Here is a 109,746-nt window from a genome sequence, read left to right as displayed (position 1 = left end):
CACGATGACGTGGTTGCGCACGCCGACGCGGCCGTTTTCGCGGCGGTAGCCGAGGAAAGTGGTGTCCTGATTGATCATGGGGTGTCTCCGTTCGGTTCGATGGGTGGACTGCGGCTTACCAGCGCTTGGTCTTGACGTTATGGACATGCAGGTGTTCGCCGGCGGCGATCGGGGCTACCACCTTGCCGATGTCGACGCCGTACTTCATCACCGTGTCGCCCGGCTGCAGCGCATTCAGCGCGATCTTGTGACCGATCGGGATGTCGCTGACGGTGCGCACCTCGACCACGCGGTCCTGCTCCATGACCCAGCCGTTCAGCGTTGCGCCGGATTTCACTCCTTCGACCACGACCGTACCGACCGAGTCGCCATCTTCGTGCACCACAAAATGAATCATGTCTGTCTCCTTGTTCGTCCATCCAGGTTGTTGGAACGTGAATTCATGCTAAACCACCGATTCATACGTGTCAACCACATCATCTATATGAATTTAAAAGCTGTGGCTGCCCTCCTGCTGAGCGTCATGCGCAGCATCGCTATATCAGGCGAATTGATTAATTATATAAATATAAATCGTTTTTTTCATATGTAGGACTGGCGCTAACCTTGAGTCACAAGTTCAGTCAAGGGGAACACAATGACGACAACACCAGGTACCCCGCTCCAGTTCGCCAGCGGCTTGGCGCTGGTCGGCGCCATCGCGGCGGCGGCCAGTTGACAGTACCTTCGTGCCCGAAGGTAGGCCGGCCCCAATTAATGCCAACATGTTAGAAAGCAGATCCTATGAGAATTGGTATACCTGCCGAAATTCGTCCTGGGGAAACTCGCGTCGCTGCAACACCCGAGACAGTCAAGAAGTTCGCAGCGAAGCATCAGGTGATCGTGCAGTCGGGTGCAGGCCTGAACGCATCGGTCATCGACGACGACTATGTGGCAGCCGGAGCAGCCATCGGCAGCGCCGACGAGGCATTCGGCTGCGACGTCGTGCTCAAGGTACGGGCGCCCGACGCCCAGGAGCGCAGGATGATCAAGCCGGGCACGGTTCTGATCGGCATGCTCGATCCTTTCGATGCCGGGAACATCGCCGCCATGGCCGACGCCAGGCTGCAGGCATTCGCCCTCGAGGCGGTGCCGCGGATCACGCGGGCGCAGTCGATGGACGTGCTGTCGTCGCAGGCCAACATCGCCGGGTACAAGGCGGTGATGCTGGCGGCCAATACTTACCAGCGCTTCGTGCCGATGCTGATGACGGCCGCCGGCACCGTCAAGGCCGCGCGCGTGCTGATCATGGGTGTCGGCGTAGCCGGCCTGCAGGCAATCGCGACCGCCAAGCGCATGGGCGCCGTGATCGAGGCGTCCGACGTGCGTCCTCCCGTGAAAGAACAGGTCGAGTCGCTCGGCGCCAAGTTCATCGACGTGCCTTACCTGACCGACGAAGAGCGCGAGATCGCCCAGGGTTCCGGCGGTTATGCGCGCGCGATGCCGGCCGACTGGATGAAGCGTCAGGCAGCACTGGTACACGAACGCGCCAGGCTGGCCGACATCGTCATCACCACCGCCCTGATCCCTGGCCGCAAGGCGCCAGTGCTCATTTCGGAGGACACCGTCAAGGCCATGAAGCCAGGCTCGGTGATCGTCGACCTGGCCGTCGCGCAGGGAGGTAACTGCCCGCTGTCGGAGATGAACAGGACGGTGCTCAAGCACGGCGTGCATATCGTCGGCGAGCCGGACCTGGCGACGCTGGTGGCGGCTGACGCCTCTGCGCTGTATGCGCGCAACGTACTCGACTTCCTCAAGCTGATCATTGACAAGGACGATCGCCTGGTGATCGACCGCGAAGACGAGATTTTGAAAGCAACGCTGGTCTGCAGCGACGGCGAAGTGCTGCGCAAGTAATTCAAAACGAGGGAGGCAATATGGAAATCAGTCATACCATCATCAACCTGATCATCTTCGTGCTGGCCATCTACGTCGGTTACCACGTGGTCTGGACCGTCACGCCGGCGCTGCATACACCGCTGATGGCGGTCACCAATGCTATTTCGGCGATCATCATTGTCGGCGCCATGCTGGCGGCGGGCCTGACCGAGGGCATGGTCGGCCAGTTGGCCGGCACCGTGGCGGTGGCGCTGGCTGCGGTCAATGTATTCGGCGGGTTCCTGGTGACACAGCGCATGCTTGAGATGTTCAAGAAGAAGGAACCAAAAGCGAAGCTGACTGCGGCGAAGACGGAGGTCCCGGCATGATGAATCACATCAGCATGAACCTCGTCACGATGATGTACCTGATTGCATCGGTGTGCTTTATCCAGGCGCTCAAGGGACTGTCGTCGCCATCTACGGCACGCGTGGGCAATACGTTCGGCATGACCGGTATGGCGATCGCGGCCGTCACCACGGTGGCGCTGATCGTCAAGCTGCAGGAGCAGGCCAGCGCCACCGGTGGCATGGGCCTTGGCCTGGTGACGATTGGCGTCGTGGCCGGTGGCGGCATCGGCACTTACGCGGCGAGGAAGGTCGAGATGACCAAGATGCCGGAACTGGTCGCGGCAATGCACTCGCTGATCGGCCTGGCCGCGGTCTGTATCGCCGTTGCAGCGGTGTCCGAGCCGTGGGCCTTCAACATCGCCACGCGCGACTCCCCGCTGCCGTTCGGTAACCGGCTTGAGCTGTTCATCGGCACCTTCGTTGGCGCCGTGACCTTCTCCGGTTCGGTGATCGCATTCGGCAAGCTGGCGGGCAAGTACAAATTCCGCTTATTTCAGGGCGCGCCGGTCAGTTTCCCGGGTCAGCACATGCTCAACCTGGCAGCCGCGATCGCGATCGTCGCGCTCGGCCTGGTGTTTTGCTTCTCCCCGGGTGTCGAACCAGCCTGGACCCCATTCATCATCATGGCAGTGTTGTCCTTCATCCTCGGTGTGCTGATCATCATCCCGATCGGCGGGGCCGACATGCCGGTGGTGGTGTCGATGCTGAACTCGTACTCGGGCTGGGCGGCGGCGGGCATCGGCTTCTCGCTGAACAACTCGATGCTGATCATCGCCGGTTCGCTGGTGGGCTCGAGCGGCGCGATCCTCTCCTACATCATGTGCAAGGCGATGAACCGTTCCTTCTTCAACGTGATCCTGGGCGGTTTTGGGGGCGATACGTCGGCCGCTGCCCGCGGCGTGCAGGAACAGCGTCCGCACAAGGCCGGCTCGGCGGATGACGCGGCCTTCATCATGAGCAACGCCGAGACCGTGATCATCGTGCCGGGTTATGGACTGGCGGTGGCGCGGGCCCAGCACGCGCTCAAGGAACTGGTAGAGAAGCTGACCCACAAGGGCGTCATTGTCAAGTACGCAATCCACCCCGTCGCGGGGCGCATGCCGGGCCACATGAACGTGCTGCTGGCGGAAGCCGAGGTGCCGTACGACCAGGTATTCGAGATGGAGGACATCAATGGCGAGTTCGGCCAGACCGACGTAGTGCTGGTGCTGGGTGCGAACGACGTGGTGAATCCGGCGGCGAAGGATCCGAAGTCGCCGATCGCCGGCATGCCAATCCTGGAAGCGTACAAGGCTAAGAGCATCATCGTCAACAAGCGCTCGATGGCATCTGGTTACGCGGGCCTGGACAACGACCTGTTCTACCAGCCGAACACGATGATGGTCTTTGGCGACGCCAAGAAAGTGATCGAGTCGATGGTTAAGATCGTGGATTAAGGGATGTCCTCTAACCCTTGCGATGATCTGGCGTTTGAAGGCCTTGGTATTCCGGCCGAGTGTCTTATTAAACAACCGGCCGTCTAGCCTTGGGCGCCAAGGAAAAATGCACAGGAGCCTCCCGGAGCGTGTCAATGACTTTGAAACACCTGCGTGAATCTGTGAGAGTCTAAATCTCGGTTTTCAGGCAGCCTTTTTCTCCATCGTCGGTGGGTTGATCCAGGCAGCGGTCGGCAGCTTTTGCGGCTGCGGCATGCGGTGCTTAAAGCGTGCTGGCGTGCGCGTAAAGGCGTCGGCCAGTGTGGCTTGCCGTTGCTGACGCACTGCGGCGGCGCGGCCGGTATGCACGCTCTTCGGTGTCATCATGCCGATCCCGGAATGGCGATGCTGCTGGTTGTACCAAGTGAAGAACCGGCACGGTGGGCGCGCGCATCAGCCAGTGAGCCGAAGCGGGCCGGAAAGCCAGGCTGGTACTTCAGGGTTTTGAACTGCGCCCCCGAGTACGGACTGTCATCAGAGACGTAGGGCCTGCTGTGTGACTTGGCAATGCCCAGGTCGGACAGCAGCGTGGCTACCTGCTTGGAGCGCATGCTGCTGCCCCGGTCGGCATGCAGGGTTAGTGTGGCCGGCCCGATGGCTTCCTTGGCAGCGGTGTCGGCAATGAGTTGCGCAGCCAGTTCGGCGGTTTCCTGCTCGGCGACCATCCAGCCGACAACGCAGCGGCTGAAGATGTCCAGGATGACATACAGATGGAAGCAGGCCGCGAACCGGTCCTTCAATTTGGTTATGTCCCAGCTCCACACTTGATTGGGCACCACGGCCAGCAGCTCTGGTTTCGTATACTCGGATGGCGCAGTTGATCGCGGCGCTCGCGCACGGCGGCATAGCCTTGCAGCAGGCGGTACATGGTGCGCACCGACGCCACGTAACGCCCTTCGTCGATCAACTGGGCGTGAATGGCCGCTGGCGCGCAATTGGCAAAGTGCGGGCTGTTGAGCACGTCGAGTACCACGCGGCGCTCCAGTTCAGACAGGGCCAGCGGCGGGCGCCTGGACGGCGTTGCGATGGCCGAACCCGGCAGCGGACAGACACGCCGTGCAGCGCGGTCGCGATACAGCGCGCTGCGCGGCAGACGCAGGGCGCGGCAAGCGACGGCCAGGCCAACCTGGTCAGCCAGCGTGTGGGCAGCGCTGATCACTTCGGCTCGCTCGGCGTGTCGTCCGTGCTCAGCCCCAGCAGAATGGAAGGTTTTTTTGGACGTCGATGATCACGTCCGCCTTGACCAGTTTGGCCTGCAGGCGCTCGACCTGCTTTTCCAGTTCAAGCACCCGGCGTTCCTGGGCGGAGGCAGAATCGGCTTTCGGTCCGCGCTTGCACGCCAGCGCTTCCGTCTCGCCAGAGGATTGACGCTGCTTGCGCCAGGTCGCCAGATGGGACGAGTAAATGCCTTCCTGACGCAGCAAGGCGCCAATTTCGCCAGGCGCCACGCAGGCATCGGCAGCGGCCAGAATGCGCAGCTTCTCGGATCTGGAGAACGTGCGTCGCTTGGCCATTGCGACCACTTCAGGATCGGGACGTGGGGTCTCGGCTGATGACGGTTCGGATGCGTTCTCTGGGGTTGCTGACGTGCTGATTTGGTGCTTTCGGTTGTGCATGTTGGGAGCCTACCGCTGTACTCTAAATTAATCGGGTAGGTGTCTCAAGTTATATTGGCACGGGGGCACGGCCATGACGTGGCGGTTGCGTGGAGGAACAGCCGGCGCGACTTTAAACGACGTGAAGAAAAATACATATACCCTCCGCAACTGAAAACAAGCCCCGGCAGTGGATAGCCGGGCGGTAAGCATGCGGAGGAAGGTCAGACTCGAATGCGAATCGTTCGCAAGTACGGCGGATCGGGGTCCGGCTGTGGAATGTAACCAGGCCAAAACAGGACCACGACCGGCGTCGAGGGAAGTAGGACTATTCGAACCAGCATGGTAGGCGAAAGCTGTGCGAGCGCCGGCGCCACATTGTGGTGGTCAAGGGACGCTTTGGTGTCTGCTGCGAGCTCGGCGCAATGCACGGGCTTTTCCATGTCCAGGCCAGCGCAGGGCATCCCATCCATCATCTGCGTGCTCATCGTATTCGCCGCGATGGCCGGACAGACGTACGCTGCCATCGCCATGCCCGAAGTCATGACGGTCACGACCAGGAGCAGAGCAACGTAACGGAACAGTGACGGAAATGAGCGCCGCATTTGATCGGTTCGAAAATTGTGTCAGTCGCGTCGACTAAAAAGTCCGACCCGGGACAGGTCAATGATTCTGCTGCCTATCGCAGAAAATTGCTCGCCTGGTACTCGGCATCGTCGAACAATGGAAGTTCCGTTCCAGCTTCTTGTATTGTTTTCAGGAAGATTAATGGATTTTCTACAATGTCTGATGCTTTTTTATAACGGAATGTGCTAAATCTGCCTGGAACATGCTACATTGATTAACATGTGCAATAGTTTACGTTCATTTTTTCTTTGCTTACTCATCGTTTCCCTTCCGGTGCAGAGCATTGCGGGGGTAGCGAGGTTCGAGTGCGGCATGGCGCATCATCTATTGACCGTCAGCGGTGTGGTACAAACCGAACCGCTGATGGAGGAGATGATGGTCCCAGACGCACATGGGGATGATGAACACGGACATGGGCAAGGACACGCCGATGTCGAGGCACAAAATAGCATATCGGCAAACGAAGACTGCGAAAGCAATGACACTCACGCGCGATCGGGTTGTGGCACTTGCGCAAGTTGCTGCATTGGTGCCTATGCGCCGCCGCCTGTTGTTGCTTTGACGGCTGCTGAAGAAGTGGCAATCAGCGTGCAGCAATTTCTTCCTTCCTCATTCATCGGGCATATTCCGCCCCGAATCGAACGACCTCCACGTACTTCAGACTTTATCGTGTCGTGATCGGCGGCAGCAGTTAATGCTGTCGGCCTCCCGATCTCCGGTGCCTTTGCTAGTGCGTGCGCTCGTCTGCACGTACCAAGCCGGAAGCTGGTAGCGACACGCATTCCAACGGCACGGATCAAGCACTTGCAGTCCCGCGTTTGCGGCCACTAGCCGCGAGGCTGGCGTTCCCGCGTCTGCAGCAAACGGCAAAGGGAAGGTGACGGGACGGCGCTGCGCAGACCACTGCGCGCAGGGATCGCATTTTGGATCGGAGAACCATATGGAACGTTCAGATATCACTGGCGACTGCGCAAGCAGTTGGCGCCGCCGTATTCTGCAAGGAATCGGCGCCGTCTTGGGACTCGCGGGCTTGAGCCCTAGTTCGCTGTTTGCTGCACCGAGAAATCGGGGCGAGCTTCGAGGGAATGGTTTCGACCTGCAGATCGGGACGATGCCCGTCAGCTTCACCGGCGCCGAACGCATCGCCACCGTAGTCAACGGCCAAGTCCCGGCACCTGCTCTGTACTGGAACGAGGGCGACACTGTCACCATCCGGGTCACGAACCGGTTGCCTGCAGTTGGCTCGATTTACTGGCACGGCATTCTTCTTCCAGCCGACATGGATGGCGTGCCACGGTTGAGCTTCGCCGGCATCCAGCCAGGACAAACATTTACCTATCGGTTCGAAGTGAAGCAAAGCGGCACGTACTGGCACCACAGTCATTCCGCGTTCCAGGAACAAACTGGCCTCTGTGGTCCGATCGTCGTCGTGCCGAAGGAGGGAGCGCGCGTACAGACTGACCGCGACCATGTCGTGATGCTTTCCGACTGGACCGACGAAAAGCCGGAGCGCGTACTGGCCAGCTTGAAGAAGATGAGCGACTTCTTCAATAGCCAGCAGCCCAGCTTTGGCGAGTTCATACGCGGCGTGCAAACCATGGGATTTGCCGCCGCCATCGACAGGCGCAGGAGGCGGAGCCCGATGCGGATGATGCCCACCGATTTCAGCGATGGGACGGCAGGCCGGAATGTGAGCGGAGCGCTTCGCTACCTCATCAACGGTGCAACGGTGGAGATGAACTGGACGGGGCATTTCCATTCGGGTGAGAAAGTCCGCTTACGCATCATCATCAACGGCGCCGCGACAACCATCTTCGACCTCCGAATTCCAGGCCTGAAAATGACTGTGATCTCTGCGGGCGGACAGGACGTCGAACCTGTGGCCGTCGACGAGATCCATATTTCGGTCGCCGAAACCTATGACGTGATTGTCGAACCGAACGAGGACCGCGCCTACACGATCTTTGCACAGTCGATCGGGCGCTCCGGATTTGTAAGGGCCACGCTGGCGCCATGCCAGGGAATGCAGGCTCCGTTACCGGACGTGGATGCCGCTCAATGGCTGACGATGACGGACATAATGGGCGCAATGGGCATGGCTGGAATGCATGCCTCGGCTACGGCAGGCAGCGGACAAGGAATGGGTGCGAAGCCGCCGGCGGCCCCGGCTTCTCCAGCTGTCGCGGTAGCACATGCGGCAAGGTGCTGGTCGATAAGGCTGAGCTGGCCAAAGGTGACGGCGAACGCGGCCAGAACGTCGCGATCGAGATCAAGCTTGAGGGAGAGCGCCGCGGCGAAGCATTGGAAGCGGCCCGCACGGAGCTGCTGTGGGACAGGGCATTTGCACCGTTCTGGAGTACGCAGCTGGGCGTGCGACACGACAGCGGCGTACAGGGTTTGGCGCCGTACTGGTTCGAGACGGAGACCACAGCTTACTGGCGTTCCGGAGACGGCTGGCCTGCACGTTTCAACGTGAAATACGAACTGCTGTTCACATCCAGGGTAATTCTTGAACCAGAGCTGGGCATGAACCTGTACAGCCGTACGGATCCGGATCGGGGCACGGGAGGCGGGCTTTCCAGCATGGACGCGGGCTTGCGGCTGCGCTACGAGATCACCCGCAAATTCGCTCCCTACGTCGGAGTGACCTGGACCAGGCAATTTGGTGAAGCCGCCGAGTTTACGCGGATGCGTGGTGGTGACCGAAGCGAAGTTCAGGCGCTCGCCGGCCTGCGCTTGTGGTTTTGACCGGAAAGGGCGCGGCGCTCGAAATCAAAACGAAAAGTACGATCTGGTCCGACACGAACGAAGTGGCGGCGTATTCGCTTATCTAAAAATTCTGTATGGCCAACTGTTGTAAAAATACATTTTTATTGCCAATGTCAAAATTTGTAGCTACATTAAAAAAAGCTGCAATTTGTATAGACAACCAGGTGCATCCCCGATTTTTCTTAGTTGCCGTCGCCTTGACATGGCAGCGGTTTCAGTTCTGTAGCTCTTACAAAAACAAACCCGGAGGGTAAATGACTTACAAGTACATCCCAACAACCACAGCCGCGCTTGCCTTGATGGTCATGCAGCCCACCGTTCACGCACAGCAGCCGGGCACTGGCGACACGACTCAAGCGACTGGGATGGAGCGCGTCCAGATCACCGGAAGTCGAATCAACCTCCGCCAAGAGCAACTATCGGGAGTCGGTCCCGTGACTGTCATTGATGCAGAAACCATTCAGCGTTCCGGTGCGATCTCGGTCGAGACGCTCCTGCAGCGGCTACCATCGTCCGCAGGCACTGCCGGGAATCAAAGCAGCGCGTACTGGACGAGCAACGGCTACGGGACGACGCAGGTCAACCTGCGCGGTCTCGGGATCGATCGCACGCTGGTGCTCCTGAATGGGCGCCGCGTGGTTTCGGGAGGTACGGGCGCCAACAGCTCGGTCGACCTGAACATGATCCCCGTCGCGATGATCGAACGGATCGAGGTATTAAAAGACGGCGCATCAGCGATCTACGGGGCCGATGCGGTTGCCGGTGTCGTCAACATCATCACCAAGAAGGCGATCGAGGGCGTCGAAGCGTCCGTCCGTTACGGCAGGACCGAGCAGGGCGACGGCGCCGAAAAGTCGGCGGACATCGTGTGGGGTACCCGCGGCGAGCGCGGCTCCATGATGGCTTCGTTGAATTACTCGGAAAGCGAAGAGGTCAATCTTGCTTCCCGTGCGCCATGCGCGCTGTTCGAGGACGACGGTGAATTGGTGTGCTCGGGCAGTTCGTCCACCATTGGCGGACGCGCACGCCTGGCGGATGGCCGGCGGATCAACTTCAACCAGGATCCGAATGGTAATCCGCGTGGGTTCGAAACCTACAGTGCGGCCCGGCATGCCTACAACAGCAATCCCTTCCTCAACGCGGTGAATCCGATCAAGCGTGTCGGCCTGAGTGCATTTGGCAATATGAGGCTGAGCGACAAGGTCGACCTGTTCAGTGAGCTCATGTTCACGAACCGCCAGTCCGAGCAGCTGGCAACGCCAGGGGCAATCGGTGTCTATCGGCCGATCGAAATCGCCGCGAACCATCCGACCAACCCTACCGGACAAAACTTGACCCTGGAGCGCCGCAGGGTCGCGGAGGTTGGCCCTCGCCATTTTTTCCAGGAGACGAACACCTTCCGCATCGTGGCTGGCTTGAAGGGTCTGATCGGAGAAAAGTGGGACTGGTCGGCGTCGTTGAACTGGGGCCGGAACACCGGCGTCGACGGAATGACCAACATCATCAACCTCGACCGTGTCGACGCGACGCTTAACGCCGCAACTTGCGGCGCCAGTCCGACCGCTGCCCCGTGCGGCAACTATCTCGGCTATGGAAACCTTAGCCCGGCGGTGCTGGAATACATTCACTTCACGACGCGTGACCACGGCGGCAACGACCAGAAGAGTTTCAACGCAAGCATCAGCGGCGAACTGTTTTCGCTGCCTGCCGGGGCGGTCGGTTTCGCATCCGGCTTCGAGTACCGCCGCGAGAAAGGCTGGCGCGACCCTGATAGCCTGATTGTGTCGGGGGCGGCAAACACGAATGCCCAGGATCCGATCGCCGGCCAGTACAGTGCGCGAGAAGTCTTCGCAGAGCTGTCCGTGCCCTTGCTGGCAAAGCTGCCCCTCGTGAATTCCTTGACCGCAAACGTCGCCGCCCGATATTCGGACTACAGCCTCTTCGGATCCCAGGGCACTTACAAGCTGGGCCTCGACTGGCAAGTGATTCCTTCGTTGAAGATGCGCGCGAACAGGTCGACTGCTTTCCGCGTTCCGAACGTTCCTGAGCTGTTTGGTGGTGTCTCCGAGGGCAACCTGACCACGACTGACCCGTGCAACAACTGGAATACGCTCGATCCGAATTCGAACGTCTACAAGAACTGCCAGGCTTCCGGTGTACCGGTCGGGTTCAGGCAGTTCGGTCCGTCGATCCTGACGACCGGCGGCGGCAACCCCAACCTGGAGCCGGAAGAGGCGGATACGTTCACTGTGGGTGCCGTGTGGACACCGTCGAAAGCGCTGACGCTGACCCTCGACTATTTCAACATCGAGATCGATAACGCGATCGAGACGGTCCCAGGCTCGACCAAACTGTCGGTGTGCTTCAACTCGCCGGGATTGGCACATATCTTCTGCAGCCCTTCGAGCTTCACCCGCGATCCACGTACTGGCGAGATCAATTTCCTCTCTTCGCAGCCAGCAAACGCGGCGCAGCAGCGGGTTAGCGGAGTGGACTTCGGTGCCATGGTTGACTTCACCGTGTTCGGGTGGGCGTCGTCGCTCACGGCGGACGTCTCACGCCTGAACCGATTCGATGTAGCGCCGTTCCCGGGTGGCGAGACGATCGAGTATGCAGGCAAGATCACGGGTGGCCGCGGCAGCTATGCCGAGTGGAGGTCGACAGCATCCCTCACCACGACCAGGGGACCGTGGTCGGGTTCATACACGGTTCAGTACATTGGGTCCGCAGACGACATCAATGCGGCGCCGACCGACATCGGGTCGCGTGCACCGAGCATCGCCTACCACAACGCCAGCGTGAAGTATGCATTCAACAAGGCGATGGCGATCTCCTTCGGCGTCGACAATCTGTTCGACAAGCGTCCGCCGTACATCCAGAGCTGGACGGATGGGAACACCGACACAATGACCTATGACTTGCTCGGTCGCCGCTGGCATGTCCGCCTGGGCTACAAGTTCTAAACCCTTGATCATGCCGGCCGGGCCGTTCCGCATTTTCGTCGCGTGGACGGCCCGATCCTCAGGATCAGGCAATTCAACTTATTATCGACAACTATGCAATTAGCTTTCTGGGTGCGACGCGCCCACAAGTGGATCGGGCTCATTATCGGCGTGCAGGCACTGCTCTGGATGATCAGTGGCCTCTACATGGTCGTGGTCCCACTGGAAGTCATTCACGGCGACCATCTTGCACACGTCCACACCGAACGACTCAACCCTGCCGGTACCCGTATTGCGCAAACTCGCTTGCATGAGCTCTATCCAGGCATCACTTCTGTTCGCATGAAGAGCCTGCTTGGAAAAGAAGTATATGAAATCAAGCAGGGGCCGCAGGCCAGCCTCGTGGACGCGGCCAGCGGTGAGAAGATCAGCCCGCTTGCTCGCGAGGACATTATTGCGCTTGCCGATGTGGCCTATGCAGGTGAGGGATCCATCGGCGGCGTCGAATGGGTAACCAAGGCGCCTCAAGAGGTGGGCTCCCGGCCGGTACCGTTATGGGCTGTCCATTACGATGAACCGGGCAAGACGACCTTGTATTTCTCGCCTTATACCGGCGACCTGGTGGCCAGGCGCCATGAACTCTGGAGATGGTTCGATTTCCTCTGGATGTTCCACATCATGGACTACGAAGAGCGCGAGAACGTGAACAATACGCTGTTACGTGTTGCATCGATAAGCGGATTAGCCTTCGCACTCAGCGGCGCCTGGTTACTCATCTATAGTTTCAATCGGAGGAAGAAGGCATGAGCCATTGGATGAGACGCCTTCACAAGTGGGTAGGACTGATCCTTGCAGTTCAGTTCGTACTGTGGATGTCGAGTGGCGTACTTATGAGTCTGCTCGATTCAAAGAAGGTGCAGGGGCGTGAATTCCGCATCAAGCCACCGGCGCCAGCCGAATGGCCGCGCAACGTGCTTGCCGCGGATGCGATCCTGGCTGCCAGTGCGGACAAGGTCATGGCGATCACCTCGGGCTGGTTGCTCGACCGGCCTATCTACCGCCTGCAGAACGACAAGCGTAGCTGGCTGGTGAACGCCGCCGATGGAACGGGTGTGACGGTCGATGCCAACCTCGCCCTGGATCTCGCCCGGGCATCCTATTCCGGGCCCGGCAACGCAGGTGCCCCCAGCTTACTGGACTTTACGCTCGAGACGCGCGCCCACAAGGAACCGGTCTGGCGCGTCGACTTCGACGATGCGGACGACACCTCGGTCTATGTATCCAGCCGATCGGGGGCCGTGCTCGAGCACAGGAACAGCACCTGGCGCCTGTTCGATCTGTTCTGGATGCTCCACATCATGGACTACAGCGAGCGAACCAATTTCAACAATCCATTGTTGGTGTCCAGTGCAATCGGCGGCCTGTGGATGGCATTGACCGGTGTCTGGCTGCTGTTCGCCAGCATTCGTCTCGCGGAGTTCGTCCCAAGCCGTTGGCGCCGCAGCCGCACCGTGAACCTGCTGGACCAACACGGAACCAGCCAGCGTTCGATCGATGCCGTGGAGGGCGACACCGTGTTTCGCGCACTCGCCCGCTCCGGCCTGCAACTGCCGTCGAACTGCGGCGGCGGTCAGAGCTGCGGCCTGTGCGAAGTCAGATGCGTCGGCAAGGCGCCGGAACCGACCAGTGCCGACCGGGCCCTGCTGTCCCCCCAGAAGCTCGCCGCCGGCTTCAGGCTGGCCTGCAATCTTCCCGTGAAGCGTCGTCTCGACATCGACATCGGAAATACCTTGGCATTATCCTCGGAGCGGGTCGGCTTAGTCACAGGCGTGAAACCGGTAACGCCATTTTTACGCGAGATAACGATACGGCCCAATCAGCTGCTGGCATGTCGCCCGGGGTCCTATGTCCAGGTCCACGTGCCACAATATTCACGAGACGCGAGCCACGTGAACATCCCACCGGACCATCACGAAGACTGGCGAGCCGTGGGCCCACTGAGCGCGCTCGCAAATGATGCACCGGTACGGCGATCGTACTCGGTCTCGGTCCCAGTGGAACAGGCCGGGTGGCAACTGACCTTCCTCGTGCGCTTCATGCCAGGGAAGAAGCCGGGGAGGGGATCCGGCTATATGTACACGCTGAAAGTTGGCGATGAAGTAAGGTTCAGTGGGCCGTTCGGCGATTTTGCGCTGAAGGAGGGCAGCGGTGAAAAGGTGTTCATTGGCGGCGGCGCCGGCATGGCGCCGTTACGCGCGATGATCCATGACCTGCTTGCGAAGGGAGCGAAGGAGCCACTGCATTTCTGGTACGGCGCCCGCAGCCTGCGAGACGCTCCTTATGTCGACGAGATGCGCGCGTTCGCGGCCAAACATCCCAACTTCCACTGGCATCTGGTACTGTCGGAGGAGGAAGGGATGGCTGATGTGCGGAGCGGATTTGTGCACGAGGCGGTGCAAGAAGGCCTTCTGCAGACCCACCCCGACATCTCCTCGCTGGAGTTTTATGTCTGCGGCCCCCCGGCGATGCTAAACGCAACCCGTGCGATGCTGAGTAGCCTCGGGGTGGATGACGTGAACGTCGCGTACGACGACTTCAAGATCTGACAGTGTCGATGCGCAAGGGGCTGCGCCCCTTGCGTCTGCCAATGCCAGCCTGGGGGAAGGGCGTTTACTTTGCCTTTCTCGATGACCAGTGCACGTGGACGATCGACCAGGCATCGCCCTTCTGTTCGAAGACCGCGGTTCCCGTACCAAAGGCATGCACAGGCTTGCCTCGGGAAGTCCCGGTCGTTTCGGTTTCTTCCCAAACCACTGCGGTGTTGCCGTCGATGCGCTCGGTCTGTTTCAGTACCTTGCGCGTCGAGTTCTTCGCGAACTCCATGTCGCCACCGAGGTGATGATGGGCGTACTCGTCGCGTGATCGTTCGACATAGCCAGCCTCATAGATCGCGATTTCCGGTGCCAGCAGGCCAAGGGCCCTGGCCTTGTCTCCGTTCGTGAGGGCGTCATGGAAGGCGGCGAGCGTCCATTTTTGCATGTGCAAATGCTGCTGAGGTAAATATACATCCGAATGCAGCGACAGCCGCCAGGAATACGTTCTTGGCTTTCATTTGATTCTCCTATTGCAGCCCTGCCATGCCCTGTGACAGCAGGGACATGATGCGATTGGCGAGCGCACTTATTGCACTGCTTGCAACTCCACGATCGCAAGCGCACCATTTACCCGGTCAGCCGCAAATTTGATCTTGTCGCCAGTCTTGACCTGGTTAAGCATGGCTGGATCTTTCACGCGGAACACCATGGTCATCGCGCCCATGTTGAGGTTCTTCAGTTCGCCGTGACGGAGCGTGATCTTCCCGGCATCCCTGTCGACCTTCTTGACTTCGCCATCCACAAGCTCCGTCGCCGCCGCAGCCAGGTGTCCAGCATGCGACGAATGGGCGCCGTGCGAGCCATGGCCGCTGTGCGAACCTTCCTGGGCAAACGCGATGGATGCGGACGCGGTCAGTGCGAGAGCAATGGTGAGTTTCGAAAATGCGTTCATGGTGAGTCCTTTCATTGGTTCAGTAGTGATGTTCAGTTGTAGTGCTTGAATACAGTCGTGCGACCGTTGGCATGTACCAGCAGCACGTCGAACGGGTCCTTGCGCGGCCCTTCCATGCCAGGCGAGCCGAGCGGCATCGCCGGGACAGCCAATCCTTTTGCCTTCGGATTCTCTGCAAGCAGGCGTTTGATCTCGCTCGCAGGGACATGCCCTTCGATTGCATAGCCTTGCACCATGCCGGTATGGCAGGAACCAAGTTCGTTCGGTATCCCCCCACGTTCGCGGTAGTCGGAAGGGTTGTCGACATTGACCACGCGGGTGGCGAAGCCGTTCGATGTCAGATGCTCCACCCATGCGGCGCAGCACCCGCACGAGGCGCTCTTGAATACGTCGATGACCGGCGCGGCAGCCATCGCGAACACGGGCACGCACAAGGTCGCTGCAAGTGCCGCCTGCGAAACGAGTCGTCGGATCATGAGATAGTCCTTTCGTGATGCTTTAGTGGTGGCCGTTGTGACCGGTTGGCTTGCGCACGGTCACTTCGATGTCGGCCGGCTTCGTGGCCGGCATTGCTTGTCCGCCCGCGTCACGGTGACGCACGGCGGCCGGGGGCTCGCCTTTCCATTCATAGGCCACAGTACCGGCGGGATGCTTGTACCAGCCCGGATCCTTGTAGTCGCCCGGCTTCTGGTCCTTGCGCACCTTCAGGACGGTGAACATCCCGCCCATCTCTACGCCGCCGAACGGCCCCTGGCCGGTCATCATTGGCAGGGTGTTGTCCGGCAGCGGCATCTCCATGCCTTCCATCGAACCGCCCTTGTCCCCCATGACCATGTAATCCGGGACCAGCTTCGCGATCTTTTCCGCGACACCGCGATGATCCACTCCGATCAAGGTTGGGACGTCATGCCCCATCGCATTCATCGTGTGGTGCGATTTGTGGCAGTGGAAAGCCCAATCGCCAGGCTCGCTCGCGATAAACTCGATGGCGCGCATCTGGCCCACGGCGACGTCGGTCGTGACCTCGGGCCAGCGGGACTCCGGCCGGGTCCAGCCGCCATCGGTGCCGGTCACTTCGAATTCATGTCCGTGCAGGTGGATCGGATGATTCGTCATCGTCAGGTTGCCGGCGCGGATACGTACACGGTCACCCTGGCGGACATTCATTGAGTCGACCCCCGGGAACGCCCGGGTGTTGAAGGTCCAGATGTTAAAGTCGGTCATCTCGTTGACCTTCGGCGTGTAGCTGCCTGGGTCGATGTCGTAGGCGCTGAGCAGGAAAACAAAGTCACGGTCGACGGCGTGTTGCGCCGGGTTTTTGGGATGCGTGACCCAGAAACCCATCATCCCCATCGCCATCTGCACCATCTCGTCGGCATGAGGGTGATACATGAAGGTGCCGGGCCGACGTGCGACGAATTCGTAGACGAAGGTCTTGCCTGGCTGGATACCCGGCTGGTTCAGGCCCGTGACACCGTCCATGCCGTTCGGCAGGCGCTGGCCATGCCAGTGAATGCTGGTTTGTTCCGGCAAGCGATTGGTCACGAAGATGCGCACGCGGTCGCCTTCGACCACCTCGATCGTGGGGCCCGGACTTTGACCGTTATACCCCCACAGATTGGCCTTCATGCCCGGAGCGATCTCGCGCACGACCGGTTCCGCAACCAGGTGAAACTCCTTGACGCCATTATTCATGCGCCAGGGAAGTGACCAGCCATTCAAAGTGACGACCGGGTTGTACGGACGCCCGTTGGGCGGGGACAGTGGCGGCTGCGTTGCCGCCGTCGTCATGATCGGCGCTTCCGGAAGGGTGGCGGCGCCCGCGCGGCTCACCAGCCCGGCACCAACCAGCGCAGCGGCACCAGTGAAGAAATCTCGACGAGAACTCATTACTAATCCTTGTTTAATGTTCGGGGGCGGCTTCGGCGGAAGCGCTTGCACTTAACGAGATGGACGAACCGCCTGTACCGCTGATGGCGGCCTGCAGATCCGTTTCAGCGATCCAGTAATCGCGCTGGGCGTCGATGGCAGCATTCACGCCCGTAATCTGTGCGCGTGCATCGGCCAGCAACTCGAATACGCTCATGAGCATGCCGTTGTAGCGAAGCAGGGTCTCTTCGGAGATTTTCTTCCGTAGCGGAACAATCTCGTCCCTGTAGTGCCTGGCGACGTCATAGCTTGTCCGGTAGGCCGAGTAGGCTTCACGCACCTGCGACCTGGCGACGGTCGCGGTATTGGCGGTGCGGTGGACCGACTGCATGTAGATCGCTTCGGACTTTGCGATACGCGCGCCGCCCCAGTCGAAGATCGGGAGGGCCAGTTCGATTTCATAACCGTTTTCTCGCGGGGAACCGGACTTGCTCGAGTTGACGTAACCGGCATCGAGCACATTGATCACCCCGGTCGCTTTCGACAAGCCCAATGCGCGCGCCGTGGATTCCGTCTCCAGTTTCGCCAGGCGCACGTCGAGCCGCTGCTGCATCGCGAGTGCTTCGATATTGCCGACGTCACGCGGAGCGGCCGGGAGGTCCGGGAGCTTGTCGGGGAGTCGAAAGGCCGTATTGGAACCCCATACGCCCATCATTCTGGAAAGCTGTTCGCGTGCAGCGGTAGCGTTATGGCGCGCACGGGCGAACTGCGCGGTGGCCTCGGCGGAAAAAGCCTGTTCGCGGGCCTGATCGAGAGCACTGAGGTTCCCGACCTTGGCCATTCGCTGCGCCAGCTCGGCGCTCGCCTGGGCCGCTTCGCGAACCTGTTCCGCATAGCGCGCCGACTGCACCGCTGCGACTGCGGCGAAGTAAGCCTTGCGCGTGTCGGCTGCCAGGCGAACGGCGTCCGTCGCCGCCACCAGCTTGGCGCTTTCAAAACGGCGCGATTCGATATCCCTGCGGATTGGAATGGTCAGCAGGCCGACGAGATCGAACATGACGCTGCGCTCGATCTCTTTCTCGTCTCCGCCGGACAGGCGGCTGAAGCTGAAGCCCGGATTGCTCATGCGTCCGGCCTGGACCAGGTCGGCCTCCGCCACGCCCAACTCGGCAAGCGATGCGCGCAGGCCGCGATTATTGATCAGGGCTGCCCGCACCGCATTGTCAGCGGAGAGCGGTTGCTTCAGCAACTGGGCAAGCTCGGCCTGGGCAGCTTCGCTATCGGCGGTTCCTTTTGGAAGGCGAACGTCCTGGCCGGTACGCTCTGCAGTCATTGCAGAGACGGCATCGAGACCACCGTCGTTCGAGAACGTGGCGCAACCGCTGAGTACAAGAACCAGTACACCTGTGGAAATGGCGCGCAACGAAGAAGTAGAGGGCTTTGTTGTCATTGATCTGTCTTCGCCTGGTGGTGTTTGCTGTGGTCCGCAGGTGCAGGGCTCGCCGGCGTCGCGGGCTTCGCCGGAGCGGCCGGCGGCGCAGACGCGCCATGTGCCTGGCCGCTCTCTGCTCCGTGATGAGCACCGTGTCCGGCGTGGCCTTGAGAGCGGGCGACTGCCTCATTGGCCGCACGCCAGGACTTGTCGGGCGTTGCCTGGGTGTCTTGCACCAGCGGCGAATAGCCGGCGATCGCTGACTCGTACACGGTCGGCGGTACGACAACGTCGGGGTCGGCCGGATCAGCCGCGCGATGGGATTGCTGGGCCTGTGCAGCAAACGGCACAGCCAGCACGGCGCCAATGGCGGCCCAGAGCTTGAGTTTCATGATTCATCCTCAAAATCGGTAACAGGGCATGCGCATGCACGCATGTAGCTCAAGAGGCGTAACAACGGCGGTAAGGAACGCCGAAATCAGCTCTTGTTTCGATTAAGCGGATTGATGCCGGGGAGGGCGCTGCAGGCCGTCCGGAATGAAACCTGCGACCAAGTCAGCAGGCGACACGACGACGGCATCAGAGCCATCGAGCACAGGAAGAGGAAGATTAGTCGAAGGGGGAGCTACTGCGCCGACGCAGAAGGCCGAGCAGGCACTGCATGAGGAATGCGACTGCTTCTCGATCTTTCCTACAGGCGAATGGGCGTCGGTCGCGGAATCAGCGGTGTCGCTGGCATGCCGGTCAGCGTGGTGAGCATGGGCATCGGCGACAAGGTCGTGGTGCGAGAGGTCGAGACCGATCGGAGCCTGGGCATCCTGATGATGAACCGGCGCGCAAGACATGCTGACCGCCGCGGCGACCGCATGGAGCGGGAGCACGGCCATCAGTATCCAAACCAGAAATGTCTTGAGCATGCGGTTCATAGGTGATTCAGTATAGCACGACAAATTTCGCTCGGTAACGTGCTTGAGGCTGTTCAAAGTCAGGCAAAACGTCACTACAAATAGCGAATCCTCCTGCCGGCTTCGTTTAACATGAAGGATGTACAGACAAGGCGCGTCAGCGCACAGCATGTCATCGCAGACTCCTCACGGAATGATCGGGGTGCGCCGATTTTTTTGGCAGCACGCCGATCAACTGGGGGAGGAGAGGAACATGAAGAAAATAGAACGGCGGTATGCGCTTGTCACGAGCGCCTTAATGCTAGTTCTTAGCACGGCCGGAATATCGTTTGCGCAGTCTGAGCAGCATGCCCAGCATGGAGCCGCGGGAACGTCGGCATCCCATCAACACGATATGGGGGCCACGAAATGATGCAGACCATGCACGACATGCACCAGAAAATGTCGAGCATGCCGACGACGGGCAATCATGACCACGATTTTGCGATGATGATGCGATCCCACCACCAGGCCGGCGTCGATATGGCGAGGGCACAGTTGAAGAACGGCAGGGACCCGCAGCTTCAAAAAATGGCAAGGAAAATGATTGCTGACCAAACGAAGACTGGATATCTGTGATGCCCTGCTGGACAATCACATCGACATCGAGCACGCATGTGGCAAGGTCGGGGCCTGCACGACATGCCATGTCATCGTGCATGAAGGTTTCTCATCTCTTGGCGAGGCTGGTGAAGATGAGGAGGACATGCTCGACCGTGCGTGGGGAGTGGAGCAGCGCTCGCGACTTTCGTGCCAAGCCATCGTCGCCGATACCGACCTGACGGTAGAGATACCTCGGTATTCCTTGAACCACGCGAAGGAAAGCAGCTAGGCCGGTACGCGCACCGTGATTCTGGTCGGAGAAGAGACCGCGGCCGAAAAATTTTCAGCCGCTTAAACCGATCCGACGCTTGTATCGACCCAGATAGATGAACGAACTTATGGATATAGTTGTCTCTGAAGAAATGCTCGGTTTCGTTGTTGTTGCTAGCGCGCTCATCGGTGTCTGCGCTGCTGGTTTTGTCGCATACTCGGGGATCCAGCGACGTCGCCAGAAGCAGGGGGGCAATCGCCGTTATCCTGGGCGCGGCATGCGAGGCGGTCGTAAATCCGACGCGGCAAACAGGAAGAGGCCGGAGCGTTAGCGCTTCGGGACCTGAAGGGCGTGAGCCAAACAAAAAGGCCGCATCCTGATCATGCTACGACTTTAACCAGGCGTCTCGTGCGATCCTTTACTCGAACGTAAACTTTGTCGCCTGTCTGCAGCGCCATCTCCTGATCGACCGCAGCGATCATTTTTTGTGCATGTGTGCCATGGATGCGATATTTCACATAGGAAAATTTGGCATCCGCCATGTCGCGGACAGACAAGGTGTGTCGGCAGTCAATAGAACTTCGGCCTGCTGCGGCATCGACATCGAGGTTGAGGACTGTTCCGATGCGCCAGCCATCGCGATGGGCATTTGCCTTCGTACAGCGTCGTGCATCCAGCAGAGAAACACACCAGTGTCACGATGATGAGCTTACGAGCGAAGTTCATGTTGATCCTCCGATGAGTTGCGTACCTGGACCAGGATCGACCTTGCCATCCGATGGTGCTGCTTGTCTGGCGCGGGACGGTGCTTTGTGCTTTTGTGCGGACGCGATGCCGCAACCAACACCACGCAGTAGTATCTCCCGTGACAGGACAGTGCCGGTCGAGGGCAAGATACGGTATCCGCATCTTGCCCCGAACGCGGCCCCTTACTTGATCGCGAAACGGATCGTCCTGGTGCTCTTGTCCGGGAAGGTGATCGCAGCCACGACCTTTGCGCCGGACGCCAGCTTGGCATCGCCCTTGGCGACCAGCATGTTGCCGCTGCCCGCTTCCAGCGGCACCTCGGTCTTTTCCTTGCCGTTCAGGACCGTCAGCTTGCCGCTCATGCCGTCTACCGGCAAATCACGACCGTGGTCGTCGACATAGATGGTGGCCTTGCCGTTCTTGTTCACCAGTTCGAACGACAGGTCGCCCGCGGTGCGGACGACGCCACCGTGCTTTGCGGCGCTTTCGTGGGCCAGCGCCGCGGTCGGTGCGGCCACGGCCAGTACCATGGCGGCCACTGCAAAGAATTTTTTCATGGTTTTTCTCCAGTATGCGCGGCGACTCAGTCGGGCGTCGCCGCGTGCCCGTTTCTCTAGAATCCTTCGGTATGCCTCTCGGCGACCAGCGCCTCCAGCGGCTTGCGCCCGACCAGCCAGAAAATCAGTGGCGTGAGCAGCGAGTCGAGGATCGTCGAGCTGATCAGTCCGCCAAAGATCACGACCGCCACCGGGTGCAGGATCTCCTTGCCTGGCGCATCGGCCGTGAACAGCAGCGGGGTCAGCGCAAACGCGGCAACCAGCGCCGTCATCAGAACCGGCGTGAGGCGCTCCAGCGAACCGCGCACGATCATTGGCCAGCCGAAGGTCTCGCCCTCGAACTTGCACAGGTTGATGTAGTGGCTGACCTTGAGGATGCCGTTGCGTGTCGCGATGCCCGCCAGCGTGATAAAGCCCACCATCGACGCCACCGACAGCGAAATACCCGCGATCCACATCGCCACCACGCTGCCGACCAATGCGAACGGGATGTTTCCCATGATGACGGCCGCCAGAGTCGCCGAGCGGTAGCGCGAGTACAGCACCAGGAAGATCAGGGTCAGCGAGGCCAGCGACAGGCCGGCGATCAGGGCCTGGGCCTGCTCCTGCGCCTGGAACTGGCCCTCGACGCTCACGAAATACCCGCCCGGCAGCGCGGTCTGCGTCACCGCCGTGCGCACGTCGCCGATGATGCGCGACATGCTTGAGCCATCGGTGTTGGCGTAGACGACGATGCGGCGGCGGCTGTTCTCGCGGCCGATCTGGTTCGGGCCGTCGCCTTCCTCGATGATGGCGATGTTCGACAGCTGCACCGGACCGGTCGGGCTGTCGAGCATCAGCCTGGCCAGGTCCTGCGGCGAGCGGTTCGCGTCCGGCAGGCGCAGCACCAAGTCGAAGCGGCGTGCGCCGTCGATGACCTGGGTCACCTGCATGCCTTCGGTCAGGGCCTGCATCGAGCCGAGCACCTGGCCCGGCGTCAGGCCGTGCTGCGCCGCCTTGCGGTAGTCGACCCGGACCTTGACCTGCGGGATCAGGACCTGGCGCTCGACCGAGAGGTCGACCAGTCCCGGTACGCCGGACAGGCGGGTGCGCAGGCTGTCGGCCAGTCCGCGCAGGGTGTCGATATCGTCGCCGTAGATCTTCAGCGCCACCTGGGCGCGCACGCCCGACAGCAGGTGGTCGAGCCGGTGCGAGATCGGCTGACCGATCGCTACCGAAGCAGGAATCACCGACAACTGGTTGCGGATGTCGGCCATGATCGCCTCGCGGTCGCGCTCGGACGCTTTCAGGTCGACGTCGATCTCGGACGAGTGCACACCCTCGGCATGCTCGTCGAGCTCGGCGCGTCCGGTGCGCCGCCCGACAGTGATCACTTCGGGCACCTGCTTGATCAGGTCTTCCGCCAGCGCGCCCATCCGGTTAGCCTCGGCCAGCGAGGTGCCCGGGATGAAGGTCATGCCCATCACCAGCGACCCCTCGTTGAAGGCGGGCAGGAAGGTGCGCGGGAAGAAGGGCACCGAGGCCGCCGCCGCGAGCACCGCGACCAGGGCGACTGCAAGCACCGGCTTGATCCGCTTGAACGACCAGTCCAGCACTGCCGTATCCCAGGCTTTCAGGCGCCGGACCACGGGGCTGTCGTCGTGCTTGAGGCGCTTCATGCGCGGCAACAGGTAGTAGGACAGCACCGGCGTGACCGTCATCGACACCAGCATCGAGGCCAGGATGGATGCGATATAGGCGACGCCGAGCGGCGCGAACAGGCGCCCTTCGATGCCGGGCAGCGCGAACAGCGGCACGAACACCAGCACCACGATCACGGTGGCGTAGACGATTCCCGAGCGCACTTCGACCGAGGCGTGCCAGACCACTTCCAGCACCGGGGGACCGCCGGGGGCGCGCTGCTTGAGCCTGCGCACGATGTTCTCGACGTCGACCACGGCGTCGTCCACCAGTTCGCCGATGGCGATCGCGAGGCCGCCCAGGGTCATGACGTTGATCGACTGGCCGAACAGCTTGAACACGATGGCAGTGAGGGCCAATGAGAGCGGAATCGCGATCAGCGAGATCGCGGTGGTGCGCGCGCTCAGCAGGAAGGCGAACAGCACGATGGCGACCAGGATGGCGCCGTCGCGCAGCGCCTCGACCACGTTGCCGATCGAGGATTCGATGAAGTCCGCCTGGCGGAACAGCACCACCGGCGCCGCCAGCCCGGCTGGCAGGCCTTGTTTCAGCTCCCCCAGCGCCGACTCGATCTGCCCAGTCAGGCGCACCGTGTCGGCGGCCGGCTGCTTCTGGACGCTCACGATGACGGCGGGCTTGCCGTTCATGCCGGCGTCGCCGCGCTTGAAGGCGGCCGCGTAGCGAACGCTGGCGACCTGCTCGAGCAGGACCGGCACCCCGTCGCGGGTGGTCACGGCGAGGCCTTTGACATCCTCCAGGCGGGTCGTGCGCCCCAGGTTGCGGATCAGGTATTCGCGGCTGTTCAGGTCGACGAAGCCGCCGCTGGTGTTGGCGGCGAAACCGCGCAGGGCATCACGCAGCTGTTCCAGCGTGATGCGGTGCTGAGCCATGCGCGCGACGTCCGGCTCGACCCGCAGCTGGCGCACGTCGCCGCCGATCGGAATGACCTGCGAGACGCCGGGAATCGACAGCAGGCGCGGGCGCAGCACGAAATCGGCATACTCGCGCGCCTTCATCGGGTCGGTCTTCGCGACGTCCACCGGCAGGGCGATCAGCATGATCTCGCCCATGATCGAGGAGACTGGTCCCATGATCGGGGTGATTTCGGCCGGCAGCTGTTCCTTGACCAGCGCCATGCGCTCGGCGACCAGCTGGCGGTTGCGGTACGGGTCGGTGCCCCAGTCGAATTCAGCGTAGACGATCGACAGCCCCACACCGGAGACCGAGCGCACGCGCGAGACGCCCGGCATGCCGTTCAGCGCGGTCTCGATCGGGAACGAGACCAGCTGCTCGACTTCCTCTGGTGCCATGCCGCCGGCCTCGGTCAGTACGGTCACGACGGGCTTGTTCAGGTCCGGGAACACGTCGACCGGCGTTTGCCAGGCCGTGAACGCGCCGAAGAACATCAGCAGCAGGGCGGCGGCGAGAACGAACAGCCTGTTGTTCAGGCTGGTACGAACGATAGTATTGAACATGGCGTTACCGGATCTGGTTGATCAGGGCGGCGCCATCGACCACGACCCGGTTGTCCGCACTCAGTCCCCTGGTCACCACGACTGTCGCCGCGTCGAGCGCCGTGGCCTCGACCGGCTGCGCGATGAAGCGCTGGGCACCGGACTTGATCCACACGACTGTCTCGTTGGCCTGGTTGCGCACCAGGGCGGCGGCGGGCAGGGCGATGCCCTTGACCGTGGTGCGCAGGCGGACAAGTACCGTGACCGGCTGGCCCACTGCCAGCGGCATGCCCTCGCCCTGGGCTCGGAAGTTGAGAGGCAGGGCGCCGTCGCGCAGCGTACGGGCGCCGCCGATCAGGTGCAGCCGGGCCTGCGGCGCCTGGACCAGCACGGCGCTGCCGATCTGGCCGGCGAGCGTGACGTCCGGCGTCATGGCCTCGACCAGCAAGCGACGCGGATCGACGATCTCGTACAGGAGTGTGCGGGCATCGACGATCTGGCCGGTCAGCACGTGGGCGCTGGCGATGACGCCGTCGGCGGTGGCGACGACGTTCTCGGCCCCGGCCACCGACGCGCCGATGGCCTTTTCGCGGCCGATCGTGCCGGCCAGTTCCGCCCTGGCGGCCTCGATGTCCTTGGCCGGCACCGTGCCTTCCAGCTTTTGCAGGCGCTGCACGCGGCGTTCCAGCAGGTCCCGGTTGGCGCGCAGCTCGGCCAGGGCGGCCTGCTGGTTGCCGCGCTCGACGGCGCTGGACACCGGATGCAGGCGCGCCAGGACCTGGCCCTTGCGCACCGTCTGGCCGACCGCCGCCAGGCCATTCGGGCCCGGCGCGACCTGTCCGGCAAACGGGGCCTGCACCCGGCCGCCCGCATTCGGGTCGATCGCGGTCCGGCCGTTCAGCTCGACGGTCAGTGGGTGGTCGCCGTCATGCACCATCACCGTGCGGATCGCCATGCGGCGCTGCGCGAGTTTCGGCACATTCACGCTGCCGTCGGGCAGGCGCGCCAGGCCGCTGGCCGTGGTCGTGGCCTGGCCGTCGAGGTGTTCGCCACTGGGGCCGTGCGCGCCGGGCGATGCGTTCACGGCGGCGATCGAGGCGGCCACCGCGAGGCCGGCCGCAAATTGACTGTAACTAGTCTTCATCTTATTTCCCCGATACGAGCTTACTGCGGCGCACAAGGGCAATGGCGGCGATGGCCAGCAGCAGCGTGATGGCGGCGGCGAGCCATAGCCATGCGCGACCGCCGCCATGTTCATGGCCATGGACCTGTACGGCGCTTACCTCGAGCGTGCCCTCCAGCAGGTCGCTCTCATCCCCAGAGACGAAGGTGAACAGCAGCGCATGCTTGCCCGGAGCCGAGAGCGCCTTGAGCAGCTTCGGTTCGTCGATCGAGTAGTCGCCGAGGTCGGCGTGGAATTTGGCGTTGGCCTTCTGGCCCTGATACTCGACTTCGAGCTTGCCGTTAAGGACCGGCTCGTTGGTCTCGTAGCGGTCGACCAGGATCGACAGTTCGCCACCTGACAGGTGGCCGACCAGCTCGAACAGCTCGCTGAAGGTTTCAATGCGCGGTACCGTGCCGACCGTGGCGGTGGCCGCCGGTCCGTCGAGGTGCTCGCCGTTCGGGCCGTGTGCGCCCGGGGAAGCGCACGCCGGCAGTGCGAGCGCCAGCGTCAGCAGGGTTGCCAAAAGTGCTTTCATGGAAGTATTCCTAATGCCTGGTTGAGTCGGGAATGCGCCTGGCCGAGCTGGGCGCGCCGCTGGCGTACCGATATGTCGGCCTCGTGCGCGAGTGCCTGCGAGCGCAGCAGTTCTGCGAGCCCCCGTTCACCCTCCTTGAAGGCGGTTTCAAGAAGCTGGGTGTGTTCGCGCATGGCGGCGGCGCGCTGCGTGGCCGCTGCGAGCGCGGCTTGGGCGGTGGTCAACTGGCGTCGTGCGACATCCGCCTCGGCGGTCACGCTGGCTTCGGCTTGCGCTGCTTCCGCCGCTGCGCCGGCCAACTGGGTGGCCGCGAGGGTTTCGACCGGACGGTTGCGTGCCTGGCTGCCGAGCGGGATCTGGACTGCGACGCCGATGCTGCGGTTCGGTTCGGTGAAGTTGCTGTCGCGCTCACGGCGCACCGACAGCGCGACGGTGGGAGGCGGATGACGCGAGGCCGTGGCAACGGCCAGATTGGCCTGCGCCCGCTGCAGGCTGGCCCGTGCGGCCTCGATGCGGACGTTGCGGGGTTGCGGTTCGCCGACCGGCTCCGGATCCAGCGGCGGCAGGTCGTCGTAGCCGGTCAGCACGCGGAAGCGCGCTAGCGCCTCGTCGAGCGCGTCCTGCGCAATGAAGACATCGTTCTTGGCTGCAAGCAACTCCTGGCTGGCCAACAGGCCGTCGCTGCGTGCCAGATCGCCGGCCTTCACGCGGCGCAGCACTTCCTCGGTGAGGGCTTCGAGATGGTGGACGTGGTCGCGTTTTTCGGACAGGACTTCGCTTGCCGTTGCCGCCTCCCACATGCGGGCGCGGACTTCGCCGGCGATCGCCAGGCGCGCATGCGCAAGCTGTGCTTCGGTCTCCTCGATCGAGCGCGAGGCCAGCAATTCGCGCGCCGTCTTTTGCCGGGGCAGCCAGACAGACGCGGCAAGCGACATCTCGGTGTCGCGCTCGCCGCGCTGGTCGGTCCAGCGATCGGAACGCTGCGACAGGCCGAGGGTCGGTGCTGCCGCGATCCAGGACGCCGCATTCTCGCGCGCAGCGCTCGATTCGTCCTGGCGCGCGTGCTGGGTCTGGACCAGCGGCGAACGCTGCCAGGCGCTTTCGACTGCGGCGCGCAGGCTTGGGGCGCCGTGTTGCGGGGAGGGCTGCGCCGCGCCCGCTATCATGGGCAGGGACAGGGCAAGGCAGGCCCCTAATAATGCTGAGCGCAAGTGAAATGTGCGCATTGGGTACTCCGTCAAGGTGATGTCAGGTTCACCGAGGGGAGGACGCGAATAGCATTAGGACGCCATCATCGATGTCGTCCGAAGTGCCACGGGTCCCCTCGGACAGTCAGCCGAGGGACGAAGCAGGAGGTCTGTGGGGACAGTCGAGGTGAGGGTCGGGAGGGAACTGTACTGGCTCCACGACAATAAACGTGCATGGAGCGTCGTTCAGCATTGCCGGAATGTAAGGCACCGGCGACCAGGCGGAGTGGGTGGATGCCGAATGGTCGATGGCATGCTGCACGGAGTCGTCGGAGTCGTCGTAATGGATCGATCCATCGTCGTCGTGGTGATGCTGAATGCCGTGATCGTGCTGCAATTCGTGTGCGATCCCCGCGGACAGCAGTTGGCCGCCCTGCAGCGCGAAGCTTTGCAGGGGAAGACAGATCAACAGCAGAAGGCAGAAGAGTTGTCGCACGTATAGGTACCTGAAGGCGCGGATTATAGCAGGATGGTCTGTTTGTAGCGGTGCTTTCAGCCAAAACTGCTAAACCGAGTTTGGCACCGTGGCCTGAAGAGTGAGTACGGACAGGGTGGCAAAGGCGACACGTAAGGTTATTGTTCCTGCTAGTTTTGTGATAGTCGTTCCAACAGGCGCGCGCCCAATGTCCGTTTACGTCTGCTGAAGTAGGCCTGGGACGAACGATGAAGTAAAAGTGTGAATCCGCAGATTAATGAAGATCTTGAACTCTTCGTGAAATTCTTGCCCTGACACGTAGGCCGTCACAAGCCGCCTTCCTCACCATGCCATGCTGCCGCTGTGGGCGCCACTGTTGCGTCTCACCCGATGCCGCGCTGTGTTCTGTCCGGGGCGAAGCGTTCAGCTGCGAAAATTGCCTGCTGAGCCAGGGCAATTCGTCTCACGATCGGGATATCGTTAGCGACGTGTCCGCCAAATTTACCGAGACCCTGGCTGCCACGCTCGATGTACGTGAGCACGAAACCGGTCAGCACTCCAAGCGCGTCGCTTGCCAGACGCAAGTGCTCGCTAGGCGCTTTACCAGTGATCCCGCCGAGCTCAGGCAAATCTATTGGGGTTCACTCTTGCATGACATCGGCAAGATCGGCATTCCGGACGCCGTTCTGTTAAAGCAGGGGCCGCTCGATGAGGCAGAGTGGAAAGTCATGCAGTCGCATGTCGAAGTGGGCTACAAGCTGCTCGCTGCTCTTCCCGGCATGGCGTATGCGGCGGAGCTTGTCCTCAGCCACGAGGAACGCTTCGACGGACATGGCTATCCGCGTGGACTGGCCGGCAGCGACATTCCTTTCGGCGCGCGGCTGTTCGCCGTCATCGACACACTGGACGTAATGACATCCGACCGCCCCTATCGCGTAGGCCTGAGCTTCGAGGCGGCAAAAACGGAAATCTGCCGGCAGTCGGGCAGGCAGTTCGACCCGATAGCCGTGGAGGCGTTTCTTGCCGAGGAAGATATTTTGCGGAAAATGGTCGATCTCAAGTGCAGCACCCAAGACCCGGCACCGCGTGTGCCAACTTGATGAGGAAATGCGGGTTCGCCCGGCTACTTGTTTCTCCTTCTCTCTTGTGCGGGCATCGTGGCTTTGCCTCCCTTCGGCAGCGCGTCGCCGAGTACGCCGGGCAGTACATTTGCGAACATGAATGCCGCGGTGGACTCGTGCATCAGACCACTAGGCTGGACCTTGGCGCGGCGCGAGCCTTCCGGTGCTTGGGCCGGGTAGACGGCCTGGACGTCGCCTTCTTCGCGAATTTTGCTTGACCTTCCCCTTGTTGGAAGGCTTAAAGTGAGTCTGATTCTTTCTTGATGGAGCTGCCATGAAACATGTAGCTCAGAGTCATTCCAATCACGAACATGCACACGGACATGGCCTGCCTCTGTCCCCGACGCCGGGCCGTGCCGGCGACCACGGCAGCGTGGCCGGGGCGGGGGGCCAGGAGGCGCCATCCGGTAACGCGGACAAACCCTTCACCGATCCGGTTTGCGGCATGCAGGTCGCGGACAGGCCGGATCGGAAGATCGAACATGACGGACGGATCTACCATTTCTGCAGCGCCAAATGCATGGACAAATTCAGGGCCGGCCCCTCAGCCTACGCAGGAGAGGAAGCGCCGGCCGTCGCGCCGGCCGCTCCCGCCGGTACGGTCTACACTTGCCCGATGCACCCGGAGATTCAGCGGGCAGGGCCGGGAACCTGCCCGATCTGCGGCATGGCGCTCGAACCGGCGATGCCTTCGCTGGAAGAGGAGGAGAATCCTGAGCTGGCCGACTTCCGGCGCCGGTTCTGGTGGACGCTGCCGCTGACCGTCGCGGTCACGGTGCTCGCCATGGCGGGGCACCGGCTGTTCACCGGCGGATTGTCGTATCAAAGCTGGATTGAATTCGCCCTTGGCACGCCGGTCGTGCTGTGGGCAGGCTGGCCGTTTTTCGTGCGTGGCGCGCAGTCAGTCCGCAACCGCAGCCCCAATATGTGGACCTTGATCAGTACCGGGGTGGCCGCCGCTTACGGTTACAGCGTGGTCGCGACGATTGCTCCCGACCTGTTCCCTGCGGCATTCGGCATGCACGGACGCATCGGCGTCTACTATGAAGCCGCGGCCGTGATCATTTCCCTGACCTTGCTTGGCCAGATCCTCGAATTGCGCGCTCGTTCGCAGACCTCGGCCGCGATCAAGTCCCTGCTGGGCCTGGCGCCGAAGACGGCCCGCCGCATCCGCGCCGACGGCGGCGAGGAGGATGTGGAACTGACGCAGGTGTGCGTCGGCGACCGGCTGCGGGTCAGGCCGGGCGAGAAGGTGCCGGTCGACGGCACCGTCATCGAAGGCGAAAGCGCCATCGACGAGAGCATGCTCACGGGCGAACCGCTGCCGGTCACGAAGCGTCCGGGCGACAAGGTGTTCGGCGCGACGATCAATGCCAGCGGCAGCCTGGTCATCCAGTCCGAGCGCGTGGGCTCGCAGACGATGCTGGCGCAGATCGTGCAAATGGTCGCGAGCGCACAGCGCTCCCGCGCACCGATGCAGCGGCTGGCGGATGTGGTGGCCGGCTACTTCGTGTCGGTGGTCGTCTTGCTCGCACTGCTCACGCTCCTTGGCTGGGGACTGTTCGGGCCGGAACCGAGCTGGGTGTATGGCTTCGTGAACGCGGTCGCGGTGCTGATCATTGCCTGTCCCTGTGCGCTGGGCCTGGCCACGCCGATGTCGATCATGGCGGCAACCGGACGCGCCGCCATTCAGGGCGTGCTGTTTCGGGACGCCGCGGCGATCGAAGCCATGAGGAAGGTCGATACCCTGGTCGTGGACAAGACCGGTACGCTGACGGAAGGAAAACCCGCTTTCGACCGGGTTGCGGCGGTTTCCGGACAGCAGGAGGAGGAGGTGCTTCGCGTCGCCGCAAGCCTCGACCAGGGCAGCGAGCATCCGCTGGCGCACGCGATCGTGGCCGAGGCGAGAAAACGCGAACTCGCGCTCGACAAGCCCGAGCGTTTCGAGTCGTCCAGCGGTATCGGGGTGCGCGGCCTGGTGGGAGGTGAGCGCGTCGCGCTGGGAAACACGGCCTTGATGGAAGCCGACGGGGTCGACTGGACGCCGCTGCGGCACACCGCGGAGGAACTGCGGCGGCTCGGTGCCAGCGTCATGTACCTTGCCCGCAGCGGACGCCTCATGGGACTGATCGCCGTTTCGGACCCCGTCAAGGAGACGACGCAGGAGGCTCTGACGGCGCTGCGCGATGCTGGAATCAAGGTCGTCATGGCAACGGGGGACGGTGTCACTACCGCCAGGGCGGTGGCGGCGCGCCTCGGCATTACCGATGTGTACGGCGAAGTGAAGCCGCAGGACAAGCTGGCGCTGGTCGAGCGGCTGCAGCGAGAAGGCCGTGTCGTCGCCATGGCCGGGGACGGAATCAACGATGCCCCGGCGCTGGCCAGGGCCGATGTCGGTATCGCGATGGGAACCGGGACCGATGTCGCGATCAATTCGGCCCACGTCACCTTGATCAAAGGCGACCTGCGGGCCATCGCCCGGTCACGCCTGCTGTCACAGCAGACGGTACGCAATATGCGGCAAAACCTGGGATTCGCTTTCATCTATAACGCGATGGGCATACCTTTGGCGGCCGGCGTCCTGTACCCAGTCACAGGGCAGTTGCTCTCACCGATGATTGCAGCGCTTGCGATGAGCTTGAGCTCGGTATCGGTGATCGCGAATGCACTTCGATTACGGAGCGTCCAGGTATAAAACTGGGGCAGGCCGACTAAGCCGCAGCTATTGGTCACGTAAGCTCATCAATACAAAATAAAATTTGATCATTCACAAGGTAGATAGAGACAGTCGAGCGCACTTTTTCGCCCTAGGTTCGACGGACACCGCCTCCGCCAAGATAATTGTTTTAGAGAAATATTTAACATTCAAGAGGCCCGCTGCACTACGAGTGCAGCGGGTTTTTTTGTTTCTGCAGGCATAAGAATGTGTCATCAATACGAATCCCATGTTCTCCGCTGGATTCGCCATCAGACCGGCCTTGTTGCACAAACCAAGTCGGACGGCACGGTGTTGGGGTTCCAGTATCAGCACAGATGAGCCTATCGCGAGCGTCGGTGGCGACGGCGCCTATGACACAAAAGGTTGCCATGAAGCCATCGCTAACACTGGGGAAAGCAAGGTCTATGGCCGAAAGTCTACACAAATGATTGCGATAAAGACAAGTATCACTGTAGTATTAAGCTGACCGCTATGCTCGGAACGTTGCCGTTGAAAACTGATTCTGTTAAGGACGGCAATGGCGCGAGCAGACGGCAGGCCCCGTTCCGTTATCGGCTAGGAGTAGGCTTGCGATCATAGCCATCAGGTCTATGCCAACGCAATTCGACGCCGACAAACCGATCCTTGCTAACGTCGTGGTTGCTCTCGAGTGGCAGAATCCTACGTCAAAGGCGAGGAAAATGCGTAAAGACATTTACGTCAAGGAGAGAAGCAAATGCGTGCTACTGAACTGAAGGAGTACAACCCAATCGCTGAATTCTTCGCCCGCATCGGCTTCGGTGCCAGGGAGATCGTGACGGCCAGGGAGATTGCAGAGCAGGAACTGGAAGATTCGAAGATTGCGCTGCTCCAAGCCGAGCGCGATAAGGAAGCTGCGACCTGCGAGGTCGAGAAACTGAAGATGCGTGTGCGCCGTCTGGAAGGCACCTTGCGCGACAACAGGTCTGGGGGCTAAGTGGCTGGCTGATCGTTAGCGATCAGCCACGATCGACCATCACCGAATATCATTGAGGAGTTAAGAAAAGGCTGGCTTGAAAGACCCTAAAACCATGGTAATGGGAGCCGCGCAAGTGGTGAAACGTATTGCCAGCTTGTGGGCCTGTTCGTTTTCACCTCGCCATTTCACATAAGTGAGGTACAGGACGCTGCCAACGGCCCTGGCGCTGCCTTGCAGAGACACGGAGAGAAGCGAATCGATGTGGATAGAAATGTGGGTAAATTCGCAGAATCCGTTTTCTTCATAGGAAGAGACGGCGGGCACCGTCCGTTGAAGCAAAAATGCTCCGACTTGTGAACTAGAAATGCCGCTTGGCGGGGAAGGGCGGACCGGCGGGGATCAGTGGTTGAAGGAGCCTTGAGGGTATGAGAAAGGGTACCGGATGGGGTGAGGGGATGAAGAACCCGGAATCCATGCGGCTTCCAGACCGCAATACGAATCCCACCGCCTCCGCCAAGACACTGTTTTGGGGTAACCTTAAACAAGCGAGAAACCCGCAGCACGATGAGTGCAGCGGGTTTTTTGTTTCTGGAAGTCCAGGAATGCGTGATCAAGACGAATCCCGCGCGCTCCGCCAGCTTCGTCAGCTCCAGGCCTCGGCACCATGCTGGACCTGTAGACCTCATACAATGATGGGGTTGGTGTGTTCATCCGTAGTGGACCTGAAAAAAAAAGCGCCACTGCAACGTGGCGCAAATGGGCAACATCACACTCGAACAGCGAGGCCGCCCGGAGCAGAAGGCAGGCGCATTTACTATGGTGCCGGCAGGAGCACCTTGTCGATGACATGGATCACGCCATTGGAGGCGAGGATGTCGGTGGCAGTGATATTCGCCTTGCGGCCGCGCCGGTCCGCGACGGTGAGCGTCGAACTCACTTCGAAGGTTTCGCCTTCGACGGTCTTGATCGGCGTGTTGACCGGGACCTCTGCTTTCAACACGAGCGCCGGCACCACGTGGTAGGCCAGCACTTTGGTCAGCAGCGCCTTGTCAGCCAGCAATTGATCTTTTGTGAGCCCCAACTCGTTCAGCAGTGCCGCAAATGCCGCGTTCGTCGGCGCAAACACCGTGAAGGGACCGGGAGCGCTGAGCGTGTCAGCCAGGCCCGCGGAAGTGACCGCCTCGACAAGGATGCTGAAATCCGGGTTGGCCGCGGCCGTTTGCACGACGTTCTTGTCAGCCGGCAGAAGCACCTTGTCGATGGCATGAATGACGCCGTTGGAAGCTGCGACATCGATCAGGACGATCCTGCTGGTGCGATTGCGCCCGTCGGTGACGACCAGGTCGGCACCAGGCTTGTCCACCTTGAAGAAGCCGCCGCCCACCGGGGTGATGGCTTTACCCAGCGGCACTTGGCTGCTGGGCACATTCCCCGACACGACGTGGTATTTCAATACCGCCGTCAACAGCGCCCTGTTGCCGAATAACTGGTCCTTGGTCACGCCCAGCTCGGCAAGCAGGGCCGAGAATGCGTCATTGGTCGGGGCAAGCACCGTGAACGGCCCGGGCCCGGTGAGGGTGTCGGTCAGGCCTGCCGTCTGGATGGCTTCGGCGAGGATGCTGAAGCGGGCATCGTTTTGCGCCACCTGCACGACGTTGCGCGGATGATCATCATCGTCCCCGCCGCCACAGGCCGTGACCGACGCGATCAGCAGGATGCCCACGATTTCTTTTATCCATCGAAACATGACATGTCTCCCATTCACGCTGCTGCCGGGCTATTTCGGCATCAGTACCGTATCGATCGCGTGGATGACGCCGTTGTCGGCAGCGACGTCGGCGCTGACCACAGTCGCCTTGTCGACGTGGACCTTGCTGCCATTAATGTTGAAAGACAAAGGACTGCCCTGTACCGACATGACCGACCCTGGCTTGATATTGGAAGCCATGACCTTGCTTGGCACCACGTGGTAGGCCAGCACCTTGGCCAGCGCAGCTTTGTCTTTCATCAGGGAATCCAGCTTTGCCTTGGGCAGCTTCGCAAATGCCTCGTCGGTTGGCGCGAAGACGGTGAACGGACCCGGGCCTTTCAGGGTGTCGATCATTCCAGCGGCTGCCACCGCCTTGACCAGCGTCGTGAAATTACCTGCGGACTTGGCAGTGTCGACAATGTCGGCTGCTTGCGCGCCGCCGCAGGACAACGTAACGGCCATAACAAACCAGAATTTCTTCATTTCATGCTCCTTGGTGAATGGTGGAATGAACCGGATGAACCGGCGATGCACGTACTTCATGGTCCAATATAGAACTGTGAACCGTACATGTCTAGGATTTACAGTATTTAATGGGGTGATGAAGGTTCAAAGGCGGTTCGCTGTAAATAGTCAAATTGATGAGCGACCCGCAGAAGTTCGTGTGCTGGCACGATCAGGAGCACACGCACGGCAGCCTGAAATTCGTGATGCAGGCGCAGCGCCACACCGGTCGGGATGCAGCGATTCTGGCGCGCCGCGAGACGGCCTAGCGGGACGCCAGGAACCGCAATCCGGGGCGCTGGTCGCAAGACACGAGGAACTGGAAGATGGAAGACCAGGTCTGGTTGAATCCGGAACGGATTCGGTCCAATTTACAGACCGGCATACCAGAAGGTGTCGCCCAACACGAGCACTGTGATCAGGTCGCCACGCCGGCCACGGAACACGAACACGTGGCCACTGTACCGATCTTCCTGCAAGGCTGTTTCGACTTTCGCCGCCAGGGCGCTGAGACCGGCGCCCATGCCGGTGGCGCCGGCGGACAGCAAGTTCGTATTCAGACCGTGTTTGGCTGCCAAGAGTTCCATGGCATGATGAGCTGACAGAAGACGCCGGGAGAGGTCTGCTTGATGCAAACGTCAGCTGCCCTGTGGTCCTGCGTGTTCAGGACGCGGCAGTCGGGCTGCTGGATCCGGTCACGTTGCCCGAAATGGCCCGGGAAATCGACAGCCGGATGCGCTTGACTGGACGCGTCCTCGTTAGAGCGACAGCAAGCCGACGCCGCACTTCCCGTGAACAGGGCGGACTCGGTCAAGCGCAAGTTGCGCAGCCGCGATGGCTGCCTCGAATATGTTGACCGACAGTTCCCGGGGATTCGATGACACCGGATTGTCCTCTCCGGTTTCAGGATGGCTGCTGGCCGATTTCGAAGTTCGCCATGTGCTCGAGCGCACGGACCATGGCCGAATGGTCCCAGCCGCCGCCGCCGTGGGCCGCACAGGAGTTGAACAGTTCCTGGGCCGTCGCCGTGTTCGGCAGGGAGACGCCGACCGCGCGGGCGCTCGACAGGGCAAGATTGAGGTCCTTCTGGTGCAGCTCGATCCTGAAGCCAGGATTGAAAGTGCGGTTGACCATCCGCTCGCCATGCACCTCGAGGATGCGCGAAGCGGCAAATCCACCCATGAGTGCCTGGCGAACCTTGGCCGGATCGGCGCCCATCCTGGAAGCGAACAGCAGCGCCTCGCCGACCGCCTCGATATTGAGGGCAACGATGATCTGGTTGGCCACCTTGCAGGTCTGGCCGGCGCCATTCTCGCCCACGAGGGTGATGTTCTTGCCCATCAGTTCGAACAGGGGCTTGACGCGCTCGAACGCCGCGTCGGAACCGCCTGCCATGATGGTCAGGCTGGCGGCCCTGGCGCCAATTTCGCCACCCGATACGGGAGCGTCGACATAGTCGCATCCCAGCGCCTTGATGCGCTCGGCAAAGGTCTTCGTCTCGACCGGCGAGATCGAACTCATGTCGACCACTACCTTGCCCGGCGACAGGCCTGCGGCGACGCCCTCCGCGTCGAACAGCACCGATGCCACGTGTGGAGTATCCGGCACCATCGTGATGATGATGTCGGCCTGCTGCGCAACCTGTTTTGCCGATGCGCAGGCCATGCCACCGGCTTCGGTCAGTTCGCCCGGTACGCCACTGCGGCTGTACAGGTACACCTCATGCCCGGCCTTGACCAGCTGGCCTGCCATCGGATTGCCCATGATGCCCAGGCCGATAAATCCCACTTTGCTCATTGTCTTCTCCGTCATCCTTGGTTGCCGTGGACTTGCACCACGAATTTGTCGCGCAGGCTTTGCGTCGCAGCACGGAAGAGTCCCTGGTCGCTGCCACGACCGGCCGCCAAGCGTTCATGCGGCTGGTCGGTAACGAGGAAGGCTGAAATCCGTCAGCCTGTCGAGGGACGACATTGAGGCGAGCTGGGCCCACATACCCAGTGCGTCGGATGATCGGCGCATCGAGGTTCCATGCCGGTCGCTGGGCGTTAGCCGTGCGCGACTTCCGCTCAGCGATGCGATAGAACCGTCAGGCAGATCACCATCTTGCTGGATAACTGGCAGGTCCCGCAGGACCTCCCGCCATTCTACAGCCGCTTACTTTGCCGTCGGCATCACAAATTCCGCACCCTTGCCGATGCTCTGCGGCCAGCGCTGCATGACCGATTTTTGCCTGGTGTAGAACCGGACGCCTTCTTCACCGTAGACATGCATGTCGCCAAACAGGCTCTTTTTCCAGCCGCCGAAACCCTGCCATGCCATGGGCACCGGAATCGGCACATTGATGCCGACCATGCCGATTTCCACGCGCCGTGTGAACTCCCTCGCTACGTTGCCGTCGCTCGTGAAGCAGGAAACGCCGTTGCCGAACTCATGGTCATTGATCAGTTGCACGGCCTCGGCCAGGTCCTTTACCCGCACACAAGACAGCACCGGTCCAAAGATCTCTTCCTTGTAGATGCGCATCTGCGGGGTCACATGATCGAACAGCGTGCCGCCGGTAAAGAAACCATTCTCATGGCCAGGAACACTGCAGCCGCGGCCGTCAACCACCAGCCTTGCACCTTCCTCGATCCCCGCACCGATATAGCCCTCGATCCGTTCCAGCGCCTGTTTCGTGACCACCGGTCCCATTTCGGCATCCAGTTCCATGCCGTTACGGATCTTCAGGTTTTTTGCCCGTTCTGCGAGCAAGGGCACGATCTTGTCGCCCGTATCGCCGACCAGCACCGCGACCGAAATCGCCATGCAGCGCTCGCCGGCCGATCCATAGGCAGCACCGACCAGTGCATCGACGGTTCGCTCCAGGTCGGCATCCGGCATGACCACGAGATGGTTCTTGGCGCCACCAAGCGCTTGTACCCGCTTGCCGAAGTGAGACCCGCGCTCGTGGATGTAGTGGGCGATTGGCGTGGAGCCGACGAAGCTGATCGCCTTGACCTGCGGATGTTCGAGCAGGGTATCGACAGCGAGCTTGTCGCCCTGGACGACATTGAAGACCCCGTCGGGAAGGCCGGCCTGGGTGAACAGTTCAGCCATGAAGAGAGACGCACTGGGATCGCGCTCGCTCGGCTTGAGCACGAATGTGTTGCCGGTAGCGATCGCTAGCGGGAACATCCAGCACGGCACCATGCAGGGGAAATTGAATGGCGTGATACCGGCCACGACGCCGAGCGGCTGGCGGACCGTCCAGTTATCCATTCCGGTGGACACCTGCTCGGTGTAGTCGCCCTTGAGCAATTGCGGGATGCCGCAGGCGAATTCGATGATATCGATGCCGCGTTCCACCTCGCCTTGGGCATCGGTAAACACCTTGCCATGTTCGGCAGTGATCATGGCTGCCAGCGTATCCTTGTGCTCATTCATCAGCTGCAGGAATTTATTCATGATCCGGGCACGCCGGATCGGTGGCGTATCCGCCCAGGACGGCGCCGCCGCCACCGCGGCAGCCACGGCCTGGTTGACCTCATCGACCGATCCCAATGCCACTTGCCGGGCCGTTGCGCCCGTCGCCGGGTTGTAAACCGCCTGCAAGCGGCCGCTGTCGCCAGGCACCCTGCGCCCGCCGATGAAGTGACCTACATTCTGGGTATCGTTGAAAACATTCGGCACAGCCATGGCAAGTCTCCGGTGGTTGATTGCATTGAACAGAGCTGCAGTATAGGGAGCGCCCAGTTCGAAACCAATGCCGAAAAACTGGACTCACTGTTCAAAATATTTGACAATCAAAGTATGACGAATCGAAAAACCGAAACCTTGTGGTCCCATGTTTACTGGCTCGGCGTGCTCGGTTCCATGGGCAGCTACAGTGCTGCGGCACAGCGGCTCGGCGTCAGCAAGGCGACTGTGAGCTACCGGATTGCGGAGTTGGAGCAGGCAGCGGGGGTGCCCCTGGTCAGGCGAACAACACGCAGCGTGCGGCTGACGGAAGCAGGGCAGCAGTTGGTGGACGCAACGCACAGCGCATTCGATCAGATCGAATTGAGCTTTGCCGGAGTGAAAGACCTTGCCGCAGTGCCGCACGGGCAGGTGCGCATTACCGCGCCCGTTGCACTGGGGCGTCAGCAAATAGTCCCTCGCTTACCCGCTTTTCTGCGCCAATACCCCGAGGTGCGCATCGAAATCGAATTGTCGGATCGCCTGAGTTCGCTGGCAAAGGAAGGCTTCGACTTGGCAATACGCCATTCCGCGGCGGTCCCGGAGACGCACGTGGCATGGACTCTGTGCGAGACGCGCTCCTTGCTGGTGGCCACCGACGATTACCTGCGCCGCCACGGCACCCCCCTTCATCCAGACGATCTTGCGCATCACAACTGCCTGCATTATCCGCGTTCCGGCGAAACGCCCACCTGGAGCTTCGAGCCTGTCAAGCGCAAAGGAGACCGCGTCAGTGTCGCCGTGAAAGGATCTTTTTCCGCAAACAATAGCGAAGCCTTGCGTGAATGTGCGCTGGCCGGACTTGGTATAGCACTGGTCCCGGATTTCAGTGCGCAGGCTGAACTCGAGAGCGGCAAGCTGGTATCGGTGCTGCCAAAGTGGCGACCGGCCGGGGGGTTTGCCGAGCGGCTCTTTGCAATCAGGCCCTATAGTCCCTACGTGCCACGTCCGGTGGCTGCGTTCGTCGCCTACCTGCGCGAGTCGCTCAGCGGAGGCTTTTCAAGGGAGTAAGCCAAGCGCCCATCCCAAGACTTGCCCAACGGGAGCACCGATTCGAGGTGCTCGCAACTTTCGTTGCAATATCAATCGATGGCAAGTATTATTGCTGGCGTCTGCTTCGGGAATACGATAGCTGGCGCAACAAACGATGTGAGTTTCCGCGAAGGAAATCACCCAGCTCGGCCACATCGACACCTGTTGCTCATTCATTGCTGGTCAAAACCCGGCACATCCATTGCTCGGAGAATCGCGGCATGAAACCGAATCACATCAAGAGCTTGTGGGCGCAAGGCAAGCCAGTATTGAATGGCTGGCTCTCGGTCGCCAATGCATTTACTGCCGAGATCATGGCGGCACAAGGGTATGACTCTGTCGGCATCGATCTACAGCACGGGGTGATCGATTACCAGGCCGCGGTAAGCATGCTTCAGGCAATGCAGGCAAGTGCGGTGACCCCGCTGGCCCGCGTGCCATGGCTTGATCCCGCATACGTCATGAAAGTCCTGGATGCCGGCGCCTACGGGGTGATCTGCCCAATGATCAACAATCGCGCGCAGGCCGAGGCCCTGGTTTCCTACGTTCGCTATCCGCCGAAGGGTGTACGCAGCTTCGGTCCGACACGCGCGAATTTTTCCGCCGGGTCCAATTATGGCGTCGAGGCGGACGATCAGATCATTTGCTTCGCGATGATCGAGACGCGCGAGGCGGTGGCCAATATTGAAGAAATCGTGTCCACGCCGGGGCTGGATGCGGTGTATATCGGACCGGCAGACCTGACCATCGGCTTGACCGGCATGCGCTATCCGCCGGGCTTCGATCGCACCGAGCCGGAAATGATCGAAGCGATCCGGAATATTCTCGACGCGGCGCATGGGGCGGGTATCAAGGCCGCTTTGCATTGCGGGTCTGCGGCCTATGCAGCGCAGGCGGTAGCGTGGGGATTCGATATGGTGACGGTGTCGAACGACGTCAGGTTGCTGGCCGGCGCCGCGGCTGCGAGCGTGTCGGAATTCCGCCGGTTGAACGCTGGGGGAAGCCATCCAGTCACGCCTGGAGCTCAGCAGAAAAGCTATTGACTTCAGGCGCCTCCAGTCCGATGCTCTGTCGTCTTCAAAATGGAATGAAAAACGAAATGAGCATCGGAAAAAAACCAGTGGACGGCGAGACGGGCGCCGGCAAAGCCGGAGTGGGAGGGCGGAAGGCAAGCAAGCGCAAAGCGCCGGCTCACGGCGCCGCCCCTGCAACGACCTACGAGGCCCTGGTCAACACCATCACCGCCGCCTATCCGCGGCTATCGGAGCGCTATCAGCAGGTGGGGCGGTTCGTGACGCAGAATCCAAACGTCATTGCGCTCGAATCCATCAACGCGATCGCAGGCCGTTGCGGGATGCATCCTTCAATCCTGGTCAGGTTTGCCCAGAACTTTGGCTATTCCGGATTCAAGGAGTTGCAGCTCATTTTTCAGGATCGACTGGCGACGGCGGCGCCGGGGTTTCAGGAACGCATCAACGCGCTTGAAACAGAGCTGAAGAAAAACGTCGAACCGGGCTTTCTGGGTTATCTGCGCAATCAGGTCGTACGGGATATCGCGACGCTGCAAACCTTGCTGGAGACGGTCTCCGAAGAGAGCCTCCAGCACGCGGCGGTCCATCTGCGGAATGCCGAGATCATCTATGTCGCCGGTCACCATCGATCGGAACCGATTGCGCTCTTTGCGCACTATGTCCTGACCATGTTGCGCCGCCGGGTCATTTTGCTGAATGCGCCCGGTGGCCTGGCGACGGAAGTCGCCAGCACGATGACCAGTAGAGACGTCCTGATCGCGATCGCGTTCCGCCACTACGCCAAGGAAGTGGTCACCATTGCTGAAAACGCGGCCGCGAACGGCACACCCGTGGTTGCGATCACGGACAGCCAGCTATCGCCCCTGAGCAAGGATGCCAGTGTGCTGTTCACTGTCCCGGAAGAGGAATACAGTTTTGCGCGCTCGCTGGCGGCCCCCATGTCGCTGGTGCAAACCATTGCCACCGCATTGGCGTCCTTGCTGCAGCAGGATGAAAGCAAGACTTCGACCCCCGCGCCCGCCGCCGCGGGCAAGGCGGTTTCCAGGCGTTCTTGAGCGCAGCGGCATTCCCGGGACAATCACGACACACGAAGTGCGAAGGAGGCAGGAACAATCGCGAAGATGCTTGCAACGTTCATTGCATAATACTAGAATCAGCAATAGAAATTCCGTAGCAGTTCCGCCCAGTGCGAATCAGTGTTGCCCCTTAGATAGCCAAAAATATTCAGGAGACAGTATGAAAATTAGCAGAAGGAAATCGCTCGCCGTTTGCCTGGTCGGAATGGTCTTCGCCGCACCGCTCGCGGCGTTTGCGCAGGCCGCCTGGCCTTCGAAAATGATCACGCTGGTTGTGCCGTTCCCGCCAGGTGGGCAAACCGATGCGGTCGGTCGGATATTGGCGGAAAAATTGGGCAAGGAGCTGGGTCAGACCGTGATCGTCGAAAACCGCCCGGGTGTGAACGGGTCCCTCGGTTCCGACGTGGTAGCGCGCGCAACGCCGGACGGCTACACCCTGGTCGTGACAGGCCCCGGTACCCATGCCATCAACCAGCTGGTCAATCGCAACGTGAAGTACGACGCGCGCAAGGACTTCACACATATCGCGATGCTGACGCGTAATCCGAACGTCCTGCTGGCTTCTCCGGGGTTCAAGGGAAACAACGTGCAAGACGTCATCTCGCAATCGAAAGCGCATCCGAATTCCCTGAATTTCGCGTTGACCGGGGTCGGATCGTCGGGCCATATTTCGATGGAACTGTTCAAACAGGCCGCCGGCATTGATTTCAATGTCGTGCCCTATAAAGGCGATGCGCCTGCAATCACCGACCTGATCGGTGGACAAGTTGATCTGCTGATCGTGAATAGCGCAGCTGCAGTGCCCCAGATCAAGGGCGGTAAAGTGCGTGCTCTTGCAGTGACCGGCAAGACTCGCAGTCCCAGCCTGTCGCATGTTCCCACCATGGCCGAGGCGGGCCTGCCCGGTGTCGTGATGGAATCATGGACCGGCATCGCGGGACCGGCCAACCTGCCGGCTTCCGTCTCGGAGCGCCTGAACCGCACCGTCAACACGATCCTTGCGATGCCGGATGTCAAAGCCCGCCTCGCCGCAGGGGCGATGGTCACCACGCCGGGCTCCGTCAAGGATGCCGCGACCTTTATCAATGAAGAGGTTGAGAAGTGGTCTCACGTGGTGAAGGCAGGCAATATCAAGGCCGAATAATCGTTCTGTCAGAAAGACACGCTAGCTATGCAAAACCATCAGGCATTTATCGACGCGGCCTGTGCCGTGATCGGGCATGACCACGTGCTGACGAGCGACCTCGACATGTATGCGCAGGATTGGCGCAAGAAGTATTTCGGGCGGCCTCTTGCCGTGCTTCGTCCGGCTTCCACCGCAGAAGTTGCCGCGCTGGTGAAGCTTTGCGTCGAGCATGCCGTGGCGATCGTGCCCCAAGGAGGGAACACCGGGATATGCGCTGGCTCGGTGCCGGACGCCAGCGGCGAGCAGGTGGTGCTGAATCTCGCCCGGCTCAATCGCCTGCGTTCCGTCGATCCGGCCAACAATACCATGACCGTTGAAGCCGGTTGCATCCTGCAGACGCTGCAGGACACTGCGGAATCGGTCGACAGGCTGTTTCCGCTTTCGCTGGGTGCGGAGGGATCGTGCCAGATCGGTGGCAATATCTCGACCAACGCCGGCGGGGTGCAGGTTCTTCGTTACGGAAATACGCGCGACCTTGTCCTTGGGCTGGAAGTCGTGTTGCCGTCGGGAGAAATTCTCGATATATTGCGCGGCCTGCGCAAGGACAATACCGGCTACGATCTCAAGCAGCTCTTTATCGGCGCGGAAGGAACGCTCGGCATCATCACGGCGGCGACGCTGAAACTGTTTCCTGCTCCGCGAGCGTGCGCCGTTGCCTTCGCTGCGCTGTCGTCGCCCGCGCAGGCAGTCAAACTGCTTCAACACATGCGGGCCGAGCTGGGCGAGCGCTTTACGGCATTCGAACTCATGTCGGATGCCAGCATTGATTTGATCCGTTGCCATTTCCCGGCATCGCCAAATCCGTTTACGTCGCCTCACTCCTGGTATGTACTGATGGAAGCAACCGACAGCGGGACTGACGCCGCGCTTGGCGCCCTGTTCGAAGGGGCACTGGAGCGCGTACTGGAGCAGGGGATCATCGACGATGTGGCGCTGGCATCGAGCAAGGCGCAGGCCGGGGAACTGTGGATGATGCGCGAGAACGTCTCTGAAGCGCAGCAGATTGACAGCCCGAATATCAAGCATGACATTTCGCTGCCGATTTCCAGCATTCCGGCGTTCATCGACGAAGTCGTGGGGGCGCTTGAAAAAACCTATCCCGGCGTCCGTCCAATCATTTACGGTCATCTGGGCGACGGCAACCTCCACTTCAACATTGCGCGGCCACTGGCAGTCGACAATGCGCAGTGGCAGGATGAAACCCACGCTGTCAACACGATGGTGCATGACGCCGTAGTCCGACAACGTGGCTCGATCAGTGCCGAGCATGGTATCGGGCAGGCCAAGCAGGAAGAAATGGCGCACTACAAATCGGAGGCGGAACTTGTCGTGATGCGTGCGATCAAGCGCGCCATTGATCCGCAGCTTTTAATGAATCCGGGGAAGGTGCTGGATATGGGATCGACGTCGTGATGGAGGCGGTAACCGGTATGCTGAACATACCGGTGCCGGCCGCCACCTGCGACGGGTAGAAGCACGGATTCAGTCACCGGTGATCCCGGAAATGGACCAGTGATGCGACTTATACCTTGAGCGCTGTGCACGACGTGCCTCGGCGTGGGGCAGGGGATCGCGCTGGCGATCGAGCGGGCCTGAAAGCAGGCGCTCAGGAGACCGGGCCGTCGTGCAGGATCTGCGGCCCGAACGCCAGCACCACGTCACGCACCAGGCCCGCCGAACTCTGGCAGCCCAGCTTTTCCTTGATGCTGGCGCGATGCACGTCGACCGTGCGCGCGCTGATGTTCAGCTCGCGTGCGATGACCTTGCTGACGTCGCCACGCAGCATGAGGATGAGGACGTCGCGCTCGCGCGGGCTGAGCAATTTCATTCTTTCACGTAACAAGATGCGCCGCGCCCGTTCCGGCTGGCGCTGTTCTTCCGCCTTCAGCGTCGACTGGATACGGTCGAGCATCTGCTGCGAATTGTAGGGCTTCTCGAAGAAGTCGACCGCGCCATTCTGCAGCGCGCGTACCGACATCGGAATGTCGCCGTGGCCCGACACGAAGATGATGGGCAGTTCGCTGGCGATGGCGTTCAGGCGTTCCTGTAGCTGGAAACCACTGATTTCCGGCATGCGCACGTCGAGCACGAGGCAGCTCGGGCGCTGCGGGTCGAAGGCTTCGAGAAAAGCCGCCGCGCCGCTGAAGCATTCCGTCTGGATGCCAACCGAGTTCAGAAGCCATGCGAGCGACGTGCGCGCACCTTCGTCGTCATCGACGATATACACCACGGACTGTTCCGTCTTTTCCATTACGTACTCCCCATGTGCTCTTTTATACTTTTATCAGCGCGTCCATACCCCGGCACTACGTAATTTCCTTAGCCGGGCTGTCGTTCTGCCGAATTGTACGGCAGGAATGGCTCCCGTATTCTGGCTTCAAGGGTCGCATCTGCGACAATCACCAGCCAGGAGACACGCATGAGTAATGCCATTCCCACCGCCAAGCCGGCGGACCCTTTGAGCCCCCAGCAGCTTGCTTTCCGCCACGCCATGGCGCACCTGCCGGCCGCAGTCTGCATCATCACCACCGACGGCGCCGCCGGCCGCTGCGGAATCACGGCCAGCGCCGTGTGCTCGGTGACCGATAGCCCGCCGACCGTGCTGGTTTGCCTGAACCAGCGCAGCGCCATGCACGATGTGTTCAAGGAAAACGGTCATCTGTGCGTGAACGTGCTCAGCGGCGAACACGAACAGCTGGCGATGCACTTTTCCGGTGCTACCAGGCTGCCGATGGCCGAGCGCTTCGGCCTGGATGACTGGCGTCCCGGCGTGTCAAGCCAGCCGGTGCTGGCCGGGGCCCTGGTCAAGCTGCAAGGCCAGATCAAGGATTCCAAGGCGGTCGGCTCGCACTCCGTCCTGTTCGTCGAACTGGACAAGATCGAAGTCAGCGAAGAGCGCGACAGCCTGATCTACTTCAATCGCCTGTTCCATACCGTGCAGCCGACCCGCGCTGCTTCCTAGCCCATGGTGGACGGGTTCTCCGTCCACCTTCCCTCAAAGATCCAGCACCAGCTGCGCCGTGCGCGAACGCGACACGCAGGCGCAGATCTGGTCATTGGCCGCCTTCTCCTTTTTCGACAGGCAGTGATCCCGATGATCGGGCTCGCCATCCAGGACCGGCACGATGCAGGTGCCGCAGATACCTTCACGGCAGGAGGTGTCGATCCGGATGCCTGCTTCGGCCAATACCTCGACAATGCTGGTCCCGGGAGGGACGGCCAGCAGCTGCCCCGAACTGGCGAGCTTCAGTTCGAACGCGTGCTCCCCACTGCCTGACACCACCGGGTCGGCCTTGAAATGCTCCAGGTGAATCGCGTCTGCCGGCCGCTTGATTGCAGCGCGTGCCACCACCTTGTCCATGAACGGCGCCGGACCACAGGTGTAGACGTGGGCGGCGTTGCTGCCGGCGGCCAGGCATTCGTCCAGCCGCGTATCGAGGCCGTCCGGCTGCACGGCGTAATGGAAGCGCACATTGGATGCGAACGGCTCACCCGCCAGCAATTCCGCGAACGCACAATCGGCGGCGCTGCGTGCGAAGTAGTGCAGGGTGTAGCGCGAGCCGTCCGCGGCCAGCGCATACGCCATGCTGAGCAGCGGCGTGATGCCGATACCCGCGCCGAACAGCAAGTGCTCGGAGGCCGACGGCTCCAGCGCGAACAGGTTGCGCGGCGTCCCGACCTCGAGGATGCTGCCCGCCCTGACATCGGCGTGCAGGGAGCGCGAGCCGCCGCGCGAAGCAGCTTCCAGCTTCACGGCGATCAGGTAGGCACTGCGATCGGCTGGATCGCCGCACAGCGAGTATTGGCGTACGATGCCGCCGGGAGCGGTGACATCCACGTGGGCGCCGGGCGGATAGGACGGCAGCGCTGCGCCGCTCGGATCCACCAGGCGGAAGGCCAGGATGCCGGGGGCTTCCTGGGTGATGCGGTCGACGGTCAGCTTCATGGTCGTTACAGCAGGAAGCCGAGCGCGTTCAGCGCATCTTGCGAATTCACCAGGCGCACCACCTTTTGCACCAGCTTCGGGCCTTCGGCCGTGAAACGAATGCGGTGGGTGAGATTGCCGGCGAACAGGGCCGTCGCGCCACGCTTGTAGGCGGCCAGCAGCTGCGCCGACTGCACGTCGACCTCGTCCCCTTCGCTGCGGGTCAGGGTGAAGCGCGACACGGTGCGCACCGTGACAGCGGCATCCGCCGCCGACATCGAATAGCCCGATGTGAAGCGCTCGATGCGCAACTGGCGCATGCGGGCGTCGTCGTAGGCGTAGTTCAGCTGGCTGGCGAAGTCGGTCGTGTCCGGATCGATCGGCACCACGTAGTAGCCGTCTGCGCTCCACAGGGCGCCCCAGGCGTCGTAGTCCTTGCGGTCCAGCAGTTCAGCTTCCTGCCAGATGAACGCAATGGCGCGGCCGAGCGGTGTCGTCAGGTCGGCGGCCGGAATATTCAAGTTAGTCATTTGCTCATCATCCTTTTCCACATGGCATAAGCTTCACGCATGCCGGTTTCGTCGGTCGAATGCGACACCTTGTCGCCATTCTGGTCTTGCCACTCGCGATTCAGGCCGCGGTTCACCAGGATCGGTACGTCCCGTCCCGCGCGGGAGCCGGCCTGGACCCGTTCCCAGGCCTCGGCGTCGTCCGGACTGCCGAAGCCGAACGGACCCTGGAAGTGTTCATGGATGCGCAGGCGCTCGCGGTTGGCGATCTCCGGTCCGCCGTCCATCCCGAGGGCCACGTGGCGGATCTCGGTCTCGTCCACCGACACCGGGCGCAGCACGCGGAAGAAGGACATCGACATCGCGACATTGGGGAACAGGTTCAGGTTGAAGCCGGCGCCATGCAGCGAGCGCACGATGCGGCGCACCTGCTCCGGCGGGTAATCCTTCGACAGCGCCTCGATCACGTGCTGGAAGCGCTCCTGCAGCTGCTCGCTGCCGTCGTCGACGTCGAGGTCAACGTGTTCCGGCACCATCACCATCACGCTGTGGCCGTTGCCGAGCGAGCGGGTGATCGATTCCTCGTCGGTCATGAAGGACAGCATTTCCGAGGTCTCTTCGTCGACCGACTGCAGGAAGGTCTTGTGCACGACCGGGAAGTGGTAGCCGTCGGTGGTGTTCTCCAGCTGGATCTTCCAGTTGCCCTTGAAGCTGAACTTGTGCTCGCCCTGGGTCTTGATCGGGAAGCCGGCGCCCTGTTTCATGAACAGGTCGATCCAGTGGCGCGCATTGCCGAGGAAGTCCTCGAGCGGTTCGATGTCCTGGTCATAGCTGGCGAAGATCATGCCGCCATACACGCCCACCTTCAGGCTCTTGAGAGGCAGGTCGGATTTTTCGATCACGTCCTCGTAGCCGTCCGGGTAGGGCAGGCCGCGCAGCTTGCCGTCCAGGCCGTACGACCAGCTGTGGTAGGGGCAGGTGAAGCCGGTGGTGTTGCCCTTGGTGTTCTCGCAGACCGTGGCGCCGCGGTGGCGGCAGCGGTTTTCCAGTACATGGATCCTGTCCTGGCGATCACGTACGACGATCACCGGATTGCGGCCGACGAAGGTCGAGCGGAAGTCGCCCGGCCTGGGCAGTTCGCTCACGTGGGCGACCCAGACCCAGGTCCTGGCGAAGATCCGGTCCATCTCGACCTCGAAGATCTGCGGATCGTTATACAGCGCGGGGTCGACCGCGCCGTCCTGCACCAGGTCGGCGTACGAGGAATCCGCCGTGCGCGGATGGAAGCGTAAAGGGGCGTTCATGGGATGCTCCAGTGTTGAAATGGTTAGTAGTGCAGACGGCGCAGCGTCCGTTCCAGATGGAGCGCCAGTGCGCACAGGCGCTCGTCTTCGCCTTTGCGGCCGACCAGCTGCAGTCCGGCCTTCAAGGCGCCGTTCCCCCGGTGGGAGGCAGGTACGGGAACCGGGAAGCTCAGGGCCGGATGGCCGCTGAGATTGAAAGGACGCACCAGGGCGCTGAGGCCGATGATGGCGTGGCCGGCCTCGGCCTCGGCCAGGGTGGGCGGCAGCGACGGCAGGGTCGGCAGCACAAGGGCGTCCACGTCCGCGAGCGCCCGGTCTACCTGGTCGATGAATGCGAGACGGACGCACTCTGCCGCCTGCCTGGCGTCCTCCCTTGCGGCGCTGGCCGCTGCCAGGCGGCGCGCCACATCGATGCCGACCCGGCCGCCAGCCGCCAGATGGCCGAAAGCGTTCCAGGTCTCCTGATCGATCACGGCGAGACCGGCCTCGAAAGCGGACCGTAGCCCGGGCAGGGCGCGCGTCTCCAGCTGCCAGCCACTGGCCTGCAGGGCTGCCGCCACGGCCGCTTCGACCGCGGCGTCACTGCCGGTCGCCACCACGCCAAGCCTGGCCCGGGCCAGCGGCTGGGCGGCGGCCCGGGAATCGAAGTTCAGGGCAATCGCTTCCATCACACGGTTCAGCACCTCCATCCCGCGTGCGAACGGACCGATGCAATCGAGACTGCTGTCGCGCGGCATGGCGCCGCGCCGATCGACCCGGCCGAAGCCGGGCTTCAGGCCAATCACGCCGCAGCAGGCGGCGGGAAGGCGGATCGAGCCGCCGGTATCGCTGCCGAGGGCCGCCTCCACCTCGCCGTTGCCGACTGCGACCGCCGAACCGCTCGACGAGCCGCCCGGGATCAGGGCCGGATCCTGCGGGTTGCACGGCGTGCCGCTCCAGCGGTTAATGCCGGTCATTCCATAGGCCAGCTCGTGCATGTTGGTCTTGCCGACGATATGCCAGCCGGCGTCGAGCAGGGAGCGGACGACCGCGGCGTCGCGCTCCGCCGCCGGCGCATCGGCCAGTGCGGCGCTGCCGGCGCGGGTCGGCCAGCCGGCGACGTCGATGCAATCCTTGATCGCAATCGTGGGCCCTGCCTGGCTGCCCACGGAGAAGCGTTGAGCGAACGCGTTCATGCCGCTTCCCCGAGGATGCCGTTGTCGTTCCAGGGGACGCATTCCAGGCGTTCGGTGCGGAAGTGCGCGATCAGCCAGCGGCCGTCCGGCGTCGCGCGGAAGTCGACATCGAGGCGCGCCGTGATGGCTTCCGCGCCGCCCCCGCCATACGTGGAGAGCTGCAGCATCAGCCATTGGCCGTGCGCGCCGCCACAGTCCTCCGTCACGCTCAGCCGCTCCGAAGTGAGGAAATGCAGGTTGCGCTTGAAGTGGGGAGACGGCGCCAGGTAGCTGCCGACGAAGGCCGCGATGGCGGCTGGTCCCTGGTGACGGCCGAACTTGCCGGCATACAGGGGGCCGACGCCTTCCCAGATGGCGTCCCCGGTGAACAGGTCGGCCAGCCGGGGAGCGCTGCGGTCGCCACAGGGCTGGTCGCACAGGTGCATGTAGCGCGCCAGCGTATTGCGTGAGGCTTGTGCCGCCTCGAGGCGCTGAAGGCGCAGGCCGAGGGCATGAAGCGCGCTGGAATCGGGAGAGGTCATGTGTGTCGATCCATGATGTGAATGGCAGATGCCTGGAACCGATTCTAGGAATGGCCGTTGCATAAATCAAATTGATGTGACATATTCCACACATGAATCAAACGAATTTTGGTAGGCCATGACGACCTTTCACAACATGGACCTGAACCTGCTACGGGTATTCCAGGCGGTCTCGGAAGAGCGCAGCCTGACGCTGGCGGGCAACCGCCTGCACCTGTCGCAGCCGGCCGTCAGCCACGCGGTCAACCGCTTGCGCGAGCTGTTCGGCGACCCGCTGTTCGTGCGCACCCGCGACGGCATGCAGCCGACGCCGACGGCGCTCGAGCTGGAAAAGCCGATCGGACGTGCGCTGCAGGCAGTGCAGGACGCGCTGCGCCTGGCGGGGGGCTTCGATCCGGCGGTGAGCGAGCGGGTGTTCCGGGTGTCGATGACGGACGTGGCGGAGATGGTGTTCCTGCCGCCGATCTGCGAGCAGCTACGGGTGCTGGCGCCGAACGTGCAGCTGAAGGTGGTGCAGGTGCCGCAGGACCAGATCGTCGACTCCCTGCGCACCGGGCATCTCGACTTCGCGATCGGTAATCTGCCGGCCCTGAAGGAGACGACCCGCCACGCGCTGCTGTTCAGCGAGTCGTACTGCTGCCTGACGCGCAAGCGGGTCGGCCTGCCGCGCCACAAGGCGCTGTCGCTGGAAGAGTACCAGGCACTGTCGCATGTGCAGGTGCGCTCGGCCGAGAGCAGCCACAGCCAGCTCGCGCTGGCGCTGCAGGAACTGGGTGTCGGACGCCGCGTCGCGCTCGAGATCCCGCATTTCTCGGTGCTGCCCTTGATCCTGCTTCAGTCGGACCTGGCCGCGACGCTGCCGCTGCGGATCGCCAAGCTGTTCAATATCGGCGAGCAGTTCCGCATCTACGGCTTGCCAGTGTCCCTGCCTGCAGTCGACGTCACCTTGCACTGGCACGAGGAATTCGAGAACGACCAGGGCAGCCGCTGGCTGCGCCAGCTGGTGCTCGACCTGCTGCAGCGCTACGGGCGCAATTCCTGAGCAGGCGACGTACCAGGAAGCAGCGGCAAGGAAAAACGGAACAGTGCGCCGCCCGCGGCGACGGGTTCGGCCCAGATGTCGCCGTGATGTCTCCCGATGATGTTCTTGCACAGCGCCAGCCCGATGCCATTGCCGCTGACCTTGGAGGTGAAGAAGCCGTCGAACAGCCGTTCATGGAGGGAGGCGTCGATGCCGCTGCCCTGGTCCTGCACCGACAGCAGCGCCCGCCCGTCGCGCCGTTCGCTGTGGATCCGCACCAGCCGCCGCTCTGCCGGGAAGCGCTGCATCTCCTCGATCGCATTGAAAGCCAGGTTCAGGATGACCTGCCCGATCAATACCTTCTCGCAGTTGACCACCAGCGCATCAGGCGCGAATGAGAAATCGAGCTTGACGCCGGCATCTCCCGCCTTGAGCTCGATGAAATAGCGGGTGTCGGCGAGGATCGCGTTGAGATCGGCCGGCGCCTCGCTTTGCTCGAGCTTGACGACATAATCGCGCACGCTCTTGATGATCGCGCTGGCATGCTCGACCTGGCGCGATGCGCCATTCAGGCCGACGATGACGCCCTCGCGCGCCGCATCCGGGCTGCGCAGGAGCAGGGTCGCCCCCTCGAGGTAATTGCGGATCGCCGCCAGCGGCTGGCTCAGTTCGTGCGCGATCGCCGCCGCCATTTCACCCATCGCATTGTGGCGCGCCAGGTACTCGAGGGCGGCTTGCTGGTCGCGGCGCGCCTGCTCGGCCTCGACCTGGCCGGTGATGTCGCGGAAGTGCAGCAGCTGCCCCTTCAGGTCGTTCTCGATGTCGATATGGCGGCAGCTGGCCTGGAACCAGCGCCGGATCCCATGCGCCAGGCTGGCTTCGAAGACGAGAGAGAGAGGCAGGCTGTCCGGCAATGCCAGCGCCTGGATATGTTCGAGTTCGCGCGCCGTGTCCGGGGTGCACAGCACGGGAAGGCAGGGCAGGGCCGCGCCGGGGGCGGCATCCAGCATCAGCAGCTTGCGTCCGGTGGCGCTCAGGTATTCGAAGCAGCCGCCCGGACCCAGCACCGCCACGCCTTCATCGGAGTCCTGCATGAACTCCTTGAGGCGGCGCTCCAGGCGCTTCATTTCGCGCCTGTCCCGTTCCTCGCGTGCGATATCGCGAAACTGCACCATGACGACGTCCTGGCGCGCCAGCCGGACCAGGGTGGCGGTCGCTTCGGACATGATTTCTTCGCCGTTCTTGGCGCGGTAGCACCACTCGATGACGTTGATGCCGCGTTCGACCGCGCCCTGCAGCCAGCGCAGGCCGATCTCGCGGCGGTACTGGTCGGCGCGGCTGCTCATGTCAGGCGCTTTCAAAGGCAGCAGTTCGTCGAGCGTGAAGCCGAGCACCGTGCAGGCCGCCGGGTTGGCCCACAGGATCGCCTTGCTGTCGGCATCATGCACGATGATGCAGGATGACATTGCCTCTACCATCCGCTTGAAATCAGTCAGTTCGAACTGCGCCATGATCGCCCCTGGTCTTGAATCCCGCTTCCGATTATACGGAGACGCGTGGATGCGCCGGCTACGTAATTTCTTTAGCCGCCGCCGTGCTGCCACCTATGGAGGACCCGAATACTCCGAATTGAAGCGGTTTGTCACCGTCCCTACACTGGTTCCACGCTTATCCGGTGCGCCTTCCGGCACCCCTACCAACGGAGACAAACATGCTCGATTTCCAAGCCGAAGCTGCCCCCAGCGTGGCCGGCCAGACCGAAACCCTGGACCGACTGCTCGCGGATATCCGCGCCCGCCGTACCGAATTCACCCACCTGCGCCACGTGCCGCGCGATGTCATCGAGCGCCTCAAGCGCCAGGGCGTGTATTCCGCGGCGACCCCGGTCTGTTTCGGCGGCAGCGGCATGAGTCCGGGCGACTTCCTGGCGCTGGTCGAGCGCATTTCGCAGGCCGACGGTTCGGTCGGCTGGGTCGCCAGCTTCGGCTCGGCCTCGGTCTATCTGGCGGCGCTGCCCAAGGCCACCCAGGCGGAAATGTACCGCGCCAGCCCGGATCTGGTGTTTGCCGGCGGACTGTTCCCGATCCAGCCGGCGACCCAGGTCGACGGCGGCTGGATGGTGAACGGCACCTGGAAGTTCGCCAGCGGCTGCAAGGGCGCCGACCTGCTCGGCGTCGGTATCGGCACCGGTAGCCCGGGCCAGCCAGGCGGCAAGCCGCGCACTGCGGTGCTGCAACCCAGCAAGGTCGAGATCGTCGACAACTGGGATGTGATGGGCCTGTGCGGTACCGGCAGCCATGACCTGAAGGTGAGTTCGCAGTTCGTCGACGACGACTGGACCTTCATCCGCGGCGGCGAACCGACCATCGACGAGCCGCTGTACCGCTATCCGACCATCGCCTACGCGGCCCAGGTGCTGGCGGTCGTCAACCTCGGCATCGCCCGCGCCGCCATCGACGAGATCACCCACATGGCGGGCGGCCGCGTCGCGATCACCGGCGCCCCCAGGCTGGCGGACCGGTCCTATGTGCGGATCGAAGTGGCCAAGGCCGAGGCCCGGCTGCGCGCGGCGCGCGGCTTCTTCTACGACATCACCGGCGAAGTGTGGGACGGGATCCTGGCCGGCGATCCGGTCACGCCCGAGCAGGTCGCGACGCTGCGCCTCGCCGCGGTCGAGGCGGCCCGCGCCGGCGACTGGGTGGTGCAGCAGATGTTCGGCCTGGCCGGCACCACCGCCATCTATGCCAGCCACCCGCTGCAGCGCTACCTGCGCGACGCCGCCGTGGTGCGCCAGCACGCCTTCCTGGGCGAAGGCATCTACGACGGCGCCGGCGCCGTCGCCCTGGGTGTCGCGCCGATGCCCGGCTTCCTGTAATTGACCCTATCGCTTTATCCCTGACTGGAGACTTCATGTCCGACACCCAAAAAGATCCGCTGCGCGTCCTGTTCTGCATCGGCGTCACCCAGAATTTCTTCGACCTGCCGGAGGCGGAGATCGGCGCCGTGTGGAAAGGCTACGGCGAGATGATGAGCGCCATGAACACCATGCCGGGCGTGACCATCCTCGGCACCATGGACGACGACCGCACCATGGTCGGCAGTTCCGCGACGGCGCCGTGGACGGTCTACATCATGGCCGACGTGGTCGACCTGGACACCGTGGTCGCGGCCTGCAACCTGTTCCGCACCGTGAAGGTCGGCGAATTCCGCCTCTGGAAGTACGGCAAGATCGAAGCGCGCGTGGGCCGCGCCCTCATCATTCAGGGAGCCTGAACCATGGCCGGCAACGACAAGGTGGCGCTGGTCACCGGCGCCGCGCGCGGCCTCGGCGAGTTGGTGGCGCGGCGCCTGCACGCCGCCGGGTTCCGGGTGGCGCTGGCCGATCTCGACCTGGACGCCGCCTCGAAGGTGGCGGAGAGCCTGGGCGAGAATGCCCTGGCGCTGCGCCTGGATGTGCGCAGCAAGGCCGATTTCGAGGCTGCCGGGAAGCTGCTGGAGGAGCGCTGGGGCGGCGCCGACGTGCTGGTCAACAATGCCGGCCAGTCGCGGGTCGCGGCCCTGATGGAGATCAGCCCCGAGGAGTTCGACGCGGTGGTGGCGGTGAACCTGCGCAGCGTGTTCCTGGCCTGCCAGGTGTTCGGCCAGGCCTTCGCGGCGCGCGGTTTCGGACGCATCGTGAACATCGCCTCGCTCGCCGGCCAGACCGGCGGCACGGCCACCGGCGCCCATTACGCGGCGGCCAAGGGCGGGGTGCTGACCCTGACCAAGGTGTTCGCGCGCGAACTGGCGCCGCACGGCGTGACGGTCAACGCGATCTCGCCCGGCCCGCTGGACCTGCCGATCGTGCACGAGAGCGTCCCGGCCGACAAGCTGGCCGCGATCACCCAGGCCATCCCGGTGCGCTCGCTCGGCGACCCGGGCTTCATCGCCGATGCCGTCGTCCTGCTGGCAAGCAGCGGAGCGGGTTCCGCGACCGGCGCCTGCCTGGACATCAACGGCGGCCTGTTCATGCGCTGACAGGCTGCGAACATTGAAAGGTAGGCAATGCCAACAATCCAGGCATTCATCATGGCGGGCCACCCCGATGGACAGAAGGAGCGCCTGATCGCGGCGCTCACGGATGCCGTCGTGGAATCGGTCGACGCTCCCGTCGAATCGGTCTGCGTGATCCTGAGCGAAGTCCCGCGCGCGCACTTCGGCGTCGCCGGACAGCCCGCGCATGCGGCGACGGCGCCGCGCGCCGTGCTGCAGGCCTTTTTGATCGCCGGCCGCACCGATGCGCAGAAAGTGCGCCTGGTCGAGGCCCTGACGGCGGCATCCGCCGTCATCGGCGTGGCGCCAGGCGTGGTGCGGGTCTTCATCCAGGACCTGCCCAACACCGACTTCGGGCTGGGCGGCCGGACAGCCCTTGCGCTCGGCCGCGGCATCGGCCGCGCGGCCCTGGTCGCCCATCGCTAAACAACACTGACACAACCAAAGGAGACAAGCATGGACAAGAACGCCATCGACGCGCTGCTGCGCAAGATCGAGAGCACCGAAAAGGACAGCGGCAACCCGCGCGTCCAGGCCATCGTCAACCGTATCGTACGCGACCTGTTCGTGACGATCGACGAATTCGACATCCAGCCGCACGAGTTCTGGAGCGCGATGAGCTACCTGACCGAGGCCGGCCGTTCCGGCGAATATGGACTGATCGCCGCCGGCCTGGGCTTCGAGCACTTCCTCGACCTGCGTACCGACGAGGAGGAGGCGCGCCAGGGCGTGGCGGGCGGCACCCCACGCACCATCGAAGGTCCGCTGTACGTGGCCGGCGCCCCCGAATCGCTGGGCAGCGCGCGCCTGGACCAGGACGAGCAGCCCGGCGAGGTGCTGTTCATGGGAGGACAGGTCCGTGGCGCCGACGGCAAGCCGCTGCCGGGCGCCCTGGTCGAAGTCTGGCATGCCAACCACCTGGGCGGCTATTCCTTCTTCGACCCGGGCCAGACGGCCTACAACCTGCGCCGCACGATCCGTACCGACGCCGACGGCCGCTATCGTTTCCGCAGCAAGGTGCCGGTCGGCTACAGCGTGCCTCCGGGAGGCGCCACCGACAAGCTGCTCACGCTGCTCGGCCGCCATGGCACCCGTCCGGCGCACATCCACTTCTTCGTGACCGCCCCGGACCACCGCAAGCTGACCACGCAGATCAACATCGAAGGCGACCCCTACCTGTGGGACGACTTCGCGTTCGCAACCCGCGAAGGCCTGGTGCCGCCACTGGTCAAGGTCACCGATCCGGCCCGGCTGCGCGCGCATGAAGTCGACGCACCGTTCTACGCCATCGAGTTCGACTTCGACCTGCATGCCCGGCGCGACGGCCTGCCGCCCGACCACGTCGAGCGCGCCCACTTCAGCGCCTGACGGGGAATCCATCATGGCCGCCGGTGTCGCCGGCCGCCTGCGCGTTGTTATGGAGTGGAAGCGAAGGTCGGTGGCGGCGCGCGCGCCGCGCCGTTCCCTGATGATCCGGTCATGCTGGCATGGCCGGCGTATGAATCAAGCGCGGGATGACCGCGCACGAATGGGGTGCCACAATCATGAAGGCGGAAACGAGTATCTATCACACCACCGATGCAAGCGCGTTGCGGCCAGGCCTGGCCCGCGACGCGGACGATGCGCTCTATAGAAAAATCTCACTGCGTATCATTCCTTTTCTTTTCATCTGTTATGTAGTGGCCTTCCTCGACCGCATCAACGTCGGGTTCGCACAGCTCCAGCTGAAGCAGGATCTGGGCTTCAGCGACGCGATGTACGGCCTCGGCGCGGCGGTGTTCTATATCGGCTACGTGCTGTTCGAAGTGCCCAGCAACCTGCTGCTGGCCAAACATGGCGCGCGCAAGACCTTTGTGCGCATCATGATCCTGTGGGGTGCCGCCTCGGTGTCCATGATGTTCATCTCGACGCCGACGCATTTCTACATCCTGCGCTTCCTGCTCGGTGTATTCGAAGCCGGTTTCTTCCCCGGCATCGTGCTCTACCTGACCTACTGGTATCCGCCGCTGCGCCGCGCCTCCGTGCTGTCCTACTTCTTCGCCGGGGTGGCCGTGGCCGGCATCCTGGGCGGGCTGATATCGGGCTGGATCATGCGCGACATGGCCGGCGTGTGGGGCCTGAAGGGTTGGCAGTGGATGTTCGCCATCGAAGGATCGCCCGCGCTGCTGCTGGCCGTGATCGCCTACTTCTACCTCAAGGACTATCCGGAGGAAGCGGGCTGGCTGAGCAGGACCGAGAAGGCCCGGATCGCGGCCAACCTGGAGCAGGGCGGCGGCAAGGTGCACGGAAAGGCGGGCAAGTCGCTGGCTGCGAGTCTGCGCGATCCGCGCATCTACCTGTTCTCCTTCCCGTACTTCGCCGTGACCGGCGCGGCCCTGACGCTGAGCTTCTGGATGCCCCTGATGATCCGCGACTTCGGCGTGACCGACGTCCTGATGGTGAGCCTGTACTCGGTCATCCCCTATACCATCGGCGCCATCGGCGTGATCCTGGTGGCGCGCAGCGCGGACCGTTCGGGGCGCCATGCCCTGTACTTCGCGGCCTGCGTCGTCAGCGCCTCGATCGCGCTCGCTGTGCTGACCACGCATCCAGCCAGCCTGCCGGTGTCGCTGGCGCTGCTGTCGGTGGCGGCGGTGGGCCTGTATTCGGGCTTGCCGATCTTCTGGGCCATCCCGACGGTCCACCTGCCGCAGGAATCCCGTGCGGCCGGCATCGGCGTCATCAGCAGCCTCGGCACCAGCGCGGGCATCGTGGCGCCCTGGGCAATCGGGCAGATCAAGACGGCAACCGGCAGCATGGATGCCGCGCTCCTCGGCCTGGGCGTCGTGCTGGTACTGAGCGCCGGTGTCCTGTTCGTGGCCAACCGCGGCGCAGGGAAGGGCAAGGCATGAGCAAGCAGATCATCAAGGCGGCCGCCATCCTGGCCGCGCTGCAGGCGGCGCCGGTGCTGGCGCAGACGCAGGGCAACGTGACGGTGTTCGGCATCCTGGACACCTATCTCGACGCCAGCCGGGCGGGCGGCGCGAGCGCCGAGCGCGTCCAGAGCGGCGGCATTTCCGGCTCGCGCCTGGGGTTCCGGGGAAGCGAGGACCTGGGTTCGGGGATGAAGGCGATCTTCATGCTGGAAGCGGGCATCAATGTCGACGACGGCAGTTCGGGGCAGGGCGGCGTACTGTTCGGGCGCCAGGCATGGGTGGGCTTGTCCACCCGCGCCGGCGACCTGATGCTGGGCCGCCAGTATTCTCCGAACTTCTTCACGATCGTGACCTACGGCCTTGGCGGTGGCCTGGCATGGGGCAATGCGTCGAATTACTTCACCGATGTGGCGCCGCTGCGGGTCAACAATGCGATCAGCTACGTCTCGCCATCGGTGAAAGGGTTCAAGGCGCGTGTCTTCCATGCCCTTGGCGAGAACGCCAGCCAGCCCGGCGGCTCCCACGTCGGCGACATCAACAGCGCTTCGCTGCAGTACGACAGTGGCCCGGTGTCGGCCGGGTTCTCGGTCGAAACCCGCAAGACGACGGCATCCAACACGGAGCGGTTCTACGCCGGCGGGGCCAGCTACAGCTTCGGCTTCGCCAAGGTCGGGGTACTGGCCCAGGGGCGCCGGGACGATACCGATGCCACCGAAAGCGATGCGCTGGAGATCGGCGTGCAGGTGCCGGTAGGCCGTGGCTTCCTGCTGCTCGATGCCGGGCGGTTCCGCCACCGGAGCGTAGCGGATGCAGACGCGACGGCGTTCAGCGTGCGCTATGACTACAACCTGTCGAAGCGCACGATGCTGTACGGCGGTGTTGCACACATACGTAACGAGTCGCGCTCCATGTTCGGCATCAACGGCAATACGGGGCAGGCGCTGGCTGTGGCCAGAGACGCGGATCCACGCTCGTTGATCCTTGGTGTGCGTCACATTTTCTGATGCAGGAAGCAGGATCGGCAAGATGGGAACCCGCGGCGATGGACTCGCGGATGACTCTGCCGGACAAACGATGAATGGCGAGAGTGCGGCACGGTCGCATCTCTCGCCATCCTGACTTGCATGTAACCGCCGGGACGCTTTGGAGCAGGCGTCAGCTTCGATGTGCTGGCATGCCTGCGCTAAAGGAGCTGAGTGGCGCCTTCCCTTCAGAAGCCATGTCGCAGGCCGAGCGCAGCTCCCTTGAGCGTGGCACCAGGACCGACGGTAAGACTGTTGATCGCAAAGTCATGAACAGCGTTGCGCTCGTTGTCCAGGTGAGTGTAGTAGGCGTACACGCTGGTACGCTTCGACAGTGTGTACTCATAGCCAAGCGTTGCATGGGTGGCACCAGTGTCGGGTCCGCCAAGCAAGTAGCCGATATTGCTCGTCGACGCGCCTTTGCCTCCGCTGGTCCGGGCCACGCCGGCACGCAGGCCATGCGGCCCGATCTGGTGCGTCAGCGACAGGTAGTAAGCCGTTTGCTCCAGGTCCCCGGTCGCCGTCTCGTACTTCAATTTCTCCGCCACGCCAGCGATCCGGGTATTGCCGAACTTGTATGCGAGACCAATCTTGGTGCCCGTGTCGTTGCGCCCGGGTCCCTGGTACTCATGATGACGCTCGTGCGCCAGCGTCGCATACCAGGGACCCTGTTCATAGATGCCGGCCAGTGACGTCAGCGAGGGCTTGGCGCCATTCGCCGGCCGCTCCTCGTTCAGGCCATGGGTGAGCCGCAGCGTCACGCCATTCCAGGGGCGCGTCCAGTAATGCACGGAGTTTGCCTGTCGGCGGTCGAATGACGCGGTGTCGTTGACATTGTCCACCGACGATGCAGAACCGTTGCCCATGATACTCATATAGCCTGCCGTCGTCGGATAGAAGGGATCCAGTCCGGACGTGGCGCCGTTGTATGCGGTGACCCAGTGGCCAACAAACACGGTGCCGAACTCGCCTTGCAGGCCGACCCGCGTATCACGCTGCGCGATCGCGCCGGCGCCGGTATCGGGCGAGATGGTGCCCTCGATCTGGAAGATCGCCTTCAGGCCGCCACCGAGATCCTCGGTGCCGCGGAAGCCCAGGACGGAGCGGTTGTTCGAGAGGCGCGACAGGCTCACGTCCCGGCCTGCGCTGTTGGCTGAGGTCTCTACACGCTCGACCGATACGTTCAGCCGGCCATAAATCTGTACATTTGTTTGTGCATGCGCGCCGGCGGCGCACATTGCCGTGCATGCGATGACACTGAAGTGAAATGTTGGGTGCATCGATCATCTCCTTGTTCTGGTTATTTTCAAGAACGAAGCGGCAGCCTTCCATTGCGGAGCGGCTGACCTGGACTTCATCCCTAGCGCAGCGTCTCGAGCTGCTCCTCGCTCAGTTCTCCCTCCCAGCGCGCCATGACGACTGTCGCCACGCCATTGCCGATCATGTTGACGAGCGCACGGGCTTCGCTCATGAAGCGGTCGATGCCCAAGATCAGAGCCATGCCCGCAACCGGAATGGTCGGCACGACAGCCAGCGTGCTCACCAGGGCGATGAAAGCCGCCCCCTGTACGCCGCTCGCACCCTTCGACGTGAGCATGGCCACACTCAGGATCGCCATTTGCTGCAGGAAGCTGAGCTCGATGTTGGTGGCCTGGGCCACGAACAGCGCCGCCATCGTCATATAGATATTGGTGCCGTCGGTATTGAAGGTATAGCCGGTCGGGACGATCAGGCCGACGAGCGACTTCGAGCAGCCGAGCTTTTCGAGTTTGCTCATCAGCGTCGGCAGGGCCGTGTCCGACGAACTCGTTCCGAACACCAGGAAAATCTCTTCCTTGATATAGACAAGGAAGCGGCCGATCCGGAACCCGGCGATGCGCGCGATCACGCCCAGTACGATGAACACGAACAGGATGGACGTCAGGTAGAAAGTACCGATCAGTTTCAACAGCGGCGCCAGCGAGGTCACGCCGTACTTGCCTACGGTGAATGCCATCGCGCCGAATGCGCCGATCGGTGCAAAGTACATGAGGAACCTGATGGCCCCAAAGATCGTGTGCGATGCGGTGTCGATCATGTCGGTCGCCGGCTTGGCGCGGGGGCCCATCGCCGCAAGGGCGAACCCGAACAGCAAGGAGATAAGCAGCACCTGCAGCACGTCCCCTTTGGTGAACGCATCCGCCACGGTCGTGGGGATGATATTCATGAAGAAGTCCTTTGCGCTCAGATGCTGCGCCTTGCCCACGTACTCGCTGACCGCGCCGCCGTCCAGTGTCGCCGGGTTGACGTTGAAGCCGTCGCCTGGACGAACGACGTTCGCCACCGCCAGGCCGATGAACAGGGCGAGGGTCGAGACGATTTCGAAATACAGCAAGGCCTTGCACCCGATGCGGCCGACCTTGCGTATGTCCTGCATGCCGGCGATGCCGCTGACGACCGTGCAGAAAATGATCGGGCCAATCAGCATTTTGATGAGCTTGATGAAAGCGTCGCCAAGAGGCTTCATGTCGATCGCCAGCTTCGCGTCGAAGTGGCCGAGCAGGATGCCGGCCGCAATGGCAATCAGCACCTGCACATAGAGTACTTCGTAAAACCGTTTCTTTCTCTTGACAGGCATTGCTGCACTTGCCATGCCGCCTGGATCCGTTCCGTTTGCATCTATGACGATCATGATGTCTCCTCCAGCAAAGTGGCCGATATGATTCGTGATGTTTATGTTGGTGCGGTGTACGGCATCGCCAGCAGGATGCTGGCGGGTTGATTCGTGTTATTGATCAGTTGACGTTGTTCTCCTGGAGCCAGCCGCACGGAGTCGAAGCGCTGCAGGACGCATTCGTCCTCCCCGGTACGGATGGTCACTTCGCCGTCCAGTACGACGTACATCTTCTCGACGCCGGAGGCGTCGAGCGTGGTGCCGCCGCCTGGCAGCAGGTGGGACAGGCCAAGCCAGAGGTCGGAAGAGGGACCGGCTTCGTGCCCCTGCAGGCGCAGGCAGCTCATCCCTTCGTGCTTGGGCGGGTGATAGCGCGGCGCGCTCCCATAGCGCGTGATGTTCATGCGCGCCCCGGTTCGAGGACGACACGCTCGCGGGCGCCGCCGAGCACGGCGCGGTAGGCGGCCGCCGCGTCCCGCAGGCTGTAAATGGTGTCCGGGCCGACAGGGAAGGGTTGCAGCGTACCGGCCACGAAGCCAGGCGTCAGTGCGTCGAGAATGCGCGCGCAGGCCAGCGAATCGAGCGCCAGGGTATCGATGCCGACATAGGTGTGCTGGCCGCGATAGAAATTGAAGATGTCGAACGGGACCGGACGCTCGATCGTCGAGATGAAAATCTGGCGCGCTCCGACCGCCATCGCCGCGTTGGCCTGTTCAAAATACGGGCTGCCCACGGTGTTATAGACGATGTCCGCGCCGTGTCCACCGGTCATGTCGCGTACATGGGCCGCGATATCGGTGCTGTCCGCGCCGATCATCTCGACGGGGCCGCTCGCGTGACCAATATAGTCTTCCTTCGTTCGTTCCACGGCAAAGACACGGGCCCCGGCTTGCGTCGCCAGCTGGATCGTTGCCTGGCCAACCTTGCCGTTGCCGCCGAGGACGAGGACATTGTCGCCTTCTTGCGGCAGGCCGGCGCGGCGCAGGCCCTCGTAGGCGGTGATGAACGGCACGCCGATCGCGCCGGCTTCGACCATCGAGATGTTGTTCGGCTTGGCCCGGACCGCTTCGATGTCGAGCACCAGGTAGCGCGCGTGGGTCCCGTCGCGGCGAATGCCCAGCTCACCGCCGCTGCCCCACACTTCCATGCCCAGCAGCTCGGCAGGCCCGTCGATGACGATGCCGGCGTAGTCGCGGCCGGGCGTGCGCGGCCATACGGCGTGCGGCATCGCGCCGAGCGCCGCTTTCACGTCGCTCGGGTTGACCCCGGCGCTGTGTATCTCGATGACGCACTGGCCGGGGCCGGGCCGCGGCGCGGCGCGGGTTTCGATGTCAGGCGCGAGTGCGTCGATGTTCGCGGCCTTGGCCGTTACACGGATGGTGTTCATTGTCTGCTCCTTGATTTTCGTTGAATGGTTTGATGTCGTCGTGAGTGGGTCAAACTTGCCGGAGTCCCAGCATGGCGCGTGCTTCGCCCGGCGTTGCGATGGCGCCTCCGAGCGATTCGACGATGAGCCGTGCGCGCGTGACCAGTTCCGCGTTGTCCTTGGCGAGCACGCCGGCGGCCATGTACAGGTTGTCCTCGAAGCCCACGCGGACGTGGCCTCCCAGCAGCCACGACTGGGCAACCATCGGGAATTCCTGGCGCCCCAACCCGAAGCCGGTCCAGATGGCGCCCTGCGGGAGCAGGCTGCGGGCATACGCCATCGTCTGCGGGCTGGCATCGAAGCCGTATTTCACGCCCAGCACGAAACTGAACAGGCCGGGGCCTTCGAGCGTGCCGTCGCGGATCAGGTCATGTGCAAGATGCATGTCGCCGGAATCGAAGATTTCGATCTCGGGCTTGACGCCGGCCGCGCGGATCGCCTGCGCCATGCGCCGGACATTCGCCGGGGTATTGATCACGACGTCGCCACCGGAATTCATCGTGTTCAGGTCGAGCGTCGCGATATCGGGGCGCAGCAGGCCGATATGTTCGACCCGCTTTTCCGGCGCCATCAGGGTGCTGCCGGGCGCCGCCACCTGCGGATCGTGCGCGCTCGGGATGAAGCGTCCGCCCGGCCCGGTCGTCAGGTTGATGACGAGCTCGCGGTTGCGGCTGCGGATGGTTTCCATGACTTCGGCATAATGCGCGAGTTTCATGGACGGTTTGCCGGTGTCCGGATCGCGCACGTGGATGTGGACGACCGCCGCACCCGCGTTCGCCGCGTCGAGGCAGGCGTCGGCGATCTGGCGTGGCGTGATGGGAAGGCCGGGGTGCTGCTCCGGCTTGGTGATGTTGCCGGTGACGGCGCAGGTAATGATGGTCTTGTTCATGGTCGATCCTCAGCCCAGGTGGCGGCCGCCGTCGACCTGGATCGTGGTCCCGGTACTGAAAAGCAGCGTGGTGGCGCAGGCTTCCACCGCCGCAGCGATGTCGTCGGCATGGCCGATGCGTTTCAAGGGCGTGGTCGCCGCCTGTTTGTCGTTGAAGGCTGCATCGCGTCCCGGAACGAAACTGCTGTCCACGACGCCAGGCGACACATTGATGACCCGTATCGCCGGCGCCAGCGCGCGGCCCAAGGAATTGGCCATGACGTCCAGGCCGGCCTTGGCGGCGCAGTATGCGACATTGCTGCCGATGCCTGTCGTCGCGGCGATCGAGGAGATGTTCACTACCAAGCCTTTGCCGGAAGCGCGAAGCAGGGGAGCGAAGGCACGGATGGCGGCAAAGGGACCACGCCAGTTAGCCGCAAAGATCCGGTCGATCAGTTCATCGCTGAGCGCATCCAGGTCATGGTGGGGCACGGGCTGCGTGATCCCCGCAGCATTGACGAGGATGTCGGTGCGTCCGTACCGCTCGCGAACTGCGGCGGCAGCTTCGCTCAGTTCCGCGCCGGAATTGACGTCCACACGGAGCGCATGATGTCCTGCACCAGGAAGGTCTGCCATCTTCGCCTGTGCTTGCTCAAGATCGCGCACCAGGAGAACAACGCGCGTACCTTGTCGCGCGAGCCGCTGGGCGCTCGCATAGCCGATTGCTCCGACGCCGCCCGCGATGACGGCTACCTGACCCGTGAGCGGGCCCTGCACAATTCCAGACATGGGTTTTCCTTTACTTGATGGGTGCTGTGGGCAAGCAGGATTGGCCGGCCTCGATCACGAAGTCGTATTCGAGGCGATAGTGGGGCTCGTCGCTTCCCGGCCTGGGATCATGGGAGCGAAAAGTGCCGATCAATGCCCGGCTGACACCGAACACGACGTCGCTCCCGAGGTGCGTGCAATCGTCCGCAAACACCTGGGTGACAAGGGTCTTGTAGTGTTCTCGATGGACCATGAAGTGCAGGTGTGCCGGACGCATGCAATGGCGGCCCTGCGCCCGCAGCAGTTCGCCAACGACACCGTGTGTCGGGACCGGGTAGCCGGCGGGACGTACAGTACGAAACCGGTAGCGCCCCTGCGCGTCGGTGCGGAAACGTCCGCGCAGGTTCATGTCCGGCTGCTGGTCGTCCTGATTCTCGTATAGTCCGACTGGTGAAGCCTGCCAGACATCGACCACTGCGTCGGCGACGGGATTGCCGCGTACATCGCTCACTTGGCCAGAAACGTCCATGACCGCGCCTGGCATGTCGCAGCGGGCGATGTTGTCTCCGTTCTCACAAAATGGTGCATCCGCGCGCCAGAACGGGCCGAGCAGGGCTGCGGCAGTCTGTCCTTCGTGTTCAGGGCTATTGCGCAAGGCGACGAGCGTTGAGATGCCCAGCACGTCGGCAGCCAGGATGACTTCGTTGTGGCTGTCATTGGTCTGCTGCCCGATCAGGGTGAGGAAGCGAATGGCTGCCTGGAATTCGTCCTCGGTCAGATTCACTTCGCGGATGAGTGCGTGGGAATGTTCGACCACGGCCGCCATGATGTCGCGTAAGCGGGGGTTGGCGGTGTCAGCCATCGCCGCCTGGACCGCAGCGGTGACGGAGGCTTCACCGTCGATGATGTGGGATGTGTTCACTGCTGTCTCCTCTACTTGAGTTGAACCAATTCTTGCGCGAAGCCTTATGCGAACGTTCGCATAAAATTTATCTTAACAGAACATCTAACGTAGTCAAGAATCTTTGCGAACGTTCGCATCAATGTGATCTTTTTGAAACGGTTGGGCGTTCGTGCGACAATAGGCCCTTATGAAACAAAAAAGAATGACCCTGAAAGGTTTGGCCGGGATCCTGGGCGTGCATCCGTCGACGGTTGGTCGCGTGATGGATCCTCAAACCCGCCACATGGTGGGTGAAGAGGTAAGGCAGCGCGTGCTCAAGGAAGCAGCACGGCACGGCTACCGACCCAACAAGCTCGCCGCAGCGATGCGGACCGGCCGCTCCAAGTTGGTCGGAGTGATGCTGCCGGATATAACAAACCCGGTATTCCCGCCGATGGTGCTCGGTATCGAAGACGAGCTGCGCAAGCACGGGTACGTGGTGCTCATGTCGAATGCGGGAGACGACAAGTCACAGCAGCGCTACGTGGTGGACCAGCTGCTGGCCCGGCAGGTCGATGCACTGATCCTGGCGACCGCAACGCGGGAGGATCCGGTCATCACGCACTGCCTCGAAGCCGGGGTCGCCGTCGTGACCGTGAACCGGAATGAGGATGACGGCCGTGTGTCGAGCGTGGCGAACGACGAAGCGCTCGGCATGCGCCTGTCAGTCGAGCATCTGGTCGCGCTGGGGCACCGCCGGCTCGTGCATCTTGTCGGACCCCAGCAGGTGTCGACCGGTCATTTGCGCAAGGTGGGCTTCGAGGAGGCGCTGGCCGCACATGGTCTCGCGGGTGAGTCGGGCGTCGTGGATTGCCTGGCTTACACCAGGGAGGCCGGCAAGTTGGCCTGCGATCAAGCGTTGGAACGCTATCCGGGCCTGACCGCGATTGTTGCCGGCAACGACCTGGTAGCAATCGGATGCTATGACAGCTTGCGCGCGCGCGGCTTGCGTTGTCCGGAAGATGTGTCGGTCATTGGCCATAACGACATGCCCTTCATCGACGCCGTGCATCCTCCGTTGACGACGATTCGCATTGGGCTTCATGAGATGGGGATTCAGGCGGCGCAGCTCATCTTGCGCCGGCTGCAGCAGGATGCCCCGGGCGTGATGGAAGTGCGCCTCAGGCCAGAACTTGTCATACGGGGCTCGACAGGTCCGTGCGCGACACGCTCTGTTCCATGAAGTAATACGCACGATAGTGTCAAACAACGCTGATCTTTCTATTCGATAAGGTAACCATGACTATTTACCAGCTGGGCGAACACGTACCCGAGATCGATCCATCCGCATTCGTGGCCGACAATGCCACGCTGATCGGCAAGGTCACAATGCAGGCGAACAGCTCGGTATGGTACGGCGTCACGATTCGTGGCGACAACGAGCGTATTACGATCGGCGAGAACAGCAACGTGCAGGAAGGCGCGATCATGCACACCGATATCGGCTACCCGATGACGATCGGCCGTGACGTGACGATCGGCCATCAGGCGATGCTGCATGGCTGCACGGTAGGCGACGGTACCCTGATCGGCATCCAGGCCGTCATTCTGAATGGAGCGAAGATCGGCAAGGGCTGCCTGGTCGGTGCCGGCGCGTTGGTCACCGAGGGCAAGGAATTTCCAGACAATATGCTGATCATCGGTTCCCCGGCCAAGGCCGTGCGTGAACTGACGGCCGATGGCGTGGCGGGCTTGAAGCGCAGCGCTGACGGCTATGTAGAACGTAGTCGCTTGTTCAAGACGCAGCTCAAAAAAATTACATAAAGCACAATTGAAGATGCATTGCAAAAATTCATCTTGCACGTACGCGTAGCTTTCCCTCAACACGTCAAGCCACGGTCGGGCCGGCGGGTGGCCGCCGCACCGTAGTCGGCAAACCTGGCATTCCGGGACCCCGGTAGCGACAAGGCTGCCGACCTGCACCGGCAGCAGCGGGAAGGGCGCTCGCGGCCAACAGGCCGCTGCAGCATCATTGCGCGATGCGTTCGCGCCATCCCGATGCGGGAATTCGCTGCTCGACCACTCCAGGACCCTGGGCGCAGAAGATGGCGCCGAAGGGCGTTGCTCGTACGTTCTTGAGTTGTCTCTCACGGCCTCATTCAATGCAAACGTTCGCATTTTAAATTTGCGACGATGGCAAGGATCAGGGCATTTTTCAACGATTTCTGGTCTTTCTTGGGCAAGTTAAAAAACTTGTTGACACCTCCGTCACGCACGCTTACCATTTTTTTATGCGATCGTTCGCATAAAAGCTCATCCCGAACCTGTCAGTAAGGCTTGTTCTTGCCTCCTCGTCCTGTCGACCAGGCAGGGGAGGGGAACGCGCGCTGGCAAACCGTACCAGTCGTCCGGCGACGGTTTTGCCGCCATGCCTCATGCGTCGAAAACTAGCAAGGCGTCCGCGACCAGGTAGCACTCTTGAGAATAGCTGCATCCTAATTGGAGGAGACAAGCATGAAAGAAGCATCGAGCATCTTGCGTTATGCAGTCCTGCCGTTTGCCTTGTCCGCAATCTGCGCCACCGCCTCGGCGCAACATTATCCGACAAAGCAACTGACGATCATTGTCCCGTTCACTGCCGGAAGCGCGACCGATGTCATTGCACGGCTGGTCGGCGAACGGCTGGGGAAAGACCTGGGGCAGCCCGTCATTGTGGAAAACCGTCCGGGGGCGGGAGGAACAATCGGGGCCGACATGGTGGCCAAGGCCGTGCCAGACGGCCATACCTTGTTGGTCCACTCCAGCGCGCATGCCGCCAATCCAGCGCTGTATGAAAAGATCGTCTATGACACGATCGGCGATTTTGCCGGCATCACGACGCTGGCGACCCTGCCGAATGTGTTGATTGTGGCTGCGTCATCCGACTACAAGTCGGTCGCCGAGCTGGTCGCTGTGGCCCGGAAAAACCCAGGGAAGCTCAATTATGCCTCGGCCGGTTCCGGCAGCGCCACCCACATCAATGCCGAAAAATTCCGGTTCCAGGCCAAGTTCGACGCCGTGCATGTGCCCTTCAAAGGCACGCCGCCGGCCGTTACCGAAACCATGACCCAAAGGGTCGACTTCATGTTTGCGCCTATCGTATCGGCGCTGCCCCAGATCAAGAGCGGCAAGTTGCGCGCGCTGGCGGTAGGCAGCGCCCACCGTACGCAATTGCTGCCGGATGTGCAGACGACGGTCGAAGCCGGCGTCAAGGGATCCGAGTTCAATTTCTGGATTGGCCTGCTGGCACCCGCAAAGACCTCTCCCGACATCATCAGAAAATTGCATGATTCCGTCTCGAGAGCGTTAGACTTGCCGGAAGTCAAAGCCCGCTTCGCGGCATTGGGTGCGGAACCACATGCGATGCAGCCTGACCAGTTCAACGACTACATCAAGACAGAGAAAGCCGAACTGGGCGCAGTCATCAAACAGGCCGGGGTCAGGCTGGACTGACCTGCCACGACCTTCTCCAGGCTTGTCCGTCAAAGAGGGCGTGGTCACTTGAATGAGCGCGCACCTCTCCGCCTCTTCCTTCCACTTTTCTACGCCTGCCGGGCGCGCCCTGCACGCCCGGTCCAGCCCTTCGGGATGGCGGGTACCGCATACCAGCACAGCGGGAACTGGAAGACGACCAGGTCGGCATCAGCCGCCACGCCCATCGGCAAAGATGTCGAAGATCAGCCCGCGCAGCCACCGGTTGGCGGGATCCTTGTTGAACTTCGTGTGCCAGAACACGTTGATGTTAATCTCCGGTAGCGAGACCGGGTGGGTCACGTACTTCAGCCCGAACGGCTGGACGCAGGCCATCGCAAAGCGTTCCGGTACCGTGGCAATCATCGAACTGCTGGCGAGGATGTGGCCCACCGCGACGAAGTGCGGCACCGTCAGCGTGATATTGCGCCCGATGCCCAGCCGCTCGAGCGTCTGGTCCGCAATCGCATGCCCGGTGGCGCTGGAGACGACCACCACATGCTCCGCATTGCGGAACTCCTCCACGGTGATCGCGTCCTTGTCGAGCGAGTGGCCGGCCCGGAACATGCACACGTAGCGCTGCTTGAACAGCCGGCGCTGGAAGTAGCCCGACTTCAGCTGGGGCAGCAGGCCGATGGCCAGGTCGACGTGGCCGGCCTCCATTTCGTCCTGCAGGTTCACGGACGTATTGCGCACCGTGCTGATCGTCACCCCCGGCGCGATGGGGCGCAGCGCTTCCATCAGCTTCGGCATGAAGTAGACCTCGCCGATGTCGGTCATGCCGAGGGTGAACCGGCGCCCGCTGGTGAGCGGGTCGAAGCGCTCGACCTCGTTCAGCGAGTCGTGGATGGTCGACAGGGCGAATCCGATCGGCTCCGCCAGCCGCAATGCGTAGGGCGTCGGCTCCATGCCGCGTACCGTCCGCACGAACAGCTCATCTCCCAGCAACAGCCGCAGGCGTTTCAGCGCATTGCTGACGCCCGGCTGCGTCATGCCCAGCGCTTCCGCCACCTTCGATACGCGCCGCTCGGCCAGCAGTTTGTGGAACACGAGCAGCAGATTGAGATCGACGTCCTTCAGTTCCATGGTCCGAGTAATATTGCGCTGAGTGATTTGATGCATTCGCCGAATGCTATTTATTTATATTACTCCGGTTGCCATACTTTGACCATCGAACAACGCATGGATCAACCGACATGGAACTCGTCGTGCAACCACTGGGCCGTAAGCTGCATCTGGAGCCGGGCGTCAACCTGCTTGCCGCGCTGCGCGAGCACCAGATCCCCATTTCATACAGCTGTACCGCGGGCCGCTGCGGCACCTGCCGCTGCAAGGTCGTGCAGGGCGATGTCCATGAGGCGGGCCGCGAAGCGAAGATCACCCATCCCGACGACGATGGCTATGTGCTGGCCTGCATGAGCACCGTCACGGGAAATTGCGTCATCGAGGTGCCGGAGCCGGACGAAGTCGTCACGCACCCGGCACGCATCGTGAAGGCCACCGTCACCGCCATCGAGCCGCTCACGCACGACATCCGCCGCCTGCGCCTGAAGCCTGCCAAGCCGCTGGCATTCTCGCCCGGCCAGTACGCCATGCTGCAGTTCGGGCCGGAGCATATCCGTCCGTATTCGATGGCGAACGTGGCCGGGAGCGAGGAGCTCGAATTCCATATCCGGCTGGTGCCCGACGGACGCGTGACGGGCTATATCGAGAGCCGGCTGGCGGTCGGCGACGCCGTGCGCGTCAGCGGGCCGCTCGGCACCGCCTACCTGCGCCGCAAGCACGAAGGCCCGATGCTGTGTATCGCCGGAGGCACCGGCCTGGCGCCGGTCCTGTCGATCGTCCGCGGCGCCATCGCCGAAGGCATGGCCAATCCCATCCACCTGTATTTCGGCGTGCGCTCGCCACGCGACATCTACGGCATCGAATGGCTGCGCCAGTTGCAGCAACGCCACGCCAACCTGCACGTCCACGTGGTGGTCAGCACCGGCAATGAGGATCCGGACCTGCGCGCAGGCGTCGTCACCGATGCGGTCGGCAGCGACTGGGCCGACCTCACGGGCTGGCGCGCCTACCTGTGCGGCGCGCCGCCGATGGTGGATGCGGCGACCTTGCTGGCCAGGAGGAAGGGCGTGCTGGCCGAGCACGTGTACGCCGACGCATTTTATTCCAGCAGTAACTGAGCGCATTTAAGATGAAGGAGACAGCAAGCATGAGTAACCAGGCCCGCCAGGAGTTTTACCAGCGCATCGATGCACAGCACATGACCCCGTTGTGGGAGGTGCTGGGCGCGCTGGTGCCGAAGGCCCCGACATCGCCGCTGCAGCCGGCATTGTGGCGCTACGCCGACGTGCGCGGCCACGTCATGGAAGCCGGGCGCCTGATCACCGCCGCCGAAGCGGAGCGCCGCGTGCTGGTGCTCGAAAACCCTGCGCTGCGCGGCAATTCCTCGATCACCCAGTCGCTGTATGCCGGCCTGCAGCTGATCATGCCGGGCGAGGTCGCCCCGGCCCACCGCCACGCCCAATCGGCGCTGCGCCTGGTGCTCGACGGCGAAGGCGCGTATACGGCAGTCGATGGCGAGCGCACCACGATGCGGCGCGGCGACTTCATCATCACCCCGGCCTGGACCTGGCACGACCATGGCAACCTGGGCGACCAGCCGGTCGTCTGGCTCGATGGCCTGGACATCCCGACCGTGCGCTTTTTTGACGCCGGCTTCGCCGAACACGGGGAGCAGGCCAGCCAGGAAGCCACGCGGCCCGAGGGCGATGCGCTGGCCCGCTATGGCAACAACATGCTGCCCGTCGATTTCGCGCAGGCGCCATCCGAGCCGACCAAAGTCTTCGTCTATCCGTTCGCCCGGACGCGCGACACGCTGCTGGCGATCTCGCGTGGCGCCATCGATGCGCACTTCGGCCACAAGCTGCGCTATGTGAATCCGGCGACCGGCGCTTCGCCCATGCCGACCATCGGCGCGTTTGCGCAGCGCCTGCCGGCGGGCTTCGAAACCCTGCCTTACCGCTCGACCGACAGCACCGTGTACGTCTGCCTGGAAGGCGAGGGCAGCGCGGATATCGGCGGCGTGCAATTCGATTTCGCACCGAACGACGTGTTCGTCGTGCCGTCCTGGCACCGGCTCCGCCTGCGGGCCGGCAGCGACACCATCCTGTTCAGCTTCTCGGACCGTCCCATGCAGCAGGCGCTGGGGCTGTGGCGCGAAGAAAAAATCCCAGGCTGACCTTAAAACCAATTCATCAGGAGACCTCCATGAACTACGCAGTTCCCCCAGCAGCAGTCCATACCCTCGCCATCGCCGGCAGCGAAGAGCGCTTCCCGGTCAACCGCATCTTCTGCGTCGGCCGCAACTACGCAGCGCATGCCCGTGAAATGGGGCGCGATCCGGACCGCGAAAAGCCGTTCTTCTTCATGAAGCCCGCCAATGCCACGGTGCAGGCGGGCGCCGGGGAGGTAACGATTCCGTATCCGCCGAAGACGGCCAACTTCCACCACGAGATCGAGCTGGTGGCCTTCATCGGCAAGGGCGGCGCGAACATCCCGGTCGAACAGGCGCTCGAACACGTCTACGGCTACGCCGTGGGCCTCGACATGACCCGGCGCGACATCCAGCTGGAAGCGCGCGACAAGGGCCGTCCGTGGGAGTTCGGCAAGTCGTTCGCCCAATCGGCACCGATCGGCCCGATCGCCCGCGTCGACGATGTGGGACACCTGAGCGAAGGCGCCATCTCGGTGACCGTCAACGGCGCGCCGCGCCAGCATTCGGATATTTCCAAGCTGATCTGGTCGGTGGCGGAATCGATCGCCTACCTGTCGGAATACGAAACGCTGGAACCGGGCGACGTCATCATGACCGGCACCCCGGAAGGCGTGAACGCGGTCGTGCCCGGCGACGTGATGGTGGGCGAAGTGGCGGGCCTGGCGCCGATCACGGTGCGGGTCGTGGGAGCTTGACATGGCTGCCGTCTTTCCGATCAAGCCGGTCTGGGACCAGCCCGGATCGAGCCGCATCCCGTTCTGGGCCTACACCGACGAGGCCCTCTACAAGCGCGAACTGGAACGCCTGTTCTACCAGGGCCACTGGTGCTACGTCGGACTGGAGGCGGAGATTCCGAATCCGGGCGACTACAAGCGCTCCGTCATCGGCGAACGTTCCGTGATCCTGACCCGCGCGGCCGACGGCAGCGTCAACGTGGTGGAGAACGTGTGCGCCCACCGCGGCATGCAGTTCTGCCGCGAACGGCACGGCAACAAGAAGGAATTCGTCTGTCCCTACCACCAGTGGAGCTATACGCTCAAGGGCGACCTGCAGGGCGTGCCGTTCCGGCGCGGCGTCAGGCAGGACGGCAAGGTCAACGGCGGCATGCCGAAGGACTTCGAGACCGCCGACCATGGCCTCAACAAGCTCAAGGTGGCGGTGCGCGGCGGCGTGGTGTTCGCCTCGTTCGACCACGAGGTCGAATCGCTGGAGGATTTCCTGGGCCCCGACATGTGCGCCTACTTCGACCGCCTGTTCAACGGCCGCAAGCTGACGGTCCTGGGCTACAACCGCCAGCGCATTCCCGGCAACTGGAAGCTGATGCAGGAGAACATCAAGGACCCGTACCATCCGGGCCTCCTGCATACCTGGTTCGTCACCTATGGCCTGTGGCGCGCCGATAACAAGTCGCAGCTGAAGATGGACGCGCATCACCGCCACGCGGCAATGATCTCCACCCGCAGCGGCCAGGCCGCCACCAGCGAGGTGACGGCAGGCGTGACCAGCTTCAAGGCCGGCATGGACGTCAACGACAAGCGGCTGCTCGACATCGTGCCCGAGGAGTGGTGGAAGGGCCCGACCGCCGTGATGATGACGGTGTTCCCGAGCGTGATCTTCCAGCAGCAGGTCAACAGCGTCTCGACGCGCCACATCCAGCCCAACGGCGCCGGCTCGTTCGACTTCGTGTGGACCCATTTTGGCTTCGAGGACGACACGCCCGAGATGACGCAGCGGCGCCTGATCCAGGCCAACCTGTTCGGCCCGGCGGGCTTCGTCTCGGCCGACGACGGCGAAGTGATCGAACTGTCGCAATGCGGCTTCGAACAGAAACCCTGCCACCGCACCCTGGCGGAACTGGGCGGCACCGGCGTCGAGAACACCGACCACATGGTCACCGAGACCCTGATCCGCGGGATGTATGAATACTGGCGAAAGGTGATGGACGTATGAACACCCTCGACATCGACACCTACCTCGCCCTGACCCGCCTGTACGCGGACTACGCGGCCGCCGTCGACAGCGGCGACTGGGACAAGTGGATCGCCCTGTTCGTCGAGGATTGCGACTACCGCGTGCAGCCGCGCGAGAACCACGAGCGCGGCATGCCGCTGGCGACCCTGGCGCTGCTGAGCCGTGGGATGCTGGTAGATCGCGCCTACGGCATCAAGGAGACCCTGTTCCACGATCCGTATTACCAGCGCCATGTGGTCGGTGCACCGCTGGTCGAGAAGGTGGAGGACGGCGTCATCCATGCCCAGGCCAACTACGCCGTGTTCCGCACCAAGCTGTCGCAGGAAACCACGGTCTTCAACGTGGGCCGCTACCTGGACCGGATCCGCATGACCGCAGATGGCCTGCGTTTCGAACGGCGCCACTGCATCTACGACACCGAGATGATCCCCAACTCGCTGATCTATCCAATCTGAGGAGACACCATGGCAAACAACTGGATCGACGCGGCCGCCGAGGCCGACATTCCCGACGACGATGTGACCGCGGTGGTGGCCGGCGGCGTCGAGCTGGCGCTGTATGGCGCCGAGGGTGGCGTCTACGCGACCGCCATCCTGTGCACCCACGGCGCGGCGAAGCTGTGCGACGGCTTCCTGGACGGCTACGAGATCGAGTGCCCCCTGCACCAGGGGAAGTTCGATATCCGCAACGGCCTGGCCACCTGCGAACCGGCCACCGACGCCGTGCGCACCTATCCGGTCAAGGTCGAAGGCGGCCGGGTCTACGTCGACCTCGGCTGAGCAGCACCCTCACATAATTATTACGGAGATACCATGTACATCAAATGCCTTGGCGTTTGCACCGCCCTGTTGCTCGCCAGCGCCGCCCAGGCGCAGGTCAAGATCGGCTTTTCGGCTCCCCTGTCCGGCCCCGTGGCCGTGGTGGGCCAGGACCAGTACGACGGCTTCATGCTGGCAGTGGAGCAGGGCGGCGGCAAGCTCGGCGGCCAGGCCGTCACGGTGCTGAGGGAAGACGACCAGCTCAAGCCGGAGATCGGCAACCAGATCGTGCGCAAGTTCATCGACAAGGACCGCGTCCACGCCATCGTCGGCCTGGGCTTCTCCAACGTGCTGATGGCCAGCGCCAAGGTGATCGCGGATTCCGGCACGGTCGCCATCGCGACCAACGCCGGGCCATCGCCTCTCGCGGGCGCGTCCTGTTCCCCGAACGTGTTCTCGGTCGCCTGGCAGAACGACGGCGCGGCCGAAAGCATGGGCAAGTACATGCAGGATAAGGGCTACAAGCGGGTCTACCTGATGGCGCCGAACTACCAGGCCGGCAAGGACATGCTGCAGGGCTTCAAGCGCTACTTCAAGGGCGAAATCGTGGACGAGGTCTACACCCAGGTCGGCCAATCGGACTACTCGGCCGAGATCGCGCAGCTGCAGGCGGCCAGGCCGGATGCCGTGTTCGCGTTCTACCCGGGTGGCATGGGCGTGAATTACATCCGCCAACTGAGCCAGGCCGGCATGCTGGCCAAGCTGCCGAACTACTCGGTGTTCACGGTCGACGGCACCACCATGCCCGCATTGCGCGACGCCGCCGTCGGCACCACCTACGGCGCGATGTGGGATGCTGCGCTCGACACGCCGGAGAACCGGGCCTTCGTGGCCGCCTTCGTGGCGAAATACAAGCGTACGCCGAGCGAGTACGCGGCCACCGGCTACGACGCGGCGCGCCTGCTGGACGTGGCAGTGCGCAAGGCGGGCGCCAAGGCCACCGACAAGCGCGCACTGGCCGCTGCGGTCAAGGCGTCGGGCGGTGAGTTCAAATCGGTGCGTGGACCGTTCCGCTTCAACAAGAACAACATGCCGGTCCAGAACTACTACGCGTTCCGCGTCGCGCAGGAAGCCGGCAAGCCGACCGTCAAGCAACTGGGAACGCCGCTCGCAGCGCACGCGGACGTGTATCAGTCGAAGTGCGGCATGCCCTGACGGCCGGAGCCTGCCATGTCACTCACTCTCATCGCAACGCAGCTGCTGAACGGGCTGCAGTTCGGCGTGCTGCTGTTCCTGCTCGCAGCCGGGCTGACGCTGGTGTTCGGCATCATGAGCTTCGTCAACCTGGCCCATGGCTCGCTGTACATGCTGGGCGCCTATTTCGCGGCCACCGCCTACCAGCACACAGAATCCTTCGCGCTGGCGCTCCTGGCCGCGGTGGCCGGCTGCGTGGTCGTGGGCTTCGTGCTGGAGCGGACCGCGATCTCGCGCCTGTACGGACGGGATCACCTCGACCATGTGCTGGCCACTTTCGGGCTGGTACTGTTCTTTAACGAGCTGACCCGCATCGTCTGGGGCCCGCAGCCTTACTTCCTGCCGCTGCCGGCCTTCTTCGAGAACACGGTCGACCTGTTCGGCATCAGCTACCCCAGCTACCGCTTCGCGATCATCGTGGTCGGCCTGGCGGTGGCCGTCGGCGCCTGGCTGCTGATGCAGAAGACGCGGCTCGGCATGCTGGTGCGCGCCGGGGCCGTCAATCCGAAGATGGTCTCGGCGCTGGGCATCGACATCAAGCTGCTCAACGCGGTGGTGTTCGCGCTGGGCGCGGCGCTGGCCGGCCTGGCCGGCGTCATGGCGGGCCCGATCATGTCGATCCAGAGCGGCATGGGCGAGCCGGTGCTGATCACGGCGCTGGTCGTGATCGTCATCGGCGGGATCGGCTCGGTCAGCGGCGCGTTTTACGCGGCGCTGATCGTCGGCGTGGCCGATACGCTCGGACGCGCCTTCCTGCCGGCGCTGCTGCGCGAAGTCGCCAGCCGCGACATCGCCAACGCCGCCGGACCGGCACTGGCATCCATGCTGGTGTATCTGTTGATGGCCGTGGTGCTCGCCGTGCGCCCGCAAGGCCTGTTTCCCGCCGGGAGGACCTGATCATGTCATTCGCAACTCTTCGCCGCCCAGCCACGCTGGTGCCGCTGCTGCTCCTGCTCCTGCTGGCGCTGGTGCCCGTGGTGTCGACCCTCGCCGACCAGCCGTTCTACACGGTCTTTTTCGCCCGCATCATCATCTATGCGATCGCGGCCAGCGCGCTGAACCTGGCGCTCGGCTTCGGCGGGATGGTCAGCCTGGGGCACGCGCTGTTCCTGGGCCTGGGCGCCTACAGCGTGGCGATCCCGGCCTGGCACGGCATCGACAGCGGCTGGGTGCACCTGGCGGTGTGCGTCGTATCGTGCGGCCTGATCGGGCTGCTGACCGGCGCCGTCAGCCTGCGCACCACCGGGATCGGCTTCATCATGATCACGCTGGCGTTCGCGCAGATGGGCTACTTCGTGTTCGTCAGCCTGAAACACTACGGCGGCGACGACGGCACGCCGATCTCGGCCACCAGCCGCTTCTTCGGCCAGGACCTCGGACGTCCGCTGACCGTGTACGTCGTCGGCTTCGTCGTACTGTGCCTGGTGCTGTGGTGGTCGGCCCGCCTGCGTAGCGCGCCGTTCGGCATGGTGCTGCGCGGCGCGCGCCAGAACCCGCGCCGCATCAATGCGATCGGCTTCCAGGGCAAGCGCTACCAGCTTGCAGCCTATGTGCTGTCGGCCGTCCTGTGCGGGATCGCCGGCATGCTGCTGGCGAACCTGACCGCGTTCGCTTCCCCCGCGACGCTGGGCTGGATCGTTTCCGGCGACCTGATCGTCATGATCGTGCTGGGCGGGATCGGGACGGTCTTCGGCCCGCTGCTCGGCGCGCTGGCCTTCCTCGGCGCCGAGGAGCTGCTGAAGATGGCGACCGAGTACTGGCCGGCCATCTTCGGACTGGCGATCTTCCTGATCGCGCTGCTGCGCACGCCAGGCCTGGCCGGTTTGCTGGAACGCCTGTCGCGCCGGCAAGCCGCGCCGGCAGCGGATCCTCCGCCGACGCCGAAGGCCACCGTCATCCATCTCGCAGGAGAACGCGCATGAGCATCCTGAGAACCGAGGCGCTGGTCAAGCGCTACGGCGGCATCCTGGTGACCGACTCGGTGTCGCTGGACATCCGGCCCGGCGAGCTGCACGCCATCATCGGCCCGAACGGCGCCGGCAAGACCACGCTGATCAACCAGCTGTCGGGCGAACTGGCCTCGAATGCCGGCAAGGTCTGGTACGACGGGGTCGACGTCACCGCCTTGCCGATCCATGCGCGGGCGCGCAGCGGCCTGCTGCGGTCCTACCAGATCACCTCGATCTTCGAGGAATTCACGGTGCGCGAGAACGCCGTGCTGGCCGCGATCGGCGCCCAGGAACACGGGTGGCGCTTCTGGCGCCCGATGCTGGCGCGCGCGGCCCAGGTCAAGGTCGCCGACGAAGTGCTGGCCACGTGCGGCCTGGCGCACCGCAGCGCCATGCCGGCCGCCGGCCTGGCGTACGGCGAACGGCGCCAGCTGGAGCTGGCCATGGCGCTGGCCGCGCAGCCGAAGTGCCTGCTGCTCGACGAACCGATGGCGGGCATGAGCGTGCAGGAATCGGGCGCGGTGGTGCAGATGCTGGCGCGGCTGAAGGGGCGCTACGGCATCCTGCTGATCGAGCACGACATGGATGCGGTGTACGCATTGGCCGACCGGATCACGGTGCTGGTCTACGGCAAGGTGCTGTTCAGCGGGACGCCGGACGAGATCCGCCGGCACCCGGAAGTGAAGGCGGTGTACCTGGGCGAAGAGGAGGCGGCATGAGGACCCTGATGGAAATGCACGATGTGCAGGCATCGTATGGCCACGCGCAGGCCTTGTTCGGCGTCAGCTTCGATATCCGGGCCGGCGAGGTGGTGACCCTGCTGGGCCGCAACGGCATGGGCCGCTCGACGACGGTGAAATGCCTGTTCGGCATGCTGCCCCTGAAGTCCGGCGCGATCTCTTTCGGCGGCAGGCCGCTGGCGGGGCTGGCCTCGCACGGCATCGCCCGGCTCGGCCTGGGACTGGTGCCGGAAGGCCGGGAGATCTTCACCAACCTGACGGTCGAGGAGAACCTGGTGGCCACGGCGCGCGCCCCGCGCCACGCCCAGGCCAGCCTGAAGCCCTGGGACCTGGCGCGGGTGTACCAGTTCTTCCCGCGCCTGCAGGAACGGCGCGCCAACCTGGGCTGGCAGCTGTCCGGCGGCGAACAGCAGATGCTGGCGATCGGCCGCGCGCTGATGACCAACCCGCAGCTGCTGGTACTGGACGAGGCGACCGAGGGACTGGCGCCGATCATCCGCACCGAGATCTGGAACGCGCTGGCGGCGCTGAAGGCGGAAGGGCTGGCGCAGATCGTCATCGACAAGAACGTCGGCGCGCTGCTCAAGCTCGCCGACCGGCACTTCGTCCTGGAAAAGGGCAGGGTGGTGTGGCAGGGCAGTTCCGATGCGCTGCGCGCCGAACCGGCCATCGTTCAACAATACATGGGAGTGTCATGATGCGGGAAATGAACACGCCGCTGGTGCTGCACAATTATTTTCGCAGCTCCTCGGCATACCGGGTGCGCATCGCGCTGGGACTGAAAGGGCTTCCGTACACCTATGTGCCGGTGCACCTGGGGCGCGACGGCGGGGAGCAGTTCAGGCCCGCTTTCAGCGCACGCAATCCGCACCACCTGGTGCCGGTGCTCAGTGACGGCGACCTGGACGTCAGCCAGTCGCTGGCGATCATCGAGTACCTCGACGACGCGTATCCGGAGCAGCCGCTGCTGCCGGGGACGCCGCGCGAGCGCGCCCGGGTGCGCCAGCTGGCCCTGTCCATGGCCTGCGACATCCATCCCCTGAACAACCTGCGCGTGCTGAAGTACCTGACCGGCCCGCTGGGAGCAAGCGAGGAGGCCAAGGCGGCCTGGATCGCGCACTGGCACGGACTGGGACTGGCTGCGCTGGAGGCGGACCTGGCGCGTGACGCGACGCGTGGGCGCTTCTGCGTTGGCGATAGCCCGACCATGGCGGATTGCTGCCTGGTGCCCCAGCTGTTTGCCGCGCGCCGCTTCGGCATGGATGTGTCGGCGTTCCCGGCCCTGCTGGCGATCGAGGCGGCATGCCAGGAGCTGCCGGCCTTCCAGCAGGCGCACCCGGCCCGTCAGCCGGACAGCGAATAAGCACGCAGCATGCGGCCTCGCGCATCGCGCGGGGCCGCATATGACATCAAAAAATAATCAACGGAGACAGAGTAATGAAGAAAGCAGTCATCGGTACCACCCTCGCACTCGTCGGCGGCATCGCCGCCCAGCCGGTCCTGGCGCAGGGCCAGGTCAGCATCTACGGCATCGTCGACAGCGGGGTGGTGCACACGAACCACGCCGACGCCGCCGGGGAATCGGTGACCAAGGTGCCCGGCCTCACGGGCAGCGTGCCTTCGCGCATTGGCTTTCGCGGCGCCGAGGACCTGGGTGGCGGCTTGCAGGCGCTGTTCACGCTGGAAGGCGGGATCAACGTGGATACAGGTACGATGGGGCAGGGTAACCGCCTGTTCGGGCGCCAGGCCTGGGTCGGCCTGAAGAACCGCTACGGCACGCTGATGGTGGGACGGCTGCCGAACATGACGTTCTACTCGATGCTCAAGTCCGACGTGCTGGGGCCGAACCTGTTCAGTATTTCCAGCATCGACCTGTATATCCCCAACGCACGCAGCGACAATGCGGTGGGCTACATGGGCACGTTCGCCAACATCACCGCGGGAGCGACGTACAGCGTTGGGCGCGATATCTCGACCGCCGGCGGGCCGGCCGGCACCGCCTGCGCCGGTGAAGTGCCTGGCAACTCGAAGGCGTGCCGCCAGGTGACGGCACTACTGGGCTACGACAACCAGGCGTTTGGCGTGACCGCCGCCTACGACAAGATGCAGGGCAATACCGGCGCGGCGATGGGACTGGCGACACCCGACAGCTACGACCGGCGCGTCACCGTGAGCGGCTATGCGATGCTGGGAAAAACCCGCATCGGCGCCGGCGTCATGAGCCGCAAGAAGCTCGCGGCGACCCGCGCTGCCGACCTCGAGTCGGACCTGTACTTCGTCGGCGCGAAGTTCCAGCTGGCGCCAGCGATGGAACTCGATGCCCAGGTGGCGCGGCATGCGGTCGAGGACAGCCCGAACGATTCCACGCTGGCGGTGATGCGGCTGACGTATCTGCTGTCCAAGCGGACGGCCGTGTACGGCTCGCTCGGTCACATGAAGAACCGCGGCGCTGCCGCCATCGCGCTCGATGCGGGCGGCACCGTGGGCATCGGGATGAACCAGTCCGGCGTCAACGTGGGCGTGCGGCACAGCTTCTGACCGTTCGGCAATTCTCCTGAGCCCAGCCGGTCGTCCTGGCCGGCCTTCGCATCCCTTCGCATGCCTGCCTCACCGAGGAGGCTGCGCCATGCGCCTTTGCGCCACGCGGCGCCCGCCACGTGGACGCATTCCGTCGTCGCGTGAGCGTTCAAACAATGCGGCAGTATTCCGTGCGGCGCTGCCGGCCTGTCCGTAGTCACCGCGCCGGCGCTGGCGGATACTCTGGAAGAGATTCGCGCGCACCAGGCGGAGCGCAGCAGGACGCTTACGACTATATCGTTTGCGGGGCGGGCAGTGTAGGCTGCGCCATCGTGAACCGCCGGGTATCCGTGAAAGCAGCGGCAGTCCGCTCACGCAGTGCATTCGTTCATTAAACTACATAAAAGTATTCATGCCTTCTATGTTTTTGTTTTTTAAAGATTTGAAGTAAGTCCGAATGAATAACTGATATGCGGAATGTCGTAGTTAAACTCCAAATCCATTCCCAAGCTTGTCCTGCTGTTTTGCCAGTCTTGCGTCGCGTTTCCAAAAAGCAACAAAATTCCAGAGTGGAAACAAGATGTGATGTTTTTTATCTATTTCCCAGATAAAAATCGTTGTGATGGCACTGAGAATGAAGATAATATTGGGGCTTGCTTCATGAGCAATTGCCTGGATAGGTACAACATATAACAATAAAGCGTTGTTACCGGTTTGCCAGCTGGAGGAATTCACCAAGAGGAGACATAAAACGCTGCGAGAACGGATCCTTGCATCGTTTTTTCATAAGATGATAAAAATTTTTATTGCAGACCCCCACGAGATCATGCGTCAGAGATTAAAGATGTTGCTGGGCTGTGTGAGTGGCCTACAGGTTGTTGGCCAGTCGGGTAACGCCAACGACACCGTCTCGCATGTGAGAGAAGGTAGTGTCGATGTCCTGCTGCTTGATCCTTCTCTCTCGCCTTACGGTGACATCGAGCTTGTCCGGCAGATCCGGGATGAAGCCCCGGAGCTGAACATCCTCATCCTTACCAAAAGCGAAGACGAGCAATACTCATCCCGTGTCATGAGGGCCGGAGCGGATGCTCACCTGACGAAAACGAGTGAACTGAACCATTTGATCGCCGCCATCAAGATAGTCGGTTCCGCCGGCCCGCAAGGAAGCCGGACGCGGATGCCATCACTTTCCTACGCCTAGGAGGCGCTGATCGATTCGACGTTTCGTCGATGAACCCGGCGCTGCTGCAAACCTGCAGCCGGGGTCAGCGATTGGCGCCGGAGTTCGGAGCGCGCATCGACACCCGGTCCAGAAAAGCGCGCCGTCCTGGGCTGGCAGCTGTCCGGCGGCGAACAGCGGATGCTGGCGATCGGCCGCGCGCTGATGACCAACCCGCAGCTGCTGGTACTGGACGAGGCGACCGAGGGACTGGCGCCGATCATCCGCACCGAGATCTGGAACGCGCTGGCCGCGCTGAAGGCGGAAGGGCTGGCACAGATCGTCATCGACAAGAACGTCGGCGCGCTGCTCAAGCTCGCGGACCGGCACTTCGTCCTGGAAAAGGGCAGGGTGGTGTGGCAGGGTAGTTCCGATGCGCTGCGCGCCGAACCGGCCATCGATCAACAATACATGGGAGTGTCATGATGCGGGAAATGAACACGCCGCTGGTGCTGCCTTCCCCTGGTCCGCCAGGCGCTTGCGCAAGTTATTCCTCAAGTGATCGCATTTTGTGCGGCTCACACCGAGAAGCGACGCCATGTTCCCATTTTCTCAGTCCGTCAATCCTGCTGTCCGCACCCAGAACGTGCCGGGCCTGGTCAGGTAACCTCCGACTGTCGCGGTAGCGGCCAAGGGACTTCGCAGGTCGTATCCCAGAATAGCCAGGAAGATGTCCCTGGTTTCGTTGAGCTTGTCCGAGTACGCGACAGCGGCGTTGGCGAGCGACTGATCTATTGCTTCATTGAATCGCATCATGTCCGCAGTATGTTCAAGCGATACATCGGCTCCGCCTTGTTGCCACAGCTTGAGTACGCTCGCGCGCAATGCGCGATACTCGGCAATGAGTTGGAGAAGCGTAAAACCGCTGGAATAACGTAACCTGCCGTGTGTTGAAGCGCCGTCGCCAGGGGCAGGGCCTGCAGTGTAGCCGTGCGACTTCGCTTCCGTTGGTTCGGTCGTTTCTGTCCGTTGTATGTCCTGGGCCACGAACTCCAAATTTGCCTTGCATGATCGCGGAGTTCAAGGCTGGACATTTTTCCGCAGCCGCGCCAAACGTCGATGAGACCCACTACAGGCACCTTTCCGTGTGGAGCATCTGCCCGATCGCGGCCGCGGCGATGGGCCGGCTGAAATGGTTGCCCTGGATCTCATCGCAATCATGGCGCCGCAGATACGCGAGCTGCTCGGGCGTCTCGACGCCTTCTGCAATGACCTTCAAGCCCAGGTTGTGCGCCAGGGAGATCATCGAGAGGACGATCATCGCGTCGTCGGCGCTGGTGGCGATATCGCGGACGAAGGATTGGTCGATCTTGAGGACGTCGATCGGGAACAGCTTCAGGTAGGCCAGGCTGGAATAGCCGGTGCCGAAATCGTCGACGGCAAGCTGCACGCCAAGCAGCTTGAGCTGATGCAGCGTGGCGATGGACTTCTCGACATCGTGCATGACGATACTTTCCGTCAGCTCGATTTCGAGGCAGGCCGGATCGAATCCGCTGTCGTCCAGCGCGGCGACGACGGTCTGGACGAGATCGTGCTGGGCGAACTGGATGCCCGACAGGTTGACGGCCATCCGCAGTGGGTAGCCCGCGGCCTGCCAGGCCCGGCCTTGCGCACAGGCGGACCGCAATACCCATGCGCCGATCGGAACGATCAGGCCGGTCTCTTCGGCCAGCGTGATGAATTCGGCGGGCGAGACCATGCCGAACTCGGGATGCTGCCAACGGATGAGCGCTTCGACACCGATCATCCGGCCCGTCTTCAGGTCGACTTGCGGCTGGTAGTGCAGCACGAACTCGTCGCGGGCGAGCGCATTGCGCAGCGCACTTTCGATCCGCAGCCGCGCTTGCGTCCTGGTATTCAGGGCCGGTTCGAAGAACTGGTAATTGTTGCGCCCCATTTCCTTGGCGCGATACATGGCGACATCCGCGTGCATCAGCAAGGTTTCGCTATCGCTGCCGTCGTCCGGGAAGACGGCGATCCCGATACTGCAGCTGACAAAGAATTCCTTGCCGCCGGCCGGGATCGGCCTGGCAACCTGCGCCATGACCTTCTCGATGGTCGCGGCCGTCATCGGTCCCGTCTCATATTGCGGCAGGACCAGGACAAACTCGTCGCCGCCCATGCGCCCGACCGTGTCGGCGGCGCGTACGCTGGCTTGCAGGCGCTCGGCGACCACCTTGAGCAGCATGTCGCCACAGCTGTGTCCGGCGCTATCGTTGACGAACTTGAAGCGGTCGAGATCGAGGAAGGCGACCCAGACCGTCCTCCTGGTTCTCGATGCATAGGAAATCGCCTGCTGCAGCCGGTCCTGCAACAGGTTGCGGTTCGCCAGGCCGGTGAGCGGGTCGAAGTTGGCCCGGTATTCGAGCTGCTCCTGGTAGCGTTTTGTTTCGGTGACATCGTAGTTGACGTGCACGAAATGGTGCACCTCGCCGTTCTCATCGCGCACCGGCGCGAGATAGACTTCATTCCAGTACATCGCGCCATCCTTGCGGTAGCAGCGCACGGTCGCGTGTCCCTCCCTGCACGCGGCCAGCGCCGCCCTCAGTTCGATCAATCCCGGCTGTTCCACATCGGCACCCACCAACAGCTTGGTTGGCTTGCCGACCATTTCCGCGGACGGGTAGCCGGTAGTGCGTTCGAAGGCCGGATTGACGTACTCGACGATATAGTCCGGGCCCTGGGCGCCGGTGATGAACATGGCGTTCGCGCTGGCCTCGATGGCGCGATTGCGCAGTTGAAGTTCGGCGGCCGTCCGCTGCAGTTCACAGGTCCTTGCATGCAACTGGGCTGTGCGTTCCTCCACGGTCCGCTCGATGATGCGCGAGCGTGCGGCGACTGCATCCAGGTAGGCCGCGCCGAGCAGGCTCAGGGCGATGCCGGCTGCCAGCACCAGCAGCGCGCTCGCATGCGCGCTCCCTGCCGCTGGAGGCGCGCGCGAGACGACCAGGTGCAGGGGCGTGCCGCCGATGTCGACGGTGTGCGACACCCTGGTCAAGGCGGCAGGCCCGAGCAGCCGTTCCAGCAGCGGGCTGGCGCCCGGGACCGGCGGTGGCGGCGCCCCGTGCCGGAACAACAGCGCCGCTTCGGTGGGCGAGGGCGCCGCATAGACATTGATGTGGATGCCCGCTGTCGCCAGCAGGCCGGCGCGCTCGAAGATCTGCCGCGCGAACCGGTGTGCATGGACCCCCGCCACGTTTTCGCCGATGAATGCACGCCGGCGGGCCGCCACGTCATCCAGGGGGGCGCCGGGCCGGTACAGGGGCGCCATGAGCGTGAATACTTTTCCCTCGACGCCGCGCTGCCGCGACTGTACGAACGGCTTCAGCCCGCTTGCGGCGACCATGCCGCTGTCGATCGCCCGCTGTGCGGCAAGCGCATGCACGGGGTCGGACAGTCCGTCGTAGCCCAGGAGCAGGTCGTTGCGCGGCAGCGGCTCGAAGAATTCGATGACCAGCCAGGGACCAGGGCCGGTGGCCGGCACCAGCCTTCCTTCCCGCTCCTGCTTGATGGTGAAGCCGGGGTGCCTGGTGCGCATGGCCGCTTCGTAGGCGCGCCGCTCCCCCGGCCTGACATAGCGATGGAACACGAAGCTGCGCAGATAGGGATGCTCCTTCAGCAGCGGCATGGCCATCGCACGGAACTGCGCGCGGCTGACCGGCGTGTCGCTGATCGCGAACAACTGGTTGAGGCTGCGAAGTCCCGTCACCGCGTCGTCGATGCTCTCATCGAACAGGCGGACCCTGAGCTCGGCCTCCCGGGTGAACTGGGCATTGTGCTTTTCCGTCTCCACCCGGTAGACCCGGCCGGACAGGAACAGGGTCAGGAGGATCCCGATGGCCAGGACGAGGAGCGCCCTCCTGGATACGACAGGGCCCTGAAGCCGGCGCTTGTCTCCAGGCTGCCCGCTGCGGTGAAGCGATGTGCCACGTCCATCCATATGCATGAAGGCCTGAATCGTCCTGAATAGATGTTACTGCTCGGCACGGCGCAGACGCGTCCAGCTTGCAGTCGGGAACCTTTGTGTGCTCACCCTATTATCACTGATGTCAGGGGTGGCGGGAGGGAGGGCGGCAGCGGCGCGATCGTGACAGGTCCGTCGCATCGCGCCGCCGGGCTATTTTCGAACGCGTTCGGTGGGCGCCCTGCTCAGGCTATTGTTGGCGAACACGAGCTGCTTCAGCATCCGCACGAACTCCGCACGCTCTTCCCGGGGCAGGGGATCGAGGATGAGTTCCTGGACGCGCAGCACCGCGGGGGCGATATCGGCGAGCAGGCCATCGCCTTCGGCGGTCGTCGTGAGGAGGCGTACCCGGCGGTCGTTCGGGTCCGCATTCCGTGTCAGCAGTCCGCGCTTTTCGAGGCGATCGATGACCTCCCCGATGGTCGAGGTGTCGAAGCCGATGCCGCGTGCGACGGAACGCTGGTCGATGCCGGGGGAATGGGCAACCGCCTGCAGCGCTGCGTACTGGACCGGCGTGATGCTGAACCCATCAGTTTCCTGTAGGAAGGCCGCGACGGCGATCTGTTGCAGGCGTCGTATGTAATGTCCGGGCAGATCGGCAAGATCGTGTCCGGGAGTGGCTGGTGTCGGCATGGAGGCTCTCGAAACTGTTTGACGGATTATAAAGCCGTGATATGCTAAGTGTACTGATTAACAGTGTACTTATGATCTTGGCCGCGCAGATCGGGTCAGGGACATACATGGAGACGGACATATGCAGACTTCTGGTTCTTCGCTTCCGGTGCTGGTCGCCGGCGGCGGTATAGGCGGCCTCGCCGCAGCCCTGGCCCTGGTGCGGCGCGGATTCGCGGTCCAGGTGCTGGAGCAGGCTCCCGAGATCGGCGAGATCGGCGCCGGCATCCAGCTCGGCCCGAACGCCTTCGCGGCGTTCGACGCGCTCGGCGTGGGCGAGAAGGCGCGCAGCCGCGCCGTGTACACCGATGAAATGCTCATGCATGACGCGCTCGACGAAACCCTGGTCGGCCGCATCCCGACCGACGAGGGATTCCGCCAGCGTTTCGGCAATCCGTATGCGGTGATCCATCGCGCCGACGTCCACCTGTCGCTGCTGGAAGGGACGCAGGAAACCGGCCGCATCGGATTCCATACCTCGACCCGGGTGGAACGGATCGAGCAGGACGAGACCGGAGTCACGGTCTACGACCAGCACGGCCGGGCCTACCGCGGCCAGGCGCTGGTTGGCGCCGATGGCGTCAAGTCGGTGGTGCGCGAGCAGTATGTGGGCGATCCGCCGCGCGTGTCCGGCCATGTGGTCTATCGCGCCGTCGTCGACCGGCAGGATTTCCCGGAAAACCTGCGCTGGAATGCGGCCAGCATCTGGGTCGGCCCGAACTGCCACCTGGTCCATTACCCCTTGCGCGGCGGCGAGCAGTACAACGTCGTCGTCACCTTCCACAGCCGCCAGCAGGAAGAGTGGGGCGTGACCGAAGGCAGCGCCGCCGAGGTGCAAAGCTATTTCCAGGGCATCTGTCCGCGCGCGCGCCAGCTGATCGAGCTGCCCAGGAGCTGGAAGCGCTGGGCGACGGCGGACCGCGATCCGATCGGCACCTGGACCTTCGGCCGTGTGACCCTGCTCGGCGACGCCGCCCATCCCACCCTGCAGTACCTGGCCCAGGGCGCCTGCATGGCGCTGGAAGACGCGGTCACGCTCGGCGCAGCATTGCGCGTGCACGACAACGATTTTTCCAGGGCCTTCGCCCTGTACCAGCGCTCGCGCGTCGCGCGCACCGCCCGCATCGTGCTCTCGGCCCGCGAGATGGGGCGCATCTTCCACGCCCACGGCGTCGAGCGCCTGGTGCGCAACGGCTTGTGGAAAGGGCGCGACGCGGAGCGTTTTTACGACGCCATGGAGTGGCTGTACGGCTGGAAGCCCGAGGCCTGCCTGGCCGACGAGCCGGAAAACCGATAGACAAAGGAGACGAGGACATGCAGGAACTAGGCCGACTTGAAGATCTGCCCCTTGAATATTGCGACGCTCTGAGCGAGCAGAACCTGGTGCCGCTGTGGCCCAGCCTGCGCGCCGTGCTGCCGCCCGGGAAGCCGATCCCGCGCACCCGCGCCACCCGCTGGTCGTACTCGGCGATCAAGCCGCTGCTGCTCAAGGCGGGCGAGCTGACCCCGATCGAGAAGGCCGAGCGGCGCGTGCTGGTGCTGGCCAACCCGGGCCACGGACTGGAAAAGATGCAGGCCAGCGCCGCCATCTACCTCGGCATGCAATTGCTGCTGCCGGGCGAGTGGGCGCCCGCGCACCGGCATACCCCGAACGCGGTGCGCATGATCGTCGAAGGCGAGGGCGCCTACACGACGGTGGATGGCGAGAAATGCCCGATGCGCCGCGGCGACCTGATCCTGACGCCGACCGGCCTCTGGCACGAGCACGGCCACGACGGCGACCAGCCGGTGGTCTGGCTCGACGTGCTGGACCTGCCCCTGGTCTACTACATGGAAGCGTCCTACCACGTCGACGGCCCGCGCCAGGAAGTGCGGGCCGACCTGGGCCGGGCCGCGTTCCGCCAGGGCGGCGGCGTGCTGCCGTCGCCGCTGTTCGAGCGCTCCGCCAAGCGCTATCCGATGCTGCGCTACGCCTGGAGCGACACCCGCGCCGCGCTGGAGAGCCTGGCCGCCGCGCAGCCCGGCCTGGAAGCCGTGCAGGTCAGCTATGTGAACCCCGAGACCGGCGAGGATACACAGAACATCCTCGGCTACTACGCCCTGATGCTGCGCCCGGGCCAGTCGCTGCCGCTGCCGGCGCGCTCGCCGGCGATGGTGTTCCACCTGATCGAGGGCGCGGCCCGGGTCGCGGCGGACGACGCGGCCTTCACGCTGGAGGAGGCCGATACCTGCTGCGTCCCCGGCTTCAGCAAGGTGGTGCTACGCAACACCTCGGCCGACCAGCCGGCCTTCCTCTTCATCGCGGACGAGTCGCCACTGCATCGCAAGCTCGGCGTCTACGAAGTACGGAACTGAACGACCCCTTTACTACCCTACTGGAACCATCATGAACGACATCCGCTATCTCTGGACTCCTCCCGCCATCCAGTCGCTGCCAGTGCGCGGCAGCGACGTACGCCTGCCGATCAATCGCCTGTTCTTCGTGGGGCGCAACTACCATGCGCACGCCGAGGAAATGGGCATCCCGGTGGACAAGGCCACTTCCCGTCCGTTCTATTTCACCAAGTCGCCGCACACCCTGGTGGAATCAGGCAGCACCGTCGCCTATCCGCCTGAAACCGCGGACTACCATCACGAGATGGAACTGGTGGTCGCCATCGGCGCACCGTGCTTCCGTGCGACCGAGGCCGACGCCGCCGCCGCCATCTATGGCTACGCCTGCGGCCTGGACATGACCCGCCGCGACCTGCAGCTGGTGGCGCGCAAGACCAGCAAGCCCTGGGACCTGGGCAAGGATGTGGAGCAGTCCTCGGTGGTGTCGGAGATCGTGCCGATGGTCGGCGAGGTCATCGGGAAGGGGGCGATCGAGCTGCGCGTGAACGGCGAAGTGCGCCAGAAGTCCGACATCGGCATGCTGATCTGGGATATCCGCGAAGTGATCGCCGACCTGTCCCGGTTCTACCACCTGCAGCCCGGCGACCTGATCTTCACCGGCACGCCGGAAGGCGTGGGCGCGGTGGTGGCGGGCGACCGCATCGAGGGCAGCGTCGAGGGCGTGGGCAGCATCGCCCTGGACATCGGGCCGGCCGCCTGAGCGGGGCAGGAGCAGGCATGAAACTCCATAACTTCTTCCGCAGCGGCACCTCGCACCGCCTGCGCATCGCCCTCAAGCTGAAGGGACTGGACTACCGCTATATTCCGGTCGACCTGCGTACCGAAGAACATGCCGGCGCCGCGTACCGGAAGATCAATCCGCAGGGCCTGGTGCCGGCGCTGGAGCAGGACGGCAAGATCCTGCTGCAGACGCCCGCGATCATCGAGTGGCTCGAAGAACGCTACCCCACGCCGGCGCTGCTGCCGCGGGATCCGGACGGGCGCGCGCGGGTGCGTGCCCTGGCCGCCCTGGTCGGCTGCGATATCCATCCGCTCAACAATCGCCGGGTGCTGGAGTACCTGCGCGCGCAGTTCGGCTGCGACGACGCGGCGATCGAGGCCTGGAGCGCCACCTGGATCGGCGCCGGCTTCGACGCCCTGGAAGCGCTGCTGGCGGCCGATCCGGCGCGCGGGCGCTTCTGCTACGGCGATGCGCCGACCCTGGCGGATGTCTACCTGGCGCCGCAAGTGGAAAGCGCGCGCCGCTTCAAGGTGGACATGTCGCGCTGGCCGCTGGTCGCCGCCGTGGACCGCGCCTGCGCCGACATCGAGGCCTTCGCCACGGCCGCCCCGGCCCTGCAGCCCGACGCCAGCTAGGCGTCGACACGCAGCCCGCTCGTCCGGACCGCCACCGCGGCGAGGACGAGCGGGCTGGACCGGCTATCGGACCAGCAGCTCGCTCAGGCTGGCACGGACTACCTCGGCCGCCGCCGCAACCAGCGGATTGCCCGGCTGCTGGCCCGACAGCACCATGCACATCGTGGTGTCCAGCCTGGGTTCCGTGATCATCTGCCACGACAGCTCGGGCAGGCGCGCGCCCCGTTCCATGAAGCGCGGCATGATCGAGTATCCCATGCCCTGCGCCACCAGTTCCATGGTCGAGTAGGATGCATCGACCTGCAGCGTGACATTCACGCCCAGGCCCAGGCGCGCGGCGGCCGATTCGACGGCGACCCGCACCGAGTGATTCCCATGAGGCAGGATCAGCGGCAGTTCGGCCAGCGTGCTCAGGGGGACGCACTCATGGTCGGCGCCGACCGGCTCGGGACCGATCAGGTACAGGGGTTCGGTGACGATCGGCGTGATCTTGATGTTCGGCGAAGCCGCCGGGTTGTACACGAGCGCCATATCCATCTGGCCCAGCAGCACCGCGTCATACAGCGCGCCGGACAGGCCTTCCACCACGCTGATCGCCGCACGCGGATACAGCTCCCCCAGTTTCGGCAACAGCATCGGGATGCAGGCCCGTCCGATGCTGGGCGCCATGCCGATGACCAGCTGGCCCGAATACGCCGCTTCCGAGTCGCGCAAGGCGATCGTCGCCGAATCCATCAGGTGCAGCACCCCCCGTGCATACTCGAGAAACTTCTTGCCGGCCTCGGTCAGCAGGACACCGCGGCCGTGGCGATAGAACAGGCTGGCGCGCAGCTCGACCTCGAGGGCGCGCACCTGCCTGCTCAAGGTCGATTGGCCGATGTCGAGCAGGTCGGCAGCCTTGATATAACTGCCGGTTTCGGCGATGCGCACGAAATGGCGGATCTGGGTAATTTCCATTCTGTCTCAGCAATCGTGGCGGGATGTCGGCATCGGAACTGTCCTCAGGCGCGCAGCCGGTCCGGACGCGCCCCGATCTTCCTTTCGAGGCTGACGGCCGCCTGCTCCAGGCGCTGCACCCACTGCCGGATCTGGCGCAGGTCCGCCCCGCGCGGCAGGGCGCCGAGCCTGAGGACGAGCGGAACTTCGCCGGACAGGCTATTCACCGGTACCGACAGGTGCAGCACGTCGTAGGCCGCGTCCTCACGCAGGTCCTCGGGTTCATGCAGGTTCGCCCGCTCCTTGGCGGCCGCCAGCAGGCGCCGCTCCTGGGCGGGCGTCCTGTGCGGATTGGAATACAGCGCGACCACTTCCTCCAGGCTGTCGGCGTCGTCCGTGCCGAGCAGCGAGATCGACCATCCGCGGCTGCGCACGCGTTCCAGCTGCGCGAGCGAACGGTCGACGGTCTCCTGGTCGGGGCGGCCCAGGCGTTTCAGCCATTCCGTGTCGGTGGGCGCGCCAGGCGTGCCGACGAACAGCGTACCCAGAGGGGGCGCGCAGGGCACCCGGAAGCCGAGGCGGCTGCGCAGCCGCCAGTGGGGCGAGCGGTTTTCCACCGCGACGTAGACGACATCGCCGCCTACCGCCGCCACGATGCTGCATTCGGCATTCAGCTCGGCCGCAACGGCTTCCATGTCGTCGCGTCCGATCTCGGCCAGCCGGACCGCCTCGATGGTCTCGCGCTCGGCGGCCGCGACCAGCGGCCCCGGGGAGAAGCGGCCGTAGCCGCGCTGGAAGAAGAGCAGGGGCGCGGTATCCCTTTCCAGCCGCATGTCCAGCACGCCGCCCAGCACCAGGTAGTGGTCGCCGGCTTCGGTCACGCTCGCATAGTCGCAGTCGATCCATGCCACGGCGCCGTCCAGCACCGGGTTGCCCTCCGGGCTGGGATGCCATGCCAGCCCGGCGAACTTGTCCTCGGCCGCGGAAGCGAAATGCTGGCAGATCGGTTCCTGGTCGGCCGCCAGGATGTTCACGCAGAAGGTGCTGGACGTGCGCAGGCGCGCGAAGGTGCGCGAGGTCTTCATCGGCAGGTAGGCGATCAGCGGCGGATCCAGCGACACCGAGGTGAAGGAGCCGATGACCATGCCGGTCGGCAGGCCATCTTCGTCCATGGCGGTCACGATGGCTACGCCTGTCGGGTAGCTCCCGAGCACCTCGCGGAAGCGGGCGCTGTCAAATTGCCTTGCTGGGGAGTGGGCTTCCATATGTCCTTCGCTGTCTCTCAAGTAGTGATTCTTGTTCCGCCGCACTGAAATCCCGCGGCAGGCCGGTGTCGTTGGTGATTATAGCGCTCTAGAATTTAAATTCAAGAAAATATCGCGGCGCTGTCGCCAGGCCGCTCGCCGGGAGCCGATTCATGCAATTTGCGCATAGTAGGTGTGAAGGTAATCGCCTTGTTCGGCCATGCGCCGCGGCTAACAATGCTCAACGTTGATAGCCAAGAAGGACTGGTCGACCGACCGGCCGAGAAAGAGACCATGGACAGATTAAAAGACAAAGTAGCCATCGTATTCGGCGCGGGCCCGAACATCGGCGGCACCATCGCCCACTTCCTGGCGCGCGAAGGCGCCAGGGTGTGCGTGTCCGACGTGAGGGAAGAAGCCGCCCGGGAGACGGCCGAATTCATCCGCCAGCGCGGATGGGAAGCGATGAGCCTGGCCGGCGACGCGCGCAACGACGACGACGTCAAGCGCATCGTCTGGCAGACCGTCGAAAAATACGGACGCCTCGATATCGCGGTCAACATGGCGGGCCGGGTCCACTGGGCCGACGTGCTGGGCATGCAGCTCGACGACTGGAATGACTCGGTCGGCAGCTTCGCCACCGCGGGCCTGCTCACCACCCAGCACTGCGCGCGCGCCATGCTGGCCTGCGGCGCCCGCGGCAGCATCATCCACCTGCTGTCGACCGCCGCCCACTTCGGCGAGGCCGATGGCGCGGCCTACTGCGCAGCCAAGGCGGCGCTGCTGAACTTCGCCCGCTCGGCGGCGATGGACCTGGCCCACACCGGCATCCGCGTCAACACCGTGACGCCGTGCTCGATGGAGCACCAGCTCTGGACCACGATGCGCGACGAGATGTTCGATCCCGGCTGGGTGAAGCCGGAACGCAGCGGATTCTATTCGCGCCAGGAGTACCTGGACCAGCTTCCCTTGCGCCGCTTCCCGCGCGCCGCCGACATGGCCTGGGCCACCGTGTTCCTGGCTTCCGACGAATCGTCCTGCATGACCGGGGCCGACCTGCCGGTCGATGCGGGCCTGCGCCACAAGTATCCGACCTGGACCCCCGGCAAGCACGACCCCATCGACATCCGCGACTACGCGAAGGCGACCAGGGTGACGCGCTACGGCGAAGAGCAGGAATACCTGACCGACCTTCTTGGCGACCCGACCTGAGCGCCGCCCCCCCATCTTACGGAGACACAAGCATGAACATCATCCAGGACCAGCGGCGCGACGAGCGCGCCAACCAGTTCAAACTGCTCACCGAGTGCAACAAGTGCTCGCCGATGGGGCGCCTGCTGCGCAACTTCTGGCAGCCGGTGGCGCTGGCGGAGAGTGTCCCGGCCAGCGGCGCCATCCCGCTGCTGATCATGGGCGAGGAACTGACCCTGTACCGCGGCGACAGCGGCGCGCTGCACCTGGTGGGCGGGCGCTGCGCGCACCGCCGCACCTTGCTGCATACCGGCTGGATCGATGGCGAGGAGATCCGCTGCATCTACCACGGCTGGCAATTCAACGGCAAGGGCGAGTGCGTGCAGCGTCCGGCCGAAGCCAATACCGGCATGCCGCGCACCCGGATCCCGGCCTATCCGGTCAGGGAGTACATGGGCCTGGTGTTCGCCTGGATGGGCGAGGGCGAGGCGCCGGAATTCGACCTGCCGCGCAAGCTGCCGCTGGAGCGCGAGGGCGTCCTGGTCGCCAACGGCCGCGAACGCTGGGACAACAACTGGTTCCAGCAGGTGGAAAACTCGCTCGACGCCGTGCATGTCAGCTTCGTGCACCAGGCGCTGACGGTCGGCCCGTTCGGCCAGGCCGTGACCGGCGCCATCCCCGACCTGTCCTACGAGGAGACTTCCTCGGGCATCCGCCAGACCGCGCGCCGCTCGGCCACCAACGTGCGGGTCAGCGACTGGACCTTCCCGAACAATAACCACATCACCGTGCCGGGCCTGACGCCGGACGATCCATGGATCGACGTCTACGTGTGGATGATCCCGAACGACGAGATGAACACCACCCGCTTCATGATCTACGGCCAGCAGCCGGGGGCCAGCGACGCGTCGCGCATCCGCTTCAGGGAGTATTTCGCCAAGTATGGCAAGTACGATCCGGCCGAGCACCACGACGAACTGTTCGGCTCGCGCACCTGGGACAACCCGGAAGACACCTTCGTCGGCCTGACCGCCGCCCAGGATTACCTGTCGATCCGCGGCCAGGCGCGCATCACCGCGCGCGAGGACGAGATCCTCGGCCGTTCCGACCTCGGCATCGTCACCCTGCGCAAGCTGTTCTGGCGCGAACTCGAGCTGCAGACCACCGGCCAGCGGACCAAGACCTGGCGCTCGCAGAACGACGCGGCGCCGCTGCCGAAGCAGCCGGGCCAGGAAGCCGTGGCCTGAGCCGTGTCCAGGGAGCCGGCCGCGCCGGCTCCTTTTCCCCACTTCGTCTACCTATCCGATATGCTCGACCTGATCCCCCATGAATCGCTTTCCGAGGAGTTGCTGCAGTTTCGCGACTCCATCCGCCGCTTCGTCGAACGCGAGCTGATTCCGCTCGAACACTCCCTCGGGCCGAACGGCATGCTCGCGCCGGAACAGGCGGACAGCCTGCGCGAGCGCGCCCGCCGCGCCGGCTTCTGGCTGATGGACGTGCCCGAGGAATTCGGCGGCCAGGGCTTGCCGCTGCTGGCCCTGGCCGTGTTCTGGGAAGAGGTCGGGCGCAGCACCGTCGCTTCCTGGGTGCGCGACCACGGCCTGTTCGGGCCCATGGTCGGCCCGATCCTGCTCGGCCTGGACGCGAGCCAGCGCGCCCGGTACCTGGTCCCGGTGCTCGAAGGGAGCAAGCGCTCCTGCTTTGCCCAGACCGAGCCGGATGCCGGTTCCGATCCTTCCGCGATGCGCATGCGCGCCGCACGCAGCGCCGGCGGCTACCGCCTGAACGGCGTCAAGCGCTTCATCACGCGGGCGGCGCTGGCGGACTTCGCCATCGTCATGGCGGTCACCGATCCGGAGAAGGGCGCGCGCGGCGGCATTTCCTGCTTCATCGTCGACATGGACGCTCCCGGCGTGACCCTGGCGACCTCGGAGAAGACCCTGATGGGCGACTCGCCCTGCGAGATCAGCTTCGAGGACGTCGAGGTCCCGCTGGCCAACCTGGTGGGCGAGGAGGGGCGCGGCTTCGCGCTGGCCCAGGGCTACATCAACTACGGCCGGGTGCGCCAGGGCGCGCACGCCTGCGGGGCGATGGAGCGCTGCCTGGGGCTGACGGCGGAATACGTCAACCAGCGCAAGACCTTCGGCGAGCTGCTGTCCGCGCGCCAGGGCGTGCAATGGATGATCGCCGACGCCTTCACCGAGCTGTACGCCAGCCGCATGATGGTCTACGACGCGGCGCGCAAGACCGATGCCGGCCACGAGGCGCGCCTCGAAACCTTCATGATCAAGACCTTTGCCGTGGAAGCGGGTTTCCGGGTCGTCGACACCTGCATGCAGCTGCATGGCGGGATGGGGCTGACCGAGGATACGCCGATCGAGCGCTTCTGGCGCGACCTGCGCAGCTACCGCATCACCGAAGGCCCGACCGAAGTGCTGCGCACCACCATGGCGCGCCAGATCCTGAAACATTACAGCTGACCACCTGGAGCCACGCATGAAAGACGCCCTCGAAGGCATGTTGGTCATCGAACTCGGCACGGTCCTGACCGCGCCCCTGGCGGGCATGATGCTCGCCGACCTTGGCGCCCGCGTCATCAAGGTCGAGCATCCGGCCGGCGGCGATCCGTTCCGCCGCCACGCGGGCAAGCTGTACAGCCCGCACTTCTCGTCCTACAACCGCAACAAGGAAAGCATCCAGCTCGACCTGCAGGGCGAGGCCGGCAAGGCCGACCTGCTGGCACTGCTGGCCCGGGCCGACGTCCTGCTCGAGAACTATCGCCCCGGCGTGATGGCGCGCCTGGGCCTGACCGAATCGGTGCTCAAGGAGCTCAATCCGCGCCTGGTCTGGTGTTCCATCACCGGCTTCGGCGCCGAAGGCCCTTACCGCGACCGGCCCTGCTACGACGCCGTGGCGCTGGGGCTGAGCGGGCTGGCCAGCCTGATGCTCGACCCCGCGCAGCCGTCGATGTCCGGACCCACCATTTCCGACAACGTCACCGGCATGTACGCCTGCTACGGCATCCTGGGCGCGCTGGTGAAGCGCACCGGCAGCGGGGAGGGGGCGCGCGTCGAGGTCAACATGCTCGAGGCCTCGATCGCCTTCTCGCCCGAAGGCTTCGCGCAGTTCACCCGGCTCGGCGTCGTCCCGCAGCCGCAGACCCGGGTGGCGATCTCGCAGTCCCATGCGTTCCCGTGCGCCGACGACCGCCTGGTGACGGTCCACCTGTCGTCGGTGGAAAAATTCTGGCAGGCCTTCGCCGCGGCGATCGAGCGGCCGGACCTGCTGGCGGACGAGCGCTTCCTGACCCCCGAGCTGCGCACCCGCAACTATGCGGCCCTGGCCCAGGAAGCGTCGAACACCTTCCGCACCCGGACCCGCGCGGAGTGGTGCCGGCGCCTGGCCGAGACCGATGTGCCGTTCTCCCCGGTCCATACCGTGCCCGAGGTCATGGTCGACCCCCAGGTGATGCTGTCGCAGACCTTCTACGAGATCGAGCATCCGGAACACGGCAGGCTGGTCGGCATCCACCGGCCGGTCACCATCAATGGCGAACGCGGGCCCAGCACCCGTCCGGCGCCGGTGCTCGGCGAGCACGACGAAGCGATCCGGCGCGAGTTCGGGCTCGGCTGACACCACTCTGACATCCAGGAAAGAACCAGACAATGAACCAACAACATATCAAGCAGATCGCCGACCTGCTGTGGGAGGCGGAGCAGCACGGGGCGCCCTGCGCGCCGCTGCGCGAGCGCATCCTCGACGCCGCCGCCGGCGGCGATCCGGTGGCCGCCGCCTACGCGGTCCAGCAGCACAATGTGCGGCGCCGCCTCGACGCCGGGGCGCGCGCCGTGGGGCGCAAGATCGGCCTGACCTCGGTCGCGGTGCAGCAGCAGCTGGGCGTGGACTCGCCCGACTTCGGCATGCTGCTGGCCGACATGGCCTTCGGCGACGGCGCCGAGATCCCGCTGGCGCGCACCCTGCAGCCCAAGGTGGAGGCGGAAATCGCCCTGGTGCTGGAACGCGACCTCACGCACGAGCGCCACACCTTCGCCGACATCATCTCGGCCACGGCCTATGCGCTGCCGGCGATCGAGGTGGTCGGCAGCCGCATCGGGAACTGGAACATCAAGCTGCTCGACACCGTCGCCGACAACGCCTCCAGCGGCCTGTTCGTGCTGGGATCGACGCCGGTGCGCCTTGGCCGCCTCGACCTGGTGAACTGTGCGATGAGCATGGAACGGCGCGGCGAGGAAGTCTCGACCGGCAGCGGCGCCGCCTGCCTGGCCAATCCGCTGAATGCGGCGGTCTGGCTGGCCGACATGATGGTGCGGGTCGGCACGCCGCTGCGCGCCGGCGAAGTGCTGCTGACCGGGGCGCTGGGCCCGATGGCGGCGGTGGCGCCGGGCGACCGCTTCGTGGCCCGCATCGAGGGCCTGGGCGAAGTGCGGGCCGTATTCGGAAACTGAAAAGGACTTCACCATGAAGCAAGACATGAAGAAACGGGTCGCCATCATCGGCTCCGGCAACATCGGCACCGACCTGATGATCAAGATCCTGAGGAACGGCAAGCACCTCGAGATGGGCGCCATGGTCGGGATCGACCCGGCCTCGGACGGCCTGGCCCGCGCGGCGCGCATGGGCGTGCCGACCACCCACGAGGGTGTGGAAGGCCTGGCGCGCATTCCGGGCTTCGACGAGATCGACATCGTGTTCGACGCCACCTCCGCCGGCGCCCACGTGAAGAACGACGCCTTCCTGCGCCGCCTGAAGCCGTCGCTGCGCATGATCGACCTGACGCCCGCCGCCATCGGACCCTACTGCGTTCCGGTGGTGAATGGCGCGGCCCACGTCGACGCACCCAACCTCAACATGGTCACCTGCGGCGGCCAGGCCACCATCCCGATGGTCGCCGCGGTGGCCAGGGTCGCGCCGGTGCGCTACGCCGAGATCGTGGCATCGATCGCCAGCAAGTCGGCCGGCCCGGGGACGCGCGCCAACATCGATGAATTCACCGAAACCACCTCGCGCGCGATCGTCGAGGTCGGCGGTGCGCAGCACGGCAAGGCGATCATCATCCTCAATCCCGCCGAGCCGCCGCTGATGATGCGCGATACCGTGTACTGCCTGGCGGCGCTGGACGCCGACCAGGACGCGATCCGCGCCTCGGTGCGCGCCATGGCCGCGGAGGTCGCCGCCTATGTGCCCGGCTACCGCCTCAAGCAGGACGTGCAGTTCGAGCGCTTCGGGCCGGAGCGCGCGCTGAACCTGCCGGGCATCGGCCGCCAGGCCGGCCTGAAGGTGTCGATCTTCCTCGAGGTGGAGGGCGCGGCGCACTACCTGCCGGCCTACGCGGGCAATCTCGACATCATGACCAGCGCGGCCCTCGCCAGCGCCGAACGCATTGCCGCCAGCATGACCGCCGCCGCTCCGGTGGCGGCCTGACGAACGACGAAGGAAACATCATGTTTGACCAAGGTAAGAAAATTTATGTTTCGGACGTCACCCTGCGTGACGGCATGCATGCGGTGCGCCACCAGTACTCGCTGCAGCAGGCGATCGACATTGCCCGGGCGCTCGACGAGGCGAAGGTCGACTCGATCGAAGTGGCGCACGGCGACGGGCTGCAGGGTTCGAGCTTCAACTACGGCTTCGGCGCGCACACCGACCTGGAGTGGATCGAGGCGGTGGCCGGCACGCTCAGGCATGCCAAGGTGGCGACCCTGCTGTTGCCGGGCATCGCGACCATCCACGACCTGAGGAACGCCTACGATGCCGGCGCCCGCGTGGTGCGGGTGGCCACCCACTGCACCGAAGCCGACATCTCCAGGCAGCACATCGAGCATGCGCGCGAACTGGGCATGGACACGGTGGGCTTCCTCATGATGAGCCACATGAACACCCCGGCCGGACTGGCGCAGCAGGCCAGGCTGATGGAAAGCTACGGCGCGCAGTGCGTGTACGTGGTGGACTCGGGCGGGGCGATGAACATGCATGACATCGCGGAGCGCTTCAAGGCCTTCAAGGACACCCTGAAGCCCGAGACCCAGACCGGCATGCATGCCCACCATAACCTGAGCCTGGGCGTGGCCAATTCGCTGGTGGCGCTGGAGCATGGCTGCGACCGCATCGACGCCAGCCTGACCGGCATGGGCGCCGGCGCCGGCAACGCGCCGCTCGAGGTGTTCATCGCGGCGGCCGACCGCATGGGCCTGAACCATGGCTGCGATGTCAAGAAGCTCATCGATGCGGCGGAGGAGATCGTGCGGCCGCTCCAGGAGCGCCCGGTGCGGGTGGACCGCGAGACCCTGGCGCTGGGCTATGCGGGCGTGTATTCGAGCTTCCTGCGGCACGCGGAAGCGGCGGCGGCCCGGTATGGCTTGCCGGCGTTCGACATCCTGGTCGAACTGGGCAAGCGGCGCATGGTGGGCGGACAGGAAGACATGATCGTCGATGTCGCGCTCGACATGCTGAAGCAGCGGGACAGCGCCGTCGCCTGATGCCAAGCCAGGCGAGCAACCAGTCACTGGACTGGTTGCCCGCCGCGCAGCGCCGGCCGCCGATGCGGCCGCATCTTTCATCCATGTTTTTCCGGGCCGCCGCGGGCGAGGCCCCGGCGCGCCCGGATTTTCCGTGCTGCCGGCATGCGTGAGCCTTGTTTCGCCCTTGGCAACTCATGCAAAAAACGTATAGCAGGCATGCAGGCTTCCACGTTGCATACTTTCACGGCTATGGCGAGAATTCTAGAACATAACTTCCAGAACTGAGTTTTGGTAAATATAATGAACGAAAATGGAGACACTATGAAGAAGTTCATCGCGGGTATCACAGCCTTGTCCGCCTCGGCTGTTTCGATGGCCCAGCCCCCCGCAGCGCCCCCGGCCGCCCAGGCCAGCAGTGTGAGGGTGTATGGCGTTGCCGATATCGCCGTTGCGCGTTACCGGACCTCGGACGCAACCAAGACCGCCATGCATGCGGGCGGTTCCGGCTCGAGGATCGGCTTCCTCGCGACTGAAGACCTGGGCCAGGGCTGGAGAGTCAACGCCCGCCTCGAGGCCGGCGTCAACCTGGATGCGGGCACCTCGAGTTCCACCAACGGCAACCCGAATCGGGTCTGGAGCCGCCAGGTCTATGTCGAGATGGGGCACAAGTCATTCGGCGCGCTCAAGCTGGGCCGCCTGCAAGGTCCGACCTATAACTTCTTCCCTACCTACGATCCGATGCTGTTGCCGGCAATGGATGCGTGGGGCGTCCTGTCCACCCTGGGAAGCGCGGCTCCCGGAACCGCTTCGGGAACCGGCGTGTCGACCGGATTCCTGATCAACCCGACCTTCCGCTCGGAGAATACCGTCAACTACACCTCGCCGCGGATCGGCGGCGTCCAGGCCGAGGTCTCGTACAGCCTGAACGAGGGCTCGCTGACCCAGCCCAAGGTCCTGGAAGCGGGACTCGATTACCTGGCCGGGCCGTTCCAGATCGGCGCGCTCTTCGTCAAGGCGGGCAGCACGCCCGGATCGGGAGCGGCCAGGCCGACCGATTCGGTCGCGGAAGCGGCGATCGGCGCCAAGTTCGTCGCCGGCCCGATCCAGCCCTATCTCACCTATATCCGGCGCGACCTGACCGACCAGACCCTGGGCGCGACCGGAAGCGTCCTGAATGGCAGGACCGAGACGGTCAAGCTGCTCGGCGCGGTGATCCCGGTGAGCGCGCGCGGCAGCGTACGCATGACCTGGGGCCGCTACGACAGCGGTACGCCCGATCGCGATGCGCGCAGCTACGGCGTGGCCTACACCTACGACGTCAGCCGCAGGCTGATGCTGATGGCGGCCTACACCCACCTGTCGCAAGGCCTTGCCGCCAGCTGGCCGGTGTTCCAGAGTCCCAAGCCCCTGGCAGGGGATACCGTCGAGGGGTTCACCGTCGGCGCTACCTGGCGTTTCTGACAAGCCCGTGCTTGTCGTTGTTGTTGCCCGGCGCTGCACCGAAGCGTCGGGAATGCGAATCTTCCCTATCAAGGAGTAGTGAAATGACCAACAGATCGCCCTGGTATTACATCGTCCACTGGCTGCGGCTGTACTTCGGCGCGCACCTGCTGTTTTCCGGTATCCGCTATGCGGTGACCGGATACGTTCCCGAGATTCCCGGCGTCGGCGGCGAATGGGTGCAGGCGAACGCCAACATCTACCTGTACCAGCTGATCAAGTACCTGGAAATCGTCACGGGGGCGATGATCTTCTTCAACCGCTTCACGCTGCTGGGCCTGATCCTGGAATTCCCCGCCACGGTGAACATCTTCTGGCTGAATACCTTCATCGTGGCCATGCCGCGCCAGCTCTTCACCGGGCCCCAGGAATTGTTCATGAACGGCGTCCTGCTGCTGGCCTACAGCGGATGGATGTACGCCGCGATCAAGCCGAAGCTGGAACCGCTGTGGCTGTGGGACGGCCCGATGGCCTACAAGCCGGAGATCGGCGAACGCATCGCCGACAGGAAGAGCGCACGGGATATCAAACTCAATAGCGAGGTGTATTAATGGACAAGAGCAAATGGATTGCCGTGGCAGTGTGTCTCCTCCTGACGGCGGCGGCGTATATCGGTTCGACGGGTCTGTTCTACACGCAGTTCCGGCCGATCCGCAACTATGACCTGGTCGCCTTCGCCGGCTCGTGGATCGGTCTCATCTACATGATGATCCGCGACGCGAAGAAGAAAGACTGATCGCGCCGCCTTGCGGGCAGCGAACACGATAACAAAGGAGACGATCATGCAAACGAGCCGCAGGAAATTTGTACAGTTGTCGGGATTGCTCGCCTCGGGCTGGGCAGGCAGTGCCAGCTGGGCATGGGCCAGCAACGACCCCGCCAGGCCGGCGGAGGCGGGCCAGCAGGTCCCCGACGCCATCCATACCCTGGTCGATTATTGCCTGAATACCCGCTACGAGGCCCTGCCCGCGGAAGTGGCCACGGCCACCAGGATCCAGATCCTGGACACGGTGGCGGTCGCGCTGCCGGCGCTGGGTGCGGATGGCATCAAGCAGCTCCATGCCTGGAGCAGGGAGACGGGCGGCAAGCCGGAAAGCTTCATCCTCGGCACCAACATCCGCCTGCCGGCGGAAAAGGCCGCCCGCCTGAACGCCTCCATGGCCGCCGCCCTCGAGTACGACGACACCTACGAGCCTTCGCTGCTGCATGCCTCGTGCGTCACCGTCCCGGTGGCCCTGGCGGTGGCGGACTACGTGGGCGGGGTCGACGGCAAGGAGCTGATTGCCGCGGTGGCGACCGGCACCGATGCCGCCTGCCGCCTGTCGCGCGCCGGCTCGCCGGGCGTGTCGCCCTTCATCGTCGGCTGGGATCCGACACCCATGTATGGCTACCTCGCCGCCGCGCTGGTGGCGGGACGCCTGATGGGGCTGACGCGCGAGCAGATGGTGGCCGCGGTCGGGCTGGCTTACCACCAGTTGTCGGGCAATGCGCAGGCGAGCATCGACGGCACCCATGCCAAGCGCCTGGGCGCCGGCTTCGCCGCCTATGGCGGCGTGATGTCGGCGCGCCTGGCCAAACATGGCGTGTTCGGTTCCTACCATGTCCTCGAAGGCGTCAAGGGCTTGTTCAAGCAATACCACGGTGGCAAGTACTCGAAAGAAGCATTGCTGGGCGGCCTGGGAAGCAGCTTCGCCGGCGTCGATATCGCACCCAAGCCCTATCCCTGCTGCCGGGGAGGGCATGTCGCCATCGATGGCATCCTGGAGCTCGTCAACGCCAACAATATCCGGCCCGCGGATGTGGAAGGGGTGACGATCTACAGCCCGCCCGCCGAGATGATGCTGCTCGGTGCGCCGCTGGAGAAAAAGCAGAATCCCAGGACCATCGTCGAGGCCCAGTTCAGCAATCCATGGATGGTGGCGGTGGCGATCCAGGACCGGGAAGTCGGGCTGCGTCACTTCTCTCCGGAAGCATTGCAGAGGGCGGACCTGCGGGCGCTCGCCAGGCGCATGGTGACGGTGGAAGACAGGAGCCTGGTGCGCCCCGACGGCGGGCCCGGATTCGTGCGCCTGGAAATCAGGGCGCGCGGCAGGACCTACGCCAGGCAGGTGAAATACGCCAAGGGCGATCCGAACAACCCGATGAGCGCGGACGAGTACAAGAAGAAGGTGCTGGAGTGTACCGACGCGGCGGGCATGAAACGCGGGCAGGCCACGCGTCTCGTGCAACGGATCCAGAACCTGGAAGCGGAAGCGGACGTGTCGGCCCTGAATGCCGCCATGGCCATCGTGTAAAGCAGCAGGCATCTCACCGATCGCATTGAAAGCAGGGTGGCCGGACATGTTAATCTTCAGACGCAACACCACGGAAACACCCATGCTGGACACGCTCTTTCCATGCGCAGCCGTGAAGGCGCGCCCATCGCGGCGCGCCAGCCCTGGCGCTTCCTTCCCGGGCCTGGCCCGTCTCACCCTCGCGGTGCTCGGCCTGTTCTCGCTGGCGGCCGGCCCTGCGGCGGCGGCAGAGCCGGCGCTGCGCCAGCTCGACATCGCGGACTATCGCGCTTACCTGGCGGAGGATCATCCGGTGCGCCAGGGCATGCGCAGGTTCGCGGACCTGGTCCAGGCGGGCAGCGGGGGCGCGGTGCGGGTCAGGGTCAGGACCGATGCGCTGCCCGGATCTCCCGCGCAACAGATCGCGGCGCTCCAGGCCGGCGGGGCCGATGCGCCGGCGCTGATGCTGGTGGCCGCGACCGGGCTGGCGGCGCTCAACCGGGAATTCGAACTGCTCGACCTGCCGTTCCTGCTGCGCGATGAACGGCAGGCCGATGCCTTGCTCGACGGCGCTTTCGGACACGCCCTGCTGGCGCGCATGGGCCAGTGCGGCCTGGTCGGCCTCGCATGGTGGGAAAACGGTTTTCGCCAGCTCACGACCTCGGGCCGGCCGATCCGCCGTGCCGGCGACCTGCGCGGGCTGAACTTCCGCGTCATCGGCGAGCCGGTGTTTGTCGAAGCGTTTCGCGCGATGGGCGCCAACCCCATCCCACTGCCGTTCGGGCAAGTGTACGAGGCGCTGGCATCGAAGCAGGTCGAGGGACAGGATAATTTTTATTCCCAGATCCTGGCCGGGCGCCTCTACGAAGTGCAGTCATCGCTGAGCGTGACCAGGCATTCCTATGGCGCCATGGTCCTGGTGGCGAATGCGGAGGCCTGGGGCAGGCTGACAGCCGCGCAGCGCGCCGTGCTGCAGGCGGCGGCCGTCGAGGCCGGGCGCTTCCAGCGCAGTCTCGTGCGCGACGAGGCGCGCCAGGCGCGCGCCAGCCTCGTGGCCCGTGGCATGGCGGTCAACGAGCTGGAACCATCCGAACGCACCAGGCTGCGGGAGCTGACGCAGCCGATGCGGGATCGGTATTTCGGCAAGCACAAGGACGACCTGCGCCGGCTCTACCAGGCCGGGGTGGGGCTGCATGAACAAACAACATCGGGCGCTTCCGGCAGGGAAACAGCCGCCGGCACGATGTACTACAAAACCTATAACTGGGAGACACTGAAGTGATAAGCGATAAGAAACTCAACAGCATCTCGGTCGCGCTGGGATTGCTGCTCACGGCGTATGTGGCGCAAGACCTGCATTTCAATCCACGCTGGTATGGAGACAAGGGCCCGGGCGTCGGCAAGCTGCCGCGCGAGGTCGTCTCCGGATACATGGACATCGCCTATGGCAAGGGCCAGGGCGCGGAAGCGGCCAAGCTGTACTACACCCCCAAGACGATCGACCTCACGCCCCAGGCGGTCTACCGCGCCGACTCCGGGCCGCTGACTTCCACGGTACGCCAGGTCGTGGCCGAAGGCCTGAACGTCGTCGTTCACCATTGCGTCGAGGCCACCCGCGGCCAGCCTGCGCACGAGGTCGTCGACATGTTCCGCACCTGGAACGGGCGCATAGCCTGGCGCAAGACCCTTGCGCAGTCGCTGAACGGCGGGACCTGCGACAGCAGCAGCATGAACAAGAAGGTCGACCTCGGGCTGAAGCCCTGAGCGCGCATCAAGACAACAATCATTTGGAGACAAGAATCATGGCGATTTCCACCAGGGCCATCGGCACCACCACCAACAAGCTCGATATCTGGTTCATCGGCAAGCTGGTACTGATCTTCTTCCGCATCATGCTCGGTGCGTGGATGATCGTGAGCGGCACCAGCCACCTGCTTCCGCTGTTCGGCTTTCCGCCGATCTTTCCCCAGCCACTGGGCAACCTCCACCCATCCAATGTGATGCTGGTGTCGCTGCTCGAGGTCGGCCTGTTCGACCTCGTCAAGACGGTCGAACTCATCGTCGGCATCTGCCTGGTGTTCAACATCTTCGTGCCACTCGCCCTGGCCGCCGCCTTGCCGGTTTCGTACATGGTGTTCCATAACTCGATTGCACTCAACGTCCGCTACGAGCGCATCTTCAGCACCTACATGGCGGTATGGTGCCTGTACATGAATGTGATCCTGATCTTCGCGTATATCCGCCATTACCTGCCGATGCTGAAGATGCACGCCCCGATGGGCAAGCTCGGGGATCTCAAGGAGCTTCCGTCCATTTTTCGCGATCCGGAACAGGAACGGGGGTAGGGGCGGCTTGCATCGCGCGCGTACTTCGGCATGCGGACCGCGCCTGGGAGGCATCCGGCGGCGGAGCTCCAGGCCGGTCTTCTTCAAGATATTTGATCAACTAACTATGCGAAACCAACATGGCTGACTACTCCACCACCACTGCGCAGGTCAAGAACCGGCGCAAAGCCATCATTGCCAGCTACCTTGGCACGACGCTCGAATACTACGATTTCCTGCTCTACGGCGTTGCCGCGGCCCTGGTCTTCCCGCACATCTTCTTCGTGACCATGGAACCCCTGATGGCGACGCTGTCGGCGTTCGCCACCCTGGCCTTCGGCTATTTCGCACGGCCGCTGGGCGCGGTCGTGTTCGGACACTACGGCGACAAGCTGGGCCGCAAGACCATCCTGATCATCACCCTGCTGATGATGGGCCTGGCGAGTGTCCTGATCGGCCTGCTGCCCACCTACCAGCAGATCGGCATCGCGGCGCCCATCCTGCTGGTCGTGCTGCGCCTGGTCCAGGGCTTCGCCATCGGCGGCGAATGGGGCGGGGCTACCCTGATGTCGATGGAGCACGCCAAGCCCAAGGGACGCGGCCTGGCGGTATCGATCGTGGCCTCGGGCGGGCCCAGCGGCGCGGTGCTCGGCACCCTGGTGATGATGCTGTTCTCCAAGCTGCCGAACGAGGAATTCCTGGCCTGGGGCTGGCGCGTGCCGTTCCTGCTGAGCGCGCTGCTGGTGGTGCTCGGCCTGGTGATCAGGATGAACCTGGACGAGACGCCGGAGTTCGAGGAGGCGCGCAAGAAACGCGCGGCGTCGGGCGAAAAGCGCAGCGTGCTGCCGGTGGTGACCGTGTTCCGCCACAACCCCCTGCAAGTGCTGTCCGGCGTGATCGGCGGCCTGGCCCCGCTGGCCTTCGCCACCTTCGCGGCCGCCTTCCTGCTGAATTACGCGGTGACCGTCGGCCACAGCCGCACCGACTCGCTGCTGGCCATGACGGTGGCGAACCTGCTGCACATCTTCACGATGCCGGTGTTCGGCGCGATGTCCGACCGCTACGGCCGGCGTCCGCTGATGATCACGGGTGCGCTGCTGGGCGCCGTGCTGATCTGGCCGATCTTCGTGCTGGTGAACAGTGGCAGCCTCGGCGCCCTGATCCTGGCCCTGATCCTGGCGCTGCCGCTGGTCCAGGCGATGATGGGCGGCGCGGTCAATACCTGGATGGGCGAGAAGTTCGCAGCCGACGTGCGCTACAGCGGCATCGCGGTGACCTTCCAGCTGGCCTCGACCATCGGTTCCGGCACGGCGCCGCTGATCGCCTCCAGCCTGCTCGCCCTGCAGGGCGGCACGGATCCGATCCTGGTCGCGCTGTTCTTCGGCGGCCTGTGCCTGGTGAGCGCCATCGCCTTCTACTTCAGCGCGGAGCGCTTCGACCAGGACCTGCCGACCAACACGGCCGGCGCGCAGGAGGGAGACGCTTCGTTCAAGGCTCAGCCTCCGGGCAAGACGGGTGAGGTGCGAGCAGGATAAGCGCCACGACCCCGATTGACCCGACCGCGGGACCCGCCTTTGCAGGCGGGTCCCGTTTTATTTGGCGCTGCCCCTTCGCATATTGAAGAGACCAATCGCAACCCTGAACAATGGCCCAGCTGAACTGATACGCGAGACAATTAGGGTCAGAGTCGAATTACCGCGCAATTGCGCGCGAGATAAATAGGGTCAGAGTCAAATTAATGGGAAACGTTCGGAAGTTGTCAAACAATTCGACTCTGACCCTAATGCCGTTAAGTTAGGGATGGCGGACGTCGGAGTCGGCGTTCTGGATAGCGTTGCGGTTTGGCTTTGGTGACCCGGTCGAACTTTCGGCCGGGTCGATACACATTCAGTTCGATAATCATCCTCTCGCGCATGCGTTTAAGTACACCTGGTAAGTTGCCCTGTGCATGCAAGGCGGCTGCGTGAGTCATTTCGTACTGAAACGCAGCCAGCGCGAAGACGAAGCTGATGCTATTCGGTGAGCACTTTGCCTGTTCGGCCGCGC

107 protein-coding genes and 4 pseudogenes are annotated in these 109,746 nt (G+C 63.6%); 67 read left to right on the top strand and 44 right to left on the bottom strand.

Annotated features, from left to right (window positions below):
• Both H162_RS35740 and H162_RS0113185 read right to left on the bottom strand, forming a co-directional pair.
• Positions 1-78, bottom strand: a 78-nt coding sequence (locus H162_RS35740; protein WP_156885595.1) for a UxaA family hydrolase, incomplete at its 3' end; no start/stop codon positions are given.
• Positions 79-115: 37 nt separating this feature from the next.
• Complete coding sequence (locus H162_RS0113185; protein WP_020653945.1) at positions 116-397, bottom strand: UxaA family hydrolase; 282 nt, start codon at positions 395-397, stop codon at positions 116-118.
• Between the two features lie 386 nt (positions 398-783).
• Between H162_RS0113185 and H162_RS0113180 the strand changes: the two genes are divergently transcribed.
• From H162_RS0113180 to H162_RS0113170, 3 genes are read left to right on the top strand one after another with little or no spacing between them, the layout of a single operon-like run.
• A complete protein-coding gene (locus H162_RS0113180; RefSeq protein ID WP_026354593.1) occupies positions 784-1,896 on the top strand; it encodes a Re/Si-specific NAD(P)(+) transhydrogenase subunit alpha in 1,113 nt (370 codons plus the stop codon).
• A 20-nt stretch (positions 1,897-1,916) separates the two neighbouring features.
• Positions 1,917-2,246: an NAD(P) transhydrogenase subunit alpha part 2 gene (locus H162_RS0113175; protein WP_020653943.1), complete on the top strand. Its 330-nt coding sequence runs from the start codon at positions 1,917-1,919 to the stop codon at positions 2,244-2,246.
• Positions 2,246-3,703, top strand: coding sequence for an NAD(P)(+) transhydrogenase (Re/Si-specific) subunit beta (locus H162_RS0113170; protein WP_026354592.1), 1,458 nt, complete (start codon positions 2,246-2,248; stop codon positions 3,701-3,703). Before H162_RS0113175 ends, H162_RS0113170 begins: the two co-directional genes overlap by 1 nt.
• Before the next feature lie 183 nt (positions 3,704-3,886).
• Here the strand turns inward: H162_RS0113170 and H162_RS30785 are convergent.
• A pseudogene (locus H162_RS30785) lies at positions 3,887-5,358 on the bottom strand (IS3 family transposase).
• Positions 5,359-6,276: 918 nt separating this feature from the next.
• Here H162_RS30785 and H162_RS34010 point away from each other — a divergent pair.
• From H162_RS34010 to H162_RS0113125, 6 genes and pseudogenes are all read left to right on the top strand, one after another.
• Positions 6,277-6,642: a hypothetical protein gene (locus H162_RS34010; RefSeq protein ID WP_156885591.1), complete on the top strand. Its 366-nt coding sequence runs from the start codon at positions 6,277-6,279 to the stop codon at positions 6,640-6,642.
• Between the two features lie 262 nt (positions 6,643-6,904).
• Positions 6,905-8,161 (top strand): annotated as a pseudogene (locus H162_RS30775) (copper resistance system multicopper oxidase); the annotation flags it as partial.
• Positions 8,162-8,166: 5 nt separating this feature from the next.
• Positions 8,167-8,712, top strand: coding sequence for a copper resistance protein B (locus H162_RS35250; protein ID WP_229452054.1), 546 nt, complete (start codon positions 8,167-8,169; stop codon positions 8,710-8,712).
• 275 nt (positions 8,713-8,987) lie between these two features.
• Entirely contained in the window at positions 8,988-11,696 is a 2,709-nt protein-coding gene (locus H162_RS0113135; protein ID WP_020653936.1) for a TonB-dependent receptor, read from the top strand.
• 93 nt (positions 11,697-11,789) lie between these two features.
• On the top strand, positions 11,790-12,482 hold the full coding sequence (locus H162_RS0113130; protein ID WP_020653935.1) for a PepSY domain-containing protein: 693 nt from the start codon (positions 11,790-11,792) through the stop codon (positions 12,480-12,482).
• Between the two features lie 83 nt (positions 12,483-12,565).
• Positions 12,566-14,281, top strand: a complete 1,716-nt coding sequence (locus H162_RS0113125) for a 2Fe-2S iron-sulfur cluster-binding protein (protein ID WP_169444485.1) — start codon at positions 12,566-12,568, stop codon at positions 14,279-14,281.
• A 64-nt stretch (positions 14,282-14,345) separates the two neighbouring features.
• Here the strand turns inward: H162_RS0113125 and H162_RS0113120 are convergent, their stop codons facing one another.
• The 7 genes from H162_RS0113120 to H162_RS34000 form a co-directional block, all read right to left on the bottom strand.
• On the bottom strand, positions 14,346-14,714 hold the full coding sequence (locus tag H162_RS0113120) for a YybH family protein (protein WP_020653933.1): 369 nt from the start codon (positions 14,712-14,714) through the stop codon (positions 14,346-14,348).
• A gap of 141 nt (positions 14,715-14,855) precedes the next feature.
• Positions 14,856-15,221 (bottom strand): copper-binding protein, encoded by a 366-nt coding sequence (locus H162_RS0113115; RefSeq protein ID WP_020653932.1) that lies wholly within the window; start codon positions 15,219-15,221, stop codon positions 14,856-14,858.
• A 32-nt stretch (positions 15,222-15,253) separates the two neighbouring features.
• Entirely contained in the window at positions 15,254-15,697 is a 444-nt protein-coding gene (locus H162_RS0113110; RefSeq protein WP_026354590.1) for a DUF411 domain-containing protein, read from the bottom strand.
• A gap of 22 nt (positions 15,698-15,719) precedes the next feature.
• The gene (locus tag H162_RS0113105; RefSeq protein ID WP_026354589.1) at positions 15,720-17,111 is read right to left on the bottom strand and encodes a multicopper oxidase family protein; all 1,392 of its coding nucleotides are present in this window, start codon (positions 17,109-17,111) and stop codon (positions 15,720-15,722) included.
• A gap of 13 nt (positions 17,112-17,124) precedes the next feature.
• A complete protein-coding gene (locus H162_RS0113100) occupies positions 17,125-18,540 on the bottom strand; it encodes a TolC family protein (RefSeq protein WP_040787267.1) in 1,416 nt (471 codons plus the stop codon).
• Positions 18,537-18,914 (bottom strand): hypothetical protein, encoded by a 378-nt coding sequence (locus tag H162_RS34005; protein ID WP_156885590.1) that lies wholly within the window; start codon positions 18,912-18,914, stop codon positions 18,537-18,539. The genes H162_RS0113100 and H162_RS34005 overlap by 4 nt, the downstream gene beginning before the upstream one ends.
• A gap of 102 nt (positions 18,915-19,016) precedes the next feature.
• Entirely contained in the window at positions 19,017-19,448 is a 432-nt protein-coding gene (locus H162_RS34000) for a hypothetical protein (protein ID WP_156885589.1), read from the bottom strand.
• 399 nt (positions 19,449-19,847) lie between these two features.
• On the opposite strand from H162_RS34000, the gene H162_RS30765 reads away from it, so the two are divergent.
• Together H162_RS30765 and fdx are read left to right on the top strand one after the other, a co-directional pair.
• Positions 19,848-20,045 (top strand): DUF305 domain-containing protein, encoded by a 198-nt coding sequence (locus H162_RS30765; RefSeq protein ID WP_169444483.1) that lies wholly within the window; start codon positions 19,848-19,850, stop codon positions 20,043-20,045.
• The gene (fdx, locus tag H162_RS30760) at positions 20,014-20,298 is read left to right on the top strand and encodes an ISC system 2Fe-2S type ferredoxin (RefSeq protein ID WP_051109927.1); all 285 of its coding nucleotides are present in this window, start codon (positions 20,014-20,016) and stop codon (positions 20,296-20,298) included. The genes H162_RS30765 and fdx overlap by 32 nt, the downstream gene beginning before the upstream one ends.
• A gap of 362 nt (positions 20,299-20,660) precedes the next feature.
• Here fdx and H162_RS33995 read toward each other — a convergent pair whose 3' ends face one another.
• The 6 genes from H162_RS33995 to H162_RS0113060 all read right to left on the bottom strand — a co-directional run bounded on the left by H162_RS33995 (position 20,661) and on the right by H162_RS0113060 (position 27,644).
• Entirely contained in the window at positions 20,661-20,837 is a 177-nt protein-coding gene (locus H162_RS33995; protein ID WP_156885588.1) for a hypothetical protein, read from the bottom strand.
• A 372-nt stretch (positions 20,838-21,209) separates the two neighbouring features.
• Positions 21,210-21,584 carry a hypothetical protein gene (locus tag H162_RS0113080; RefSeq protein WP_020653924.1) on the bottom strand — a complete coding sequence of 125 codons (375 nt, stop codon included), beginning with the start codon at positions 21,582-21,584 and terminating at the stop codon, positions 21,210-21,212.
• A 56-nt stretch (positions 21,585-21,640) separates the two neighbouring features.
• Positions 21,641-24,739 carry an efflux RND transporter permease subunit gene (locus tag H162_RS0113075; RefSeq protein WP_020653923.1) on the bottom strand — a complete coding sequence of 1,033 codons (3,099 nt, stop codon included), beginning with the start codon at positions 24,737-24,739 and terminating at the stop codon, positions 21,641-21,643.
• Between the two features lie 4 nt (positions 24,740-24,743).
• Complete coding sequence (locus H162_RS0113070) at positions 24,744-25,862, bottom strand: efflux RND transporter periplasmic adaptor subunit (RefSeq protein ID WP_026354586.1); 1,119 nt, start codon at positions 25,860-25,862, stop codon at positions 24,744-24,746.
• 1 nt (position 25,863) lies between these two features.
• Entirely contained in the window at positions 25,864-26,418 is a 555-nt protein-coding gene (locus H162_RS30755) for a hypothetical protein (RefSeq protein ID WP_040787264.1), read from the bottom strand.
• Positions 26,415-27,644, bottom strand: a complete 1,230-nt coding sequence (locus H162_RS0113060; protein ID WP_051109926.1) for a TolC family protein — start codon at positions 27,642-27,644, stop codon at positions 26,415-26,417. Before H162_RS0113060 ends, H162_RS30755 begins: the two co-directional genes overlap by 4 nt.
• A gap of 304 nt (positions 27,645-27,948) precedes the next feature.
• Between H162_RS0113060 and H162_RS0113055 the strand changes: the two genes are divergently transcribed.
• From H162_RS0113055 to H162_RS0113035, 4 genes are all read left to right on the top strand, one after another.
• A complete protein-coding gene (locus H162_RS0113055; RefSeq protein ID WP_156885587.1) occupies positions 27,949-28,107 on the top strand; it encodes a hypothetical protein in 159 nt (52 codons plus the stop codon).
• A 461-nt stretch (positions 28,108-28,568) separates the two neighbouring features.
• Positions 28,569-29,180, top strand: coding sequence for an HD-GYP domain-containing protein (locus tag H162_RS0113050; RefSeq protein WP_020653918.1), 612 nt, complete (start codon positions 28,569-28,571; stop codon positions 29,178-29,180).
• Positions 29,181-29,475: 295 nt separating this feature from the next.
• The gene (locus H162_RS0113040; protein ID WP_084677007.1) at positions 29,476-31,896 is read left to right on the top strand and encodes a heavy metal translocating P-type ATPase; all 2,421 of its coding nucleotides are present in this window, start codon (positions 29,476-29,478) and stop codon (positions 31,894-31,896) included.
• Between the two features lie 739 nt (positions 31,897-32,635).
• Positions 32,636-32,875: a hypothetical protein gene (locus H162_RS0113035; protein WP_020653915.1), complete on the top strand. Its 240-nt coding sequence runs from the start codon at positions 32,636-32,638 to the stop codon at positions 32,873-32,875.
• A 796-nt stretch (positions 32,876-33,671) separates the two neighbouring features.
• On the opposite strand, the gene H162_RS0113030 is transcribed toward H162_RS0113035, so the two are convergent.
• Both H162_RS0113030 and H162_RS0113025 read right to left on the bottom strand, forming a co-directional pair.
• The gene (locus tag H162_RS0113030) at positions 33,672-34,604 is read right to left on the bottom strand and encodes a fasciclin domain-containing protein (RefSeq protein ID WP_026354585.1); all 933 of its coding nucleotides are present in this window, start codon (positions 34,602-34,604) and stop codon (positions 33,672-33,674) included.
• Between the two features lie 30 nt (positions 34,605-34,634).
• Complete coding sequence (locus tag H162_RS0113025; RefSeq protein ID WP_026354584.1) at positions 34,635-35,090, bottom strand: fasciclin domain-containing protein; 456 nt, start codon at positions 35,088-35,090, stop codon at positions 34,635-34,637.
• 158 nt (positions 35,091-35,248) lie between these two features.
• Here H162_RS0113025 and H162_RS35575 point away from each other — a divergent pair, with 158 nt between their 5' ends.
• Positions 35,249-35,380, top strand: a complete 132-nt coding sequence (locus tag H162_RS35575) for a hypothetical protein (protein WP_020653912.1) — start codon at positions 35,249-35,251, stop codon at positions 35,378-35,380.
• 102 nt (positions 35,381-35,482) lie between these two features.
• Here the strand turns inward: H162_RS35575 and tnpB are convergent, their stop codons facing one another.
• The 3 genes from tnpB to H162_RS0113000 all read right to left on the bottom strand — a co-directional run bounded on the left by tnpB (position 35,483) and on the right by H162_RS0113000 (position 38,786).
• Positions 35,483-35,635, bottom strand: a complete 153-nt coding sequence (gene tnpB / locus H162_RS35735) for an IS66 family insertion sequence element accessory protein TnpB (RefSeq protein WP_371846846.1) — start codon at positions 35,633-35,635, stop codon at positions 35,483-35,485.
• Positions 35,636-36,014: 379 nt separating this feature from the next.
• Positions 36,015-36,953, bottom strand: a complete 939-nt coding sequence (gene glxR, locus H162_RS0113010; RefSeq protein ID WP_267872148.1) for a 2-hydroxy-3-oxopropionate reductase — start codon at positions 36,951-36,953, stop codon at positions 36,015-36,017.
• 312 nt (positions 36,954-37,265) lie between these two features.
• Positions 37,266-38,786 carry a CoA-acylating methylmalonate-semialdehyde dehydrogenase gene (locus H162_RS0113000; RefSeq protein WP_026354583.1) on the bottom strand — a complete coding sequence of 507 codons (1,521 nt, stop codon included), beginning with the start codon at positions 38,784-38,786 and terminating at the stop codon, positions 37,266-37,268.
• Positions 38,787-38,900: 114 nt separating this feature from the next.
• On the opposite strand from H162_RS0113000, the gene H162_RS0112995 reads away from it, so the two are divergent.
• The 5 genes from H162_RS0112995 (at position 38,901) to H162_RS0112975 (ending at position 44,563) form a co-directional block, all read left to right on the top strand.
• Entirely contained in the window at positions 38,901-39,836 is a 936-nt protein-coding gene (locus H162_RS0112995) for a LysR family transcriptional regulator (RefSeq protein WP_026354582.1), read from the top strand.
• Positions 39,837-40,078: 242 nt separating this feature from the next.
• Positions 40,079-40,900, top strand: coding sequence for an HpcH/HpaI aldolase family protein (locus H162_RS0112990; protein ID WP_020653907.1), 822 nt, complete (start codon positions 40,079-40,081; stop codon positions 40,898-40,900).
• A gap of 44 nt (positions 40,901-40,944) precedes the next feature.
• Positions 40,945-41,943 carry a MurR/RpiR family transcriptional regulator gene (locus H162_RS0112985; protein ID WP_229452049.1) on the top strand — a complete coding sequence of 333 codons (999 nt, stop codon included), beginning with the start codon at positions 40,945-40,947 and terminating at the stop codon, positions 41,941-41,943.
• A gap of 181 nt (positions 41,944-42,124) precedes the next feature.
• Positions 42,125-43,108: a Bug family tripartite tricarboxylate transporter substrate binding protein gene (locus H162_RS0112980; protein WP_026354581.1), complete on the top strand. Its 984-nt coding sequence runs from the start codon at positions 42,125-42,127 to the stop codon at positions 43,106-43,108.
• A gap of 27 nt (positions 43,109-43,135) precedes the next feature.
• On the top strand, positions 43,136-44,563 hold the full coding sequence (locus tag H162_RS0112975) for an FAD-binding oxidoreductase (RefSeq protein WP_020653904.1): 1,428 nt from the start codon (positions 43,136-43,138) through the stop codon (positions 44,561-44,563).
• A 193-nt stretch (positions 44,564-44,756) separates the two neighbouring features.
• Here the strand turns inward: H162_RS0112975 and H162_RS0112970 are convergent, their stop codons facing one another.
• The gene (locus H162_RS0112970; RefSeq protein WP_020653903.1) at positions 44,757-45,401 is read right to left on the bottom strand and encodes a response regulator transcription factor; all 645 of its coding nucleotides are present in this window, start codon (positions 45,399-45,401) and stop codon (positions 44,757-44,759) included.
• A gap of 168 nt (positions 45,402-45,569) precedes the next feature.
• Here H162_RS0112970 and hpaC point away from each other — a divergent pair, with 168 nt between their 5' ends.
• On the top strand, positions 45,570-46,112 hold the full coding sequence (hpaC, locus tag H162_RS0112965) for a 4-hydroxyphenylacetate 3-monooxygenase, reductase component (RefSeq protein ID WP_020653902.1): 543 nt from the start codon (positions 45,570-45,572) through the stop codon (positions 46,110-46,112).
• Positions 46,113-46,145: 33 nt separating this feature from the next.
• On the opposite strand, the gene H162_RS0112960 is transcribed toward hpaC, so the two are convergent.
• Genes H162_RS0112960 through H162_RS0112940 form a run of 5 tightly spaced genes read right to left on the bottom strand, consistent with a single transcriptional unit; the run spans position 46,146 to position 50,584 of the window.
• Complete coding sequence (locus tag H162_RS0112960) at positions 46,146-47,096, bottom strand: PDR/VanB family oxidoreductase (protein ID WP_020653901.1); 951 nt, start codon at positions 47,094-47,096, stop codon at positions 46,146-46,148.
• A 5-nt stretch (positions 47,097-47,101) separates the two neighbouring features.
• On the bottom strand, positions 47,102-47,605 hold the full coding sequence (locus tag H162_RS0112955) for an aromatic-ring-hydroxylating dioxygenase subunit beta (protein WP_051109925.1): 504 nt from the start codon (positions 47,603-47,605) through the stop codon (positions 47,102-47,104).
• On the bottom strand, positions 47,602-48,888 hold the full coding sequence (locus H162_RS0112950; RefSeq protein ID WP_020653899.1) for an aromatic ring-hydroxylating oxygenase subunit alpha: 1,287 nt from the start codon (positions 48,886-48,888) through the stop codon (positions 47,602-47,604). Before H162_RS0112950 ends, H162_RS0112955 begins: the two co-directional genes overlap by 4 nt.
• Positions 48,889-48,911: 23 nt before the next feature.
• Positions 48,912-50,063: an amidase gene (locus tag H162_RS0112945; protein ID WP_020653898.1), complete on the bottom strand. Its 1,152-nt coding sequence runs from the start codon at positions 50,061-50,063 to the stop codon at positions 48,912-48,914.
• On the bottom strand, positions 50,060-50,584 hold the full coding sequence (locus H162_RS0112940) for a nuclear transport factor 2 family protein (protein ID WP_020653897.1): 525 nt from the start codon (positions 50,582-50,584) through the stop codon (positions 50,060-50,062). The genes H162_RS0112945 and H162_RS0112940 overlap by 4 nt, the downstream gene beginning before the upstream one ends.
• A gap of 118 nt (positions 50,585-50,702) precedes the next feature.
• Between H162_RS0112940 and H162_RS0112935 the strand changes: the two genes are divergently transcribed.
• A complete protein-coding gene (locus tag H162_RS0112935; protein WP_020653896.1) occupies positions 50,703-51,626 on the top strand; it encodes a LysR family transcriptional regulator in 924 nt (307 codons plus the stop codon).
• Here the strand turns inward: H162_RS0112935 and H162_RS30745 are convergent.
• Complete coding sequence (locus tag H162_RS30745) at positions 51,608-53,116, bottom strand: PAS domain-containing sensor histidine kinase (protein ID WP_020653895.1); 1,509 nt, start codon at positions 53,114-53,116, stop codon at positions 51,608-51,610. The genes H162_RS0112935 and H162_RS30745 overlap by 19 nt on opposite strands.
• Before the next feature lie 200 nt (positions 53,117-53,316).
• On the opposite strand from H162_RS30745, the gene H162_RS0112925 reads away from it, so the two are divergent.
• The 7 genes from H162_RS0112925 (at position 53,317) to H162_RS0112895 (ending at position 59,556) form a co-directional block, all read left to right on the top strand.
• Positions 53,317-54,480 carry an acyl-CoA dehydrogenase family protein gene (locus tag H162_RS0112925; protein ID WP_020653894.1) on the top strand — a complete coding sequence of 388 codons (1,164 nt, stop codon included), beginning with the start codon at positions 53,317-53,319 and terminating at the stop codon, positions 54,478-54,480.
• Between the two features lie 35 nt (positions 54,481-54,515).
• Positions 54,516-54,878 carry a hypothetical protein gene (locus H162_RS0112920; RefSeq protein ID WP_020653893.1) on the top strand — a complete coding sequence of 121 codons (363 nt, stop codon included), beginning with the start codon at positions 54,516-54,518 and terminating at the stop codon, positions 54,876-54,878.
• A gap of 3 nt (positions 54,879-54,881) precedes the next feature.
• Positions 54,882-55,622 carry an SDR family NAD(P)-dependent oxidoreductase gene (locus H162_RS0112915; protein WP_020653892.1) on the top strand — a complete coding sequence of 247 codons (741 nt, stop codon included), beginning with the start codon at positions 54,882-54,884 and terminating at the stop codon, positions 55,620-55,622.
• 27 nt (positions 55,623-55,649) lie between these two features.
• Entirely contained in the window at positions 55,650-56,063 is a 414-nt protein-coding gene (locus tag H162_RS30740) for a tautomerase family protein (RefSeq protein ID WP_084677004.1), read from the top strand.
• A 30-nt stretch (positions 56,064-56,093) separates the two neighbouring features.
• Entirely contained in the window at positions 56,094-57,005 is a 912-nt protein-coding gene (gene catA / locus H162_RS0112905) for a catechol 1,2-dioxygenase (RefSeq protein ID WP_020653890.1), read from the top strand.
• A gap of 176 nt (positions 57,006-57,181) precedes the next feature.
• A complete protein-coding gene (locus tag H162_RS0112900) occupies positions 57,182-58,528 on the top strand; it encodes an MFS transporter (protein ID WP_084677011.1) in 1,347 nt (448 codons plus the stop codon).
• Positions 58,525-59,556 (top strand): porin, encoded by a 1,032-nt coding sequence (locus H162_RS0112895; RefSeq protein ID WP_020653888.1) that lies wholly within the window; start codon positions 58,525-58,527, stop codon positions 59,554-59,556. Before H162_RS0112900 ends, H162_RS0112895 begins: the two co-directional genes overlap by 4 nt.
• A gap of 206 nt (positions 59,557-59,762) precedes the next feature.
• On the opposite strand, the gene H162_RS0112890 is transcribed toward H162_RS0112895, so the two are convergent.
• The 7 genes from H162_RS0112890 to H162_RS0112860 all read right to left on the bottom strand — a co-directional run bounded on the left by H162_RS0112890 (position 59,763) and on the right by H162_RS0112860 (position 66,211).
• Complete coding sequence (locus H162_RS0112890; protein WP_040787260.1) at positions 59,763-60,854, bottom strand: porin; 1,092 nt, start codon at positions 60,852-60,854, stop codon at positions 59,763-59,765.
• An 80-nt stretch (positions 60,855-60,934) separates the two neighbouring features.
• The gene (locus tag H162_RS0112885; RefSeq protein ID WP_040787291.1) at positions 60,935-62,191 is read right to left on the bottom strand and encodes a dicarboxylate/amino acid:cation symporter; all 1,257 of its coding nucleotides are present in this window, start codon (positions 62,189-62,191) and stop codon (positions 60,935-60,937) included.
• 95 nt (positions 62,192-62,286) lie between these two features.
• The gene (locus tag H162_RS0112880; RefSeq protein WP_020653885.1) at positions 62,287-62,631 is read right to left on the bottom strand and encodes a cupin domain-containing protein; all 345 of its coding nucleotides are present in this window, start codon (positions 62,629-62,631) and stop codon (positions 62,287-62,289) included.
• Positions 62,628-63,614: a quinone oxidoreductase family protein gene (locus H162_RS0112875; RefSeq protein ID WP_020653884.1), complete on the bottom strand. Its 987-nt coding sequence runs from the start codon at positions 63,612-63,614 to the stop codon at positions 62,628-62,630. The genes H162_RS0112880 and H162_RS0112875 overlap by 4 nt, the downstream gene beginning before the upstream one ends.
• A gap of 49 nt (positions 63,615-63,663) precedes the next feature.
• Positions 63,664-64,542, bottom strand: coding sequence for a beta-keto acid cleavage family enzyme (locus tag H162_RS0112870; RefSeq protein WP_020653883.1), 879 nt, complete (start codon positions 64,540-64,542; stop codon positions 63,664-63,666).
• Positions 64,543-64,551: 9 nt separating this feature from the next.
• Positions 64,552-65,310 carry an SDR family NAD(P)-dependent oxidoreductase gene (locus H162_RS0112865; protein WP_026354576.1) on the bottom strand — a complete coding sequence of 253 codons (759 nt, stop codon included), beginning with the start codon at positions 65,308-65,310 and terminating at the stop codon, positions 64,552-64,554.
• Between the two features lie 10 nt (positions 65,311-65,320).
• A complete protein-coding gene (locus tag H162_RS0112860; protein WP_020653880.1) occupies positions 65,321-66,211 on the bottom strand; it encodes a dioxygenase family protein in 891 nt (296 codons plus the stop codon).
• A 184-nt stretch (positions 66,212-66,395) separates the two neighbouring features.
• Here H162_RS0112860 and H162_RS0112855 point away from each other — a divergent pair, with 184 nt between their 5' ends.
• The 3 genes from H162_RS0112855 (at position 66,396) to H162_RS0112845 (ending at position 69,664) form a co-directional block, all read left to right on the top strand.
• Complete coding sequence (locus H162_RS0112855) at positions 66,396-67,415, top strand: LacI family DNA-binding transcriptional regulator (protein ID WP_020653879.1); 1,020 nt, start codon at positions 66,396-66,398, stop codon at positions 67,413-67,415.
• Between the two features lie 56 nt (positions 67,416-67,471).
• Entirely contained in the window at positions 67,472-67,996 is a 525-nt protein-coding gene (locus tag H162_RS0112850; protein WP_020653878.1) for a gamma carbonic anhydrase family protein, read from the top strand.
• Between the two features lie 690 nt (positions 67,997-68,686).
• Positions 68,687-69,664, top strand: a complete 978-nt coding sequence (locus tag H162_RS0112845; protein ID WP_020653877.1) for a tripartite tricarboxylate transporter substrate binding protein — start codon at positions 68,687-68,689, stop codon at positions 69,662-69,664.
• An 89-nt stretch (positions 69,665-69,753) separates the two neighbouring features.
• On the opposite strand, the gene H162_RS33215 is transcribed toward H162_RS0112845, so the two are convergent.
• Together H162_RS33215 and H162_RS0112840 are read right to left on the bottom strand one after the other, a co-directional pair.
• Positions 69,754-69,864, bottom strand: a complete 111-nt coding sequence (locus H162_RS33215) for an NAD(P)H-dependent oxidoreductase (protein ID WP_169444481.1) — start codon at positions 69,862-69,864, stop codon at positions 69,754-69,756.
• The gene (locus H162_RS0112840) at positions 69,854-70,768 is read right to left on the bottom strand and encodes a LysR family transcriptional regulator (protein WP_020653876.1); all 915 of its coding nucleotides are present in this window, start codon (positions 70,766-70,768) and stop codon (positions 69,854-69,856) included. The genes H162_RS33215 and H162_RS0112840 overlap by 11 nt, the downstream gene beginning before the upstream one ends.
• 110 nt (positions 70,769-70,878) lie before the next feature.
• Here H162_RS0112840 and H162_RS0112835 point away from each other — a divergent pair, with 110 nt between their 5' ends.
• From H162_RS0112835 to H162_RS0112775, 13 genes are all read left to right on the top strand, one after another.
• A complete protein-coding gene (locus H162_RS0112835) occupies positions 70,879-71,865 on the top strand; it encodes a 2Fe-2S iron-sulfur cluster-binding protein (protein WP_020653875.1) in 987 nt (328 codons plus the stop codon).
• A 29-nt stretch (positions 71,866-71,894) separates the two neighbouring features.
• Complete coding sequence (gene gtdA, locus H162_RS0112830) at positions 71,895-72,923, top strand: gentisate 1,2-dioxygenase (RefSeq protein ID WP_020653874.1); 1,029 nt, start codon at positions 71,895-71,897, stop codon at positions 72,921-72,923.
• A 29-nt stretch (positions 72,924-72,952) separates the two neighbouring features.
• Positions 72,953-73,654 carry a fumarylacetoacetate hydrolase family protein gene (locus H162_RS0112825; protein WP_020653873.1) on the top strand — a complete coding sequence of 234 codons (702 nt, stop codon included), beginning with the start codon at positions 72,953-72,955 and terminating at the stop codon, positions 73,652-73,654.
• Between the two features lies 1 nt (position 73,655).
• The gene (locus H162_RS0112820) at positions 73,656-74,909 is read left to right on the top strand and encodes an aromatic ring-hydroxylating dioxygenase subunit alpha (RefSeq protein ID WP_020653872.1); all 1,254 of its coding nucleotides are present in this window, start codon (positions 73,656-73,658) and stop codon (positions 74,907-74,909) included.
• Positions 74,906-75,385, top strand: a complete 480-nt coding sequence (locus tag H162_RS0112815) for an aromatic-ring-hydroxylating dioxygenase subunit beta (protein WP_020653871.1) — start codon at positions 74,906-74,908, stop codon at positions 75,383-75,385. Before H162_RS0112820 ends, H162_RS0112815 begins: the two co-directional genes overlap by 4 nt.
• 9 nt (positions 75,386-75,394) lie before the next feature.
• Positions 75,395-75,709 carry a non-heme iron oxygenase ferredoxin subunit gene (locus tag H162_RS0112810; RefSeq protein ID WP_020653870.1) on the top strand — a complete coding sequence of 105 codons (315 nt, stop codon included), beginning with the start codon at positions 75,395-75,397 and terminating at the stop codon, positions 75,707-75,709.
• A gap of 33 nt (positions 75,710-75,742) precedes the next feature.
• Positions 75,743-76,903: an ABC transporter substrate-binding protein gene (locus H162_RS0112805; RefSeq protein WP_020653869.1), complete on the top strand. Its 1,161-nt coding sequence runs from the start codon at positions 75,743-75,745 to the stop codon at positions 76,901-76,903.
• Between the two features lie 15 nt (positions 76,904-76,918).
• Positions 76,919-77,839: a branched-chain amino acid ABC transporter permease gene (locus tag H162_RS0112800; RefSeq protein ID WP_020653868.1), complete on the top strand. Its 921-nt coding sequence runs from the start codon at positions 76,919-76,921 to the stop codon at positions 77,837-77,839.
• Between the two features lie 2 nt (positions 77,840-77,841).
• Positions 77,842-78,864: a branched-chain amino acid ABC transporter permease gene (locus tag H162_RS0112795; protein ID WP_051109924.1), complete on the top strand. Its 1,023-nt coding sequence runs from the start codon at positions 77,842-77,844 to the stop codon at positions 78,862-78,864.
• Entirely contained in the window at positions 78,861-79,610 is a 750-nt protein-coding gene (locus H162_RS0112790; protein WP_020653866.1) for an ABC transporter ATP-binding protein, read from the top strand. Before H162_RS0112795 ends, H162_RS0112790 begins: the two co-directional genes overlap by 4 nt.
• Positions 79,607-80,329: an ABC transporter ATP-binding protein gene (locus H162_RS0112785; protein WP_020653865.1), complete on the top strand. Its 723-nt coding sequence runs from the start codon at positions 79,607-79,609 to the stop codon at positions 80,327-80,329. Before H162_RS0112790 ends, H162_RS0112785 begins: the two co-directional genes overlap by 4 nt.
• A gap of 20 nt (positions 80,330-80,349) precedes the next feature.
• Entirely contained in the window at positions 80,350-80,994 is a 645-nt protein-coding gene (maiA, locus tag H162_RS0112780; RefSeq protein ID WP_156885593.1) for a maleylacetoacetate isomerase, read from the top strand.
• 74 nt (positions 80,995-81,068) lie between these two features.
• Positions 81,069-82,169 (top strand): porin, encoded by a 1,101-nt coding sequence (locus H162_RS0112775; RefSeq protein ID WP_020653863.1) that lies wholly within the window; start codon positions 81,069-81,071, stop codon positions 82,167-82,169.
• 465 nt (positions 82,170-82,634) lie between these two features.
• On the opposite strand, the gene H162_RS33990 is transcribed toward H162_RS0112775, so the two are convergent.
• On the bottom strand, positions 82,635-82,883 hold the full coding sequence (locus H162_RS33990; RefSeq protein ID WP_156885586.1) for a hypothetical protein: 249 nt from the start codon (positions 82,881-82,883) through the stop codon (positions 82,635-82,637).
• 55 nt (positions 82,884-82,938) lie between these two features.
• Here H162_RS33990 and H162_RS30735 point away from each other — a divergent pair, with 55 nt between their 5' ends.
• Together H162_RS30735 and H162_RS30730 are read left to right on the top strand one after the other, a co-directional pair.
• A complete protein-coding gene (locus H162_RS30735; protein WP_156885585.1) occupies positions 82,939-83,349 on the top strand; it encodes a response regulator in 411 nt (136 codons plus the stop codon).
• 111 nt (positions 83,350-83,460) lie between these two features.
• Positions 83,461-83,793, top strand: a pseudogene (locus H162_RS30730) (ATP-binding cassette domain-containing protein); the annotation flags it as partial.
• Between the two features lie 126 nt (positions 83,794-83,919).
• On the opposite strand, the gene H162_RS33985 reads toward H162_RS30730, so the two are convergent.
• The 3 genes from H162_RS33985 to H162_RS0112745 form a co-directional block, all read right to left on the bottom strand.
• The gene (locus H162_RS33985) at positions 83,920-84,354 is read right to left on the bottom strand and encodes a hypothetical protein (RefSeq protein ID WP_156885584.1); all 435 of its coding nucleotides are present in this window, start codon (positions 84,352-84,354) and stop codon (positions 83,920-83,922) included.
• An 82-nt stretch (positions 84,355-84,436) separates the two neighbouring features.
• The gene (locus H162_RS30720; RefSeq protein ID WP_084677001.1) at positions 84,437-87,307 is read right to left on the bottom strand and encodes a bifunctional diguanylate cyclase/phosphodiesterase; all 2,871 of its coding nucleotides are present in this window, start codon (positions 87,305-87,307) and stop codon (positions 84,437-84,439) included.
• A gap of 177 nt (positions 87,308-87,484) precedes the next feature.
• Positions 87,485-87,964 (bottom strand): MarR family winged helix-turn-helix transcriptional regulator, encoded by a 480-nt coding sequence (locus H162_RS0112745; RefSeq protein WP_020653858.1) that lies wholly within the window; start codon positions 87,962-87,964, stop codon positions 87,485-87,487.
• Between the two features lie 121 nt (positions 87,965-88,085).
• Between H162_RS0112745 and H162_RS0112740 the strand changes: the two genes are divergently transcribed.
• The 4 genes from H162_RS0112740 to maiA (H162_RS0112725) are packed head-to-tail and all read left to right on the top strand — an operon-like array spanning position 88,086 to position 91,753.
• Positions 88,086-89,300, top strand: a complete 1,215-nt coding sequence (locus tag H162_RS0112740; protein ID WP_026354573.1) for a 3-hydroxybenzoate 6-monooxygenase — start codon at positions 88,086-88,088, stop codon at positions 89,298-89,300.
• Positions 89,301-89,317: 17 nt separating this feature from the next.
• A complete protein-coding gene (locus H162_RS0112735; RefSeq protein WP_026354572.1) occupies positions 89,318-90,358 on the top strand; it encodes a cupin domain-containing protein in 1,041 nt (346 codons plus the stop codon).
• Positions 90,359-90,389: 31 nt separating this feature from the next.
• The gene (locus tag H162_RS0112730; RefSeq protein ID WP_020653855.1) at positions 90,390-91,097 is read left to right on the top strand and encodes a fumarylacetoacetate hydrolase family protein; all 708 of its coding nucleotides are present in this window, start codon (positions 90,390-90,392) and stop codon (positions 91,095-91,097) included.
• A gap of 17 nt (positions 91,098-91,114) precedes the next feature.
• Positions 91,115-91,753: a maleylacetoacetate isomerase gene (gene maiA / locus H162_RS0112725; protein WP_020653854.1), complete on the top strand. Its 639-nt coding sequence runs from the start codon at positions 91,115-91,117 to the stop codon at positions 91,751-91,753.
• A 63-nt stretch (positions 91,754-91,816) separates the two neighbouring features.
• Here the strand turns inward: maiA (H162_RS0112725) and H162_RS0112720 are convergent, their stop codons facing one another.
• Both H162_RS0112720 and H162_RS30715 read right to left on the bottom strand, forming a co-directional pair.
• A complete protein-coding gene (locus H162_RS0112720) occupies positions 91,817-92,710 on the bottom strand; it encodes a LysR family transcriptional regulator (protein ID WP_020653853.1) in 894 nt (297 codons plus the stop codon).
• A 44-nt stretch (positions 92,711-92,754) separates the two neighbouring features.
• Complete coding sequence (locus tag H162_RS30715) at positions 92,755-93,954, bottom strand: flavin reductase (protein WP_040787257.1); 1,200 nt, start codon at positions 93,952-93,954, stop codon at positions 92,755-92,757.
• A gap of 273 nt (positions 93,955-94,227) precedes the next feature.
• On the opposite strand from H162_RS30715, the gene H162_RS0112710 reads away from it, so the two are divergent.
• The 15 genes from H162_RS0112710 (at position 94,228) to H162_RS0112640 (ending at position 109,235) form a co-directional block, all read left to right on the top strand.
• Entirely contained in the window at positions 94,228-95,145 is a 918-nt protein-coding gene (locus H162_RS0112710; protein ID WP_020653851.1) for an SDR family NAD(P)-dependent oxidoreductase, read from the top strand.
• 32 nt (positions 95,146-95,177) lie between these two features.
• Entirely contained in the window at positions 95,178-96,371 is a 1,194-nt protein-coding gene (locus tag H162_RS0112705; RefSeq protein ID WP_020653850.1) for a Rieske 2Fe-2S domain-containing protein, read from the top strand.
• Between the two features lie 60 nt (positions 96,372-96,431).
• Complete coding sequence (locus tag H162_RS0112700) at positions 96,432-97,604, top strand: acyl-CoA dehydrogenase family protein (RefSeq protein ID WP_020653849.1); 1,173 nt, start codon at positions 96,432-96,434, stop codon at positions 97,602-97,604.
• Between the two features lie 16 nt (positions 97,605-97,620).
• The gene (locus H162_RS0112695; protein WP_020653848.1) at positions 97,621-98,757 is read left to right on the top strand and encodes a CaiB/BaiF CoA transferase family protein; all 1,137 of its coding nucleotides are present in this window, start codon (positions 97,621-97,623) and stop codon (positions 98,755-98,757) included.
• A gap of 32 nt (positions 98,758-98,789) precedes the next feature.
• Positions 98,790-99,590 carry a fumarylacetoacetate hydrolase family protein gene (locus H162_RS0112690; protein ID WP_020653847.1) on the top strand — a complete coding sequence of 267 codons (801 nt, stop codon included), beginning with the start codon at positions 98,790-98,792 and terminating at the stop codon, positions 99,588-99,590.
• A 13-nt stretch (positions 99,591-99,603) separates the two neighbouring features.
• Entirely contained in the window at positions 99,604-100,566 is a 963-nt protein-coding gene (locus tag H162_RS0112685; protein ID WP_020653846.1) for an acetaldehyde dehydrogenase (acetylating), read from the top strand.
• A 20-nt stretch (positions 100,567-100,586) separates the two neighbouring features.
• Entirely contained in the window at positions 100,587-101,621 is a 1,035-nt protein-coding gene (dmpG, locus tag H162_RS0112680) for a 4-hydroxy-2-oxovalerate aldolase (protein ID WP_020653845.1), read from the top strand.
• Positions 101,622-101,924: 303 nt separating this feature from the next.
• Positions 101,925-103,064, top strand: coding sequence for a porin (locus tag H162_RS0112675; RefSeq protein ID WP_020653844.1), 1,140 nt, complete (start codon positions 101,925-101,927; stop codon positions 103,062-103,064).
• A gap of 83 nt (positions 103,065-103,147) precedes the next feature.
• Positions 103,148-103,654, top strand: coding sequence for a hypothetical protein (locus tag H162_RS0112670; protein WP_020653843.1), 507 nt, complete (start codon positions 103,148-103,150; stop codon positions 103,652-103,654).
• Positions 103,654-103,839, top strand: coding sequence for a hypothetical protein (locus H162_RS0112665; protein WP_020653842.1), 186 nt, complete (start codon positions 103,654-103,656; stop codon positions 103,837-103,839). The genes H162_RS0112670 and H162_RS0112665 overlap by 1 nt, the downstream gene beginning before the upstream one ends.
• A gap of 46 nt (positions 103,840-103,885) precedes the next feature.
• On the top strand, positions 103,886-105,397 hold the full coding sequence (locus H162_RS0112660; protein WP_084677000.1) for an MmgE/PrpD family protein: 1,512 nt from the start codon (positions 103,886-103,888) through the stop codon (positions 105,395-105,397).
• 82 nt (positions 105,398-105,479) lie between these two features.
• The gene (locus H162_RS30710; RefSeq protein WP_020653840.1) at positions 105,480-106,658 is read left to right on the top strand and encodes a DctP family TRAP transporter solute-binding subunit; all 1,179 of its coding nucleotides are present in this window, start codon (positions 105,480-105,482) and stop codon (positions 106,656-106,658) included.
• On the top strand, positions 106,655-107,140 hold the full coding sequence (locus H162_RS0112650; protein ID WP_020653839.1) for a hypothetical protein: 486 nt from the start codon (positions 106,655-106,657) through the stop codon (positions 107,138-107,140). The genes H162_RS30710 and H162_RS0112650 overlap by 4 nt, the downstream gene beginning before the upstream one ends.
• Positions 107,141-107,178: 38 nt before the next feature.
• Complete coding sequence (locus tag H162_RS0112645) at positions 107,179-107,721, top strand: hypothetical protein (RefSeq protein ID WP_020653838.1); 543 nt, start codon at positions 107,179-107,181, stop codon at positions 107,719-107,721.
• 119 nt (positions 107,722-107,840) lie between these two features.
• Positions 107,841-109,235, top strand: coding sequence for an MFS transporter (locus H162_RS0112640; RefSeq protein ID WP_020653837.1), 1,395 nt, complete (start codon positions 107,841-107,843; stop codon positions 109,233-109,235).
• A gap of 254 nt (positions 109,236-109,489) precedes the next feature.
• Here H162_RS0112640 and H162_RS34975 read toward each other — a convergent pair.
• A pseudogene (locus H162_RS34975) lies at positions 109,490-109,746 on the bottom strand (IS4 family transposase); the annotation flags it as partial.

The organism is Massilia niastensis DSM 21313 (genome assembly GCF_000382345.1).
GTDB classification, from domain to species: Bacteria; Pseudomonadota; Gammaproteobacteria; order Burkholderiales; family Burkholderiaceae_D; genus Telluria; species Telluria niastensis.
This window is presented reverse-complemented; position numbering and strand designations above follow the sequence as displayed.

Excerpts from the sequence above, each read along its gene's own strand:
- H162_RS0113185 (WP_020653945.1), bottom strand. The coding sequence starts at position 397 with ATGATTCATTTTGTGGTGCACGAAGATGGCGACTCGGTCGGTACGGTC.
- H162_RS0113180 (WP_026354593.1), top strand. The coding sequence starts at position 784 with ATGAGAATTGGTATACCTGCCGAAATTCGTCCTGGGGAAACTCGCGTC.
- H162_RS0113175 (WP_020653943.1), top strand. The coding sequence starts at position 1,917 with ATGGAAATCAGTCATACCATCATCAACCTGATCATCTTCGTGCTGGCC.
- H162_RS0113170 (WP_026354592.1), top strand. The coding sequence starts at position 2,246 with ATGAATCACATCAGCATGAACCTCGTCACGATGATGTACCTGATTGCA.
- H162_RS34010 (WP_156885591.1), top strand. The coding sequence starts at position 6,277 with ATGGCGCATCATCTATTGACCGTCAGCGGTGTGGTACAAACCGAACCG.
- H162_RS0113135 (WP_020653936.1), top strand. The coding sequence starts at position 8,988 with ATGACTTACAAGTACATCCCAACAACCACAGCCGCGCTTGCCTTGATG.
- H162_RS0113130 (WP_020653935.1), top strand. The coding sequence starts at position 11,790 with ATGCAATTAGCTTTCTGGGTGCGACGCGCCCACAAGTGGATCGGGCTC.
- H162_RS0113125 (WP_169444485.1), top strand. The coding sequence starts at position 12,566 with ATGAGTCTGCTCGATTCAAAGAAGGTGCAGGGGCGTGAATTCCGCATC.
- H162_RS0113120 (WP_020653933.1), bottom strand. The coding sequence starts at position 14,714 with ATGCAAAAATGGACGCTCGCCGCCTTCCATGACGCCCTCACGAACGGA.
- H162_RS0113115 (WP_020653932.1), bottom strand. The coding sequence starts at position 15,221 with ATGAACGCATTTTCGAAACTCACCATTGCTCTCGCACTGACCGCGTCC.
- H162_RS0113110 (WP_026354590.1), bottom strand. The coding sequence starts at position 15,697 with ATGATCCGACGACTCGTTTCGCAGGCGGCACTTGCAGCGACCTTGTGC.
- H162_RS0113105 (WP_026354589.1), bottom strand. The coding sequence starts at position 17,111 with ATGAGTTCTCGTCGAGATTTCTTCACTGGTGCCGCTGCGCTGGTTGGT.
- H162_RS0113100 (WP_040787267.1), bottom strand. The coding sequence starts at position 18,540 with ATGACAACAAAGCCCTCTACTTCTTCGTTGCGCGCCATTTCCACAGGT.
- H162_RS34005 (WP_156885590.1), bottom strand. The coding sequence starts at position 18,914 with ATGAAACTCAAGCTCTGGGCCGCCATTGGCGCCGTGCTGGCTGTGCCG.
- H162_RS34000 (WP_156885589.1), bottom strand. The coding sequence starts at position 19,448 with ATGAACCGCATGCTCAAGACATTTCTGGTTTGGATACTGATGGCCGTG.
- H162_RS30765 (WP_169444483.1), top strand. The coding sequence starts at position 19,848 with ATGCACGACATGCACCAGAAAATGTCGAGCATGCCGACGACGGGCAAT.
- H162_RS0113080 (WP_020653924.1), bottom strand. The coding sequence starts at position 21,584 with ATGAAAAAATTCTTTGCAGTGGCCGCCATGGTACTGGCCGTGGCCGCA.
- H162_RS0113075 (WP_020653923.1), bottom strand. The coding sequence starts at position 24,739 with ATGTTCAATACTATCGTTCGTACCAGCCTGAACAACAGGCTGTTCGTT.
- H162_RS0113070 (WP_026354586.1), bottom strand. The coding sequence starts at position 25,862 with ATGAAGACTAGTTACAGTCAATTTGCGGCCGGCCTCGCGGTGGCCGCC.
- H162_RS30755 (WP_040787264.1), bottom strand. The coding sequence starts at position 26,418 with ATGAAAGCACTTTTGGCAACCCTGCTGACGCTGGCGCTCGCACTGCCG.
- H162_RS0113060 (WP_051109926.1), bottom strand. The coding sequence starts at position 27,644 with ATGCGCACATTTCACTTGCGCTCAGCATTATTAGGGGCCTGCCTTGCC.
- H162_RS0113055 (WP_156885587.1), top strand. The coding sequence starts at position 27,949 with ATGGATCGATCCATCGTCGTCGTGGTGATGCTGAATGCCGTGATCGTG.
- H162_RS0113040 (WP_084677007.1), top strand. The coding sequence starts at position 29,476 with ATGAAACATGTAGCTCAGAGTCATTCCAATCACGAACATGCACACGGA.
- H162_RS0113035 (WP_020653915.1), top strand. The coding sequence starts at position 32,636 with ATGCGTGCTACTGAACTGAAGGAGTACAACCCAATCGCTGAATTCTTC.
- H162_RS0113030 (WP_026354585.1), bottom strand. The coding sequence starts at position 34,604 with ATGTTTCGATGGATAAAAGAAATCGTGGGCATCCTGCTGATCGCGTCG.
- H162_RS0113025 (WP_026354584.1), bottom strand. The coding sequence starts at position 35,090 with ATGAAGAAATTCTGGTTTGTTATGGCCGTTACGTTGTCCTGCGGCGGC.
- H162_RS35575 (WP_020653912.1), top strand. The coding sequence starts at position 35,249 with ATGAGCGACCCGCAGAAGTTCGTGTGCTGGCACGATCAGGAGCACACG.
- tnpB (WP_371846846.1), bottom strand. The coding sequence starts at position 35,635 with ATGGGCGCCGGTCTCAGCGCCCTGGCGGCGAAAGTCGAAACAGCCTTG.
- H162_RS0113000 (WP_026354583.1), bottom strand. The coding sequence starts at position 38,786 with ATGGCTGTGCCGAATGTTTTCAACGATACCCAGAATGTAGGTCACTTC.
- H162_RS0112995 (WP_026354582.1), top strand. The coding sequence starts at position 38,901 with ATGACGAATCGAAAAACCGAAACCTTGTGGTCCCATGTTTACTGGCTC.
- H162_RS0112990 (WP_020653907.1), top strand. The coding sequence starts at position 40,079 with ATGAAACCGAATCACATCAAGAGCTTGTGGGCGCAAGGCAAGCCAGTA.
- H162_RS0112985 (WP_229452049.1), top strand. The coding sequence starts at position 40,945 with ATGAAAAACGAAATGAGCATCGGAAAAAAACCAGTGGACGGCGAGACG.
- H162_RS0112980 (WP_026354581.1), top strand. The coding sequence starts at position 42,125 with ATGAAAATTAGCAGAAGGAAATCGCTCGCCGTTTGCCTGGTCGGAATG.
- H162_RS0112975 (WP_020653904.1), top strand. The coding sequence starts at position 43,136 with ATGCAAAACCATCAGGCATTTATCGACGCGGCCTGTGCCGTGATCGGG.
- H162_RS0112970 (WP_020653903.1), bottom strand. The coding sequence starts at position 45,401 with ATGGAAAAGACGGAACAGTCCGTGGTGTATATCGTCGATGACGACGAA.
- hpaC (WP_020653902.1), top strand. The coding sequence starts at position 45,570 with ATGAGTAATGCCATTCCCACCGCCAAGCCGGCGGACCCTTTGAGCCCC.
- H162_RS0112960 (WP_020653901.1), bottom strand. The coding sequence starts at position 47,096 with ATGAAGCTGACCGTCGACCGCATCACCCAGGAAGCCCCCGGCATCCTG.
- H162_RS0112955 (WP_051109925.1), bottom strand. The coding sequence starts at position 47,605 with ATGACTAACTTGAATATTCCGGCCGCCGACCTGACGACACCGCTCGGC.
- H162_RS0112950 (WP_020653899.1), bottom strand. The coding sequence starts at position 48,888 with ATGAACGCCCCTTTACGCTTCCATCCGCGCACGGCGGATTCCTCGTAC.
- H162_RS0112945 (WP_020653898.1), bottom strand. The coding sequence starts at position 50,063 with ATGAACGCGTTCGCTCAACGCTTCTCCGTGGGCAGCCAGGCAGGGCCC.
- H162_RS0112940 (WP_020653897.1), bottom strand. The coding sequence starts at position 50,584 with ATGACCTCTCCCGATTCCAGCGCGCTTCATGCCCTCGGCCTGCGCCTT.
- H162_RS0112935 (WP_020653896.1), top strand. The coding sequence starts at position 50,703 with ATGACGACCTTTCACAACATGGACCTGAACCTGCTACGGGTATTCCAG.
- H162_RS30745 (WP_020653895.1), bottom strand. The coding sequence starts at position 53,116 with ATGGCGCAGTTCGAACTGACTGATTTCAAGCGGATGGTAGAGGCAATG.
- H162_RS0112925 (WP_020653894.1), top strand. The coding sequence starts at position 53,317 with ATGCTCGATTTCCAAGCCGAAGCTGCCCCCAGCGTGGCCGGCCAGACC.
- H162_RS0112920 (WP_020653893.1), top strand. The coding sequence starts at position 54,516 with ATGTCCGACACCCAAAAAGATCCGCTGCGCGTCCTGTTCTGCATCGGC.
- H162_RS0112915 (WP_020653892.1), top strand. The coding sequence starts at position 54,882 with ATGGCCGGCAACGACAAGGTGGCGCTGGTCACCGGCGCCGCGCGCGGC.
- H162_RS30740 (WP_084677004.1), top strand. The coding sequence starts at position 55,650 with ATGCCAACAATCCAGGCATTCATCATGGCGGGCCACCCCGATGGACAG.
- catA (WP_020653890.1), top strand. The coding sequence starts at position 56,094 with ATGGACAAGAACGCCATCGACGCGCTGCTGCGCAAGATCGAGAGCACC.
- H162_RS0112900 (WP_084677011.1), top strand. The coding sequence starts at position 57,182 with ATGAAGGCGGAAACGAGTATCTATCACACCACCGATGCAAGCGCGTTG.
- H162_RS0112895 (WP_020653888.1), top strand. The coding sequence starts at position 58,525 with ATGAGCAAGCAGATCATCAAGGCGGCCGCCATCCTGGCCGCGCTGCAG.
- H162_RS0112890 (WP_040787260.1), bottom strand. The coding sequence starts at position 60,854 with ATGCACCCAACATTTCACTTCAGTGTCATCGCATGCACGGCAATGTGC.
- H162_RS0112885 (WP_040787291.1), bottom strand. The coding sequence starts at position 62,191 with ATGCCTGTCAAGAGAAAGAAACGGTTTTACGAAGTACTCTATGTGCAG.
- H162_RS0112880 (WP_020653885.1), bottom strand. The coding sequence starts at position 62,631 with ATGAACATCACGCGCTATGGGAGCGCGCCGCGCTATCACCCGCCCAAG.
- H162_RS0112875 (WP_020653884.1), bottom strand. The coding sequence starts at position 63,614 with ATGAACACCATCCGTGTAACGGCCAAGGCCGCGAACATCGACGCACTC.
- H162_RS0112870 (WP_020653883.1), bottom strand. The coding sequence starts at position 64,542 with ATGAACAAGACCATCATTACCTGCGCCGTCACCGGCAACATCACCAAG.
- H162_RS0112865 (WP_026354576.1), bottom strand. The coding sequence starts at position 65,310 with ATGTCTGGAATTGTGCAGGGCCCGCTCACGGGTCAGGTAGCCGTCATC.
- H162_RS0112855 (WP_020653879.1), top strand. The coding sequence starts at position 66,396 with ATGACCCTGAAAGGTTTGGCCGGGATCCTGGGCGTGCATCCGTCGACG.
- H162_RS0112850 (WP_020653878.1), top strand. The coding sequence starts at position 67,472 with ATGACTATTTACCAGCTGGGCGAACACGTACCCGAGATCGATCCATCC.
- H162_RS0112845 (WP_020653877.1), top strand. The coding sequence starts at position 68,687 with ATGAAAGAAGCATCGAGCATCTTGCGTTATGCAGTCCTGCCGTTTGCC.
- H162_RS0112840 (WP_020653876.1), bottom strand. The coding sequence starts at position 70,768 with ATGGAACTGAAGGACGTCGATCTCAATCTGCTGCTCGTGTTCCACAAA.
- H162_RS0112835 (WP_020653875.1), top strand. The coding sequence starts at position 70,879 with ATGGAACTCGTCGTGCAACCACTGGGCCGTAAGCTGCATCTGGAGCCG.
- gtdA (WP_020653874.1), top strand. The coding sequence starts at position 71,895 with ATGAGTAACCAGGCCCGCCAGGAGTTTTACCAGCGCATCGATGCACAG.
- H162_RS0112825 (WP_020653873.1), top strand. The coding sequence starts at position 72,953 with ATGAACTACGCAGTTCCCCCAGCAGCAGTCCATACCCTCGCCATCGCC.
- H162_RS0112820 (WP_020653872.1), top strand. The coding sequence starts at position 73,656 with ATGGCTGCCGTCTTTCCGATCAAGCCGGTCTGGGACCAGCCCGGATCG.
- H162_RS0112815 (WP_020653871.1), top strand. The coding sequence starts at position 74,906 with ATGAACACCCTCGACATCGACACCTACCTCGCCCTGACCCGCCTGTAC.
- H162_RS0112810 (WP_020653870.1), top strand. The coding sequence starts at position 75,395 with ATGGCAAACAACTGGATCGACGCGGCCGCCGAGGCCGACATTCCCGAC.
- H162_RS0112805 (WP_020653869.1), top strand. The coding sequence starts at position 75,743 with ATGTACATCAAATGCCTTGGCGTTTGCACCGCCCTGTTGCTCGCCAGC.
- H162_RS0112800 (WP_020653868.1), top strand. The coding sequence starts at position 76,919 with ATGTCACTCACTCTCATCGCAACGCAGCTGCTGAACGGGCTGCAGTTC.
- H162_RS0112795 (WP_051109924.1), top strand. The coding sequence starts at position 77,842 with ATGTCATTCGCAACTCTTCGCCGCCCAGCCACGCTGGTGCCGCTGCTG.
- H162_RS0112790 (WP_020653866.1), top strand. The coding sequence starts at position 78,861 with ATGAGCATCCTGAGAACCGAGGCGCTGGTCAAGCGCTACGGCGGCATC.
- H162_RS0112785 (WP_020653865.1), top strand. The coding sequence starts at position 79,607 with ATGAGGACCCTGATGGAAATGCACGATGTGCAGGCATCGTATGGCCAC.
- H162_RS0112775 (WP_020653863.1), top strand. The coding sequence starts at position 81,069 with ATGAAGAAAGCAGTCATCGGTACCACCCTCGCACTCGTCGGCGGCATC.
- H162_RS30735 (WP_156885585.1), top strand. The coding sequence starts at position 82,939 with ATGATAAAAATTTTTATTGCAGACCCCCACGAGATCATGCGTCAGAGA.
- H162_RS30720 (WP_084677001.1), bottom strand. The coding sequence starts at position 87,307 with ATGGATGGACGTGGCACATCGCTTCACCGCAGCGGGCAGCCTGGAGAC.
- H162_RS0112745 (WP_020653858.1), bottom strand. The coding sequence starts at position 87,964 with ATGCCGACACCAGCCACTCCCGGACACGATCTTGCCGATCTGCCCGGA.
- H162_RS0112740 (WP_026354573.1), top strand. The coding sequence starts at position 88,086 with ATGCAGACTTCTGGTTCTTCGCTTCCGGTGCTGGTCGCCGGCGGCGGT.
- H162_RS0112735 (WP_026354572.1), top strand. The coding sequence starts at position 89,318 with ATGCAGGAACTAGGCCGACTTGAAGATCTGCCCCTTGAATATTGCGAC.
- H162_RS0112730 (WP_020653855.1), top strand. The coding sequence starts at position 90,390 with ATGAACGACATCCGCTATCTCTGGACTCCTCCCGCCATCCAGTCGCTG.
- maiA (WP_020653854.1), top strand. The coding sequence starts at position 91,115 with ATGAAACTCCATAACTTCTTCCGCAGCGGCACCTCGCACCGCCTGCGC.
- H162_RS0112720 (WP_020653853.1), bottom strand. The coding sequence starts at position 92,710 with ATGGAAATTACCCAGATCCGCCATTTCGTGCGCATCGCCGAAACCGGC.
- H162_RS30715 (WP_040787257.1), bottom strand. The coding sequence starts at position 93,954 with ATGGAAGCCCACTCCCCAGCAAGGCAATTTGACAGCGCCCGCTTCCGC.
- H162_RS0112710 (WP_020653851.1), top strand. The coding sequence starts at position 94,228 with ATGGACAGATTAAAAGACAAAGTAGCCATCGTATTCGGCGCGGGCCCG.
- H162_RS0112705 (WP_020653850.1), top strand. The coding sequence starts at position 95,178 with ATGAACATCATCCAGGACCAGCGGCGCGACGAGCGCGCCAACCAGTTC.
- H162_RS0112700 (WP_020653849.1), top strand. The coding sequence starts at position 96,432 with ATGCTCGACCTGATCCCCCATGAATCGCTTTCCGAGGAGTTGCTGCAG.
- H162_RS0112695 (WP_020653848.1), top strand. The coding sequence starts at position 97,621 with ATGAAAGACGCCCTCGAAGGCATGTTGGTCATCGAACTCGGCACGGTC.
- H162_RS0112690 (WP_020653847.1), top strand. The coding sequence starts at position 98,790 with ATGAACCAACAACATATCAAGCAGATCGCCGACCTGCTGTGGGAGGCG.
- H162_RS0112685 (WP_020653846.1), top strand. The coding sequence starts at position 99,604 with ATGAAGCAAGACATGAAGAAACGGGTCGCCATCATCGGCTCCGGCAAC.
- dmpG (WP_020653845.1), top strand. The coding sequence starts at position 100,587 with ATGTTTGACCAAGGTAAGAAAATTTATGTTTCGGACGTCACCCTGCGT.
- H162_RS0112675 (WP_020653844.1), top strand. The coding sequence starts at position 101,925 with ATGAAGAAGTTCATCGCGGGTATCACAGCCTTGTCCGCCTCGGCTGTT.
- H162_RS0112670 (WP_020653843.1), top strand. The coding sequence starts at position 103,148 with ATGACCAACAGATCGCCCTGGTATTACATCGTCCACTGGCTGCGGCTG.
- H162_RS0112665 (WP_020653842.1), top strand. The coding sequence starts at position 103,654 with ATGGACAAGAGCAAATGGATTGCCGTGGCAGTGTGTCTCCTCCTGACG.
- H162_RS0112660 (WP_084677000.1), top strand. The coding sequence starts at position 103,886 with ATGCAAACGAGCCGCAGGAAATTTGTACAGTTGTCGGGATTGCTCGCC.
- H162_RS30710 (WP_020653840.1), top strand. The coding sequence starts at position 105,480 with ATGCTGGACACGCTCTTTCCATGCGCAGCCGTGAAGGCGCGCCCATCG.
- H162_RS0112645 (WP_020653838.1), top strand. The coding sequence starts at position 107,179 with ATGGCGATTTCCACCAGGGCCATCGGCACCACCACCAACAAGCTCGAT.
- H162_RS0112640 (WP_020653837.1), top strand. The coding sequence starts at position 107,841 with ATGGCTGACTACTCCACCACCACTGCGCAGGTCAAGAACCGGCGCAAA.